Origin of the sequence: Chitinophaga jiangningensis (assembly GCF_900142605.1) — a bacterium.
GTDB lineage: Bacteria > Bacteroidota > Bacteroidia > Chitinophagales > Chitinophagaceae > Chitinophaga > Chitinophaga jiangningensis.
Genome location: NZ_FRBL01000005.1, coordinates 519,042 through 634,384, shown reverse-complemented (window position 1 = coordinate 634,384; position 115,343 = coordinate 519,042). Strand labels below are relative to the sequence as shown.

Sequence of the window (115,343 nt, the reverse complement as noted above, 5' to 3'; positions counted from 1 at the left end):
ACTGCTGATGTAGCAATTTCTTTGGTCATACCTTCTTCCACGGCCATCAGGGAGATTTTGGTAGCTTTTTCGTTGGAGGTAGTCCCTTGAATAATGGTAAGGGATGGAACCGGGCCTGGCCCTGCTGCGGCGCGGGCTACAGAAACAGACATGCACAGTGCTACTGGCAGGAGTCTGCATACGGTTGATTTTCTCATTGTTTTAATGGTGGTTTGGTGATTTAGTATGTCAAAAATAATAAAGCAGCTGCAATGTAGGAGCACATTGTGTCAAACGGCTGATAATCATTACTATCATTCGGGGCCTACATACTGGTGGTAATAATGGGTGGTGTAGTGGAAGTTTTCTTCATCAAAGCATACCAGCGTAACGTCCGTGATACTACTTTCTTTTTCCAGGAAGGCGGCTATTGTTTCCAGCGCTATCCTGGCGGCAAGGTCCTTAGGGAAATGATAAATACCTGTGCTGATGTTAGGGAATGCCACCGTGCTCAGGTTGTTGGCGGCAGACAGTTCCAGGGAATGCCGGTAGCAGTTGGCCAGTAATGCAGGTTCGTTGTGCAACCCATCCTGCCATACGGGACCTACGGTGTGGATCACGTGGGCGGCTGGCAGCCGGCCACCGGTGGTAATTACGGCCTCACCTGTTTTACATCCGCCCTGCCGGGCTACAATTTTACGGCAGTCCTCCAAAATCGCAGGACCACCAGCGCGGTGTATCGCGCCATCTACGCCGCCACCACCCATCAGCGATGAATTTGCTGCATTTACGATGGCATCCGCCCTGATAGCTGTGATATCTCCCTTTATAACACTTACCCGGTTCATATTGTCCCGTTATTTGCTACGAACATACACTAATTTCCCTGTCTTTTTGCCGCTGTCGCGCAGGTCTATTTCAAAGATGGGGAAGCTCTGGATAAGATGGATCAATTTATTAAAGCCATAGTTGCGGGAGTCGAAATCGGGCTGTTTCTTCAGCAACAGGTTCCCCAGCTCACCGAGGTAGGCCCAGCCATCTTCATCTGCAATGTCGTTGATGCTGGTGGTCAGGAGGGTGATCACCTCTTTGTCGGCTTTACTGATCCCTTTTGGTTTTTCTTTGGAAGACTTTGATTTCCCTTCTTCCGATTTTTTCTCTCTTACCTGCAATATCTCCAGGTAAATAAACTTGTCGCATGCGGAGCGGAAAGCGCTGGGTGTTTTTCTCTCCCCCATGCCAATCACGTACATGCCGGCTTCCCGGAGCCTGGTGGCCAGGCGGGTAAAGTCGCTATCGCTTGATACGAGGCAAAACCCGTCGACCCTGCCTGTATAAAGGATGTCCATAGCGTCGATGATCATGGCGCTGTCGGTCGCATTTTTCCCGGAAGTATAACTGTACTGTTGGATGGGTGTGATGGCATAGTCGAGCAGAACGCCCTTCCACCCTACTACGGTGGGTTTGGTCCAGTCGCCATAAATCCTTTTAAAAGTTGGGTTACCGTATTTGGCCACTTCTTCCAGCATTCCCTTTACGTTGTGATACGGAATGTTGTCGGCATCAATTAACACGGCAAGTCGGAGGTCTTTGTTATCCATACGTGTTGTATTAAAACAAAACGTGTTAGTTACGGACGATCTGGCTGTAACTAACACGTTGTTAAAAGTTTCGGATTACTTATTTGAGGAAGGAGCGCAGCATCCAGGCTTGTTTCTCATGTTTTTCCATGAGGCCAGTTACAAAGTCGCTGGTACCTTTATCATTGTATTTCTGATCAAACTCATCGATGAGTCTGCGAAGGTTGCGGATAATGGTTTCATGATCATCCAGCAGTTCTTTCACCTGTGTTTTGGCGTCGTTGCTGTATTCAGACTCCAGCAGGTGGGTCAGCTTGAGCACATCTGCATATCTGCCGAGGGCATAGTGGCCGAGGGCGCGGATTCTTTCAGCTACTTCATCACCAAATTCTTCCAGGGCTTCATATTGATCTTCAAAAAACAGGTGCAGGTCCCTGAAGCTGGGTCCTTCGATATTCCAGTGACTGTTGCGGGTTTTAGCATACAACACTAATTCGTCAGCTAATGCTTTATTCAATTCCAAAGCAACCTCTTTGGCGTGTTCTGGTAATATGCCAGTATTAACTTTCATATCCTTGAATTTTTAGTTACTATAAATTTACGTTTTCCGGAGGCAGATAAACATGAGTATTATCATGATTTAACAGCCGGTTAATATTAACAGTGGTCCCGGGGTTTTGTTCGCCTGTGACGGGAGGTATTTACTTTGCTAAAATTGTACCATAGTTACTAATTTTGCGACATGGACCAGTCGTCAGGTAGGATCTACAATCTGCAATTCATCTTATTATGTTTAAGTAATGCCTTATTCTCTGCCAGTTTCAACATGATGATCCCGGAGTTGCCGGCGTATCTGACAAAGTTGGGCGGGGAGGATTACAAGGGCTATATCATCGGGGTGTTTACCTTGATGGCGGGGCTTTCCAGGCCCTTCAGCGGTAAGCTGACGGATACTATCGGGCGTGTGCCGGTGATGGTATTTGGTTCGCTGATATGTGTGGTGTGCAGTTTGATGTATCCGCTGGTCAGTTCCGTAGGTGCGTTCCTGTTGCTTCGCTTTTTCCATGGCTTTTCTACCGGTTTTAAGCCTACCGGCACTTCTGCCTATGTGTCGGACCTGGTGCCGGCTAACCGCCGTGGAGAGGCAATGGGTATGATAGGACTGGCTTCTATCATTGGTATGGCGATAGGCCCTGCTATTGGAGGATGGGTGGCGGTGAAATGGAATATCAACGTGATGTTTCAGCTGTCGGCCGCTTTTGCGTTGCTGTCTGTAGTAATCCTAACGGGTGCCATGAAAGAAACCCTTCCTAACAAGCAGCCTTTCCGACTTTCGTTGCTGCGCATACACCGGGATGAGCTCTTTGAGCCGCTGGTATGGGGACCGGTTATAGTTACCTTCCTTACGTTCTTCAGCTATGGCGCTGTGCTTACCATCATTCCTGATTACAGCACTTATTTAGGTATCACTAATAAAGGGTTGTTCTTTACTTTCTATACTGCCAGTTCCATGGGTATACGACTGGTAGCGGGCAAGGTATCGGACAAATACGGCCGTATTCCCATACTGAAGATCTCCGCACTGGTAATGGCCGCCTCTATGGCGATGCTGGCGCTGGCGGTGAGTCCAGCCATTTTACTGGCCGCAGCCCTGCTGTATGGTATGGCCACAGGGCTCAACTCCCCTGCTGTTACCGCCTGGACGGTGGACCTGAGTAACCCGATGTACAAGGGCCGTGCGCTGGCAAGCATGTACATAGCCATGGAAGCCGGCATCGGCTTAGGGGCCTGGGGCTCTGCGCTGATCTATCATAACCATGCGAGCAGGTTCCCGCTTACATTCTATATCCTGGCGGGTATCACGGCAATGGCTACACTCTATCTCTCCTTCTTTCATGTACCTAAAAACTACGAAGAGCAGCTGGCGCGTAAGCAGTCGGCTAATTGAGTGGTTTCAGCTGCTCGCGGAAAACTTATTCTTTAACTTAAGCAGTACCTGCCTTGGTAGATACTGCTTAAGGCAAATTAGCGATGCCGCAACAATAACCCCAGTTGGGCGTGTGACTAACACCGGCATTAATAACCATAAAGAGGTTACAAATTCTAAGACCCTGTTCCGACGCTAATTATCGGTCCCGGATTCGAGCGTTTCATTTTCCTGAGGCGCCTCCTGAATGTATATTTCAGGCAGCTTTTTCTTGTTATCCACACCGAGTTTGCGCATTTTTTCAGCGCGGCCTACCAGGTTTCCGCTGCCTGTGGTGAGCTTCTTCATGGCCTCATCATAAGCATCACGCGTTTTGCCAAGGTAGTTATTCACCTGATCCAGGTCATTTACAAAGCCTACAAATTTATCGTACAATGCGCCACCCTGCCGTACGATCTCCTGTGCATTTCTGTTTTGCTTTTCCAGCCGCCACATGTTCTCAATTACTTTGAGGGTTGCCAGCAGCGATGGTACGCTCACTAAAATAATGCGCTTACGGAAAGCAAAGTCGTACAGATCTTCATCCGGCTGCATGATCGCCAGCGCATAGGCTGGTTCCACAGGAATAAACAGCAACACGAAATCTGTGGTGTTGTTGTACAGCGATTGATAAGCTTTTGCACTCAGCTCATTCACATGGTTTTTAACAGAAGCCAGGTGTTGCTTCAGAAACTGCTGCCGGGTGGTATCATCCTCTGAGCTGCAGTATTGCTCGTAGGCTTTCAGCGATACCTTTGAATCGATGATCACACGGCGGTCCTCCGGTAAATGCAATACCATATCCGGCCGGCGCAGCTGCCCTTCCGCATCATAGCGGGAGTCCTGCGTAAAATAATGTATCCCCTTTTCCAACCCGGATGCTTCCAGGACTTTCTCCAGTATTACCTCTCCCCAGTTACCTTGTTTTTTGGTATCCGCTTTCAATGCATTGGTGAGGTTGTTCGCTTCTTTGGTGAGTGTTTGGTTAAGCAACAACAACCGCTGCAACTCCGCACGCAACTCCGTTCGCTGCGTAGTTTCCGCTACCAGCGACTGCTGCACGCTGCTGCGGAAGTTGTCTATTTTATCGGACAGGGGCTTGAGCAGGTCGTCCAGTTTGGTCTGGTTCTGCTCCATGAAATTGCCAGAAATACGGTGCAGTAGCTGATGGGCAATATTCTCGAACTGATGCCGCGCATCTTCCTGCTGCTGGATAAGCCGCTGCCGCTCCTCGGAGAGCTGTAGCTGCAGGTATTTATTTTGTTCCAGCAGGCGACCCTGATCGCCCTTTTGCAGGGCATATTCTTCGTTTAAACGCTCCAGTTGATCCTGGGCATCCTGCAATTGCTGCTGCCGGTCTTTAAGCGCCGACTCCAGGTAAAGCTGCTGCGATTCCAGCTGTACCGCACGGTCCTGCATCTGGCGATGCTGGGATTCCAGCTGCTGCTGCCGCGACTTAGCCGCAAACAGCAGGTATATAAAACCGAGCAACACGATACCGGTTGCAATCAAAGCTGCTATCATGACAATCTTCCTCCTATATCAAATTTAAATGCGCACTACGCATTGGATATGCGTATTAACGGTGTTTTTTAATGAAGCCGATTTCTTCGCGGGAATCATTTTCCCAGCTGATCATTTCTTCCAGGAACTTCTCCGCATACCTGAAAATATATGCCTGATCCACTTCTTCAGGCTCAGCGGTATCCAGTACCGTGCTCTTGGGCCCGTCTTCTGTTATACCATCTACAAAAGGATAAGCCACCCAGGTAACTATTTGTCCGTTACGCGATTGAGAAAATGACAGCAGTCCGCCCTTTTTCATTTTCTGAATCACCGCGTTGGGCGTCTTTTCCACAATGCCGCTGGGACAGTAATTAAACATCACATATACGGATTCCATATTCTGCCAAACCACATTGATGTCCATTGTCCAGTCGAACATGGGAAAACGTGCCACCAGCTCTTTTAAGGTATTGGAAATAAATTCTTTGGTAACAGTATGCCAGAGGTTCCTGCGCTCTTCTATCCTTAAAAATACCTGGGCCAGCTCCTGCCCAAGTTTCTCGATCTTATCCATGACTTTTTTATCTGAAGTTAAATCATAAAGAGGAAGGGCCGGATAAAAAGGAATTAAAACCTTTTTATCCGGCCCTTTATATTATTGTTGGAGCGTCCGGGTCGCAAAACCTTGGGGGTTCTGCCCGTGCTCTATTCCGCGCTAAGCGTGGAACAGCTGGTGCTGACATCTCCCTAAAAAAACTAAAGTCTTTCGTAGAGCTTACGCAGGCGCTCAGGTGTCATGATTGTTTTCCAATCCTTACCCAGCGCATTTTCCCAGAGCGGAGCCATGCCCAGCGATACATTGATCATAATATCAAACTGCTCGTCGGTCAGGTTTTTACAAATGCCTTGTGGAATAGTGATGTTGTGCTTCTTCACCATCTGCTTGAACTTTTCCACACCTTCAGGGTAGAACTCTTCCAATTTATCAAACACAATACAGTTGCCGATACCGTGTTTAGTACCCAGCAGGTAAGCCAGGCCATAACTCACCGCGTGCGCCACACCCACCTGGGAGTAGGCAATGCTCATACCTCCGGCATAGGAAGCCATCATCAGCTTTTCATCCGCATCATCGTCCCACTGGTCTTTTTGCAGGAAAATTTCTTCGCACAGCTCCTGCGCTTTTTCACCGTATGATTTACTGAAAGCGTTCAGGTAAGTACCTTCCAGGGATTCCACGCAGTGAATAAAGCAATCCATGGCAGTGTAGAAGCGCTGATTAGGCTCTACGGTGCTGGTCAGGGAAGGGTCCAGTACAATCTGGTCAAACGGTGTGAAATCGGAGTTCATACCCAGTTTACGGGTAGGCCCCGTCAACACGCAGGTACGGCTCACTTCAGCACCGGTACCGGAAATGGTGGGAATACCTACTTTATATACGCCGGCAACTTTCACGAGATCCCAGCCCTGGTAGTCGGCAGACGAGCCTGGGTTGGTCATCATCAGCGAAACCGCTTTTGCCATATCCATTACAGAACCACCGCCAATACCAATAATACCGGAAACCTGGCCGAATTCAGCCTGCAACTCATCGCGGATCTTATCTACGGTTTTGGTTTTAGGCTCGTCGGTTACATCGATGATTACAATCTTGTCTTTACCACGCAAAGGAACACGGGATAAAAATTCTTTCTTATCCTGGAAATACTCATCCACAAAGAAAATCATGGGAGCATCACCGTTACGTTTTGGGGCCAGGATTTCATCTAACTGATCAAAAGATCCGTTACCGTAAACCACGTAGTCCACCATTTTAAAATTCCTGAATTTCATATATGCGTCTTAGTTAGTATGTTATTATAAGAGTTTTGCTGCTTTCTCGAGGTCTTCAGGGGTGTCGATTTCAACACCCATGTACTCCGTCACCACCATCTTCATTGGGATACCGTTTTCCAGGTAGCGCAGGCATTCAATTTTTTCTGCCAGTTCCAATGGAGTAGGTTCCAGTTTGGTGAAGTTCATGAGGGTATCTTTTCGGAAAGCATAGATACCGATATGTTCGTAGTAAATAGTTTTAACGTCTTTAGCGCGTGGGTAAGGAATTACAGAGCGGGAGAAGAAGAGGGCATTAAAGTTTTTGTCCACCGCTACCTTCACGTAGTTCGGGTCTTCAATGGATTGCTGCTCAGTGAGTACCTGCATCAGGGAGGCCACCTGCACCTTTTTTCCTTCTTCTCCTTCAAATACCCGGAGTAATTTTTCCAGTGGCTCTTTCTGGGTAAAGGGCTCATCGCCCTGCACATTCACAACGATGTCGTAGTCCAGCAGTTCCATCGCTTCTGCGATGCGGTCGGTACCACATTCATGCTCCTTTTTGCTCATCACGGCCTTTCCGCCGTTATCCACTATTTCCCGGAAGATGATATCACTGTCGGTTACTACCATCACTTCGTCAAACACACCGGTATTAACGGTAGACTCGTAAGTGCGAAGTATCACGGTTTTATCGCCCAGTTTGGCCATCATTTTTCCCGGGAACCTGGAAGCGCCATAACGGGCAGGTATCAATGCTATTTTCTTCATACCTATGTATTTAAAGTATAAAGGCGTATCCGGGCAGCTGTAGCTTACCCGGTTACGCCTTTACGATGCATTATAATGCGCTTTTAACAGCGTTCACCATTTTCTCTACTCTTTCTTTGATTTCTGCTTCAGACCAGGAGAGGTTGATAGGCGTAGAAATATTTCTGCTGATGATAGCATCGGAAGCAGGGAATTCTTTGGTTTTATAGATTTCCATCGCCTGTTTCAGCCCTGGTGCAAAAGGAGTGAGCACCTGACCTTGTTTGAAGTGATCCCACTGGCGGATGTAGTGCCAGTTGTTATCATAGTAGTAGAAAGCGGCCAGTCCGGCTGCTTTCATAGCTGCTGCGGCTTTGCGTGCCTGCTCAGCTTCCGGCAGGAAGAAAGACAGGAAGGTAGCGCTGTCGCCAGCCGGATCAGGTAAGCGGCGGAAGGTTACACCCGGAATGGCAGCCAATGCCTCTTTAAAGATTTTCTTGGTGCTGCGTTGAATTTCCAGGAATTTATCCAGCTTACGGATCTGTGCCAGCCCTACTGCGGCATGCAGTTCAGAAATACGATAGTTGTAACCAATGAATGGGTGTTGCTCCAGGCCACGGTCATTACCAATATGGTCATGGCCATGGTCAGTATAACCATCGCATTTGATATACACGTCTTTATTGTTGGTAACGATACCACCGCCTTCAGCGCAGGTAATCGTTTTTACAAAGTCGAATGAAAAGGTACCTGCATCTCCGATGGTGCCCAGTGCTTTGCCTTTGTAGCTGGCGCCGAAAGACTGGCAGGCATCTTCCAGGAGGATGAGGTTATGTTTTTTGCAGATGGCCACCAGTGCGTCCATATCCGCCATTGCACCGCACATGTGCACCGGCATAACGGCTTTGGTGCGTGGGGTGATGGCTGCTTCCACGGCCTTAGGATCGAGGGTGAGGGTATCATCCACATCTACGAGAACAGGGGTAGCACCTACGGAGAATACAGATTCAAAGCTGGCAACAAAGGTGAAGGTAGGCATGATAATTTCATCGCCGGCACCCAGGCCTAATGCAGCCATGGCAGTGGTAAGGGCGGCAGTACCGCTGGAGGCCAGCTGTGCATACTGCACATCCAGTTTCTTACACATTTCCGCTTCCAGCTCTTTGGCTTTCCAGATGCCTTTACGGGCACCGTCAAAACCATAACGCATCATGATACCTGTTTCCAGTACATCATTTACTTCTTTCCTTTCCTCGGCTCCAAAAAATTCAAATCCGGGCATAACCTGTTGATTTTAAAAATATAATTGAAATATGGTTGTTAATTGGTGCTGCAAAGTTACTATAATCAGGGTTCCCCTACACGGTATTTTCTGTTTAACTTTTGCTAAAAATTTAACATGCGTTGTTGGCTGGGGCTGATTTCATTAATTCTAACTGGTTGCCCACTGAACCTATATAGCAGTTTGCGTTAACATTAGATTTGCAAAACCTGAGATAAAAGTATCATAACAACGCACTATCTTTGGGGCCTCGAAAGAGAAAACGACCAAAAAAAGTTGTGATTTACTGTTACAGTACTGACCACAACAGACCCCATAACCTCTGAGCAACCTCTTATAGTTTTACCCGTTTCCGCTGAAAGACGATTTTAATTTTGACACGTTCCTGTTTAAAACCCGGTATCTATTTCACCATAATTTCTATTAACTGAACTGGTTATGCCCGGGAAATTTATTTGTGCTGCTATTTTGACAATTGTGATTTTCAGCAGCTGCTCCAAAACTGAAAATGAGGTTGCACCTGTTGCCCCTACACCCCCTACTGTGATTGATACAGTAACGGTACCCGAAAATCGTGTGGACCGCAAAGCGTTGTTAACATTGGTAAATGGACTGCGTAGCCGCGGCTGTAACTGTGGTGGCGTTGCGATGCCTGCCGTAGGTCCGCTTACGTGGAATGGTTTGATGGAAAAAGCAGCCTATCTGCATAGTAAAGACATGTATCTGAATAACTATTTTGATCATACGGCACCTAATGGCAGCACGCCCGGCACCCGCCTGGATGCAGCCGGTTACCGCTGGAATACTTACGGTGAAAATATTGCCACCGGCAATATGGACGAGCAGGCAGTCGTATTAGGCTGGCTCAATAGTCCGAGCCACTGTAAAAATATGATGGGGGCCAATTACACGGAATTTGCCGTAGGCAGGTACGAAAAGGCCTGGACGATGGAACTGGGGCACCGCAACGGTGTGCAGTAACTAAGGCACCTTCTCTTTTTTGCGCCACATCTTCCAGATGTAATAAATATAGGCTGTCAGGGAGATGATAAGCCAGCTGTAGAAGAAAATTAAACGGCCGGGGGTCGACTCTTCCGGCACACCAAAGCCCAGGTAAAGGCCCAGGAAAATATTTACCAACATCCAGAACAACCCAACAAAAACCGTTCGGATGATCTTGATAAAATACATCAGTAAGTCAAGATCAAACGGCGGTTTCTCCTCCTGCTGTGCAGGTGGCTGTGGCGCCGGCGGAATTTGTTCTGATTGCTTTTCTTCTTCCATGATGTTGATAATTATGGGATGAGTATTTTGGCAAGGGCGGCACTGTCCCCTTTAAATACGTTGAAATCTACCGTAGTACGGATACCGTTTACCCTACCGATATCACTATGCTGCCAGAAGATCCAGCTACGCTTGGATGCGGGCCTTTCTTTCTGGTAATAATGCGCTATCCACAATGGATAGTCGTCAAATTCATCACCAAGATACGTTTCATAAAAATGTATGTTGGTATAGATGATAGGCTTCACTTTGTACGCTTTTTCCATTTCCTCCAGCCATATCCTGGCCGTGCTGCGGATCACCGCAGCCGGCTGGTTATTGGATGTTTCGATATCCAACACCGGTGGCAGGTCCCCTGATTGCAGGTTCACCACATTCTGAAAATTAATCGCCTGCTTGATAGGATCACGGGTGGAATAGAAGAAGTGATAGGCCCCGCGTATCATTCCGGCCTTACCGGCATTATCCCAGTTGCGCTGAAAAGCTTCATCCTGCCGGGTAATACCCTCGGTAGCCTTTATAAATGCAAAGGACATACGAATTTTATCCACCTTCATCTGCCTCACCGCCTTCCAGTTGATATTTTTCTGGAATTTGGAGACGTCGATCCCGTGAATCTTATAGTTTACGGGCATGTCGATGCCAAACTCATCATATCGAACGAACCTCACCTCATCTTCATCCCTGAACCAGAAATACCAAAAGGGAACAACCACAACAGCAAGGGTCAATAGTAAAATTGTAAATATCAGCGACGTTTTTTTCACTTCGTTCGATGTTAGTTGCAGGGAATTTGGGCGCGACACCGCAATAGCTCCAGACCTAATTTTATCGCAATTATAGGTTATAATTTGTTTAAAGGCCTTACTTTTACAAAGGTCAAGTGAATTTTTATGCCGGATTTTAACCTGAATGATACCCTGAATCTCTTTTCCAAGTTCACTTTTAAACGTGCGCTAAACGCCGGAAAGGTGCTGGGAAGTTACTTTGCAAGCAAGTGGACCGGAAAGCCTGTTCAATGGGGATATCCTATTTCCATATCTTTTGAACCAACTACCTCCTGTAACCTTCGCTGCCCGGAGTGCCCCAGCGGCCTGCGCGCTTTTACCCGCCCAACAGGCATGCTACAGCAGGACTTCTTCAGGGAAACCATCGACGAGATACATAAGGAACTATTATACCTGATCTTCTATTTCCAGGGGGAGCCCTACCTCAACCCGGGGTTCCTGGACATGGTCAAGTATGCGTCCGATAAAGGTATCTATACCGCCACTTCCACCAACGCGCACTACCTCACCGAGGCAAATGCCAAAAAAACGGTAGAAAGTGGCCTCGACAGGCTTATCATCTCCATAGATGGCACTACACAGGATGTGTATACGCAATACCGTGTAGGTGGCCACCTGGATAAGGTAATCCAGGGCGCTAGAAACATCGTAAAGTGGAAGAAGGAACTGAACTCGACCAAGCCATTTGTGTTCTTCCAGTTCCTGGTGGTAAAGCCCAATGAACATCAGATTGAGGATATCAAGCAACTGGCAAAGGAAATCGGGGTAGACCAGGTAAGGTTCAAAACCGCCCAGGTATATGATTATGAAGAAGGTAACCGACTGATTCCTACTATAGATAAGTATTCCCGCTACCACCGTAATGAAGATGGCACTTATGCCATAAAAAATAAGCTGGGCAACCACTGCTGGCGCCTCTGGCACTCCCCTGTAGTTACCTGGGATGGCCTGGTAGTGCCCTGCTGCTTCGATAAAGATGCACAACACCGCCTCGGCAATCTTAAAAAAGAGTCCTTTAAGAAACTATGGCATAATAAAGAGTATATCCGTTTCCGTAGTGAGATACTCGAGTCCAGAAAAAATATTGATATCTGCGCTAACTGTAGCGAGGGTACGAAGGTTTGGGGGTAACGACTTAAAACATAACCTTTTAACCGCTACCTTATCAAGCTATTAACTGAATTTATTAGACAAGAGACCTTTCGTATATTAGGCGAAAGGTTTTTTTATGCGGTATCTGCTTGTCCCTATGTTATTGGGTGTGATTTCTGTGGTAATAGATATCTCCCTTTTATCTGCTCAAACCAAATTGCTACCAAGAGATAATGCCGCTATCCATCTATATTTTAATAAACATACCAGTAGCTATCCGCGGGCCTTACAGGATGCTCGAATCCCAGGCACAGTACACGCCAGTTACACTATTCAGCCGGACGGTACGGTAAGTGATATCATTCTGAAAAGCGATGCCTTTCCGGAAGTGTTCGAACCTGAAATATTAAGGGTAATAAAATCAATGAAATTTGTAGCAGGAAAGATGGAAATTAAACAAAAGGATTTTTTGTTTAGGCTGGAGGAAAATTGGGATCCCAAGCCAGCTTTACAAAGTGATCCGGATGGCCCAATAGTGCTGATTAACTATAAACCAATTATCTGCACCCGCATCATTCGGGATACAGTAGTCAGCAGTGCAAAACCACTTAAAACTCCTGCTGTCCGTCCTCTTTCTTCTTCCGTGATTGTGCAAACTTATTAAACAGCTTTATTCCCATTTGCACACCGAAAAATTCCAGCGCAGTAATCAATGCGCCGGTGGCAAAGTTTTTAAACTTACCGCTTTCCCATGCAAACCTGGCTACCTTACCGGCAATCCCCAGGGCATTGGAGTGTTTGGCGCTACCCGGGATAATGCTGTTAAGGGCCATTTTCTTATAGTTATCACGGAAGAAGTCGACCCTGTCCAATAAAACATCTTCGAGGTCTATGGAACGCTTCTTGAGCCGGGCTACTTCCAGCTCAAGTGCATCAAAACCAGTTATTTTCTTCTTTTTGGCCATGCTGATAAATGCTTTTATTGATGCTCTACGGCTTCGTCATCAGGAACATAACCCGGCCTTGCAGGATCTGTGGGGTCCAGTGGGGAGGCAGGTACTTTAGCCTTATCTTTGATGTGTACATTATCGTCCCGATCATCGATCTCGTCGATCAGTACATTAATCAGCAGCCTGGATAAAGGACCTTCAATCAGTTGTTTCCTAAATACGATGATGGCGACAAACAACAGGATAAATATTCCAGAAGCGCAGGTGAAACCGATCGTAAAGCTACCGGTTTTTTCACCTATCCAGAATGCTACCAGCATTCCCAGGAATACGATCACAAAAAAGAACAGCAGAAAAGCCATCAAAACCGAGAAAAATAATCCCAATGCCTTTGATAGCTTTCCCGCTGCCTGGAGCTTTAACAGGTCCAGCCTCGTTTCGAGGTAATCTTTGGCGACTCTGCCTGTTTGTTTAAAATAATCGCTGAAATTTTCTTCCATGCAGTATTATTTAATCAATTGGAATTAAGCCAGCTCGTTTTCGAGGGCATCTTCAAATTGATCCTTTTTCTTTTTCCATTTATCTTTCAGCTTGTCCGCCTGGTATCTCAGTTTGCCTACAAGTTCATCTTTTTTATCAGAATTGAGGAAATATCCAACTGCAACACCCACTGCAGCGCCAACGATGAAAGAAACCACGGCTTTTGAACTATTATTCATAACAAAAGTTTTTAAAAGATGAGATAATTTAAAAATCTATGTTTTCGTAAGTGATGCTTCACAAACATTATTCCAAGAACAAGTAGGTATCAATTTTGTTTGATATTTAACAGAGAGTTGTCCCCGTGATTCCGTTGAATCTTTTGCAGGCTAACCCTTTTAACGAACGTACACTATGAGTTATATCGACAATGGACGCCTAAAACAAATAGGCTTTTTACTTCTTATTCTGTTCCTGGCTATTCTGCTATTTACAAAGCTTTTCACCTATTTCCCCGGATTCCTCGGCGCCGTCACCTTTTACGTGTTGTGCCGCAATTGGATGATCCGGCTCACAGAAAAACGTAAATGGAACAAGAGCCTGGCAGCCACCCTGCTGATGCTGCTAACCTTCCTAATTATTCTGCTGCCGGTCGGTGCACTTATCAATATGCTCAGTGCAAAAATTGCCTACGCCGTCAATAACTCCGCGGAGTTAATCACACAGGCTAAAACATTGAACAACAAGCTTTCGCAGGAGATAGGTTTTACACTTATTACGGACGCCAGACTACAGAAATTTTCAGAAACAGCCACGTCGTTTTTGCCAGGCTTCCTGGGCGCCACCTTTAACACGCTGACCACCATCGCCATTTTATATTTCATCCTCTATTTCATGCTGGTAAATCTCCGTAGCATGGAGCTGGCCATCTATGAATATATTCCATTAAAGGATGAAAATGTGGAGCTACTGGGTAGGGAATTCAACAAGTTGGTAATAGCGAATGCCGTGGGTATCCCATTAATCGCCGTTATACAAGGCATTGTATCCCTGGGGGGCTATCTGATATTTGGGGTGCCCCAACCATTTTTCTGGTTTGTAGTGACCTGCTTCACCGCCATGCTCCCGGTGATTGGTGCCGCTGCGGTATATGTGCCATTAGGGGTGTATTTGCTGGCCGCCGGCAATACCTTCCAGGGCCTGGCAGTGCTGATTTACGGCTTTGCCGTTGTTGGAACTTCTGATAACATTTCCAGGTTCCTGCTGGCAAAGCGCATTGCAGACGTACATCCGCTCATCACCATCTTCGGGGTGCTGATCGGTGTAAACCTCTTTGGATTTATCGGTCTGATCTTCGGGCCATTACTCATATCCATGTTTATCCTGCTGCTGCAGATCTATTCCAACGAATTCCTCATTAAGAAAAGGTCCGCACCTGCCGGCAGCAGTGGACACAAAAAAGTGACGGTGCGCAATAAAACGGATAAATAAACCTATTTGTAGTAATTATTTTCAGCGATGTAGGAAATCACATTGTCCGGCACCATAAAACGTACGGACTTACCTTCCTTAATCCATTTTCGTATATCCGTTGCAGATATATCAAGCATAGGGGCGTCCAGCACTTCCAGGCGGGCGCCATGTGTTTCCGTGATTTCATGGCCCGGGCGGCGGTAGACGTATATGGGATAGTTCCTTACGATGTGCTGATAATTTTTCCAGCGGGGAAGATTCTGGAAACTATCGCTACCCATAATGATGCAAAACTCCTGGGTAGGAAATTTCTCCCCGAGGTAAGCCAGGGTATCTACAGTAAACGAAGGCCGGGGCAGGGAAAATTCTATGTTGCTCGCCCTGAGCCTGGATTCGTCCTTAATGGCCAGTTCCACCAGGTGAAACCTGTCGTGCTCATTAAGCAACGTAGAGGATGGCTTCAGTGGATTTTGAGGGGATACCACCAGCCACACTTTATCCAGATCAGTATTGTACGCAACGTAATTGGCAATGATCAAATGCCCCGTGTGTATAGGATTAAAAGACCCAAAATACAAGCCTATCTTCATGTTTCATCTATAAATTTGCCAATGGCACATCAACTAATGCGTGTAAAAATAGGCATTTCCGTTAATCCTGCTTATTCCAGCGGCTTAAACTGCTCAAATATCTGTCCGCACGATTTACAAAAATGTATAGCCCGGCAAAGCGTAGAACCAAAAGGGGCCCGCAAGTAAGTATCGGTACTGCCGCAATGCGGACAGGGAACTTCCACAAATAACTCTTCACTCACCTCACCGGCTAACCGCTTAGGCGGCGCTATGCCAAATTGCGCCAGCTTCACTTTGGCTTCGGCCGTGATCCGGTTGCTGTTCCAGGTGATGTGTTTATCCACAATCACGGTAACGGATATATGCAGGTCACGCTCCAGGTGCTCCCGGATATTCCGCTGTATATAGGAAACAGCGGGGCAGGCTGCAAATGTTGGAATCATATGCACCTCCGCCCCGTTATCCTGTAGCACTACATCGGTGATCATGCCCAGTTCTACCACGCTTAATACGGGTATTTCCGGGTCCATCACCTGTTGCAGTGAATTATAAATATTTTCTATGGTAATTTCCATTGTCATAAATTACCAGTTAGCTGCGGTATCCAGGTTAAACACCTCTCCCATCTCTTTTAATAATGGCGCCAGGTAAGGTGTATGCTGTCCGTTACGGCCGCCATAGGCAGGCGTAATGGATTCCAGCGCCGGCAGGTTCAACGATGCTTTTACCAGCACGGGATAAATCCTGTCGAGCCAGCGGTTATATAATTCCTTTTCCCCTGGATATACCTTCGCGTCAATTAACACCTGCTCATGCGCTTTACCGGGTTCGAAGATGCCGGCAGCCAGCGCAATGATTTCATTCAACGCGGTTTGCATCCGGTCATAGCTTTCTTCACCGGCTTTGCTGAGCTGCATCACCCAGGCATTTGCATGGAGGGTATGGTATTTCAATTCTCCTTTTACTTTTCTGCTGAGTTGCTGCAGTGGCTCAAAGCTGCTTTCCAGCATGCTTTCATACCGCACTGCCTCCGCCTGGTCAAAAAGGAAATGCCGCATGAGGCTGAAGTCGTAGCCGGAGTTAGGATATTCTACCAGGTGGCAGCATTTATATTCGTTTTCAGGGCGACAAAAAGCAAACAAGTCTGCCTGCCTGCCGCCCAGGTTTTCTTCTATAATCCTGTATAACGCCCACGAATGGCCGATCTTATCCTGTGCCATGGACGAAAAGGCAATATCTTCTTCCATAACAGGCCCCAGTCCGGTCCATTCCGAATTCCGATGACCCTGAATCAGTTCATCATCGGCCATTTTTGTCATCAGGTCTGTTATTGCGTTATTTAACATCAGTAGTTCCTTTGGATGATTGTTTGAATTTGTTGATCTTTTCCATCACCTTGAAGCCGCTGGCATCACGGTATGTTTTTTCCAGGTTGTTGGCAAACATATCCTCATCTTCCACATCAAAAGCCAGGATATCGGCGCTTTTTACCACCCAGAGATTTACACATTTTTTTCTGCGGGCAAATTGTTCCTTGGCAAAGATGAGTGCCATCTGCGGATCCGGGGCGTGTACGCAGCCTACGTGTTCATGGTGCGCACCTCTTTTTTCCTGGTGAAATACTTCGTATACATTCCAGTTCTCCCCTTCTTCTACCTTTATTACGGCATTGGGATCGCCTAGTTTTAATCTGTTTACACGTGGATCTAAAGACATGATTGGTTTGCTGAATTTGGAGCTTAAAATAATCAGGCTACAGGCAGGGTATGTTTTTCCGTCGGCTTCATCAGCGCTTTGCGTACCCACCGGCCATGTTCTTCTGCCCACTTCCTTACCTGGAGGCGTTCCTCATTACAAGGGCCGCCGCCGTTGATCACCCTGAAAAATTCGTCCCAGTCGGGATCGGAATATTCCCAGCGGCCTGTTTCCGCATTTTTGCGCAGCAGCGGATCAGGCAGGGTAAGCCCAAGCTCCCAGATCTTTGGGACATACATATCCAGGAACTGGTTACGCATATCATCGTTGCTGGCCATTTTCACTTTCCATTGCATTAGCTTCTCACTGTGCTGGCTGGTTTTATCCGGAGGTCCGAAAAAGTGCATGATAGGCTTCCACCAACGGTTGAGCGCATCCTGCAGCATTTCCCGCTGTGCCGGTGTTCCGGTGGCCAGTTCAATAAAGGCATCGTGACCCTGCTTAAGGTGAAAACTTTCTTCGTAGCAAATCCTTTCCAGCGCGCGGCAGTAAGGACCATAAGAGCCTTTGGAATTAGCCACCTGGTTTACAATAGCAGCCGCATCAATCAGGAATCCTATCACAGTTACATCCGCCCAGGTTTTAGCCGGGTAGTTAAACACGTTCGAGTATTTGGATTTACCACTCAACAGATCGTTAATCATGGCCTCCCGCGTTTTGCCAAGGGTTTCAGCCGCATTATACAGCAACTGACCATGGCCGATCTCATCCTGCACCTTGGCGATTAACGCCAGCTTACGCTTAAATCCCGGGGCACGGGTAATCCAGGTGCCTTCCGGTAAGGCGCCAATGATCTCAGAATGAGCATGTTGTTCGATTAAACGAATAAGCTGCCGCCGGTACTCTGCCGGCATCCAGTCGCCGGGCTCTATCTTCTCTCCCCTGGCTATACGATCTTCAAATGCAGCCAGCTTCTCCGGCTCATCATGGATCTTTTCTTCCCTCACCTGACGGTTATTGGGCTCTTCAAAAATGTATCCTCCGCCGTACATGTGCGATTGTTTTGGTTGATTCGTAAATTACGGAAAAAAGCCCGTTTTCGGCGGAAAGGGATTGTTAAAAGCACTAATTTTAGCAGGTAGTTAATCCGATGATTGCTGTTCCTTCCATATTGTTTTTGTTGCTGCTTTTTCCCGCTGGCAGCGGGACTAACAACAAACAGCTGACTTCCGCCGGCCATACCGTTGTATCCCTGGATTTTCACTTCCAGGAACAACCTTCCACGGCTGATTCGGACACAATCTACTACGCTCCTTACCGGAAACTTTCCTGGAGCGATTTTACAGGCAAACCGCCTCTCTCCGGGCCCAGTGCCGCTGTATCCTACACCAGCTTCTCCTACGAAGGCAGCAGCCGTGTGTATAAGGATACCCTTCACATCTCCCTGTTATTACAAGTATTTTTTATAAAAAGTGCCAGCTGGGTAAAACCCGGGAATAACACCACTTACGGGCTGACACATGAACAGATTCATTTTGACATCACCCGGCTGGTAGTAGAGCGGTTTAAACAGCGATTAAAACAAACTGCGCTGAACCGGGATGATTATGATAGTGTTATACAATTTCAATACCTTGAGGCTTTCAGAGAAATGAACCGGCTCCAGTATGCCTTCGATCGCGACACCCACAGTGGCATGAATGCAGCAGCACAGGCCTCCTGGCATGATAAAGTGACGATAGCACTGAAAAATAACGGTAATCTCCCGGAAGAACTAGGGAACGACATCAATACATTTCCGCCTGGACCGCGTTAAACTTTGACACATAATTATCGTTTAATCTTTAGCGTTATCTATATACGGAATACACCTTTCACATGCTTTAAACTTTACATATGCAACCAAGTCTTTTGTGGCGCCTGCTGACCGGCGTCGCCGTGATTAGCCTCCTTATGACTGCCTGCAAAAAGGATATGGCCAGAAACCCCGGCACTCCTACTGATTCGCTGTCTAAGATATCTACCAACGATAGTATATTTAATATATTTAAAGACATCTATTTATGGACAGACGCCGTTCCGGATTCCGCTACCTTTAAGCCAGATAGCTACAGCAGTCCGTATACCATGTTCGACTCCCTGATCGGGTTCAAAAAGAAAAGCAACGGCGGCAACCTCGATAAATACAGCTTCCTCGACGATGGTAGTACCGCTGATGTGCTGCAGGGCCATGCCGGCGATCTCGGATTCCAGATTGGCTGGCAAACCAGATCAGAACTGCGTGTAGTGTATGTATACCCAGGCTCGCCTGCAGATAAAGCCGGTATTAAAAGAGGCTGGCAGATGTCTGCCGTAAACGGTACCACTTCCTTTACCTACGGCAACCAGGCCACCGAAGATGCGCTCAACAACGCTTTCAGTGCCAAATCTGCCAATTTCGTGTTTACTAAACCCGACGGTACTACGCTTACCACTACCATCGCGGCTACACAATACAACTTAAACCCTATCCTCTTCAGCAAGGTATACGACCTGGCCGGCAGCAAAATCGGTTATATTGTATTTAACACCTTCGTAGCGCCGGACGTGGTTAAAGCCCAGTTTGAAACCATTTTCAGCGATTTCAAAACAGCCGGAGTTACCAAGGTCATTATCGACCTGCGCTACAACGGTGGCGGCTACGTTTCCACTGCGGAATACCTGGCAGGCAAACTGGCCCCGGCTTCCGTGGCTAATCAGCTAATGTATTCCACTGTTTTCAATTCGAGGGTCACTAATAAAAACTTCAATTGGTTCTTTAAAGCCATGAAGGCCGTTCCTGACTATCCGGATGATTTATGGGCCGATATTTTTTATTCGGAAGCCACCACCTACGCTAAAACCAATTTCGGTGCTACCGGTGGGCTGGCCCTTACGAATCTCAGCTTCATCATGACCGGAAATACCGCCTCGTCCAGTGAACTGCTGTTCAACGTACTGAAACCTTCCATGAATCCACACATGATTGGAAGCACCTCCTATGGTAAACCTGTTGGATTTATCGCTGTTACCATCGGTAAAATCGATATGTATTGCATCAACATGCAATCATTAAATTCTAAAAATGAAGGGGACTATTTTGATGGCTTTACACCGAATGTGCAGGCTGGCGATGATTACGCCTATGACTGGGGTAGCTTCCAGGATCCCATGCTGAGAGCAGCCCTGACGGATATGGGAGTGCCTTCCAGCGCATTGGGCAGATTGGCGAATACAGAGTCGAACAGGCTTGGAACCATCTCTAAATTCTACAATAAGGCGAATCAGTTCAAAGGCATGATTTTCCCGAAGGTGAAATAAAATCAGCTCTCTCCTGAAGCGTTTATATGTTCAGGGAGATATCAGGCGCATGCGGCGCCTGATATCTCCCTGAATTTTTTTAGTCTAACTCCCTGATTACATCCAGAATTGTATTTACAGCCCTGAAATAGAAGGAGTTATTAATCGTTTTAAACTCGTCTGAAGGTTTGTGATAATCTACATGATCCTCTACCCCAAAATAGATAAAGGGAATTTTTACCTGGTTAAAAGCCCCCTGGTCACTTTGATTAATCCAGTTGTCTGCGCCGGTATCCGGCGTATCATGCCCGATTAATAATTTAATATTGCTACGCGCTGCTACTTTTTCCACTGCCGGCTTGAGTTGCGGGTTTACTGTTGGTCCACAGGCATATAGTTCGTCTTTGTCGTTATGTGCAATCATATCCATATTGATATTCAGCACGATATCCTGCAAAGGCACAGGAGGGCGGGCCACAAAGGCTTTGGCGCCCTGCAGTCCCATTTCTTCTGCGTCCGCAGCCAGGAATATCAGCGTATGTTTTGGCGGGTGTTGTTTGAAGTAACTGGCGATAGCTAATAAACCACCGATCCCGGAGGCATTATCATCTGCCCCGTTATAAATGCTGTCCTGCTGCTGATTGGGCTTGCCAATACCCACGTGATCATAGTGGGCGGAAATCACGATCACCTTACTATCGCTGCCGCGAATATAGCCGTACAGGTTAGTACCCATGATATTGGTTTCGCCACGCTTGAAATAGAATGGATACTCGTACGTGTTGTGATAGGGTTGCAGCCCCGCTTCCTGGAATCTTTTAAGCAGGTAGAACTGCGCCTGGCGGTTGCCTGCGGTGCCGGTTTTACGGCCTTCGTATTTATCGTCAGCGAGGGTACTGATGTCTTTCATCAGTTGTACAGAATCTGTCTGTGCCACTGCCGGCACTGCAAACAGGATGCTGGCGCAGAAAAAGAGCCATTTCATAGTACATAACATTTCCTGCAATGTACCTAATTATCGGGCAGCCTTATTTAAAAATCTGATAAACGATAAAACTGCAAACATAGGCCAGTGTGGTCATGTACACGAGCTGGAACAGTGGTATTTTCCATGATTTGGTTTCCCTTTTCACGATAGCAAGGGTACTCATACATTGCATGGCAAAAGCATAGAATATCATAAGGGCTAAACCGGTGGCCAGGGTGTATACCGGCGTACCATCAGGTCTTTTGGCAGATGCCATTTTCTCGCGGAGCGTGGCATTGTTATCTTCCTCATTTTCTCCTACGCTGTACAACGTAGCCATAGTACCCACAAATACTTCTCTGGCGGCGAAAGAGGTAATCAGGGAAATACCCATTTTCCAGTCGAAGCCCAGTGGCGCAATGGCTGGCTCAATAGCGTGACCAAGGATACCGGCATAAGAGTTGGCCAGTTTTTCGGAGGAGTACATATGATTCAGGCTGTCGGCCGCCGGGGAGTCGGCAGGTACCGCAGCCAGTTGCGGTTCGTATTTCTGATGGATGGGGTCCATACGTTTGGAAGGACCGTAAGAAGCCAGGAACCAAAGGATCACCGATATTACCACAATGATTTTACCGGCATCTGTTACGAAGATCTTTGATTTCTCCAGCATGGTAATACCTACGTTCTTCCATCTTGGCGCCCTGTACACAGGAAGCTCCATGATGAAGTAGCTCTTTTCCTTAATGCGCACAAACAATTTCATCAGTGCCGCAATGAAGATGGCCATGAAGAAACCGAGCAGGTATAAGCCCATCATTGCCAATCCCTGCAAACTGAGGATACCGAGGAAACGTTTATCTGGTATAACCAGGGCGATCATCATGGTATAAATAGGCAGCCTGGCGGAGCAGCTCATGAGCGGCGTTACCAGGATGGTGATGAGGCGTTCTTTTTTATTTTCGATGGTTCTTGTGGCCATGATGGCGGGTACGGCACAGGCGACACCGCTGATCAGCGGCATTACCGACTTACCGTTGAGGCCTACCTGGCGCATGAGGCGGTCCGTCAGGAAGCTGATACGCGCCATATACCCGGTATCTTCCAGAATGGTAATGAGGCCAAAGAGGATGGCGATTTGCGGTACAAATACGGCAAAGCCCCCGATACCGGCCAGGATACCGTTGATGAGTACATCGCTCAGTTTATTTTCCGGTAAGGTAGATGATAACCATCCGCCCAGGTTACCGAACAGTGATTCTATCCAGTCCTGTGGATAACTTGCCAGCCAGAAGATGCTCTGGAACAACAGGAACATCACCACCAGCAGTATTACATATCCCCAAAAGCGGTGCAGCAGCAGGTCGTCAATTTTTTCAGAACGCAATTGTTTCTGTAACGGATCGGCTTCCACCACGGTGGATTTCATGATATGCTTGATACGGGCGTATCGCTGCATGATCTCTTCTGCCTGTACTTTGGTTTTATTGAACTGGTGCTGTTGTACCGCCTTTTTGATGGCTTCTTTTTGTCCTGCGTTGAGGAAGTTAAGCTCATCGCTGTTTACAGCTACGTGGAGCGCGGCATAATCACTTCTGCAAAGGGTGTATTTCTTTACCTCCTCGATCGTTTCTTTTGCGAGTGCGCTATTGTTGATAAAATCACGGGCAGGTGCAGCGTAGTTTCCTTTAGCTGTCTGGTCTATGATTTTTTTAAGCTCAGAGAGACCTTTATTTTTTCTTGGGTTGATGGCCACTACCGGCACCCCCAGCTCTCTTTCCAGTCCATCCAGATCGATTTCCACGCCTTTCTTACGGGCAATGTCCATCATGGTGAGCGCAATGATCACCGGCATTTTCAGGTCAATGATCTGGGAACAGAAGAGGAGGTTGCGTTTAAGGTTAGAGGCATCCGCCACGATGATGACCATATCCGGCGCTTCGGAAGCATTGACGTTGATCAGCACATCGTAGGTAACATATTCATCGGCGCTTTTAGGATAGAGGGAGTAGGTACCAGGCAGGTCAATCACATTGGCCGTAAGTCCCGAAGCAATATTAGCCACACCTGTCTTTTTATCGACAGTAACGCCCGGAAAGTTGCTGACCTTCTGGTTCAGCCCTGTAAGAGCGTTAAAAAGGGAGCTTTTTCCACTATTCGGGTTTCCTACCAGCGCGATGTTTAATGAATCCTGCATTCCTTACCTATCCTGTTGTTTAATAATATGATTGATGCCGAATGCGCAAAGTTAAACATTAAAAAGCAGGGGGAATGATCCAATCGGGAAAAAAGCGATAAGCGGCAAACAAAAAGCCATGCTGTGACACGAAGTACAGCATGGCCGATAGTTTAATTTATAACACTCTTACAATCAATTTAGTAAGACTACTGTATTGATTTCCGGAGACCATTTACGCAGGTTCCTGGGCGGTATTTGGGGCTGGCAAAGCAATGTTAAAACTGCTGTGATATTTATAGTTGGTTTCTAATGAATCTTTATTGGCGGGTTGGGTTTTGTTCTTTTCCCTTATTTCGCCGCCTGGGGTAACTTCCAATGAACTGCGACCATCTTCATCGCGCCATACGCGGTCATAGAAGTAATCATCATCGTACTTGCTGTGCGATCTGAAGGAGAAGTGGCGATACACTTCGTTATCCACATCGATGTTTTTGCCTTTTGGCACCTTGATGACTACCACTACCCGTTGTACCCGGTAGCGGGAACCTTCGCGGAGGCCAAATCCGCGTGGAATGTAGAGTACAGAATCCTGTTGTGATAACTGGAACACTATATTTTCTGCATTGGCGGCGGCCTCTCCGTTGGTGCGGCCTTTCGCATAGCGCAGCACTTCTACCTGGAAGCTGTCTGTATTGCTTTTCTCGAGGCGTACACGGATATCATTGATTACCGTAGTATCTCCGGTGATACGAACATCATCATCGAAGATGCCGAATTCGATATCATCATCGTGGTAGATATAATCTTTATCTGCCAGCTTCACGAGAAGTTTGCCTGCCGGCGGCTGTGCCACATTGAATACATCCGTAGTAGTGGAGCTTCTGCGCACATCTCTTACGAAAGAAGAGGCGAGGCCGGCGGCTGTTACCAGGCCGATGATCCAGAGAAAGGCCAGTGTTGGTGCTACGAAACGGGATGTTTGCTTTGCGCCGGTGGCTTTACGTACCAGGAAGATGACCAGGGCCAGTACCGGTATACCGATGATCAGGCCTAAGCTACCCCAGAACATCACTACCTGTGTACCGTTGGCAAAAACGAGGTGTTGCAATGGAACAAGGGCCGCGGAAGAAACGATGAGGGCAATACCTGTTACAATAAGGCAGAACAGGATTACCACTGCGAAGAAAATAAAGAAGCTTTTAGTGATCGCTACTATTACTTTTCCAAGTCCTCTGAAGAAACCCAGGAAGAATCGTTCAATGTCATTACCTATTTGCCTTCCGCGGCCCTGAGAAAAATTTTTGATATCATTTCCTGCTTTGGCAAACTGGTTTTTCACATTGTGCATTTCTTCCTGCACCGTGTTTTTAATGTTATTAAGATCCACCTTCTCCCCTCTCATTTCCAGCTTTTCGGCGGAGGTTTCCGCGTAAGGAGCGGAAACCCACAGCACGATGTATACAATGGCAGCAGCACCAAAGGAACCGAGTACCAGTAAGGTGAATATGATACGGAATACAACAGGATCCACATTGAAGTAAGCACCCAAACCACCGCATACACCACTTACTACCTTATCCTCCGGATCGCGGTAGAAACGTTTGCGCGGGCGGTCGCCGGCTGGGGCGGCACCGGCAAAGCTCTGTTGCTGGTGCTGATCTTTTGGAGCGTCTTCATCAAACTGCTCTGGTGTACCCATCGACAGTTTAACAGCTTCCACATCGGCATCCGTAATGCAATGGGCTCCGTTTTTCAATTTATCGTTGAACAGTTCCGCAATACGTGCTTCAATGTCCGTCACGATCTCGTCGCCACCTTCCTCTTTCGCAAAATAGCGCTTAAGGCTGTCCAGGTACTGGCGAAGTACCTCGTAGGCACTATCCTCGATGGGAATCAGTCTGCCGGACAGGTTTATGTTAATAATCTTTTTCATTTCTTTTGGGTTTCGGTCTTAGGTAAAAGGTTGATTAAATGGTACTACTATTTTGTGTCAGCTGGTGAACGGCGTTAGCCAGTTCGTTCCAGGTGCTTTCCAATTCCTTATAGAAGAGTTCTCCTTTTTCGGTCATGGAAAAATATTTCCGAGGGGGTCCGGAACTACTTTCTACCCAGCGGTATGTAAGCAATTCCGCGTTTTTGAGTCTTGTCAGCAAAGGATAAAGTGTTCCCTCCAGAATATCCAGTTTAGCTTCTTTCATCTTTTCTATTATATCTGATGGGTAAGCTTCTCCCTGCTTGATAATGGACAAGATGCAAAACTCCAGCACGCCCTTTCTCATCTGTGATTGTGTGTTGTCGATGTTCATGGCAAGTGAGCTTTAATAATTATTAATGGTGGTTGTGATAGCTATTTTCAACTTTACGATACAAACATACGACTTTTACACTACTATGCAATACACAATACCATGGAAAACAAAATAACTTGTTATAAATATTACCCATACTTTAGCATTAAACCTAAGCGGGTATTACATCTCCCTAGAAATATATAAAATATTACTAATTTAATTAATTGGGATGAGCGGTAAAATAATAGGGATGAAAATCTGTTAAAACGCTTTAACATTTTTTTAATGGATTAGTGATATTATTTCTCAACTCCCTAATTTACATTTGTATCGGACGTAAACACATGTATTGAACATTAGCGGATGCAGTTATTTGCTATCAAATTTCTTCATTGCTAAAGCATTAAGATGAAAAGGGTTATTGGTATATTTCTATTGACACTGATGGTGTCTCAGTTCCTCCCGATAAAGGAGGTAGGAAAAATACTGTTCAATAACCAGATTGTGGAAGAACATCCGGTTGAAGGTGGCGACCATTTAAAACTCGCCAAGGAACTCAAATTCTGCCATCATGCGGATGACCTCTTACGAGGGAATCTGCTCCTGGAAATCAAACTTAACCGCTTTCATTCCAACGAAGATATTCCCAGCAGTCCTGCCCAGGAAATACACTGTCCCCCTCCAAATGGCTCCCTTGCCTGATTATAACACATAGTATCAGCTGTACACGCACGCTAACGTACAGTCTTTAATCAAACATTTTTTATTTAACGCTCATTTGTCGCTACGCGGACTCGTGTGTCCATACCTGTACACTTAAAGGTACTCGTGTGTATAACCGACTGTCTTGTCCGTTCCATGTAGCTCATTATTCCTGTAGGTAATCTTCCACGGTTGCAGTACGCTTCGTATTGCTATCCGGAAGCCTGATCCCTAAAGTGAAAATTCTAATGCCATGAACAAACAGACTTCCATCTTCTCGAATATAAAAGGCGACCTCTCTGCAGGTCTTGTGGTTTTTCTCATCGCTGTTCCCCTGTGTCTGGGTATAGCCCTGGCATCGGGTGCTCCCCTGTTCTCCGGTATGATCGCCGGTATCATTGGTGGTATCGTAATCGGCTTCTTTAGTGGCTCCAATCTCAGCGTGAGTGGACCCGCAGCCGGTTTAACCGCTGTGGTACTTGCCGCTATTACCAAACTGGGTGCCTTCGATATCTTCCTGTTGAGTATAGTGATTGCCGGTGCAATCCAATTGGCCTTTGGCCTGCTGAAAGCCGGCACCGTGGCTAACTACTTCCCGTCTAACGTAATTACGGGTATGCTGACTGCCATCGGTATTATCATTATTATGAAACAGCTGCCATACGCTTTTGGCTACGACAAAAGCAGTGAAAGCACCTATGAATTCATAGATGCCGAAAACACACTGCTGGCCGCTATTAACCATATCAGCCTGGGGGCTACCATTATAACCATAGTTTCTATTTTTATTATTCTGTATTGGAGCAAATTACCCAAAGTCAGCGTCGTGCCGGCGCCACTGGTGGCCGTAATCGCAGGTATCCTGCTGAACATGGCCTTTTCAGGTAGCGCCGTGCTGGCATTGGGCGACAATCACCTGGTAAGATTACCTGTACCTGCTAGTTTTGATGACTTCCTGGGGCAGTTTACCTTACCAAGATTTTCTGCCATCACTAACAAGGAAGTATGGATCACCGCCGTCACTGTAGCAATTGTGGCGTCCATTGAAACATTACTGAACGTAGAAGCTACTGATAAACTCGATCCGCTGAAACGCTATACCTCTCCTAACCGTGAGCTAAAAGCCCAGGGTATTGGTAATATCGTTAGTGGTTTGATCGGTGGTTTGCCTATCACTTCGGTAATCGTTCGCTCCAGTGCCAACATCAACGCAGGCGGCCGCACCAAGCTGTCGACCATGATCCATGGTACCTTGCTGCTGGTTTGTACTGCACTGATCGCCCCATTCCTGAACATGATCCCGCTGGCTACACTGGCCGCCGTACTGCTGGTAACAGGTTATAAGCTTTGTAAAATTTCCATCTTCAGGGAGATGTTCAAAAACGGCAAATACCAATGGGTGCCTTTCCTGGTAACTGTGGTAGCTATCGTATTTACTGACCTGCTGATCGGTATTGCCCTGGGTATGGCCGTAAGTGTACTCGCCATCCTCCGTGGCAACATGAAAAGCTCTTACTACTTCAGAAAAGAGAAATACCAGTCCGGCGATAGTATCAGACTTGAACTGGCACAGGAAGTTTCCTTCCTGAATAAAGCCAGCATCCTGCTGACACTGGATCATCTCCCTGCCAATACGACTGTAATCATCGACGCTAATAAAACTGCTTATATAGATTTCGATGTGTTGCAAACGATCCGGGAGTTTAAAGAAATCAAAGCACCTCAGAAAAATATTCAGGTGGTGCTGACAGGATTCAAAGACGTATACAAGATTCAGAACTCTCCTTCACTGACCAACGAGCAACAAACCCGTATTACTAACGGTCATGTGCATACGATCGCGTCAGGAAATCATAACGATTTACTGAAGGAATTACAACTGAACTAAACTTATGCATAATGATGATAGGAGAAAACACGGAAGCCATGCCCTTCATCATCGATTATTTAACTAACTGACAAAATGTGAAAAAAATGAAAACACTCAATAAAGAAGCACAGGCAAATATTACACCTAAGCAGGCATTGGAATTACTGAGAGCCGGTAACCTCCGTTTTGTGGAGAACCTGCGTGTAAACCGTAACCTCCTGCAAATGATGAACGATACTTCCAACGGGCAGTGGCCTATGGCAGCAATCGTTAGCTGCATGGACTCCCGCACCTCCGCTGAACTGATCTTTGATCAGGGCCTGGGCGATATCTTCAGCATCCGCCTGGCAGGTAACGTAATTTCTGAAAACGTGCTGGGTAGCCTGGAATATGCCTGCAAGGTAGCCGGTTCCAAATTTATTGTGGTACTGGGGCATACTAAATGCGGTGCCATTAAAGGTGCCTGCGACCATGTGGAACTGGGCAACCTCACCGCCTTACTGGGTAAAATCACACCGGCAGTATTTGCTGTTAAAAATGTTCCCGGAGAAAGAAATTCACATAACCACGAATTTGTGGAAGCGGTATCCAGACTGCATGTGGAACGCTCCGTGCAGGCGATCATGGAACAAAGCCTTATCCTGCGCGATATGATTCTGAAAGGAGAAATAGGCATTATTGGTGCTTCCTACGATGTAGAAACCGGCGTGGTTTCATTCATGGATCATACCCTGATCCTGGAAGGGAAATATGAGCCAGAGGCCGCAGCAGTAGCTGTGTAACCATACGCTCTTTTATATTCAAAGAAGGAATGTCTGTGTTCAAATAAGAAAGGAGGCGTTATTAACCGTTTCGGATAATCTATTTAGGGGTGATTGTCCGACAGGTTATTAACAGCCTCCTCTTCGCTTATGATAAATAAGATCAAATCTTTGCCAGGCGCGCAGCTGCGGCCTCAAGAGTCTCTTGCTTCTTTGCAAAACAGAATCTCACTACATGGTCATCTTTCCCGTTTTCGTAAAATGCGGATACGGGAATAGCAGCCACGCCAAACTCGCGGGTAATTCTCGTAGCGAATTCCTTATCTCCCTCATCTGAAATTCTGTCGTACTTCATCAGTTGAAAATAGCTACCCTTACTTGCCAGTGGTGTAAAACGCGTATCCCGCATCAGTTCCAGGAAGTAATCTCTTTTCTGTTGATAGAAAGATGGTAACTCCAGGTAATGCGAGGGTGTTTCGAGAAACTTCGCCAGTCCGTACTGCATAGGGGTATTGACAGAAAAACACAGGTATTGGTGCACTTTCCTGTACTCCTGCATCAGGTGCTTAGGTGCTATGCAATAGCCCATTTTCCATCCGGTATTATGAAATACTTTGCCGAAGGAGAACGTCACAAAACTATTGCGGAAAATGTTGGGATAACGCAGAATACTATGGTGCAGCGCGCCATCATAAACCAGGTGCTCATATACTTCGTCCGATAATACCAGCAGATCAAACTCCGCTACCAGCTTCTCCAATTCTGCTATATCATTTTCCTGTAAGATGCTACCGGTAGGATTATGGGGAGTATTCACCATAATCATGCGGGTGTTAGGAGTGATTTTACTTCTCACCTCTTCCCAGTTGATGCGGTAATCAGGGAAAGAAAGCGGGATCAGTACCGGCTTTCCTCCGTTTACCAGCACATTGGGAATATAGCTGTCGTATGCAGGCTCAAAAATAATTACTTCGTCACCCGGACGGATATACGTTGCAATAGCAGTAAAGATAGCGTAAGTACCACCGGGCGTAATTGTAATTTCAGTTTCCGGATCTACCTGTTGCTGGTACAGCTGTTCCACTTTTTCTGCAATGGCGCTGCGCAATTGAAGGAGGCCCGGCATTGGCGCATATTGATTATGCCCCTGCAGCATGGCTTCGTTTACAAATGCTTTCAGCTCATCGCTGCAATCAAAATCAGGAAATCCCTGTGAGAGGTTGATGGCTTTGTGTTCTGCGGCCAGGGCCGACATCACAGAAAAGATCGTAGTGCCTACGTTTGGCAGCTTAGACATAGTGTGCGCTTATAAAAACTTTTCGCCTTTGTTTCTTTTGATTTCTGCCACGTAATCCTTGATCTGCTGCTCGTGATCCTTTTTGGCGATCAGCAGCACATCAGGCGTATCAATCACGATCATTTCATCCAGCCCTTGCAGCAATACTAATTTTTCGTTAGGAACTTTAACCATACATTTAGTAGCGTCAATTACCACCACATTCTTTCCCTGTACGGCATTTCCCAGGTAATCCTTTTCAATGTTTTCATAAGCGGAAGCCCAGGTTCCCAGGTCACTCCAACCAAAATTGGAAGGTATTACATATACGTTATCCGCTTTTTCCATGATACCATAATCTATGGAGATGTTAGTGCATTGCGGATAAACCTTTTCTATAGCTTCTTTTTCTTCTCCTGTATTGAGATACGGCGTACTGGCTTCAAACAGTTCGTCGATTTCAGGCAGGTATTTTTTGAAAGCCGCGAGGATGGTTTTTACATTCCATACAAAGATGCCGGCGTTCCAGAGGAAATCGCCGCTTTGGATGAATGTTTTAGCCAGTTCCAGGTTGGGCTTTTCTGTAAACGTTTTAACCTGGTATACATCGTCTGCTACCTGTTGTGGTTCAAACTGGATATAGCCATAACCGGTGTCAGGGCGGGTAGGCTTAATACCAAGGGTGAGCAGTGCACTGTGTTTTTGTACAAACAGCAGAGCGTTCAGGCAGGCGTTGGTAAAAGCCGTAGGGTCGAGGATCAGGTGATCTGCCGGGGCACAAATAATATTGGCTTTAGGATCCTGCTTATTTATTTTATGGGAGATGTAAGCCACGCAAGGGGCAGTATTCTTCCGGGAAGGCTCACTTACGATGTTATCAAAAGGCAGCTCAGGCAACTGTTCTGCTACTTTGGAAGTATATTGATGATGGGTAACAACATAAATATTTCCCTTTGGAATAAATTGGGCAAACCTTTCATAAGTCCACTGCAGCAGTGTTTTTCCTGTATTCAGGATGTCGAGGAACTGCTTGGGATTATCAGTGCGACTATGGGGCCAAAATCGACTTCCAATGCCACCCGCCATTATTGCCACATAAAAGTGGCTGTTAAGTTGTGTCATTTTATATAATTCCTTCTCTGATTAAATCATGTAAATGTATGATACCACTGTACCTGTCGCCGTCCATGGCCAGCAGCTGCGTGATATCATTTTTGCGCATCATCTCCAGGGCATTTATAGCCAGCTCATCCTGTTGAATGGTTTTAGGATTGCTGGACATAATATCCTGTGCGGTAACTGTTTCCGTGTGTACATTTTTCTCCAGCATTCTCCTTAAATCCCCATCGGTGATGATACCGCAGAGCTTTCCCTGGTTGTCCAGCACGGCAGTGACGCCCAGCATTTTGGAAGAAATTTCTACTATAACATCTCGTAATGAGCTGGTCAGCAGCACCTTAGGTGCTTCATGCAGCTTGCAGAGGTCCTGCACTTTGAGATATAGTTTTTTTCCTAATGCACCGCCCGGGTGGAACTTAGCAAAATCAGCAGCGGTAAAACCGTGCCATTCAATCAGGCAAACTGCCAGGGCATCTCCCATAACCAGCTGTGCGGTGGTGCTGGTGGTAGGTGCCAGGTTATTGGGGCAGGCTTCCTGTGTAACAGTGGTATTTAACACGTAATCAGCCTCTGTGGCAAGAAAAGAAGCTGTGTTGCCCACCATGGCCACCAGGGTATTACCGAAGTTTTTGACCAGTGGCACCAATACTTTTATTTCGGCAGAAGTCCCACTTTTGGAGATACAGAGCACAATATCATCCTGGCGGATCATGCCAAGGTCTCCATGTATGGCATCGGCGGCGTGCATAAACAGCGCCGGGGTACCGGTTGAATTGAGGGTTGCAACTATTTTCTGGCCAATAATTGCACTTTTTCCGATGCCTGTAACTACGAGGCGACCGGCGCAGGTAGCGATCAATTCCACCACCTTTTCAAAATCTGCATCTATAAACTGCTGCAAATCATTGATAGCTGATGCTTCCACTGCTATTGTGCGTTTGGCAACCTGACCTATATCTATAGTTAAATTCCTTTTCATGACGATTTACAAATTTATCATTTTTTACCCAGCAAGGGAACTCTAGTTATTTAATATTGCCCGTCCGCACTTTTTTAAGTAACTTCGTGTCCCCTAAAAAACATATAAACTAAATTTGTCATTTGTTAGTTCTTTAGAGTTTACCGTATAAAATGAAATGCAATGGCTGTTGTTAAGGAAAGTTTGATGGATGCATTACGCGAACATTTCGGGTTCGATTCCTTTAAAGGAAATCAGGAAATCATAATAAAAAGCATCCTGTCTGGCAAAGATACATTTGTGATCATGCCAACCGGTGGAGGTAAGTCGTTATGTTACCAGTTGCCGGCTCTGATGAGTCCCGGCTGCGCACTCATTGTTTCTCCCCTTATAGCTTTAATGAAAAACCAGGTAGACCTGGTTCGTGGTTACAGCAGTAAGGATAACGTGGCGCATTTTCTCAACTCAACCCTTTCCAAGGCGCAAATCAAGAAAGTACGGACGGACCTGCTCTCCGGCAAAACAAAAATGCTGTATGTGGCACCGGAAACACTTACCAAACAGGAAAATCTGGACTTTTTCAGGGATCTGGAAATCTCATTCATTGCGGTGGATGAGGCGCACTGTATTTCTGAATGGGGGCACGACTTCAGACCGGAATACCGCCGCCTGAAGGAAATGATTGAACAAATATCCGATAACCTGCCAATCATTGCGCTGACCGCCACGGCTACACCGAAGGTGCAGAGCGATATTGTCAAAAACCTCGGCCTTAATACACCGAACATCTTTATATCTTCCTTTAACCGCCCTAACCTTTACTATGAGATCCGGCAGAAACGGAAGAAAGATGTTACCATCAAGGAAATTGTAAAATACATCCACCAGCATAAAGGCAAAAGCGGCATCATCTACACCCTGAACCGCAAAACCACGGAGGAACTGGCAGACATGCTGGTAGCCAACAATATCAAGGCAGTAGCTTATCATGCCGGCCTGGACCCGGCTACCAGGGCACAGCGTCAGGATATGTTCCTGCATGAGGATGTGGAAGTTATCGTAGCCACCATCGCTTTCGGGATGGGCATTGATAAACCCGATGTTCGTTTTGTTATTCACTACAATATCCCTAAGAGCCTGGAAAACTATTACCAGGAAACAGGGCGCGCCGGCCGTGATGGCCTCGAGGGCAACTGTATCTGTTTCTATTCCCACCAGGATGTGCAGAAACTGGAGCATCTCATGCGTGATAAACCGCTGAGCGAGCGCGAAATGGGTGCACAGCTGATCAACGAAACCGTTGCCTACGCTGAAAGCGCCGTTTGCCGCCGTAAGGTGATTCTCCACTACTTCGGGGAAAAATATGAAACCGAAAATTGCGGTCAGTGCGATAACTGCCGTAATCCTAAGGAGAAGATTGAAGTTAAAAACCGCGTAGTTATCGCTTTAAAGGCGATTCAGGCGCTGGAAGAACGCTTTGGCTCCGAATATGTGGTAAACATTATCACGGGCAAAACAAGCCCTCAGATTGCCACCTATCGCCACGATCAACTGGAAATCTTCGGAGAAGGAAAAGAGTTTGATGCTCACTTCTGGAATTCCCTCCTGCGTCAGATGATGCTGGAAGGCCTGATCGAGAAAGATATTGAAGAGTATGGTCTGTTGAAAGTAACAGAAAAAGGTACGAAGTTCCTGAAGAAGCCATATTCCATCATGGTGGCGCTTAACCATCAGTTCGACGAAGAGCACAGCGAAGATGAGGACGAAGCTACTGCACAACAGGCTTCTGCTGATCCTGTACTGTTTGAACTGCTGAAAGAGCTTCGCAAAAAAGTATCTAAAGAAAGAAATCTCCCGCCATTCGTAATTTTCCTGGAAACCTCCCTGGAAGACATGGCTACCCAATACCCTACCACCGTTCAGGAACTTGAAAAAATCCAGGGCGTGAGCAAAGGGAAAGCAATGCGCTACGGTAAGAAATTCGTGGACGTTATAGCCAAATACGTAGAAGAAAACGATATCACCAAACCGGATGATTTCGTGATGAAAAGCGTGGTTAACAAAAGCGGTCTGAAAGTATTTATCATTCAGAACATCGATAAAAAAATCCCGCTGGAAACCATCGCTAAAAACAAAGAGCTGACTATTCCCAAACTGCTGGACGAAATGGAAACCATCGTAGCCAGCGGTACCAAACTGAATGTGGATTATTGCCTGGACGAAGAGCTGGACGACTATGCACAGGACGAAATCATGGAATATTTTAAAGGTTGTGAAACATCCAGCCTGGCTCTCGCCCGCGAGGAACTGATTGAAAACGATTACACCCTGGAACAGCTGAAACTGATGCGTATTAAATTCCTGGTAGAGTACGGAAACTAAGCAAACCGAAACCTTCTTATGAGCATACACAAGATTCAGGAAACTATTGCTCCTGCACGCGCGCAGGTTGTTGCACACCCCCTTTATGCACAATTGCAGACGTTGGATGACGTTCGCACCTTCATGCAATACCACGTATTTGCAGTATGGGATTTTATGTCGCTCCTGAAAGGACTGCAACAGCAACTCACCTGCGTGGATGTACCTTGGGTACCGAAAGGCAGCGCTGCCACCCGTTACCTGATCAATGAAATCGTTACCGGAGAAGAAAGCGATGTGGATATGGACGGTAATCGTTGCAGCCACTTCGAACTGTACGAAAAAGCCATGCAGCAGGCTGGTGCCGATACCACTGCGGTACAGGCCCTGATTCAGGCGGCCATGTCCGGTACAGGCATTAAAGACAGCATTGCTGCCGCAGATTTACCGGAAGGTGTAAAAGGATTCCTGAATTTTACATTTGACGTAATTGCGTCCGGCAAAGCGCATGTGATGGCTGCCGTATTCACTTTTGGCCGGGAGGATCTCATTCCCGACATGTTCTATGCGCTTGTAAAAGATCTGGATAAAAAGTTCCCAGGCAAGCTGTCCACTTTCATTTATTATCTGGAAAGACATATTGAAGTGGATGGTGATCATCACAGTCAATTAGCGATGCAGATGGTGCAGGAACTCTGCGGCACCGACGAAGGGAAATGGAACGAAGCAGCTCAATATGCCCAACAGTCGCTGGTTTGGAGGCATCAGTTATGGTCTGCCATCCTCGACGAAAAAGTTTTTTTATAAAAGTTTGAAAAAAAATTTTGCAGAATCAATTTTTAATGTACTTTTGCAATCCCATCACACGAGATGGACACACAAAAAAGATGGTGCGGTAGCTCAGTCGGTAGAGCAAAGGACTGAAAATCCTTGTGTCGGCGGTTCGATCCCGCCTCACACCACTCGAAAAAGCCTCACAGCAATGTGAGGCTTTTGTGTTTTATACCAGTACCTACTAACTACTACTTTCACTCCTTCAATTATACAGCTCCTCAAAGTGATGCTTTCTGTAAAGCCAAACTGAATAAGCTAACGATTATCATCCCACTTCTTCATATATCTCAGCCTACATCAGGCGTTGCGCAGTGTTTTGCCCTGTAAAAAAGCCATCAGCCCAACCCAGGCAGCCACCCCAACAATTAAAACTGAGCCGATAACGCTGATGGAAGAAAAAACAATCGCTACAAGTACCACACTAGCAATTACCCAAGTGATATCCAAACCGGTAATCAACCTGGCCCAGCTTTTTTGTACAGGATTTCTGAAGGCTGCAATGAGTACAAACAGCGCAAACAATACCAGGAAAATCCCTACTTCACTAAAAGGTGTAGTGTTGCTGACAGCAAACAGATTGGCAAAAAAGGCCGGCATTGCCACTAATAAGCAACCTGTGATACCTGAACTGATCCCATTGATTAATAATACATTTTTAAGTGTCATAGCTTTAGGTTTTTGTTTCCACAAAGCTAAAGCAGACTATAGGCGGCATTGTTACCATATGGCGACATTGTATTACCATTTTACGCCATTGTGTAAAGGAAGAAACCCCCAACATTTGCACTTTAAAAACCCTTTCGCATTTCAGCGTACAAGTTTGAAAAACAGATCAATCTTTCAGCATGGATTTATTGAATACTATCAGAAAAAACTATTTCCTTTCGCATACAATATCCTGGGCTCCGCCAATGATGCATTGGACGTTATCCAGGATGTAATGGTCCAAAATTTAGCTGCCCCAAAATAAAAGATCCGGTTAATACACTGATTCCGGGGCATTCATTTCTCTATAAAACCTAAAAACTCTCTTGCTAATAACCAAGTACCGCCCATCCGGAGCATGCGCTGATTCGTGGCATTCACATCTCTATAAAAACCAAAAAACTCACCTTACTAATGACCCAATACTGCCCATCCGGAGCATTCGCTGATTCCGCGGCAGTCATATCTCTATAAAAAACAAAGACTCCCTTGCATATGACCCAATACTGCCCATCCGGAGCACTCGCTGATTCCGAGACATTCAAATCTCTATAAAAACCTAAAAACACCCTGGCTAATAACCCAATACCATCCCATCCGGAGCATGCGCTAATTCCGGGGCAGTCATATCTCTCTAAAACCTAAAAACTCCCTGGCTAATACCCAATACCATCCCATCCGGATCATGCGCTGATTCCGAGGCAGTCATATCTCTCTAAAATCCAAAAACTCCCTGGCAAATAACCCAATACCACCCCATCCGGAGCCATACCAATGCCGCCGGTTATCACACACTCACAGAACTCCTGTAAACCGTTCTGCAAGCCTTAAAATACGCCAATACCTTCCCACCTCTCGGGTTATACCCAGAAAGTAAAACACTCCATTTAAGCCGCTCTTATTGCGTTTTTGCAAAGCGACTCACTATACCGTATCTACGAAGCCACTACCTGCCGTATCACGGCACACAGTTCTTCCGCACGTTGATCCAGCCGAATCTGCGACCCCATTACCAGCGTATCATTCACATGCACCGTCCCCTGCTTTATCCAGCCTTTTAATACAGCCAGCAGCTCAGAGGACATCACCTGCCTGTTTATATAATTACTCTGCAGTACCAGGTAATGTATATCCAGACTCGTCCGGTTTAACTCCCTGATCACCTCTCCCATGGCATGCGTTCCTTCCGTATACAATACCAGGTTTAATACCAGGTGGACCTCCTTGCCCCCATGACGGCGTAAGAAACGCCTTAACTCCCTAAGGTATTCTCTTGTGGATAACCGGTAATTATGCACATTTAACACCGCAAACAATGCCTCCCCAAACCCGGCGCACCGGATTGGTCCCTTAAAAGGGAAAAAACTTGAACGCTGAAATATCCTGTGTGCGGTGTCGTATATACCGCTATGTGGTAAACTTACCAACACAAATAGCTTCTGCCGGGCAACAAACATGGCTTTCTAAGTTATTTTAAGGGTTATCATTTTTGCAATTAACAGCTTCTACAAAAGCGATTTGTTTATTGGTTGTTAACAAACTCTACTTTATTTCTCCAGACAGTAATTTTTTTCCCGATAGATAATGTCCGCCTTCCCTATTTTTTTATTTGTATTTTGTACGCTTATAATTCTCCCGTTTGAAAAAAATACGCATGAAGAAACTACTCTTTCTGGTGCTGATACTCACATCCGGCAGCAGCTATGCACAACGACAGCTCATACGAATTGCCACCCGCAACGTTAGCCTGCTCTATTCCACCAACAGCCAGGGAAGGCTCATCCAGCAATACCTCGGCGCTAAATTACAACCCGAAAATGCTGATACGGCTACCCGGTCGGCACAGGAGGCGTACATCACAGCAGGACTTGAAAGCTTGCTCGAACCCGCCATCCGCCTGGTTCATAACGATGGTAATCCCTCCCTGGAACTTCGGTACGTGTCCCATAAAGTGACCAAACAGGACGATAACGTCACGGAAACAACCATCACTTTAAAAGATCCCGTATACCCGGTAGACGTTATCCTGCATTTCGAAAGCTTCTATAATGAAGACATCGTAAAGGCATGGTCAGAAATTAAACACCAGGAAAAGAAAGCACTGCGCCTGACGGATTATTCCAGCGCTATGCTGCATTTCAACGCGGACAAATATTATCTCACCCAATTTCATGGCGACTGGGCCAGCGAAGTGAAAATGGAAGAACAACCACTTACCGCCGGTATGAAAATACTGGACAGTAAGCTCGGTAGTCGCGCTAACATGTATATGTCGCCCATGTTCCTCCTCTCCCTCGACAATGCCGCCGCAGAAAACAGCGGCGAAGTGCTCGCCGGCACCCTCGCCTGGACGGGTAACTTCCGCTTCGCTTTTGAAATAGATCAGGTCAACGCACTGCACATTAACGCGGGCATTAACCCATATGCCTCCGACTACCTGCTGCAGCCTAAAGAAGTATTTACCACACCTGCATTCATATTTACCTGGTCTAATACAGGTAAAGGTACTGCCAGCCGCAACCTTCATCACTGGGCGGTGAAATATGGTATCCTGGATGGTCATACCCCGCGCCTTACTTTACTCAATAACTGGGAAGCCACCGGTATGGACTTTAACCAGCAACAACTCAGCGAATTATTCGGCGGCGCGGCCAAACTGGGTGTGGATATGTTCCTCCTCGACGATGGCTGGTTTGCCAATAAATACCCACGCAATGCGGATAATGCAGGCCTGGGCGACTGGGAACCAAACAAAACCAAACTCCCTGATGGTTTGGGTTACCTCGTGAAAGCCGCAGAAAAGCAAGGCGTTAAATTCGGCATATGGCTGGAACCTGAAATGGTAAACCCGAAAAGTGAACTGTACACACAGCATCCCGATTGGGTCCTGCGCCTTCCTAACCGCAGCGAACATTACTACCGTAACCAGATGGTGCTGGACCTTACCAATCCGGCTGTGCAGGACTTTGTATATGGCATTGTGGATAAAACATTGTCCGGCAATCCAGGTATTGCCTACATTAAATGGGATTGTAACCGTATGATGACGAATACTTACAGCCCTTACCTGAAAGAAAACCAATCTCAGTTATTCATTGACTATGTACGTGGCTTTTATAAAGTAATGGACAAGGTAAGGGCTAAATATCCACACCTGCCTATTATGCTCTGCTCTGGTGGCGGTGGACGTACCGATTATGGCGCCATGAAATACTTCACGGAGTTCTGGCCAAGTGATAACACCGATGGTCTCGAACGCATTTATATCCAATATGGCTACAGCCACTTCTTCCCTTCCATTACCATGGCTGCGCATGTTACCAACTGGGGTAAGCAATCCCTGAAATTCAGGACAGACGTGGCTATGATGGGCAAGCTCGGTTATGATATCAAAGTAGATGCCTTTACAGAGAAAGAAATGCAATTCAGCCAGCAGGCAGTAAAAACGTATAACCGTATACGTGATATCATCTGGTATGGGGACCTCTATCGTATTATCTCGCCGTATGAAGAAGAGAGAGCCGTATTCCAATATGTGGACAACGATAAGAAAAAAGCAATTGTCTTTAACTACCTGATGAACGTGCGCAGAAAAGAAGTTTTCTCAAATGTAAAACTACAGGGCCTGGATCCGAAACAGCAGTATACCGTGAAGGAAATTAACCTCTTCCCCGGTACTAACAGTAATTTAAAATTCAATCAGTCGTATAGTGGCGATTTCCTGATGACTGTTGGATTAAATTTGGTTCCACGTGCAACATCGCTCACCAGTAACATACTGGAAGTTACCGCGCTCTAACGGTGATGAATATACCTTTAGCAGGCTCCCGGCCCGCTGGGCCGGGAGCCTGCTTGTTGTGCGCCCTGATGCAACATAAGTAAACCTAAACTGTTATAAATAACGGGTTTTGTATCTTCATACCCTATAAAAGTATATATGCAGCAACTTTATTCGTTCATATACGGATTTAACTGGCATCCATATCTGAAACTGGGAAGTACGATTTTATTAACGCTCTCCCTCGTGGGTGTGGTGTTTACAATTTTGTTGGAAAACAGGAACCCCGTGAAAGCGATTGCATATATACTGCTGCTCGTTTTTGTACCGGTATTAGGGCTTATTATTTATTACTATCTCGGCCGCGATTTCAGAAAGAAAAGAAGGTTTACATTAAAGGGCAGTAAGGATGAAGTATTGTTTGAAAGTTATATGCATTCGCAACGTGCCGAGCTACAGCGTATGCAGATGGAACTGCGGCAGGAACAGGGAAAGAAACAGGAATTATCTGCGATGCTGCTGAATACGAAGCAATCGCTTCTTACTAAAAATAACGAAGTAAAAGTGCTGGTAAATGGGGAGGAAAAATTCCCGGAAGTATTTAGTGCATTACGTGCCGCCAAACATCATATTCACATTGAATATTACATCATCACCGAAGATGAAGTGGGTAAGGAAATGCTGGCCATCCTGCTGGATAAATTGCAGCAAGGCGTTATCGTGCGTTTTATCTACGACGATATGGGTTCTAACCACATCGGAACAATCCCGAAAGTATTAAAGGAGCATGGCGCTGAAGTCTATGTTTTTTCGCCGGTACTCATCAATTTTTATGTAAACGCCAACTATCGCAATCACCGCAAAATTATAGTGGTGGACGGGAATACCGGATTTGTAGGTGGTATTAACATGGATGATCGTTACCTCAACAATGGCAAGCATTCCCTATTCTGGCGGGATACACACCTAAAAATTGTTGGTGATGCCGTAAACATGCTACAGCTGCAGTTTTTAATGAGTTACCGCTATGTGAGTAAAAAAGTATTTTCCTTTGAGCATCCGTATTTCCAGCGTAGCGTAATGCGGGATACCTGCTTTACGGATATAGTGGCCAGTGCACCGGATTCCGATTGGCCAATGTCTATGAATACGATCGTGATGGCCATTAACCTGGCACAACGTCGTATCAGGATTACAAATCCGTATTTTATTCCTACGGATCAGATTTTGTCGGCTTTGCAGCTGGCAGCCCTGGCGGGTAAACAGGTAGAGTTAATACTGCCTTACCGGGGTGATTCTTTTATTGTGCAGCATGCTGCCTTATCCTATATGAAGCCCTTGCTGGAAGCGGGTGTAAAGGTATATTTCTATACACGTGGTTTCATACATGCCAAAACCATGGTGATTGATGATAACCTGTCGTGGGTAAGCTCCGTAAACCTGGATAACAGAAGCTTTTATCTTAATTGTGAAATCGGGGCGCTGATTTATGATGAAACAGTAGCAACCAAACTTAATCGTGTATTTGACGAGGATCTGTTGTATGCCTCGCCTGTCCAGGAAACGCGCTGGAACAGAAGAAATACCATGAAACGCTTCCTGGACAGTACGTGCAGACTCCTTGCACCATTGTTATAGTGCTAGTATTTTTCATCTTCAAAATCATCTTCATCCTCTATCAGGTCGTCATTGGTTTCTTCAAGGTCCTCGTGCCTGTCGCCACCAATGCTGTAGATATTATTTTCTTCGTCCTCGCTACCTATTGCTTCATCGTCATCATCCAAGTCTGAGCCGGGAACATCCAGATCGTCGCCAATTTTATCATTCCGCCATGTTTCTTCCTGCTCATCACCTTTGGGTCTTTTCTGTCCCTTTTTAGGCGGTATTTCGCTGTTATGCCGGAAAGAGCGGGTTACTTCATCCATGTCCAGATCCACCTCATTATCGCGATTATCCCGGTTCATAATATCTTCACTGGCGGGATATTCAGGATACCCTGGAAATTCTTCCTGCTCTTTATCTTTCTTGTTTTTATCCGTGTTTTTGGGAGGATTATTTTTCTTGTTAGCCATATCAGTTATTTTTTAAGAAAACAGTAATATTTTCATGCCTGTTGGCATTCATCTCCTGTTAAAAAATAACAATGTAGAGCGGGCTTTGTTCATGCCCCGCAATGGTGGCGGATTTTAGCCGGATATTACTTTTTACGGCCGGTGAGCGTGAGTTGTAGTGTGATGCCGGAGGAATACAATTTTACTTGTCCTGCTCCCACCCCGGAAAGTGGAATTTTTGCGTAAGGTTGCACCCCAAGTATGAGCCTGTTACCAACAGGTTGCTGATATAATGCTCCTACGTTGAGTACTGCCAGGTAGTGTTTATTTTCGTTGGTCACAACAGCTTCTTTATCGTAGCTGGGATTATTGTACCTGTAATTGTATTGCTCTTTGAGCATGAAATAGCTGCTGGTACCGGCGGTAGCACTCAGGCTGAAGTTTTTCTTTTTAAGGAAGACGTAGTTGATATTGAGGGGGATTTCCAGCACATTACAATCCGCATCAATTTTTTTGAGGTAACTATTATAAGTTCCTTTGTAATCCTGTGGTGTGGCGCCGTATATTTTTTTGCTGTAGGTAATGCCGGTGGATATAAACCATCTGGGTTTAAAATAATAGTGTAGTACTGCACCCAGATTAAATCCTAACCTGGCATATTTAAATGAAGCAGCAACATTATAGTCAGGTCCGGCTGACAGGCCTGCATACAGTCTGTTAAATGATTTTTTTGTTTTTGGTTTTAGGGAGATGGTATCGGCTGTGATGCCTGATATTACAGGTATTTCAACAGTGTTATCTATTTTCGTATATACGTTAAAGTTATATACTTTATGCCATGTATCAAATGCTCCTGGTGTAATATTTTCAGCAGTAATTTCAGCATCATTTTTCGTTGTGAATGTTCCCTGATAAAATGATTTTTTATGGTTTGTTTGGGGAGATGTAAATGTTGCTTTTTCGGTGGTTTTACGTATCTCCCTCTTTTCCTCTTTTGTGGCGCCGGGCGTATGTAGTACGATGGCTGAGTCGGTGGTGGGTGAGGCTACTGTTAGTTGATCAGGTTTGCGTTCAGGTTGTTGGAATAAGTGGAATACGACTGCGATAATAATAGCACAGAGAGGCAGGATGAGCCACCACCAGATGGGTGGTTTATCATCATCTTTATCTTTATTCAGCAAGTTTTCCATTTGATTCCAGGCTTCCTGGTCAAATGGAAAATCAGCTTCCTGCAGCTTTTTACGGATACTATTTTCGAAGTTGTCATTCATTGTTAAACAGGGATATATCGGCGCCAATACCGTCTTCGTTTGGTGTACTGGCTACGTTCAGTATTTTTTCCTTCAATATTTTCTTTGCTTTAAACAGATTAGATTTCGATGTTCCTTCTGAGATGCTGAGCATGCGTGCTATTTCCTGGTGCTGGAATCCATCCATTACGTACAGGTTGAATACAGTTCTGTAAGATGGAGGTAATGCCTGCACGAGTTGTAGTAATTCGTTGTAACTAAGTTTATCCACTATACTATCTGCTATACTGAGTTCTACTCCGGCGGATATTTCTTCAGTAAAGGCTATTTTCTTTTGTTTCCTCAGGTAGTCGATCGCGGTATTCACGATAATTTTTGCGAGCCAGGATTTAAAGGAACGGTTGGTATCGAAAGTCTGGATATGTTGAAATACTTTCAGAAAAGCATCATTGAGTATTTCGATCGCTTCATCCCGTTGGTGTGCATAACGCATAGCGATGCTCATAGCATAGCCGAAGAAATTTCGGTACAGTGCTTCCTGGCTGCTGCGATTTTTTTTGCAACACCCGGCAATGAGCTCATTAATCGTTGAATCGTGCACGAATATTTTTTGAACCGGCAGTTAGCTGATCAATATCCCGGAACTTTCGATCATTAGATACGAGTAAAAAGCGAAAGAGGTTGCTTTCGGGGAAAAAATAATCCAATCCTCAAATTTAGCGTTTTTAGCCGATTTTAGCCCATCACACCTCTTTTGAACACAAGTACTCAATCAGGAACCGTTTATCGAAATTTTCCCCGTTTCTGAAGGTCAATTTTTGGCCATTTTGGTTATTTTTTTATCAATTGGGCATAAAAAAGAGGTAGCCGAAAATCGGCTACCTCTTGTGGGATAATTTTTTTGAAGTAATTATCTACCCATGTATACCATGAGGATTTGTACATCGCTTGGATTTACGCCACTGATTCGGCTCGCTTGTCCGAGGGTGCGTGGGCGAATTTTATTGAACTTCTGTTTTGCCTCGGCGGAGAGGGAAACCAGTTTTCCGTAGTCGAATGAATCGGGGATAATCAGGTCTTCGAGCTGGCTCATTTTCTGAACCAGTTCATTTTCCTTTTCGATATACACTTCGTACTTCACCTGGATTTCTGCTTCCTCTAATATTTCGTTATCGAATCCTTCGAGGGCTTTTGCGATTTTAGGCACTTCATTTTTCATGGAGAAAATGTCGAGTCCCGGGCGCAGTAATATCTGGTGAGCTCTTTGTTTTTGTGTCAGTGGAGCAGAAGATTTGGACTGTAATAATCCATCTATTTCTGCTGGTTCAACAGAGAGTTCTTTCAGGATGGTTTTGATTTTTTCAACGCCATCTTTTTTCTGTTGTACCCTGGTCATTCTTTCTTCGGAGGCCAGTCCCATTTTATAGCTTCTTTCTGTGAGTCGCAGGTCCGCATTATCCTGACGGAGCAGGGTACGGAATTCGGCTCTGGAAGTAAACATACGGTAAGGCTCTTCGGTACCTTTGTTAATCAGGTCGTCGATGAGTACACCTATATAAGCTTCACTTCTTTTGAGCACAAAAGGATCCTGTTCGGTTGCTTTGAGGTGCGCGTTGATGCCCGCCATTAAACCCTGGCAGGCTGCTTCTTCATACCCGGTGGTACCGTTAATTTGTCCGGCAAAAAACAGGTTCTGCACCTGTTTGGTTTCCAGGGAAAACTGCAGCTGGGTAGGTGGGAAATAATCGTATTCGATGGCATATCCCGGGCGGAACATCCGCACGTTTTCGAAGCCGGGAACCATACGAAGTGCTTTCATTTGCACATCTTCCGGCAGGGAAGTAGAGAAGCCATTTACATAGATTTCTACGGTATCCCATCCTTCTGGTTCTACGAACAGCTGGTGTCTTTCTCTTTCTGCAAAGCGGTTGATTTTATCTTCGATACTTGGGCAATAACGTGGGCCTGTTCCCTGGATGCGACCCTGGAACATCGGGGACCTGTCGAACCCGGTACGGAGCATTTCATGTACCGCTTCACTGGTATAAGTGATCCAGCAGCTACGTTGCTGTGCTGGTTTAATTTTAGGAATATCGAGGTAAGAGAATCCGGTGATTTCATCATCTCCTTTTTGCTCTTCCATTTTGGAGTAATCAAGGCTGCGGCCATCAATTCTTGGAGGAGTTCCGGTTTTGAGGCGGTCGCTTTCAAAGCCCAGTGATACCAATTGCTCGGTAATACCGGTTGCAGCTTTCTCTGCTACGCGGCCACCGCCAAACTGTTTTTCACCTATATGAATCACCCCATTGAGGAAGGTGCCATTGGTAAGTACTACTGCTTTGGCCTGAATTTCATGGCCGAGGCCAGTCACGACCCCGTAGCATCTGCCATCTTTCACCAGTAAGCCTTTAACCATGTCCTGGTAGAAGTCCACATTCGGCGTTTTCTCCAGGGCTTCTCTCCATTTGGCAGCAAACAGCATGCGGTCGTTCTGCGTTCTTGGGCTCCACATAGCAGGCCCCTTAGAACGATTCAGCATGCGAAACTGTATCATGGATTGATCAGTGATGATACCTGAATAACCGCCTAAGGCGTCTATTTCACGCACAATTTGTCCTTTCGCTATACCACCCATGGCAGGGTTACAGCTCATCTGGGCAATTGTCTGCATATTCATGGTAACAAGCAGCACCTTTGAGCCCATATTGGCAGCAGCAGCAGCCGCTTCACAACCCGCGTGCCCTGCACCTACAACTATTATATCGTATGAAGGAAACATATTAAAATTGAAAGTGCAAAATTACATAGAAGTAGGGAGAATGTTTCCATAAAATGCAATGTTCCACGTGGAACATAAAAAAGGAAGGTCTAGTGACAAAAGGAGATTAATACCTTATTATGCTGCAGGCAATAATCAATACTATCTTTCAGACTTTGGATACCATCCAGTACACGGGCTTCTTCTTCATCTTCTTCGGTTGTGACAATAATATGTTCATGAGATAATTTCACATGGGATAGGTCCAGCTGCAGCTGGAATAAATCACCCAGGTGCAATATTCCGGACAGCGGCCAATCATTAGGTAACGGTAACCCTATATCAAGTTTACCATTAAGCAATACCTCCTCTACTTCCAGGTCTACTTTGAAGTCCTCCCGAAGGATTTGATTGATCAGGTCTGTTTCATAGTTCAACACGATTCTTTCACCTGAGCCCACAGGTTTCCCAAGATAATCAATCAGGCATATCAGTGCATGCCAGTAGCTGGGGGCACAGCTGGTATCAGGCGCCTGTCCATTAATAATCTGTCGCAGTGCCTCAGCGGTACCTATATCAGCAGGTAAATCTTGGTTTACATACTCCTGAAATTTATCCGATTGCTGAATCTTCTCCAACAATGCTATGTCCTTTGAGCCTATTGAACGATTTAATTTGTCATAGTCGATGGCGTAGGAGAAAATAAAGTATCCCATAAAAATTTAAGCGTTTGAGGGTTAAGGGTCTCGGTTTTTCAGGTCATATCAATCACAATTATCCGGTTTACTAATATAATAATTAAGGTGGGTTAGTTGATCATTTTGGCGGAGGATTTAATAATTAACGGAAAAGCAAGCATGTGTACCTGGTTAAATAAACGTCTAATAACGGAATATGGTCCAATCTACTCTTCCATTTATGGGTTGACGTGTATCTGGTTTAATCCGTGTCTACGCCCGGAAAATGACCCGCCCTACTCTTCTATTAATGGGCTAACGTGTACCTGGTTTAATCAATGTCCGATCACGCAATATGGTCCGGCCTACTCTTCCATTCATGGGTGGCCTGCACATCCCTGCCTATAAGCGAGGGTACCGCGGCTACAATAAGTACACATTGAATGGCTCTGCTGGCCGCGCATGGATAGTACTTTCCTGATTGGCTGCCTGCTGGACAATTAGTGAATATAAATGAACGAATTGCCTCGCCAACCTGCCAGATGACCAGGTTCTCCTGATACTAAGTGTGCAATTGATCAGCCTTACAATGTAATTAGATAGCTATTGAATAGTTGAATTGTATAGTCCATTCCCTACTATCGATTTCTTATTCACCATGCACAGCCATATGCACACGCTTCTATTAATAACCTAAGCATATTCCAGACCGTAGACATTTTTGAGGTTATATCATGGATCATCTAGTGCTCATATGACCATTACCCCTGAGCATTACTAAATAGTACAGCATTATTAGAGTCAATCTTCAGGTAAATTGATTGCTGTTGTGGCACCTCCATTTTTACAGAGGCTATTCATTAGGACTCTGAAATACTAAACTAGCATTCATCCTTAAATAGTTAAATAAAAACAATAGCGAGTTAACTATTAGCAGCAATTTTAGGTATCAAGCTCTCCTAAATAGTGTCGAATTATCAGAAACAATTGAAGTTAACATTCATTCTTTCTCGGTTAAATACATTCATAACTGCACGCCAATTATAGGTGATCACTAGTAAACTCTGCCTTAAAATAAATGTTCCACGTGAAACATTCCAGCTTTAAAAAATCCAGAACGTTCCACGTGGAACATCGCATATAAGTGGCTGATTACTTCGACCCAAAATATAACTTCAGATTCTCCTCTTCTTTATCACGCATCAACTGCTCTTCCTTTTTAGTTTTATCCTTGTATCCACATAAGTGCAATGCACCATGAAATATCACCCGATGCAGCTCATGTTCTTCTGTAACGCCAAATTTTGCTGCATTATCAATCACTCTGTCTATACTAACATAGATTTCGCCTTCTGTTATCTCCGGATCTTCTGACATTTCGAAAGTTACAATGTCTGTATAGGTATCATGATTCAGAAATTGCTTATTTATTTCCAGTAAATAATCATCGCTGCAGAAGATATAGTGTAAGCCGCTAAGCCCTTGCCCCTCTCTCTTGAATAGATCTTTAAGGAATGCCTTGAGTTTAGTTCTGTTTTTTAAGCCAAGCTTAACTTCATGTGCTGTAAATTGTATTGCCATAACCCACTGTTAAAATTGATGTAAAAGTAAAATGAAAATCCCAACTGGGAATGTTTCTTTTTGCATATTGCAGGTTCAGGGGTACCTTTGTTACGTAGTCCTTGTGAATAATTCCCCATGCAGAATCTTAATATAAACGGACCAATTGTCAGATAATGAAAAATGCCATTATTAAATTGTCCTCACTTGCTACAGGTAAAAGTGCAGTGATAATAGAATTTGAAAAAGACGATCTTCATATCAAGCTGATGGAAATGGGCTGCGTACCCGGAGAAACAGTGAAAATTGAGAAGGTTGCGCCACTCGGAGATCCAATTTCAATCATGGTAGCTGGTTACAATTTATCGCTCCGAAAAACAGAAGCTGATCATATTTGGGTAGAGGAAATTTAGTCCTCTACCTTTTTTTTGCCCTTACACGCCTATATCTTCTTCTTCCAGACTTCCCTACATTCAACTCCACTAATAAATCTATTTTCTCAACAAAAAATCAAAAAAATTTTTTGAAAAAACGGTTCTGCCAGAAAAATAACTAGTGAAAGCAAAAAAGCACTGGCGAAAAAGAAAAAATTTGCGTTAAACCCTTAAAATTCCCTCCCACTGAAGCTTTAGTTATGGGAAAATGTGGAAAAAATTGAAGAAACCAGAAAAAATAGAAATTTTAACTGTCAGATTTACTTCCAGAAGTCCCTTTATTCCCCAAAAAATAAAGTTTTACCCTAGTTTATTGACACTTTTAGCCTGCTGCCAGATATAAAAATTACTAAAGTCTCCCTGGACATAAATAAATGTGGACAATCACACGAAGGAAGTTCAAATAAGTGTAGAAATTAGTAAACCGACCAAAAATTCCTTCATTTATACACATATTTCGGAAACAAAAACAAATTTTCAGGAAAATGGGTGGTAAAAGTTGTCAGATATTCACAAAATTTTCCCCTCGGGGAAAAAAGGAAAAATTTTGAAAATGGACTTTTGTTTATTAACAATAAAAAGAAAAAAAAATTTTTGAGCTCAAAACCTGCCATTTTTCCACATTCAGCGGCTAAAAACAAAGAAAAAAGAATTTTTGGCTGATAGATAAGGCTTTATCCCCATAATATATTGGAAATCCATTTTATTATTTTTAGAAAAAAATATATAGCCCTGACAATTGATCCAATCATTTTCTCCTTCCATATCCCAAGATTTCTTCAGACGTTAAAAGCTCAAGCCCTTACTAAGCGCTTTACAATTGCGTCCATTACATCTCCCCTGGGTAACCAAAGGAAAATTACTACTATCAGCATCTCACCCGCTAATGAAGCCCTTCAGAAAAAGGTAATTACCCTACACTCCAACTACTTAAAAAATATTAAATTCTCAAGGCACTACCAGCGCTCTGAGGTTTCGATAAAAATCTGATCCTCTACCAAGATTAAATAGTGAAAAAAAATACGCGATTCTCAGCGGCTAGGCAATGCGCTGAGAATCACACGAAATAAACCTGCCTTGGGACTACTCTACATTCCCCAAATTCTCAGCGCAGTGTTATAGCGCTGAGAATTGAAAATTTGAGAAAACAATTGGGATACCTCGGGAAATTTGCACCCGACTAATTCTCAGCGCCTTTATTTTTATTTTATAAACGAAAACAAAAAAAATTTGGAAAAAAGAGCGCGTTATGCACAAAAATGTGGATAACGGGTCACTGAAAATGTGAATTAGTAACCTGAATTTGAAAAAATGTCGCCTGAGATTTTAATGAAATCAAAATGCCTGAGGTAACCACGGACAAATAGAAAATATCTCACTCACAACTCATACTATGGGAATGGCTTTATACTGCCACAAATATTCCTCCCACAAACCAGCCAAAATAATTTACAAATATCTCATTCTCAATGCACTACCCTCCTTCTGAGAATTGCATAAAAAATTTTTTCCTGAGGTTATGCCAGTGCCAAAAAAAATTTTTAATTCTCAGCGCCTTCATTTTCAACTTTTTAGCTAAAAATGAAGGAAACGAAAATATATTGTTGATAACTGTGGATAAGGTGGTTAAAATCTAAAAAAAGAAATTAAGGCCGCTAGATTTGCACGAGATCTTCCTTCGTTCGGGTATGCCGAAGTATTTTAATCCATTCAATTCTCAACGGGTTTGTTTAAAAGGCTCTTCAGCGCGCGACAATCAATTCTCTTTGTCCTCTATCCAAAATCAATGTGAAAATCAAATTCTCACGATACAAATCACCCTGTGAGAATTGCATAAAAATTTATTTCCTGCGGTTATCCTTGATCGATTTTAAATTTTAAAACCTCAGGGCTCTCATTTTTTAGTTTACGGCCTTTTTTTAACATAAGCTGTGCAAAAGTATGTGCAGATAGAGGTTAACCTGTGAAATCAGTGGGGAAAGAAAAAAGGGAAATTTTATTATTTGCTAGTATAACTTATTGATAATTAATAATTTTTACGTACAGAAAAGAAAAGCCGTGTAATGTGATTACACGGCTTCTCAAAATGTGAATAATGTTGATAACTCAATTATAAACCAGCAGCTGCACTTATCTCCAGCATTCTTTCGATCGGTTTCAAAGCTGCCTTACGGAGATTTTCATCCATGGTTATTTCTGGTTCTTCATATTCCATACACAGATAGAGTTTTTCTAATGTGTTCAATTTCATATGCGGACAATCGTTACAGGCACATGCATTATTTGGCGGAGCCGGAATAAATGTTTTGTTAGGATTGTCTTTTTGCATCTGGTGAAGAATACCGGTTTCAGTAACCACGATATATTCCTGTGCATCGTCCTTTTGGGTGAATTTCAGAATGCCAGTGGTGGATCCAATGTAGTCAGCCACCTCCAGCACAGCCGGTTCACACTCCGGATGAGCCACTATCTTCGCTTTCGGGTGACGAACCTTCAATTTCATGATTTTTTCCAGGGAGAAGATCTCATGCACCATGCATGCACCGTTCCACAAAACCATGTCTCTACCCGTTTTTTTGACCAAATAAGCCCCTAAATTCCTGTCGGGGGCAAAAATGATCGGCTGGTCCTTGGGGACGCTTTCGATGATTTTTTCGGCATTTGACGAGGTACAGATGATATCGCTGAGCGCTTTCATACCTGCAGAACAGTTCACATAGGAAATCACAATGTGATCAGGGTATTTATCGCGAAACTTCTTGAACAGTTCTGGTGGTGCACTATCGGCCAACGAGCAGCCTGCTTTCAGGTCCGGCAACAGTACTTTTTTCTGTGGGCTCAGAATTTTTGCAGTTTCGGCCATGAAATGTACTCCGGCAAATACGATGATATCCGCATCCGTCTTTGCAGCAGCCTGGGCCAGTCCCAAACTGTCACCGATGTAATCTGCAATATCCTGGATATCCGGCTCCTGATAGTAGTGCGCGAGGATGATGGCATTTTTACGTTTTTTCAAATCTTCGATCGCTGCAAACAAATCCAGAGATGGGTCCACCGGTATATCCAAAAATCCATTGTGTTGCAAATTTTTTTTTGCGGTGGCAAAATCTATAATCATGACTATATATCTATTTAAATATTTAAAAAGAAAAACCCACTACTATTAGGGCTGTGAATATGTGGAAATTAAATTTCTGACCTTGATACAAATGTAGTTGTTATTCCTTTTGTCTTCATTATCCACATCAAAATTAACACCCTCTTTCCGCGCTACTGCTGAATTTCGTCACTTTCATCCACATAGGTGGATAACCTTCTCCGTGTAAATCTTTTCACTATACACCCTATTAGGAAATTGTTAAAAGATGACATTAACAATCCACAATTCACATTTTGAAATCCTAAGGGAAACTTTTGGCATAAAAACAAAATTAGTTTTACCTGTGGACAAAGGCACCTTTTCCCACCTTATTTTACGTTTTACAGGGGTTTTTACACATCAATTGTGGAAAAAAAACACGTCGGAATGAAAAACCGCCAAAATTGATATACACGCTGTTACGGCCTATTTTATTCACAAAATCCTGTGGATTGTAATTTTCCACTTTTTCACAATTGTGAATAAGGTTGTCTCCCGTTTCTCACCTCCTTCCTGCAAAAATACAGCGCCCAAAGCGGTTATGAAAGTAATTCACAGTGCGTGAAATCACTTCCCCCAAAATGTGGTTTATTGTGGAAAACCTGTTAATGAATAGCAGTACATAAAAGTGTTATAAGTAGCTCAAACCCTTTGCTGTATTGAGTTTCACCATAAAAAATACTCTTTTGCAGTTACAACTATTTTATTCTATTTTTGCTTTCCTTAAAAATGTAGACTATATAATATATGTCAGTAATTCAGAAAATCAGGGACAAGTATGCCGTAGTTATCATCGTGGTGATCTGCGTGGCGATTGTTAGTTTCCTGTTGCAGGATGCCTTCTTTGGCAGAAATTCCGTTGGTGGCCGTTCCACTTCCGTTGGTAAAGTAAACGGCGAAGAACTTCAGTATGCAGATTATCAGCGCCGGATATCCGACTATGAAAATAACGTGCGCCAGCAAATGGGCAACGTTAGCCTGACTGAAGAAGATCGTCAGCGTATCCGTGAACAAGTTTGGAACCAATTCCTGACTGAAGAAATTTTAAAAGGACAATACAGCAAACTGGGCCTCCAGGTTACTGACGCTGAAGTGGTAGACCAGTTCACCGGCGCTAATCCTAACCCAATTGTAATGCAGCAGTTTGGCCGCGATGGTCAGCTGGACCGTGTACAAATGCAACAGGCGATCTCCCAGGGTGGTGCTAACCCCCAGATCCGCGAAGCGCTGCACCAAATGCAGGCACAGATTGCACAGTACCAACTGCAGCGTAAATATCTGACCCTGGTAAGACAAGGTATATATTATCCTACCTGGTTAGCGAAACAACAACAGGAAGATAACAGCCAGGTGGCTAACATATCTTATGTAAACGTTCCTTACGCTACCATCTCTGATTCTGCCGTATCTGCATCCGATGCTGAACTGAACAGCTATATTCAGCAGCACAAGAAAATGTTCCAGGTAGAAGAATCCCGCAAACTGGAATACGTTTCCTTTGATGCGATCCCTTCCGCAACTGATACAGCTAATGCACTGCAACAGCTGATGATGCTGAAAACTGAGCTGGATACTGTTACCAATAAAGATATCGCTGGTTTCATCAACCGCAACTCTGACTCTAAATTCTTCGATGGTTACATCGCTAAGAGCGAAGCTAAATTCCCAATGAAGGATTCTATCGTGGATCTGCCAGTGGGTGGTGTTTTCGGCCCTTATTATGATAACCACCTGATCTCTTTCGCTAAAATGGTAGATCGCAAGATGATGCCAGACAGCGTAAAAGTGCGTCACATCCTCATCGCTGAGAATCCAAACGCTGGTGTTACTGACTCTATCGCTAAAGGTCGCGCAGACAGCATCCTGGCCGCAGTAAAAGGCGGTGCAGCCTTCGCTGAACTGGTTACCAAATACTCTGACGATAACGGTAGCAAAGCAAACAACGGTGAATATGAACTGACTCCTTCTACCGCCAGCCAGTTCCCTGCTGAGTTTAAAGACTTCGCACTGGAAGGCCCTGCCGGCGAATATAAAGTGGTAAAAACTCAAATCGGTTACCACGTTATGCAGGTAGTAGAAAAGAAAAACATTGGCCCTGCTATTAAAGTGGCTTACCTGGCTAAACCAGTTGAAGCAAGTAAAGAAACCAACAACATTGCTTATTCTGCTGCCAGCGATTTCTCCGCTAAAGCACGTACCAATGTAGCATTTAATAAAACCATTCAGGAAGGTAAACTGGTAAAACGTATTGCCGACAACGTTCGTCCTATGGACTTCGTTATTCCTGGTCTGGGTCAATCCCGCGAACTGGTTCGTTGGGCATACGACGCTAAGAAAGGAGATGTAAGCCCTGTGTTTACATTGGATGATAAATATGTAGTAGCTGTACTGTCAACCGTACGTGCTGAAGGTACCGCTCCATTGGAAGATGTACGCCAGCTGGTTGAAGCAGAAGTGAAAAAACAGAAAAAAGCTGACCAGATCATCGCTAAACTGGGTACACCAAACTCCCTGGATGCTGCTGCTAAAGCTACTTCTCAGCCTGTGCTGAAAGGCGAAGGCGTTTCTTTCTCTACTCCATTCATCGCTTCTCTCGGTTTCGAACCACGCGTAGCTGGTGCTGCCTTCAACAAAAACTGGGGAACCAAAGCGGTTTCTGCGCCAATTGAAGGTAACAGCGGTGTATACGTAATCAAAGTTGACGGTTACCAGCCTTCCGGCCAGCCAGCTCAGGATATTCCTTCCCTGCAGGCTGCTTACGAACAGAGCGTTACTTCCATGCTGGATAACCAACTGTTCATGGTGCTGAAAAAACTGAGCAACGTGAAAGACACCCGCTCTAAACTCTTCTAAGAGATACATTTTTAACTGACATAAGGGAAAACGCCTCCGCCACCAGCGGGGGCGTTTTTGTGTTGGTATGGTGACAATTAACGTGAGCGCTATTTCGTAAATTTGTACTCTAAATGCGGAAAAATGGAAGAAATCGTAAATAAAGTAGCACAGAGCGGACTCGAAACAATAGACCTGGAACAGTTTTATCCACAGGGAGAAATTGTGATTTTTGACCTAAAACCCTTCCTTTTCATGGAAATGATCCTGAAAGAGAAGGATTTCAGAGCCGCTTTGCAGTCGCACGACTGGGAACAGTACCGTGGAAAAAACGTGGGAATAGTTTGTAGCGTGGATACCGTGATCCCCATGTGGGCATATATGTTAGTAATGACCAGCCTGGAACCGGTGGCAGCCTATGCCGGCTTCGGGAATGCCGAATTTATATACAGCACACTTTACCTGCGCAGCCTGAATACCATCAACGTGGCCGACTATACCGATAAACGTATCGTCATTAAAGGATGTGGGGATAAACGTGTAAGCGAGGTGGCGTTTGCCGAAATTACCCGTTTGCTGCGCCCGGTAGTAAAAAGTATCATGTATGGGGAACCATGTTCTACTGTACCGATCTATAAAAAGAAAGCCTAGAACCACCCCCGCTTTCTGAACAGCCAGATCATAAACAGCAGCATAAATCCCATAGCACCTAAGGTGATAAAATAGCCGTTTTTCGTGTGGATTTCGGGCATGTTATCAAAGTTCATCCCATAGATGCCGGCCAGCAATGTCAGTGGTGCCATCAAAGTGGTTACCACTGCCAGCACCTTCATGATCTCATTCAGCTTCAGATTTAACTGGGTATGGTACATTTCCTGCAGGTTCAGCACCATCTCCCGGTATGTTTCGGCAAGCTCCGTACATTGTACAATATGGTCGAATACATCTTTAAAGTATTTGGTATCTCTGTCTTCCAGCACATCGCTCTCACTTTTCATAAATCCGTTTACCAGCTCGCGCACGGGCACAATAGATCGTTTGAACAGCAGCACTTCCCTTCTTAAGAAATTAATCCGCGCCATGGTTTTGGTATTCGGATAGTGCTGCACCAAGTCCTCCATCAGCTCAATCCTTTCTCCCAGCTTATCCAGCACTACGAAGTAGTTATCCACAATAATGTCAATAAGGGAATAACAGAGATAATCCGAAGAACCATTTCGTATACGGGAAGAGGCTATACGTAGTTTTTCCCGGATTGGGTCAAACAAGTCCCTGGTGGGATCGTCCTGGAAAGAGATGACATAGTTTTTCCCCAGCACAATGCTCACCTGCTCCTGTTCTATGGCGGATGATTCGGCGTTGTAATACATCATTGGCAGTAAACAGAACAGCTGCTCTCCAATTTCATCCATTTTGGCGCGCTGGCCAACGCTGATAATATCTTCTTCCAGCAAAGGGTGAATCATAAAGCAGGATGCGATGGCGTGCACCTCCTCTTTTTTGATCCCGTCCACATTGATCCAGGTGATATTTTCAGATACCATATAGGGATAGGTTTCAGCAACGGAGGTCAGCGTTTTTTCTTCCAGTGATTTTGGGCTGTAATTAAACACGGTAATGCGGGATTCAGCAACCGGCGTCCTCATGGCGGTAGGCACAGCCGGATTGTAGTTCATCATCCGCTGCTTTTTTACTTTGAATGGGTTCAGTACATCCAGTACCTGAGGAATAGGCAGTATTTTTTTGTTAGCCATCTTCAATTGCCGTGTTTATTGGTGGAAGATCCAAAATCTACGCCTAAATTAAGATTTTGTTTTGTTGATAATTTATTCCGAAAAATCAAACCAAGAAAGGGTCTTCCAAAAAATAACCTGCTCCTTGTAAGCCTATAGACTAACTAGAATAATTCTGTTAAAAAATCCCCGTCTGTATTACCGGACGGGGAGCCTGAAGATGGCCGCGGGCATTGCTTTAATGCCTGCGGCCAGGTTATACGTTTATAAACATTAGAATTTAGGAAGATGAATATCCGGCTGCTGGCCAGTAGCGGGTCTGGTGAACATATCTCCATACTGTGCATTGGCAGGCTTAAAACCACTGTTCCAGAGATAGAACCAGCCATTTTCCGAACCACCGCCGAAGTCTATACGATCTTTGGCTTTAGCAGTAGCGTCGTTGGTAAATTTAGCCTGGGTGAGTTCGATCCATTCGCCGGTATCTGTTTTGATCCAGTGATTGCCAAAGTAGCCCTTACGGCCGAGGTGCCCGTTTTCAAAAGAGAAGTTTTCCAGGAAGGAATACAGGTGCCCCATATATTTACCGTCTTTAGGTGCTCTGAAGCTGGCGATGAGCTTCCACTCCCTGTGCTCCGGCACGTAGAAGTAAGCGGTATAGGTAGTATGTGTGCCTTCCGGTACGCTGTGCATGAGGAAGCGGTAAGTATCGCCGGCTTTCCAGTTGTACACCCAGTGGCTATGGCCGCCGGTACCTTCGCCGCCGAAGCCGCTGGCATCAACGCTGTCACCTTTGGCGAGGAGCACCACCTGGTCTTCATACTTTACTTTATCCCTGGATTCCGGTTCACCACCGGCATCCCATACGGAGAAAATAATTCTTCTTTCGGTGGGCGAGTTCACCTGCATACCGAAATAGCCTCTGTGGAAACCGCAGGACATGAAGTAGGTGCCGAGTTTATCTTCTCCTTCGGGCACTTTAATCTCTCCATAAAACCACTCTACGTTTTTACCAGCAGGCACAGGATAGCCAAGATGTACGGAAGCCGCTCTGCGCCATGGTTTCGGATTAAATTGAATGTCTTTTACTGCGGTGCCTTCCAGATTCACGGACTTCACATCTGCATAAACACTCCCTTTTTTCTCAATACCCCGCAGCGATACACAGTAGAAGCCAGGGGTTTTGATCTTTGTTTCCAGTGCGGGAATCTTCGTATAGTCGCTACTGTTATTTACCGTAACAGTTTTTTCTACTCCGTTTACTTTCACACCAATTTTACTTTCCCCGTCAGCCTTGGCTGTCAGCGCTACTTTGAGGGTACCGGGAGTGGCCACATGAAAATAAAAATTAACGGTATTTTCTTTATCGGTCCAGCCTACCACGCCATTGCGCTGACTGATTTTCACATGTTCTTCTTCCGGATCGGCGTAGGCTGTAAAGCCAGGTAAGTCGGCCTGTGGAGTTTGTGCATAAGCACCAGGGGCTGCAGCCGCAATGAGCAGTGCCAGCAGTAACCAATTCTTTTTCATTGTTCTTTCGATTGATATACAGCAAATAAAAGCGCTCAAAGTACTAAATGCAATTTCACTCATCAAAAATTACAATGGAATGAGAAAATGCAGGCATGCAACGGATTGGGTAGTTAGCTATACAGCACAGCCGTAGTGAAAGTCCGCTCTCCTGTTGCATTTGGGGAGATGGGATTGTTTTTGCGGGAAAAATTCAAAAACTTAAAAGTTATGGCTACTGAATTAAGAAATAAGAAAGTTGCCATCCTGGTGGCAAATGGCTTTGAGGAAGTGGAACTTACAAAGCCGTTGGAAGCACTGAAAAATGCAGGTGCTACGGTAGAAATTGTTTCTCCGGAAAAAGAAAAAGTAAGAGCCTGGGCTGAAAAAGACTGGGGCAAGGATTATAAGGTGGATAAAACGCTGAGTAGCAGCAATTCACAGGATTACGATGCGCTGGTATTACCCGGAGGTGTGCTGAATCCCGATCAGCTGCGGATTAACAAGGAAGCCGTCAAGTTTGTGAAGGATTTCATGACCAGTGGTAAGCCGGTGGCGGCTATCTGCCATGGCCCGTGGACGTTAATCGAAACCGGGGAAATCCAGGGGCGCCGAATGACCTCCTACCCTTCACTGAAAACTGATCTGGAAAATGCGGGTGCTAACTGGGAAGATTCCGAGGTGGTGACGGATAACGGCCTCGTTACCAGTCGTACGCCTAAAGATTTGCCTGCCTTCTGTGATAAAATGCTGGAAGAGATAGCAGAAGGCGCACATGCCCTGTAGGAATTAGTTCTTTTTCTTTTTGTATTTGATTTCAACGGTGGCAACACCGGTGCTGATCATACCCAGCTTCTTCGCGGCTTTTTTGGAAAGATCGATGATGCGGCCTTTTGCAAATGGTCCTCGGTCGTTTACGCGAACCTTCACGGTTTTTCCATTCGCCAGGTTGGTCACCTTTAAGCGGGTGCCGAAGGGGAGGCTGGGGTGAGCAGCCGTCATGGCGTTCTGATGAAAGGTTTCACCACTCGCGGTTTTACGCCCATCAAATTTATCGGCATAGTAAGATGCCTTTCCCGATTGCGTAACCTTTTTGCTACAGGCCGTGCAGCAAAGCATTATACCGATAGCAATAAACGGAACTTGTTTTATCGTAGTGAACATGCAATATGATTAAGGTTTTCGCCGGATAAAAATAATAAAAAAAAGTAATGTTCTGATAATAAACCCGGGTCGAACAATGCGGCCGGCCTGGCGTTTTCCATAATGAAAGGAATCCAATCCGTAAAACCTTCAATTATATGGGAAAATTAGTTGCCGACCAGATAGTAGACATGCTGGCAAATGCCGGCGTACAACGAATTTATGCAGTAACGGGCGATAGCCTGAATCATATCAACGATGCCGTGCGCCGCGATGGACGCATTAAATGGATCCATGTGCGGCATGAGGAAGCAGGCGCCTATGCCGCCGGTGCTGACGCGCAATTGCTGGGAATCGGCTGTTGTGCCGGGAGCAGTGGCCCCGGACATGTGCACCTGATCAATGGCCTGTATGACGCCCACCGCTCCGGTGCACCGGTGATTGCTTTAGCATCGACCTGTGCCACCACCGAATTTGGAAGTGCCTACTTCCAGGAAACCAATACCATTAAACTTTTTGACGATTGCAGCTGCTACAACCAGGTAGCCGCCACCCCGGAACAGGCGCCGCGCATGTTACAGGCAGCCCTGCAACATGCGGTACACAGAAAAGGGGTAGCCGTACTCGGTATCCCCGGCGACGTAGCTGCCGCTGATGCAGCCGATATCACTACCTCCAAGAGGTTATACCATCCTAAACCTGTTATTCGCCCGGCTGATGAGGAGTTAAAATCTTTAAAAGAGATATTGGATAACGCAGGGAAAATTGCCATTTACTGCGGTATTGGCGCCAGCGCAGCACACGATGAAGTAGTACAGCTGTCCAATGTGCTGAAAGCCCCTGTTGCCTACTCTTTCCGCGCTAAAATGGGTATTCAGTATAACAACCCGAATGAAGTGGGTATGACGGGGTTGCTGGGAATTGCTTCCGCCTACAAAAGCATGCATGAAGCGGATGTGGTGCTGCTGCTCGGCACCGACTTCCCCTACACACCTTTCATCCCGGATAATAAAAAATTAGTGCAGATCGATTTACAGCCCGAGCGACTGGGACGCCGCGCTGACCTGGAACTGGGCCTGTGTGGAGATATTAAGGACACATTGACTGCACTGCTACCGATGCTGAAAGAAAAAGCAGACAGGGAGTTCCTGGATGCCATGCGCGAATTCCACCAGGAAGTAGAAAAGAAGCTGCAGACTTATGTGACGGACCTGGGCAAGGAAGAAGCCATCAGTCCTGAATATATCGCCACATTAATTGACCAGAAGGCCGCTGCCAACGCTATTTTCACGGTTGATACCGGGATGACGAACGTTTGGGCTGCCCGTTATCTTCACGCTACAGGCGAACGTGTGCTGTTAGGGTCGTTTAACCACGGCTCCATGGCAAATGCACTGCCCCAGGCACTCGGCGCCGCGCTGGCTGCTCCCGGCCGCGAAGTATATGCGCTCTGCGGGGATGGTGGTATCACCATGACGCTGGGCGACCTGATGACCATTAAACAATACAACCTTCCCGTAAAAGTAATCGTGTTTAATAATCGCTCATTGGGAATGGTAAAACTGGAAATGGAAGTAGCCGGCCTCCCAGACTGGCAAACAGATATGATCAACCCTGACTTTGCAGCTGTGGCCACTGCTATGGGCTTCCATGCATTTTCCATACATAAGCCGGAAGAAGCGGAACAGGTTTTCACCAGTGTGATTAATACTAAAGGGCCGGTACTGGTGAATGTATTCACTAACCCCAGCTCACTGGCGATGCCGCCAAAAGTGGAGTTCGGACAAATGAAAGGATTCGCACTCTGGATGGGAAAACTAATTCTGAGTGGCAGATACGAAGATGTTTTCGATGCTGTAAAATCTAACTATAAACACCTGAAAGACGTGTTATAAATTCATGCGACGTGTATTCGTTAGCGTTATATAACGCTAACGAATACACGCTAAATATTAGAAAGGATATCCGATTGCGATATTCAGGATTAAATTTTTCTTTCTCCACTCAGGATCTCCGAAGTTAATTTTATCAAATACCCACCGCTCTCCTTCGGGGTTATATGGTATGCGCAGCGGAAATGCGAGATCAAAGCGTACCACCACAATAGAGGCATCGATCCTGATACCGGCACCGGCACCAACGGCTATATCCTTGTAGAAAGTTTTCAGTTTAAACTGAGCGCCAGGCTTCAGCGGTTCTTCTCTCTGTAACCAGATATTACCCGCATCTACAAACGCAGCAAAATTGAAAACACTGGCGATGTGTAAACGTACTTCCGAGTTAAATTCCAGTTTAATATCTCCTGCTTCATTGGCTAGCAAGGAGGAGGAATCTACCTGCGGATTATGATAAGAGCCCGGTCCGAGCGTGCGTGCACGGAATGCACGGATACTGCTGCTACCACCGGTGAAATACTGTTTTACAAACGGCAGTGAGTTACTGATACCGGTAATGCTGTTACCATATGGAATACCATAACCCATGTATAAGCGATTAATCCACTGCTTGCCCTTTCCAAGCTGCCAATAGTAGCGGCCTTCCAGGGTTATACGCTCGTATTGCGCGAATGGGTTTTTGAAGATATTTTTAGTGGTGTCGCCCGACTTGGGAATGATCAGGCCTGCAATGTTGCCTGATACATCCAGGTTCGCACTGGCATAAAAACTATGCACCCTGTTAGGCGCCTGGTTGTTGAAAGTGATCGTATAATTTCCACCTAAAATAAATTGCTTGGAAATAGCGGCACGTTGACTGGGATCATTGGCCAGAATACTGTCGTACGCTGGTGTTGTTTTAGTTGGCAAAACATAGGTAATCGCTACCGGCGCAAAAGAGTGCGACAGATAAGGCGTACGTTGCCAGAGATATTGTAACTGCACCGTATAGGCGTTCAGGTTATACATGTCCGAGCGGCTATATAAATCGTAACTGGCACTTATGCGTGTACGCGGCACATATGGCGTACGCAGGTTAAGCCCGAAAGGCGTCCAGAAACGCGGGATAGTTACCGCAACTTCTGCCCCCAGCGAATATGAGTTTGACCCACCAGAACTTTTGTTACCGGTTTGCCATTCCATACCGCCGCTGATGCCTATTTCCAGCAGGTTGGCAGCATGCAGCCAGTTCCTGTTTTTAGCGGTTACTGATATCTGTGAACCAACAAAACCATTAGATTTGGATGTACCACGCAACTCCGTTTGCAGGGAGCGGCGCTGATACGGCGTCAGGTAAAATCTTGCGTCCAGATAACCGGTGTCTGCAGAGGTAGCATAGTAGCCACCATAAGTATTGTAGAAGCCACGGCCACTGGTGTCCCTTCTGTTGGCGGAAGTACTGTCCCCTCTTCTTCTTCCGGTGGTATCACCGTAAGTCAGCTGGTTACCGTAATTGCGGCTGCTGCTGTCGCGTATGGTGCCATCAGGATTGGCCGGTGCATTCGGGTTGCCCATTTCAAAGTTATGCCTGGAAGTATCACGCACTACCCTGAACTGTCCTTTTACAAACTTGAATACACCCAGGTTAATCAGCCTTTGCAGTGTGATGTCGTGCGAACTAAGCCTGTAAATACTGTCCGGGCGGAGGAACACTGACTTGTCGAACACAAATGGCTTAAAGCGTTTGGCACTATCAATCACATAAATGCCTTTATAGTTAACGGGAGTGCCGGTGGTGGCGGTAGAATCGTTTTCCAGGCTATAATCGGGATACAGGATAACATCATGTATCTTATATGGCCGTAGTGCTGTTATTGGAGTTGTGTTTTTTACTTTTACATAGAGGTCTACTTTTCCGTTTTCCGTACTATCCGCCTGTACAATCAGGTAATCAGGCGTGAAATAATAGTAGCCCTGCTCTTTTAAAATAGCGTGTATGCGATTCCGTTCAGCCTTGATGGAATCGAGTGAATAAGGCTTTCCGGGGATCAGGGAACTTTCTCCGGCAGTAGCCGCAATGCTTTTACCGATATGCGAACTATCTGTAATGAAGGTTACCTTTTTGATGGTATACCGGTGATGCGGTTCTGCGGTATATATTATAGAGGCTTTTTTTGAACCTTTGTTCTTTACTTCTGAAGTAACTACGGCCTGGAAGTATCCATTGTCAACCAGGTATTGTTCCAGTACATCGGAGGTGTACTCTGGCTTGGCCTGGCTTAGCAATACAGGAGGTTCCCCCCATTTTTTTCTAAGGAGATAATTAAGGCCTTTTCCTTTGGGTTCTTTTCCGAGATTGTATAACCACAGCTTAATCGGCATCCCGAGGAAACGCCTGTTCGGCTTAGGCCTTATCCTGCTGTTCAATCCATCCGAAAGGTAAGAATAGTCTTTAGGTTTGTCCTTTCCTTTCCAGCTTGCGCTGCCGCCTGTATACAGCCTGTCGCCCTCCGGAACGGTGCGCGTGGTGCTACAGCCACTTATTACCAGGATGGCAATAAGGCAAATACAGGTGATGATATGGCTATTTCTTTTCTGCATTATTTTTTTTCTTGTCGGCACGCAATTTTTTCTTTTCTGTTTTGGATTTGGAACGTTGCAGTATTTCTCTGAATTCATCGTAATCCATTACCAACATAAATGCCACACCTGTTTCTACCAGCTGGCCTTCGATCACGGACTGGCTGTCGTTACGCTGATAAACCCTGATACGGTAGCGACCATCTTTAGAGAGTTTGTATTCTACCGAGATGTCACCAATCAGAGAGCTCGCATTTTGCTGGTTACCGGTAAGCATGATATTGGAGCCTACGGAAACGGTGAGGCGGTCATTAAACAGGTTTTTAGAGGCGCCAATGTTCAGGTTTGTTTGTTCCTGTGCGGAGCCGGTAGAGTAATCTTCTTTGCTTTGCAGGTCAAAATTCAGGTCCACTCCTTTGATGAGGTTGCCCGCAAAATTATTCAGTTGTTGAGAGAGAATTTTACTCACACTGTTGCGCGCAGCCTGTCCTACCCCGCCGCCGCTATTGTCGAGGGTATTCATTGGATCATCCGGGATAAAGGTGCCGAGTACCAGCAATCCCATTACCTGCTTATTCAATTCAGATGGTACCTGGTTGATTTGCTTGATACGGTTGTATACAGAGCCGTCGAAATCGTTACGCTCTTTTTCAGGCATATCCAGGCGGAAGCTGATGTCCGGCTTTTTCAGGTTGCCTTTGATCATGAGGTATACTTCAAACGGAATACGCTGCTTATAGGTATTGCGTTTTTGCGCATCCATATTGCCCAGCTGATCCTGTACCAGGTCAATGGCCGGTGCATTTACGGTGTATTTGGCGGTGATGTCGAGGTCGGCGTTCATTGCATCACCGTTGAAGGTGATTACGCTACCTTTCTGAATATCGAAGGAGCGTTTGATGAGCTGGTTGAGCGACATCTCATACTTTCCTTCCTCAATTTCATAACGTCCGGTGAGGCTCATTTTGCTACTTGGGTCCAGCGTGGCATTGATGCTGGCAGTACCCTTAGCCTGCACGAAGTCCCCGTTCTGTTCATCTATCACAATTTTTATAGTAGATGCTGGTGTGATCTCTGCTACGCCGGAGAAGTTAATACCTTTGAGACGCGGGTTCTGGTATTTGATGCTATCCTGTCGTCTGAGCAGAGCCGAATCAACCGGGTTGCTCATATCCACGAATTCTACAACCCCTTCCCTGTCGGCTACGCCGGGCTCTTCCTGCGGAAGAATAACGGTGATATTTGATTTATCCCGCAGTTTCACGGTAGCGTCTATACGTGGTAAATCGAGGTTCCCACGGATTTGTATTTTACTATCGATAAAGGCAGGGCCCCATATCCACTGTTCCTTGTTTTGTTGCGGACCCAGTGCCATGAAGTTATCCGCATTCACATTGAGATTGAAATTGAAACGGGAATAGTCACGGGTATTGATACGGCCATTCATCACCATTTCATTGTTCAGGCTATCGGCAATCACCACGTTATTAAAGGCAATTCCTCTTTCATCGATCACGATATCTTCATCCGGCAGGTGCAGGTTTGCGCCGAGGAAACTCACTACCCCGCCTGCATTATTGAAATGCATATTGCCCAATATTTTGGGAGATGCCGTGGTTCCGGTGATATCGAACTTCCCGGAAATAGCACCGTACATGTTGCTCATGCTACCCATCGTGAAAGGTTCGAGCGCTTTCATATTCAGGTTGCCGATATCGATATGTGCATTGATAGTGCTATCGTAGGTACCGGATACGTTCATGTTATTGTCGGTACCGGCAAGGGTTGCATCCAGTTTATATTGGTTGGGCGCCGGGTTATTCACTGTTGCCTCCAGGGTGCCGAGTGGCGTGCTTTTAACCACCAGGCTGTCGATTTTTAATTTAGCGTCGATTACCGGGCTCTTATCCCAGTTACGCACGTTGGCGTCCGCATTTAGCAGGCCATTTGCCAGCAGTGTGTCCGTAGCCACCAGTGCCGTGATGGTGGACAACTGGAAGTCCTGTATTTTCAGTTGTAAAGCCGGTGTGGTGGCTGTGTCCTGCTGGGTGAGCAGGTGTATGGACTGGTTACCGTTCGACAAGCGGATGTTAGCCGAATCCGGCATACTGTTTTTCAGGCGTACGATATTGTTTTCGTCCACTACCCACTCCTGCCTGTTCAGGATCAATCCCGGTTTCAGGGAAAGCTCCAGCACATTGTCCGGCAGGAAATTCAGCAATCCACCGAGTTTATACTTGGTTTTGTACGCTCTGTCGCGCAGCACCATGTCAAAATTCACCAGGCCGGTATCCGCATGGGCGGCTATTTCCGTATGGTGCAGTGGGAAAGTAGGGTGATACAGGTGCGCCAACGCGGCATTGGCCTGTAAGGCGGTATCAAGTATGGTGGCAGTGATCAGCAGGCTGTCGATCCGGAGGGAGTCGTACACTATTTTAGGCGCGTCCGCATGGATTTTGAGCAGACTGCTATCGCTGTTGAAATGTCCGTGGAGGATCAGTGGATCATCTACCCGGAGGCCAGGGGCCAGGGATTCCAGGCTACGTGGCCAGGTAAGCGAACCATACCAGCTGAGCAGTTGACCCGGCGGCGGTGTGATGATTTTCCCTGAATCGGCGGGCTCCAGCGGTTTCGCAATTACGTTCGCAAACGCAGTTCCTATCTTCCTGTAATCAAACTGCCCCCATGCGTTAATCATGCCCAGCGGGGTACGCAGGTCAATGTATTGCAGACTGTCGTAGCGCGCCACGACGGATACAGTATCCAGCGGGATCACCTTATCGGCAGTCTGGATCTGCCATTGGGTGAGGAAGGCATTACCTACAATCTGCCGGGGCGTGATGGTAGGGAAATCCGCCTGTAGTTTGCCGATCAGTGTAAGCGGATCGGAGAACCAGTTGGTGGTGTACAAATCGGCCTTTGCCAGGTCGATGTCAGCTTTCAGGTTGTTGATGGTAGAATCTCCCAGGGCGCCACTGACCGCGAAAGTGGCGGTAATGCTGGTGTCCTGGCTTTCCCCTGTGGCGGAAAACTCTCCTTTATCGATGGTGGCCTGCACGTTTACGTCGTGGTACGTGTAGCCGTTGTAGGTAGCATCGTATAACACGGCATCTGCATTGGCTACCATGCCGGTTGTCGTGTAGCCCTGACCGGTAGCCGTCAGCTTACCGTTGATCCAGCCGTAGGTGGTATCCAGCAGCAGTTTGCCCGGGTTCACATGCAGATATGGAACATTAATACTGTAGCTGCTGCGCACACTATCCATGATGTTTACCAGCCTTGCTTTTATCTCTGCATTGGCATAGTCACTTTTCAGTTTGAGACTGGTATTCATGTTTTGCATGCCGCCCAGGAAGGAGCCCGTGGTGAGCATGTTTTCTGGCAGCCGCGGCGTGTCCGGCAAGGTGCCCGGTGGCAGCCAGGAGCGCAGCGGTTTGTTACCCGATTGGATGTACAGGTTCGGCAGGTTAGCGTTGAGTTTATCCACATCTGTGGCGTGGCTTACCTGGCCGTTTTCTACTTTAATGATATTGCCGCCATGGTCGTTGGCGTAAAAGTTTTTTATGTTCAGTTGACCCAGCGTGCCTTTCAGTATAGCCGACAACGTTAGGTCCTTATTCCACAGTGGTGCAAAGTTTTTGTTTTTCCTTGCGTCCGGCACAAAGCCCAGCCATTCGCCCAGCGCAACGCGTACAGAATCCAGTTCCGCGTCGATACCGATTTTATCCATGTCTTTCGACACATCTGACCAGGAAGGAACGGTAACGGTTATACGTTTACGTAAGATGCTTTTATTGGTTTGCACCAGGAAGTTTTTCAGCACCAGGCTTTGCGGTGTGAATAAAACATCCAAGTTGGCTTTCTTTATTGTAAAGCCGGACCTGTCGCGGGCGGTGAGCGATTTCAATACGGCGCTGATGGAGTCGGGCTGGTATCTCACGTTAGTAACCTTAGTGGAAACATTGGTGAGCAGCATGTGGTTATAATCCGGGTCCGGCCCTGCGGCTTTAGGCGGAGGGGCGCCATTATCGTACCTGACGGCGAGTTTATCCAGGTTTATGGTGGTGGCTACCAGTTTCCACGGACTGCTGGTGGTGTCCACCGGTGCCGGTGTGGTATCTTTACCGGGCATGAGCATTACCATACCGGAGCTGCCGGCAATCCGGAGTTCTCCAACCTGGATGTGGGCGCTGTCCTGGTCCATACTGGAATTGGAGAGTACCAGGTTGCCTACTTTCCAGGCGGTGTTGATGCCTATACCGTCGCTGCTGAAGAGGAATGAGCTGTTGGTGATATTCAGTTTTTTCAGCAGCAGGTGCAGGCTGGCTGCTGTGGTATCCGCTGGCTGTGGCGGAGGCGCCGCGGCCGTTACTTTGGCCGGGATATAATACTGGCGGAAGTAGCCTTTGAGGCCATCTACCTTTATATTTCTGAAGGAATACAAGGCATCGTCCACGAGGAGGTCATCCGGGTCAAGGTGAATTTCTTTCCAAACGATCACTGCGTCCATGCCGCCGGGGGTATCGTCGAAGCGGACGGTGAAGTTGGTCAGTGAAATATCTTTCAGGAGGTATTGCAGCGTAGTACCGCTGGAGTTATCCAGGGTATCGGGTGTTTTTTTGGGAGATACGAATGCATCGATGGCAAACTGGAAATTAAACGTAGAGTCGTTCAGGTGGTAGGCGTTCACCAGTACCGAATCCCATTGGAGTTTATCGATCTTTACCTCGTTATTGAGCAGGGATAGCAGGTTATAATGCACTTTCAGGGAGCGGGAATAGAAGAGTGCTTTATTGGTGGTATCAGCCACAAACACATCTCTTAGTTCCAGGTACTGCCATCCCCTGGCTCTCAGGTAGCCAATTTTTACGCGGGTATTCAATTTTTTTTGGAGGTAGGATTCACCTTGCTGGCGGAGATAGTTCTGCACACCATCGATCTGCAGCAATAGCAACACCATAACGGGCAATAGGAGCACCGCTACAATAATCCATAATATCCACTTCCACCAGGGGCGGCTGTGATGTTCTCCGGTTTCTGCAGGTTCTGTCACGTGATATTTTCGGGTATGTTAATTACAGAATTAAAACGCACAAAGGCGTTTATAGTTTACTCCAAAACAGGATTGTGTCATGCAAAGTCAGGGCCACATAACGGCCCATACAAAATTCATACCTGGGGCACAGGGTTATGACGCTTGGTGCAAGAATACGTTAAATACGGTAACGGGCATACTTTTTTTCTGTAAAAACGGTGCAAATCCTATATAACAGGGTGATTCCGCTGGTTGAACTTACGAATGTACCAGAGCAGTTTATCTTTCTTTTCCTTGTCGGTTCGGAACTCCTGCAACAGTTCGGGGTCCTGCGGAAGGATATATTTTTTGAGGTTATAGGCGGATAGTTCGAGGATTTCGCCGGTGATAATGTTGATTACTTTGTAGCATTCAACGGACACGTTCATGGGGCCGGTGGTCATGTCGGCCGGATTATATGTACGGCCGGCGGGCTGCATGCGTCGCTGAAAATAGATGCAATAGTAGCCGGTTTCGATGATTTTGTTGAGGCCATTATCGCGAACGTAGATGTGCTGGCCATCGCAGTAGCCCCAGTAGTCTTTCACTTTGCGCTCTCCTGTGGCGTCGCGGATGACGAGCTGGTTTTTATCGGCCAGGAGGTACATTTGGGCGGCGCTGCTGCGGTCTTTGATCACGAGGTTTCCGTTTTCAGAAGGTGCGTTGGTCTGAAATTCCCGGAAAGTATGGTAAAGTCCCTGTTGATAAGTGTTGGCATAAATAATCAGGGAAGATGCCGGTGGCTGCTGGGCTATGGCGAAGCAGCAGGCTATGAGGAGGCACCAGGTACACAGCACTTTTTTCATTATACATCCATGTATTTAGCCGCAGGATTGTGGCTTTATAGCTGCGGGTATGGAGGTCCGCGTCTATTGCAGTTAATAAATCGATGTAAAGGTATTTTTTCTGTGTGCCGGCAAAACGGGAAATAGCTGAATAGCCTTATTCCTTCTGCTAAGGAAGCGATTGCATCTCCCGAAATAAAAATAAAAGGCCGGGTAAAAACCCGGCCCGACTGAAGGTTACAACAAAATCTAAACCTGCTTATGAGAAAAGTTAAACAGCCGAAGCTGTAATATGATTCAGACAGGTTGATTATCAACGATAATCGCCTGTTACAAAGCCATGGCTTGTAACGAATGGTCTTTACTTTCCAGCTGGGAAGATCCCATCAGGAACTCATCTACTTTTCTCGCACACTCGCGACCTTCGCTAATGGCCCATACCACCAGTGACTGACCACGGCGCATATCGCCGGCGGTGAACACTTTAGGAATGGATGTCAGGTATTGTTTTTCAGAGGCTTTGACATTGCCTCTTTCGTCTCTTTCAACTTCCAGCTGGTCCAGCATACCCACGTGTTGCGGGTGTACAAAGCCCATTGCCAGGAAAGCGAGCTCGCAGGGAACATCTCTTTCGGAGCCTGGAATTTCGGTGAATTTAGCGGGGCGACCATCCGGGCTGAGGGACCATTGCAGGTCAACCAGGCGGAGGGCTTTCAGGTTGCCGTTTTCGTCGCCGATAAATTCTTTGGTAGCGATGGCCCATTGTCTGTCGGCACCTTCTTCGTGGGAAGTCGATGTTTTCAGCGTCATTGGATAAGTAGGCCAAGGCATATAATCCGTGCGTTCACCTGGAGGTTTAGGTAATAATTCCAGTTGAGTGATGCTTATTGCGCCGTGACGGTTGCTGGTTCCCACGCAGTCGGAACCGGTATCACCACCACCTATTACTACAACATTTTTGCCAGTAGCCAGGATATCGGTGCCATCTACGCTAAGCTCAGCCACACGCTTGTTTTGTTGTTTTAAGAAGTCCATGGCAAAGTGTACTCCTTTCAGTTCGCGTCCGGGAATGTTGAGGTCGCGTGGAATTGTTGACCCACCGGCCAGAACCACAGCGTTGAATTCTCTCAACAGATCGTTGGCATTAACGGTAACGCCTATATTAGTGTTGCATTGGAAGGTGATCCCTTCTTCTTCCATCACTTTGATACGGCGGTCGATCACCCATTTTTCCAGTTTAAAGTCCGGAATACCGTAGCGGAGGAGGCCTCCTGGCTTATCGTCGCGTTCAAACACGGTTACCTGGTGGCCGGCGTAGTTCAGTTGTGCTGCGGCGGCGAGGCCTGCAGGGCCGGAGCCTACGACGGCTACTTTTTTACCGGTACGCACTCTTGGCGCTTTGGCCTGCACCAAACCTTTTTCGAATGCGATTTCGATAATATTCTTTTCTATTTCTTCAATAGCTACCGGTGGCTGATTGATACCCAGTACGCAGGCGCTTTCACAGGGTGCTGGGCAGATACGGCCGGTAAATTCCGGAAAGTTGTTGGTAGATGTCAGTACATCGTATGCTTCCTGCCAGTCCTGGCGGTAAACAGCATCGTTAAATTCTGGTATTACGTTACCCAGCGGGCATCCGCTGTGGCAGAAAGGCACGCCGCAGTTCATGCAGCGGGCAGCCTGCTGATTCAGTTTTTGTTCAGGAAAACGCTCTACAAACTCGTTGTAGTGTTTTACTCTTTCCCGCGGATCTGATTTCCCGGGCAGCTCGCGTGTAAATTCCAGGAATCCTGTAGGTTTACCCATAATAGCCTCCACAAAGTCCCTTTAAACACAAGGGATATTTTGATGATGAATGTTAATTGTTACTAGTGGCCTACTTTCTGACCTAATGCTTTGCCTGCTTTCAGTGCTGCCTTGTATTCTTTAGGGAACACTTTCACGAAGTGGCGCAGTTGGTTATCCCAGTCTTTCAGGATAAACTTAGCTACGGTGCTGTTCGTGTAGGCGTGATGTTTAGTAATCAGGTCCTGCAGGGCTGCTACGTCTTCCTGATCCAGTGGATCGAGGTCGATCATATCGCGGTTGCAGTGGTTAGCGAAGTTGCCTTTCACATCGTATACGAAGGCAATACCGCCTGACATACCTGCACCGAAGTTGCGTCCTGTTTCGCCGAGGATGACTGCGCGGCCGCCGGTCATGTACTCGCAGCCGTGATCACCCACGCCTTCGGTTACAACGGTAGCACCGGAGTTACGTACGCAGAAGCGTTCGCCCGCTTTACCGCGGATGTAAGCTTCCCCGGAAGTAGCGCCATAGAAGCATACGTTACCGGCGATGATGTTGTCTTCTGCCTTGAAGCCTGCTTCTCCGCTTGGATAGAGGATCAGTTTGGCGCCGGACAAGCCTTTACCGAAGTAGTCATTGGCTTCTCCTTCCAGTTCCAGCGTCAGACCTTTGGTCGTAAATGCGCCAAAGCTCTGACCGGCGGAACCTGTAAACTTGAAGTGAAGGGTATCTTCAGGAAGGCCTTCGCTCAGGTAGCGTTTAGTGATTTCGTTTGATAAAATGGTACCGATAGTACGGTCAGTATTTCTAACATTAAACTGGTGGTATACACGGGCTTTCTTTTCCAGTGCCGGCTGTGCTACTTTGAGCAGCTGCCAGTCGAGCACTTCGCGTAAACCGTGATCCTGTTCTTCCTGTTTGTACAGCCCTGTTTCGGCAGCAGCTGGTTCTTTGTACAGGATTGGGCTCAGGTCCAGTTTCTGTGTTTTCCAGTTGGTGATGTCTTCGCGCATCTGCAGGCTGTCTACCTGTCCCACCATTTCGTTAACGGTGCGGAATCCGAGATCGGCCATGATTTCGCGGAGTTCTTCTACGAGGTAGTTGAACAGGTTTACCACATGCTGCGGGTCGCCGGTGAAGCGCTTGCGGAGTTCAGGGTCCTGGGTGGCCACACCTACAGGGCAGGTGTTTACATGGCATTTACGCATCATGATGCAGCCTTCTACTACCAGTGCGGCAGTAGCCACGCCCCATTCTTCCGCACCCAGCAGGGTAGCGATGGCGATGTCGCGGCCGGTTTTCAGCTGACCATCGGTCTGCAGTACTACGCGGCTGCGGAGTTTATTTTTAACGAGGGTTTGGTGAGATTCAGCCAGACCGAGTTCCCAGGGCAGCCCTGCATGTTTGATGGAGCTGATCGGAGAAGCACCGGTACCGCCGTCGAAACCAGAAACCAGTACTACATCGGCGTGTGCTTTTGCCACACCGGCAGCGATGGTGCCTACACCTGCTTTAGATACCAGTTTTACACTGATACGTGCAGCGCGGTTAGCGTTTTTCAGGTCAAAGATCAGCTGAGCCAGATCCTCGATAGAGTAAATATCGTGGTGCGGAGGCGGAGAGATCAGACCTACCCCTGGTGTGGAGTGTCTTACTTTCGCGATCCATTCGTCTACCTTATGACCAGGCAGCTGACCACCTTCCCCTGGTTTAGCGCCCTGTGCCATCTTGATCTGCAGTTCATCTGCATTGGTCAGATAGTAGCTGGTTACGCCAAATCGGGCACTTGCCACCTGCTTGATAGCAGAGCGCATAGAGTCACCGTTAGGCAGTTGCTCGTAACGGATTTCATCTTCTCCCCCTTCACCGGTATTGCTTTTAGCACCGATGCGGTTCATCGCGATAGCGAGTGTGGAGTGCGCTTCGTGGGAAATGGAACCAAAGCTCATTGCACCGGTAGCGAAGCGTTTCATGATGCTGGACGCCGGCTCTACTTCATCGATAGAGATAGATGGGCGTGTACGCTTGAACGTGAACATGCTACGGAGGGTAGCTGCTTTTTCGCTCTGGTCGTTAACGGCTTTGGAATATTTTTTAAACGTGCTGTAATCGCCCATACGGGTAGCCAATTGCAGCAGGTGAATGGTATTCGGATTAAAGAGGTGGAACTCACCTTTGCGTTTCCACTGGTATACGCCACCTTCTGTGAGGCGCTGCACCGGTGTTTCTTTGCGACCATAGCCCATCCAGTGTTTTGCCAGTGTTTCACGGGCAATATCATCTGTAGTGAGGCCCTGGATGCGGGAAACCGCACCGGTGAAGTATTTATCCACTACGCTCTGGCTGATACCGAGGATTTCGAAGATCTGCGCACCCTGGTAGGATTGCAGGGTAGAGATACCCATTTTGGAGAATACTTTCAGCAAGCCATCGCAAACAGCTTTGATGTAGTTTTTCTTCAGTTTATCAGGGTCCTGGTCGGTGTCCAGCTTGCCATTGATTTTCAGGTCACGGATGGTGCTCAGTGCCAGGTATGGGTTGATGGCGGTAGCGCCAAAGCCCAGCAGGCAGGCAAAGTGATGTACTTCCCATACGTCGCCGGCTTCTACGATCAGTCCTACCTGGCCACGGTAACCCTTACGGATCAGGTGGTGGTGTACTGCGGAAGCAGCCATCAGAGAAGGGATGGCGGCGTGCTCGGAGTCGATGGCACGGTCAGAGAGGATGATTACCTCGAAACCGTCTTCCACGGCATCAACAGCGTAGCGGCAGAGGCGGGCCAGTCCTTTCTCCATGGAGCCAGGTTTACCATCCGCTTTGAAGTAAGTCTGCAGGGTTTTAGCCTGGAACAGACCGGTATCAATGCTGCGGATTTTTTCCAGCTCAAAGTTGTTGAGGATTGGATGGCGCAGTGCCAGACCGTGGCAGTGCAGCGGATCTTCATCGAGCAGGTTACCGTTGTTGCCCACGAAGGTAGCGAGCGACATCACCAGTCTTTCCCTGATCGGATCGATTGGCGGGTTGGTTACCTGGGCGAACAACTGCTTAAAGTAGCTGCTGAGGTGCTGCGGCTGATTGCTGAGTACTGCCAGTGGCGCATCTGTACCCATGGAGCCTACCGGCTCTTTACCATCGATGGCCATTGGCGCAATGATGGTGTTCAGGTCTTCGGTGGTATAACCGAAGGCGCGCTGGTATTTAAAGATCTGCTCATGTTCCAGGTGCGTAAAGGTTACGCGTGGTTCAGGCAGTTCTTCGAGGCGGATTTTGTATTTATTGAGCCACTCGCCGTAAGGTTGCTGAGAGCATATTTGCTGTTTCAGTTCCTCATCGCCGATGATGCGGCCCTGGTCCATGTCTACGATGAACATTTTACCAGGTTGCAGGCGGCCTTTTTCTTTTACGTTTTTAGGATCGATTGGCAGTACCCCGGCTTCCGAAGCCATGATCACGCGGTCGTCTTTAGTAACCACGAAGCGGCTTGGGCGCAGACCGTTACGGTCGAGGGTAGCACCGATGATTTTACCATCTGTGAAGGAGATGGAAGCTGGTCCATCCCATGGCTCCATCAGCGAGGCGTGGTATTCGTAGAATGCTTTCTTCACCGGGTCCATATCCTCGTTGCCGTCCCATGCTTCAGGAACGAGCATCATCATTACATGCGGGAGGGAGCGACCGGAAAGGGTCAGCAGTTCTATCACGTTATCGAGGCTGGCGGAGTCGGACTGGCCATCTTCCACGATCGGCAGGAGCATTTCCAGTTCTTCTTTGGAGAAGTATTTGGAAACGAAATCTCTTTCGCCGGCGCGGAGCCAGTTGAGGTTACCTTTCAGGGTATTGATTTCACCGTTGTGGGCGATATATCTGAAAGGATGCGCCAGGCTCCAGCTTGGGAATGTATTGGTTGCAAAACGGGAGTGGATCAACGCGAAGGCAGATACCATTTTCTCATCAGCCAGGTCTGGATAATAATGACGTACCTGATAGGTGGTCAGCTGTCCTTTATATACGATCGTCTGATAAGACATGGAGGCGATATAAAAGGATGCTTTTTCCTTTGGAATAGTGTTGCGAACAGTTTTGGTAACATAGTTACGCAGTACGAACAGTTTACGTTCAAAACTGGTGGCATCACTAATATGATAAGGGCAGGCGATAAATACCTGCTCAATTTCAGGTTCTACAGAAAGGGCGGTTTCACCGATACCATCGGGACGCACAGGTACCTTGCGGTAGCCAAGGATTTCCAGACCGAGCTTTTCAGCAGAGCGCTGGAGGATTTCACGGCACTCTTCGCGCCAACGAGGTTCTTTAGGGAAGAAGATCATCCCTACACCGTATTTGCCAAACTCTGGTAAACGGATACCCAATTTCAGGCACTCATCATAAAAAAACTCATGTGGCATCTGAAACAGAATACCTGCACCATCTCCAGTGTTTTGCTCACAGCCGCAGGCACCGCGGTGCTCCATGTTTTCAAGCATGGTCAGCGCATCACTGATGATCTGGTGGGATTTACGCCCCTTAATGTGAGCGGTAAAACCTGTTCCGCAGGCATCATGTTCGAATTCAGGACGGTATAAACCTTGCGTTTGCTTCACTTCATCCATTGATTTGATAAATTTAATTCTTAGGCACACTTCCCCCATTGACTTGCGCCGTGGGTGATGGTGTACGATATTTTTCGGGAACGGTTTAAAGATACTAAAGGAATGCGACTTTTTTTATACAAACTTTTGTTATAGGGCTAAAATTTAGAAAAATTGAAAATAAAACCAATGACGGTTTAAATTTTTTAAAAAAATGGAGTTGCGCTAAGCCTCCGGGAGCCAGCTGAAGCAGGGGTAAAGCTAAAATCTGAATATTTTTTTAGCAACCAAATGCGAATAATCGACCATAAATGAGCAAAATATCATACAGTGGCGGGTTTGAGGACACTAAAGTTATCAAGCTGTATGTGGAAATATAATAATAGGTAGATAATAATATATGTATGTGACATAGGTATCATACCCTAAAAGTAAATTCCCGGAGCACCCGCTGCTACTTTAATTTCTCTTTTTATCTTAGTATCAGCACGACTAACATCTCCCTGTATCTATAATATTATATTATATACCTATGCCAGTACTAAAAAAAATAACGCTCTTTCCTGCCCTGCTCCTATTTGCAGCAGCGGCTTTTGCCCAGGACCCGATGTATAATGATACCGCTGCGGTGCCAAAGCCATCCGTGAAAACAATCAGGCTCAGCACCAGCGAAAGGACCCTGTCGGCCGTAACTACCCGCCCAATCAGTGGCGTAGAGGTGGTGCAGTACCTCTGGGACAGCACCCACATTGGTTATGCTCAAAAAGGAATGATGAACAGCGTGGTGATAGCCGCACCCGATACTAACGCTACCGCCTATCTGCAATCGCATATCAACAGCGCCTATGGGCACCTGTATAAACAAGGCGGCGTACAAATCTTGATGATAGTGGAAGCCCTGCGCATCGCGGAAAGAACCGGGGGCATGAGCGAAAAGGCTTACCTGCGCTTTAAAGGTACCACCTACGGCACCACCAATGGCAATAGCTTCGTAGAACTGGCCACCGCCGATATCGTAAAAAATAACGGCGGCATGGATGTGACCCATAAACATAAAACTAATATTGCCAACGCCATACAAGACCTGATGGACAGCACCATCGCCCATCTTGACAATGCCCTGGCGCATAATACTGCAGCCCTTTCCAAGGAAGGCATCATGAATATATATGAGGCTAAAAGAAATATACCCGCGCTGAAAGATTCACTGGTGGATGGCGTTTATAGGTCGTTCGAAGAATTTAAAACGAACAAACCGAGCAGCAGAGAATTTGACATCTCCCAACAAAAAAGAAAAATATTGATAGTAGATAAGGCTGGTAAGCCGATTGACTGCTGGGGAGTAGTGAAAGACGGAGAAGTATTGCGCAACCTGGGATATACCGTACTGCCCATTTCTAAATATCAAAACGGATTTATTATCACCAAATACCTGGAAAACGCGAGGAAAAGAAATTCTGCTATTCTTTGGTCTTCGGTAGCCGGAGGTGCTATTGCCGGCGCTATCGTAGGAAAAACTGTTCAGTTAGTGAATGCGGATGCATTCCCCGACCTTACACCATTGCCCAATGGCACAGCTATAGACATGGAAACCGGTGCATTCATTTTCTAAATGCACCGGTAATATCGTTTCGGCTAAGGCTCGAACTCAAACATGGTTTTGACGCCGGGCCTTACCCGCAGCGGTTCGCTGGCTAAACTCTCATTCTGCAAACGGTCCAGTGCAGTAACTACATAAGTATACCCTCTTCCCTTTACGTACGACAAATCCCTGAACTCCGGGTCTGACGCCTGCTGCACAATCGCAATGATTTTCGTAGGGTCGGTCAGGTTAATGGCCTCATTTTCTGCAAAACGGTATAAAACATATTGCTTCGTATGCCCCAGCGTGTCATTGTCGGACCAGTGAATTTCCAGGCCCCAGCTGCGCTCAAAGGCATCAATGAAATAAGGCGCCTCCGGTGCAGTATTCGGCAGCCATGGCATAGTTGGAATCAGTGCGGGATATTTATACAGGTGATTCCGCAGCGTGTCCTCAATCCCCAGCGGGTTGCCGGCAAAGGATTTCGCGCTGTAAAAGAAACTTCCCTGCACGGTATTCAGGGTTCTGGCTTCTTCTATCTGTAAGGGCACTTCATTTGGGTTGCGCCAGATGCTGTTGCTGTTGATTTTATACACGCCATGGCCGATATACACATGTTTGTCATAGCCATGCTGACTCCACCAGTTGAGGAGTATTTCGTAAGCCACCAGCCGGTGACCTCTTTCCCAGTATAGCTGCGGCGTTACATAGTCAATCCAGCCTTTCTTCAGCCACTTTACCACGTCGGCATAAAGGTCGTCGTAATTGGACATACCCCCACGGGTATACGAACCTTCGGGATCACGGTCGCGGTTACGCCACACGCCAAACGGACTGATGCCAAATTTCACATATGGCTTTTCTTCCTTGATCGCCTTGCTGAGCTTTTCAATGATGAGGTCCACATTCTGGCGGCGCCAGTCGTCCTTGTTCATATTGCCCCCATACATACGGTAGGAACCGTTGTCCGGGAATTCCTTACCAGGCGCGCGATACGGATAAAAATAGTCATCGAAGTGAATAGCATCCACATCATAACGCTTTACCACATCACGGATAATATTGGTTACATACTCCCGTACTTCCGGCAGGGCGGGGTCAAAATATTTTTTACCATCGTAGTTGAGAAACCACTGCGGATTGCGACGGGTGATATGGTCGGGGCTCACGCTGCTGCGACTAACGTTGAAGACTGCACGATATGGATTGAACCAGGCATGAAATTCCATGCCACGCTTATGTGTTTCTTCGATCATGAAAGCCAGCGGATCATAGTATGGATACGGCGGGCGGCCTTGTGTGCCGGTGAGGTACTCGGACCAGGGCTCATAAAGCGATTGATAAAAGGCATCTGCCACTGGTCTTACCTGTACTACTACTGCATTCATGCCGTTACGGCGTGCCTGGTCGAGCAGGGTAATAAACTCCTGTTTTTGTTGATCAGAGCTGAGCCCACGCCGGGAAGGCCAGTCGATATTTTCTACCGTGGCTATCCACACCGCTCTCATTTCTCTTTTAGGCGGTAATTGTGCCCATACCTGCTGCATCAGGCCTATCCATAAGATTACGCCAGCTATTAAATGCTTCAACATCTTCGTCGATTAAATCCGTGAAATGCGAAAATAGGAAAACGTATGCGGAGAGTGTTTAATTATTTGATTAGCAGTTTTTTTGAATTAATCCTTTGCGGAGATGTTGACATGGAAAGGTGGTGCCTGGTAGTCCTTCGGCAGCTGTTCCGCGCTCACGGTGGAATGGTTGCCATCCCTGTGGGCGTAGTAGTGTGGCGACATAACTTCCACACCTGCATTGTTAAACGCAATGTGAATTTGCCGGTGCAGTTCCGAGTAAATCACGGCCATTTTATTAGGCTGGTCCGTATAAGCGTTGATTTCGTAGGCCACCGCAAAATCATTCAAAGCTGTTTGGAGTACAAACGGTGTCTTGTCTTTCAAGAGGCCATCCGTTTCCATGGCAGCTTTGATGAGCAGGTCGTGCACCACGTTCCAGGGTACCTCATAACCAATGGTAACAGTTGTATGGAGAATCAGGCCCAGCTCTTTGGACGAGGTGGAGTAATTGATCGTATGTCCGTTTAAAATACTGGCATTAGGTACGGTGATTTCTTCATTTTTGATGGTCCTCAAACGCGTTACCAGTAAGCTTTTTTCGATTACGTCGCCGGTGATTTCTCCCAGCCGTATGCGGTCGCCGATTCTGAATGGCCGCATGTAGGTGATCACAAAGCCGGCAATGATATTGGAAATAGCGGATGATGATCCCAGGGAAAACAGGATACCCAGGAATACGGAAACTCCTTGAAACACTTTGGAGTCCGAGCCTGGCAGGTACGGGAAGATGATGACGAACATAAAAGCGTACAGCAGGAACTTGATGCCGCTGGCCGTAGGCCTTGCCCAGTCCGCATAAAAGCCTTTAATTACCAGGTTGCCATTGGCCACTTCCTTTGAAAGAAATCCTACCAGCCGTACCAACCCCCGGGTGATCAGGTATATCACCAGTATGGTTAATAATTTGGGGAGATAGGCAAGTGTTTGTTTCAATATGGCTTTTAATGGATCGAGCGTCCAGTGCAGGAGTGTATCAGCCAGTCCTTCCGTCCATGGGAAAATGCTGAATATAATCGGCAGGGTGAGGTATAATACCAGGAGAATGACGGCTATTCTAATGATACGCAGTACCATGAAAGCAAATGCCAGCTGCCTGGAAGGGTTCATGAGGGCGTATCCGCTAACGTGCAGGCCTTTGAACAGACTATCTTTCCGTTTCACCAGCCGCATTTTTATCCTACGGAAAATGAAATTGATGAGTATAACCAGGCCTGTGAATGCGATGAGTACTACCGCCAGCCATAAAAAGCGATGTAATATGGCTTTCCAGCCGAATTCCTGCTGATAGTTGCTAACGGCGCTGCCTATACGACCGGCATTGTACCTGGCTATGGAGTCTTTGCTGAGATGCAGTACTGCAGAGTCTTTGGCTGTTACCGAGAACAGAATTTCATCTCCATAACTCACATCCAGGTTAGCCTCATTGGGGGAAATAAGCAGTGAGTCGGGGCTGAAGAGCGGATTTTCTGTCAGCCGCTTAATTTTCCGCTCAATCTGGGCCGCCCGTTCTGTGGGCACGAGGGGCCCTATCTGATTATAGATGAAAAACAGGGTGTCGCCAAAGGGTTTGACCGGCACACCCGATTTCAAATGAGTGGTAGTATCTGATTGCGCGAAGCCGCTGATCAGCAGGCAGCAACATATAATGGAGCATAACAATCGCATTCCCGAACCTTTCTATTAAAATACGGAAAAAATCGATGTCAGCCGCCATTGGCAGCTACTATACCTTTCTGCCCAGGTATTGGGTGTAATCAGGAAGGATTACTTCGTAGTCCTGGTGCATCAGCGGGGATGTGAGCAGGAAGTCGGCGGTGGAGCGGTTATTGGCAATCGGAATATTCCAGACTACGCCCAGGCGCAGCAGTGCTTTGATATCCGGATCATGTGGCAGTGCTTCCATGGGGTCCCAGAAGAAGATGATCACATCCAGTGCGCCTTCGGCCACCAGTGCGCCAATTTGCTGGTCGCCACCGAGCGGGCCGCTCAGCAGTTTACGAACAGAAACGTCCAGCGCCTCCTCTATCAGCTTGCCGGTGGTGCCGGTAGCGTAGAGCTCATGGCGACTGAGCACAGTTTTGTTGTAGGTAGCCCACTCAATCAGCTCTGCTTTTTTGTGGTCGTGTGCGATTAACGCGATGCGTTTGCGTGCTTTAAGCGTTTTAACTGTTTGCATATGTACCACAAAAGTAATATAGGATGTGGAATAAATAAATGTCGATTATGTGTAATATTAATGAAGAAATCGTTTTTCCCTATAATGATATTGTAAAATTCGATCCCTAAACGGGAATTCCGTCAGGGAAAACTCCCCTAAAAATGTTACCTTTGTTGCGTAAAATTGGATACAATGATTAAAACAGGAAATCCCATTATCAGCATATACACAGAAATGACGCCTAACCCGGAAACAATGAAGTTTGTGGCAAACAAACTGTTGTATCCAGGCAAAAGCATTGATTTTCCGGATGAAGCCAGTGCCAAACCATCCCCGCTTGCAGTGGAGCTGTTTAGCTTCCCTTTCATCAGAGGGGTGTTTATCATGGCTAACTTTATCACATTAACTAAAACTCCGGAAACGGATTGGAATGATATTATCCCTACAGTGAAAGCTTTCCTGAAAGAATACCTGGAGGATAACCGTCCTGTTGTGAATGAGGATGAAGTAGTGGTAACTAAAACTTCCGCTACCAATACGGTAAGTGCAGATGACAGTGATGTGGTAAAACGAATTAAGGAATTACTTGAAAACTACGTGAAACCAGCGGTAGAAATGGATGGCGGTGCTATCCAGTTTAAAGACTACAGCGAAGGTACGGTTACACTGATGTTACAAGGTTCCTGCTCAGGCTGCCCTTCTTCCATGATTACGCTCAAAGCCGGCATCGAAGGCATGATGAAGCGTATGATTCCGGAAGTGAAGGAAGTAGTGGCAGAAGCAGAATAAGCCATAGTTGAGTGAATGATAGTGTTAAATGAAAGCACAGTCTTAGTGGCTGTGCTTTTTTCTTTTATACCCGATCCAAAAAAGCAATGAAAAAAATGAAAGGACTACTCGCCTGGATTTGCCTCGCTGCCGCCCTGCCAACTGCGGCGCAAAAGAAAAAAACCGATAGTACTGTTGCCGTTATTACCTACGGATTTGTAAACAATGGAAAGCCTGCCGGCGGCGAAGGGCTGCGCATGGTGGTAGATCATAACCAGGTGCATATCCAGCCTGGCGATAAGGCGCAAAAAGAGCAGCAATACCTGGACTACAACAATCAAACCACGCTCCAGGTGCTGACACTAGGCAACGGCGACGTATACACGCTGCAAAAGCCGTTTTCCGAACACCCACAACCGGAACTCCTGCCAGACACAGCTACCATACTCGGCCTCCCCTGCAAAAAAGCAAAACTCTTTGTGCGCTCCAACACTATTGAGGTGTGGTATACCAACGCACTTAAAATAAAAGGTACGCCTACGCTCAGCTATGCTCCCGGCCTCGGCCTGGTGCTGCGCATCGTAAGAAACGGCAACAGCGAAACCATTGCCCGCAAAATCGAATATCGCAAAGTAACGCCGCAGGAGCTGGCATGGCCGGCCAACAAAGGCAACGTGGTGAACGATGCGGCATATATGCGCGCTGTGATTGATAGTCGCTATACCACCCTGCCGGTATTTGAGCAGGAGCAGATCAGCTGGGGCAATAATACCCCTAACCCTGAAGGAGAGCAGCTTAACAAAACTTACCACTACGCCGGCGGTACCATCATCCTGAAAAAGGTAAAGCTGCCGGAATGGAAGAAAGGCTACAACCTGTTTGCCGAGCTGGTACAGTACTCTAATGGCGATGCGTACGACCGCACCGGTTCCGTATTTATGGTGCCGGTAGGTACGGATACCACTTTCCTGGACGGCCTAAAGAAAGGCGCGGCAGTGCTGCCACTGTACCACGCGCGTAACGGCAAAACCTACCAGGGCATGGTAAAAACACCTTCTTTCACACCGCCACTGGAAGTAATCCGCTTCTTTACTCCGTTTGGGGTGCGCCAGTTCAATAACCAGGTGCAGATCCAGGGGTATCACTGGGCGGATTCCGTTATTTATAAACAGGATATCACCGAGCTGTCCAGCGCCTTACAGGGCGAAGTATGGCTGGGTGTTTACATCGGCAACTATGATAAAGGCGGGCACAAGGTAAGCCTGACATTCAAGTACTACCCCGGCTATGATGAGGAAGAGCAGGGCGCCGGCACCAATTTCGTTATGCCAGTGTTTAACACTACTAACGTGATGGAAATGGCCGGACAGGAATATGCTACCCTGTTCGACAAAGACTCCCTGACCGTAACAGTGGATATTCCTGAAGGCATTAAAAAGCTGCAGCTGCGCTACCTCACCACCGGCCATGGCGGCTGGGGCGGCGGCGATGAGTTCAATCCAAAGCAAAACGAAATTTTTGTGGATAACCAGCGGGTGTATCACTTCATCCCATGGCGTACGGACTGTGCTACCTACCGTTATTCCAATCCGGCATCGGGCAACTTCGGCAACGGACTTTCCTCCTCAGACCTGAGCAGGTCCAACTGGTGCCCAGGAACCCTTACTACGCCTGTGTTTATCAATCTCCCGGATGTAAAACCGGGTAAACATACCTTTAAAGTGGCCATTCCACAGGGATTGCCTGCCGGTACCAGCCAGAGCTTCTGGAATGTTTCCGGAACCCTGTTGGGAGAAAAATAATTGCAGTATGGAAGCCGTATCCGTGCGGCTTCCATATTTTCGTTTTAATTTTAGCCCCATGAACGAAATATACCAGGGCCTGCTGAGTGGGTTTCATGAGATGACCACCTTAGAAATCATAGCTGTATTTTTTGCGGTGTTGTCTGTCATCTTCCAGAAAAAAAATAATATTCTCGTATATCCCACCGGGTTAGTGAGCACTGGTATTTACGTTTATCTCCTCTCCCATTCCCATTTCAAATTATACGCTGAGGCTACCCTAAATGCCTATTACTTTGTAATGAGCGTGTACGGCTGGATTTACTGGGCCCGCCGCAAAGGGCAGTCGCAGGAACATGTGCGGATCAGCTTCAGTGCTGCGCGTACCATGGGCATCGCCATCAGTATTGCCGTGATAGGCTGGGCGGTATTTTACTTCCTGTTATCCAACTATTCCGACTCCACTACCCCGATTGTAGATGGCTTTGTATCCGCCACCGCTTGTGCCGGTATGTGGCTGCTGGCCAAACGCAAGGTGGAAAACTGGATACTGCTGAATATTTCCAACCTCGTAGCCATCCCGCTGTTATTCTATAAACATTTGTATCTCACTTCGTTCCTGACGATTTTCTTATTTATTATCGCCATATTCAGCTACTTCAGCTGGAGGAAGGAAGGGCTGGCAAATGAAAGCTTACAAGCATGAAAAAAGTAGTAGTTATAGGGCCTGAGTCGACCGGCAAAAGTACTTTAAGTGAGATGCTGGCCATGCGTTTCCATACCGTATGGACGCCTGAATATGCGCGCGGGTACATCGAGCACCTGGAACGCCCCTACGAAAAGGATGACCTGTTGAAAATCGCGGAAGGGCAGCTGGCCCTGGAACAGCAGCAGCTGGCGAAAGCTACGGATGTATTGATTTGTGATACAGACCTCTACGTCATCAAAGTTTGGAGTGAGCATAAGTATGGCGACTGCGACAACCGCATCCTGGCGATGATTGCGCAGCAGCAGTGTGATTTATATCTCCTTACCAATATTGACCTCCCCTGGGAACACGACCCGCAAAGGGAGCATCCGGAACCGGAGATGCGCAGTTATTTTTATAATGTTTACCGGGATATTGTAGTGCAATCCGGAATTCCGTTTGTAGATATCAGTGGTAGTTATACACAGCGGGAAGCTATTGCCGCCACCGCTGTGGACAAGCTCTTACGCGGATAGTTACTTTTCCTTTTTAGTATTTTCAATACCTGTTACCAGTTCGGCAATATCCGGATCAGGTGCGATATTACGCATCTGGATGAGGATTTTACGCTGACGGTAGGCTGTGGTTCTGGAAGGGGGCACTACGGTGTATTTTACCGGGTTAGGAAGCGCTGCTGTAATCATCGCTGCTTCTTCCCGGTTGAGGTTAGCCGCTGGCTTATGATAGTATTCCTGGGCGGCAGATTCAAAGCCAAAGATGCCTTCACCAGTTTCCGCCACGTTGAGGTATACTTCCAGGATGCGCTGTTTACCCCAGATTTTTTCGATCATAAAAGTAAAATAGACCTCCAGGCCTTTGCGAATCCAACTTCTCCCCTGCCATAAAAAAACATTTTTTGCCACCTGCTGACTGATGGTGCTGGCCCCACGGATTTTCTTACTCTTGGCGTTATGCTTCATGGCCTTTTCGATGGATTTGAAATCGAATCCATCATGGTCGGTGAACAGCTGATCCTCACTGGCAATCACGGCCAGTTTAGCATGCTGGGAAATTTCCTCATAGCTGGCCCAGCTTTTATGCAGCTTTTTGTCTGTTCCCCACAGACTGAACCAACTGGAGATTTGTGTGAGCGTAATAGGGGGATTCACCCACTTCGTTAAAATGATATAGGCAAATTGGGCAATTATCAATACTAATAGCACTCTCTTCAATCTCCTCCAGATTCTCGGAACAATTCCTTTAAGCTTCATCCAAGTAGGTTTAGAAAAATCGGCCGAAAGTTAGTAAGATAATTTGACATCCATTTTCGTTAAATTTGAATATGCTTTTACAAGTTCACCCTGATAACCCGAATCCCCGCAACATCAAAACGATTGTTGAATGCCTGAAAGACGGCGGTGTGATTATCTATCCAACGGATACTGTGTATGGGTTGGGCTGTGATATCACGCAGCAGAAGGCCATTGAGCGGGTTGCGCGTATCAAGCAGATTGATCCTAAAAAGGCTAATTTTTCCTTTATCTGTTACGACCTGAGTCATTTATCCGACTACGCAAAAAGTGTGGATACTCCCATTTTTCGTATGCTGAAAAAGGCATTGCCGGGGCCATATACGTTTATTTTACCCGCCAGTAAAATGGTGCCCAAGCTGCTGAAAACAAAGAAAGATACCGTTGGTATCAGGGTGCCGGATAATAATATTTGTCGCACCATTGTGAAGGAGCTGGACAACCCGATTATGAGCACTACCCTGCCGATCGATTACTACGTGGAAGAATATACGGACCCGGAAGTGATCTATGAAAAGTTTGGAAAGTTGGTGGATATTGTGGTGGATGGCGGCCCTGGTGGTATGGGGTTTTCCACGGTGGTGGATTGTACCGGCGGTGAGCCTGAGTTGGTTCGTGAGGGGATCGGGAGTTATGAGGCGATAGCGTAGCTTATTTTTCTCCGGTTGCAGATAGGGCCTTCGGCCCTATCTGCAACCGGGATTCGCCGGCCGCCGCGGCCGGCGAATCCCGGAAAATTAAAAACTTAGTGAGATGAAGAAACTGACATTAATTCTCGTGCTGGCGGCCTTTGGCCATGTTGCCTTTGGCCAGGAGTTTAAATTGAAACCAGTACATATCATTCCGCCGCCAAAGAAAACGGAAGAAAAGAAGGTGGCGCCGCTTGCACCGAACTTATATTACAATCAATGTTTCGGCTTTTTCTGCAAGCAGGAATGGAAGGTGCAGCAGCGTACCGGGCTACCGGTAAAAATCCGTTTGGGCGACTACTCTACCACGCAACGTATTGAAAATAAGCCTTATTGACGCTGTCAACAAATAATGTTTGACTTCGTCAACTACATAAATGGCCATAAAAAAATCCCGCCGGAGCGGGACTTTTTTATGGGAAATATCTTACTCAAACAAAGCCGGTATAAGGACCTTATTTAATTCCCAGCTTCTTTGCAATATCTGCAGGCAGTGCCTTTTTGTTAACCATGTAGCAGGTAGTTTTGTACTGGAAGTAAGGCAGGGAAGCATAGAAATAACCCTGACCGAAATTGTCAGTACCCCATGAGTTTTTCACACGGAAGTATTTTTTACCTGTCTGATCTTTTACCAGTCCTACGATATGCATACCGTGGTCGTCCTGCGTTTCGAAGTTATCGAAAGCTTCCTGACGTACTTCGGCGGTGATATTTTTTTCCTGGATGGGTTGCAGGAATGCGTTTTTCTTTTCGTCGGCAGACATATCAGCCCAGTCTTTTTCAGGGACGATAGCCAGGCCATCTCTGAAGTTGAAACCTTTTTCGCTCACATCGGCAGCCCATGCGATGGTATAACCGTTGGTGAGGGCGTTTTCAGCGATGGTGGTGAAATCAGCCAGGTTTACGTTGTAGACTTTTTCCCAGTTCCAGTTGTCCGGTACTTCCAGTACAAACTGGGAGTTGTAAGGGTGGTGGGTGAAGGAAGAGATGTAGATATAATCGTCTGCATTCAGGCCCAGTTCTTTTGCGAAGGACTGTGGCGTGTATTGTTTGCCGTTATATTCAAATTTGGATGGCGCCTCGCCCATGTAAGCGTTCAGGATACCATCGTAAGCTTTTTTCCAGTCAGGGTTGATGGTACCGTTGGAAGCGCCGATTTTGGTAACCAGGCCTTCCAGCAGGCTTTCCATTTCTGCGTGGTTATAAGTTTTCTGGCGGTTGCCATCATATGCGCTCTGAGGCACCAGACCGAATTCGCGGAGGCAGAGGATATCATCAGGGAATCCGCCACCTTCACCGAAGTTGGCTTTACCGTGCATGCGAACGTAGTTAGCTGCTTTTAACGGATACATGTTGCGTACTACGTACATTTCGCTCAGGTTTACTCCTTTGCCTTTGCCGGCACGCAGTGCTTCAGACTCCAGGAAGGACATGCCGGAAAACGACCAGCAGGTACCGGTACGACCCTGATTCTGTACATCAAAAGCATCCATGTTTTTAATGGTGGTAAACTCTAATTTGCTACCCTGTATGTTGGTGGTGGTTTGTGCAAATGCAGCCGTAGAGCAAAGCATTACGGCGCCTAACATCCAATTCTTCATGTGGTTAGATTCGTTGTAATTTTTGTAACAAAGGGCCAAATATAAGGGAAACAGCCTTCTTTGCCGACTAAAAGTTTGATGAGCGGACGGGGAAGCCGCTATGCATTTACTACCCCTTGTTGTGCTTTTTCGAACTGTTCGCGGGTGATTTTCCACTCCCACAGTTCTTCGTTATCCTTGTTCCTGATAGCTCCTACGAAAGACATGCCTACTTTTTGTAATATCTTAACCGAGGCGTTGTATTCTTCTTCCGTATGTGCGATCACGTTGGTAACGTAAGAGTGACCAAAGGCAAAATTGAGGAGTGCCTGGGCCATTTCGGTGCCGTAACCTTTTTCGCGATGGTCGGGGCTGATCTCATAGGCTATTTCCACCGTACCATCGGCGCTGGGCTTGCCTTTGAAGCCACCGGCTCCTATCAGCTCCCTGCTGTCTTTAAGTATAACCATATAAAAGAACCAACCCAGCAGCGTTGGGTCGTTCCGTAATTTGTCGTAAGTAACCAATATCACTTCCGGATATTCTATCCAGTTGTCTGCTATAGTAATATCCAGTTGGCTCGCAAGTACATCACTACCCTGAAGGAACAGTTCAAAATGGTGTAGTGTGCACGGCATCAATTGCAGGTGCTTAGTAAGAATCATGTTGGTAACGAGTAAATGCTTTGGGAATATACAAATTAGGTTTTTGGGATTTAAAAAGCAATAAGGGGACAGAATGTACAGCATAAAGCGATACACAGTAACATCCTATCCCCTTAAAAAATGAATTACAGTATTAATGCGCTTCCAGCCAGTTGTTGCCGATTCCCATTTCGGCTTCCACCGGTACGGCCAGTGGCAGGGCGTTACGCATACAATCCAAAATAATAGGTTTAATAATCTCCAGTTCCGACTTGTGCGCATCAAATACCAACTCGTCATGCACCTGCAGGATCATTTTTGATTGCAGGTTATGGGCTTTAAATGCCTTGTGAACGGCTATCATAGCCAGCTTGATCATATCGGCTGCGGTACCTTGTATGGGCATATTGATGGCATTTCGTTCGGCGAAGCCTCTCACTACTGCGTTGGAAGAGTTGATGTCCTTCAGCCAGCGTTTGCGGCCCAGCAGCGTTTCCACATAGCCTTTTTTCTGAGCTGTTTTCACCTGGTCTTCCATGTATTTTTTGATGGAAGGGTACTGGGCGAAATAGTTATCGATCAGCGTTTTTGCTTCACTGCGTGGAATGCCCAGGTTTTCAGATAAGCCGAAGGCGCTCACGCCGTAGATAATACCGAAGTTTACGCTTTTCGCATTGCGGCGCATATCGGAGGTCACCTCTTCCAAAGGTACATTGTAGACTTTAGCAGCGGTAGCAGCGTGAATATCGGTGCCGCTGCGGAAGGCTTCCATCATCTGCTCATCACCGCTGATGGCGGCAATAATGCGCAGTTCTATCTGTGAGTAGTCGGCAGATAACAACACAAAGTCCTCATTCCTTGGAATGAAAGCCTTGCGTATCTCGCGGCCACGGTCAGTACGTATCGGAATGTTCTGCAGGTTGGGGTTATTAGAGCTTAAACGACCAGTTACCGCCACTGCCTGGTTATAGGAAGTGTGGATGCGGTTGGTGCGTTTATTCAGCAATAACGGTAACGCATCTACGTAGGTGGATTTCAGTTTGCTCAGCTCGCGGAAAATGAGAATATCTTCCACGATCTGGTGCTTGGAAGACAGCTTCTGGAGCACGTCTTCGCCGGTAGCGTATTGTCCGGTGCGTGTTTTTTTCGCTTTTGGGTCGAGTTGTAATTTTTCAAACAGCACTTCACCCAGCTGTTTAGGTGAGGCGAGCTTGAAGCGCACACCCGCCTGTTCGTATACACTCTCTTCTGCCCTTCTGATTTCTGTTTCCAGTTCAGCGGAGTAGTCGGCCAGTGCTTTAGTATCGATGGCGATGCCTTCAAACTCCATATCAGTAAGCACTTTTGTAAGCGGGTTTTCCACTTCGTAAAATACTTTTTCTACTGCCTTTGCCGGCAGCATCGGGAGGAACACCTCTTTCAGCTGCAGGGTAACATCTGCATCTTCAGCCGCGTAGTTTGCTACTTTTTCCACTTCCACGTCGCGCATGCTCAGCTGGTTTTTCCCTTTGCCGATCAGCGTTTCAATGGAAACAGGTTCATAGCCGAGGTATTGTGCACTGAGGTAGTCCATGCTGCGGCGGCCTTCGGGTTCTACCAGGTAGTGGGCCAGCATGGTATCAAACACAGGGCCTTTCAGCGCAAAACCGTACCATTTGAGCATGATCATATCATACTTCAGGTTTTGGCCAATGAAGGTGATGGATTCGTTTTCAAATACAGGTCTGAATTCTTCCAGGATGCTGATCACGCCTGCTTTATCGGCTGGCAGTGGGATGTAGTATGCTTCGCCGGTTTTAAAGGCGAAGCTCATACCTACGAGGTCGGCCTCATTCGGATCTTTCCCGGTGGTTTCTGTATCAAAGGAAAGTTGCTGCTGCTGGAGCAATTGTGCGATCAGTGCAGCGCGTTTTTCGGCCGTATCCGTGAGGTGGTAAGTATGAGGAGTATTGTTGATGTTTTTTTCCGGGTTGATGAAACTGCCGCCGCCCTCTTCTGTGGCGGGTGCTGCGGTTTCTTCGGTGGCAGTAACGCTGCCGAACAGGTCGGCCTGTACTACCCCAGGTTTTGCCACTGGCTCGGCTGCGCCGGAAGCTGCAAAAGAATCTCCCAGTATACGTTTGCCGAGGGTTTTAAATTCCAGTTCAGTAAAAATTTCCACGAGCACGTCGCGGTTATATTCTTTAAGGCAAAAATCTTCTTCGTGGAAGGTCACCGGAACATCGGTGATGATAGTGGCCAGTTGTTTGGACAGCAGGGCGTTTTCGCGGCCGGCCTTGATCTTTTCGGCCATTTTACCGCCGATGGCGTCTGCATTTTCCAAAACGTTTTCCAGCGTTTCGAATTGTGCCAGCAGCTTCATGGCTGTTTTCTCTCCTACGCCGGCAATGCCCGGGATGTTATCAACTGCGTCGCCCATGAGACCGAGGATGTCGATTACCTGAGATACATCTTTTATCTGCCATTTATCACATACTTCCTTAGGGCCCATAATTTCTTCCTTACTGCCCATGTATGGTGGTTTGTAGATGTAGATGTTATCCCTTACCAGCTGACCGTAGTCTTTATCCGGCGTCACCATGTATACGGTGTAACCCGCATCAGCGGCCTGCCAGGCCAGAGTGCCAATCACGTCATCCGCCTCATAGCCATCTACTTCCAGCAGTGGAATATTGAATCCCTGCAGGATGCGGCGGATATCAGGAAGCGCGTCCAGTAAGTCTTCCGGCGCATCTTCGCGATTGGCTTTATAATCGGTGAAGGTAGTATGACGTTCAGTGGGGGCATGCGTATCGAATGCCACTGCCAGGTGCGTAGGCTTTTCTTTATTGATGAGATCCAGTAATGTTGTAGTGAATCCGAACTGGGCATTGGTGTTACGCCCGGTGCTGGTCATGCGTGGATTTCTGATCAGGGCGTAATACGCCCTGTAGATCAATGCCATGGCATCCAGTAAAAATAATTTCTTTTGCATCGCTAAACCTACAAGAATTAATTTGAATGTACAAAATTAAGGGATGCCTGTGAGTATTCCCTTTACAGAATATCTGAGCGGAAAATTTACATTTGTTACCTGAAAAAAACTGATATGAAAAAGATATACCATCTTTCCACCTGCGGTACTTGTAAAAAGATCCTGGAAGAAACTCAGGCTGCTGCCCGGGGCTTCGTATTACAAGATATAAAAAAGGAAAAAATTACGGATGCCCAGTTAAAAGAAATGAAGGAATTGGCAGGAAGCTATGAGGCGCTGTTTAGTCGCAGGTCGCAGAAGTACCGTCCAATGGGGCTTCACGAAAAAGAGCTGACAGAAAAAGATTATCACGATTTGATATTGGAGGAGTATTCTTTCCTGAAGCGTCCGGTTGCGATTGCAGATGGGAAGATTTACATAGGGGCGGATGTGAAGAATTTGTAGCCATTCGAAATTAAGGGATCGGCGATCCCTTAATTTCGAAAAAGCTCCGGCCTTTGGCCGGAGCTTTTTCGATAAACTATAATGATTTGATAAAGTCCTGTACTACGGCTTTATACCGCGTCATATCCTGCTGCTGGAAGGATTTAAACGGAAATTTAGCAGCATCTTCCAACGCGGTTTTCAATTGAAATTTTTCTTGCGGGAGAGAATAGAAGTAGCCTTTTTCCATAAGGTACTCGCCCAGGTATACCTGTTCTGACTGGCCGGGGGTGGGTACCAGTATCGCTTTTTTATCCAGTTTCACCAGGTCCATCAGGGTGGTATAGCCGGAGCGGCTCAATACCATATCAGCTGCCAGCATGGCCTTGTTTAACTCCGTGGCGTTCAGGTGGTTAACCTGTGTTACACCTGGCGCGATTTCCACCTGTTTCGGGGTGCCTGGTTTTCCACTTACGATGAGCGCAGTGAGGTGCAGGTCTTTGATCTGCGAAAGCACCATTTTTTCCAGGTTGGAGCGTTGCGGTTCCGGACCGGAAATGAGTACCAGCAGATCATATTTTTTCTGCACATTTTCCTGCGGTTCAAAACGGCTCAAACAGCCCAGGTACGTGGTTTTTGTAGCCGGGAGGGTGGCAGGATGCGCCAGTTCACCGGACAGGTTATTATCTCCCTGAATATCAGGAATCCAACAGGCGCTGTACCTGCGGATATAACTGTAGTTGATACGCTGTAACGTACGCTCAATCCAGCCACCAAAAGGTGTCTTGATAAGCAGCTGGTGGGTAATGAATACCGTGGGAATTGAGTCATGGTATAACCCGAAACGATTGTCGGAAATCACGGCATCTATCTGGTGTTCCTGTACGATCTTTTTGAGCCAGCGCTGCTCATGCTTTATAGCACCGATAATTTTCGGAATCTGCTGTATGATCTTTACGCCAAAGAATTTACCTTTTTGCGCATACTGGATGCGATATCCAGGCAAAGGAAAGATGGTGATATCCGGAAATTCCTGTTGTAAAAGTGCCGCATGTTTGCCTTCTGCAGCAATAAAAACTTGGCATCCTGCGTTAAGCATTTCATGGATCAGGGGAATATCCCTGGTGGCATGTCCAAGGCCCCAATCCAGGGGAACTACAAGAATTTTTTTAGGAGTGAGGTTTGTGGACAAATATTTGGATTTTTTTTGCGAATTTAGCTTAAATTACAAAAGGGCATTGTTAAGAAAAGGTAAAGTCTGAGCTAGGAATAAACAATTTAGATTAAGCATATAATCAACAGTATGAATAAGATAAAATGGGTGGTAATTATTCTTCTTTGTGGAAGTTTGGCGATGGAGAGTTGCAAGGTGTTTAAGAAAAATGATTGCGGTTGTCCCACCATGAACAAAAAAAGAATGCATTAATACCCACGTTCTGATCAAAACGGCAACGATTAGCCTTATCTTTTGGGTTATCCCATGAATACCTGACCAAACAATATTTTCGGGGAATTTCAAATTTTTTTCATGAAACCTGTAGATAGAGATTTACTGATCCTGCTACACGAAGATAGGTACACTGAGCAGCAAATTCAATCTGCCGTTAGACAGATCAGTGAAATGCTGACGCTCATCGAAACGATGGATTATCTCTGTGCCGTAATGGAAGTAGCCAACTGTAACAGGAGCAAAGTAACCAATAAGAGAACTGTGCTGGAAAAAGCCATCTCCCGTAAGGCTCACAAACCTTTCGAATTCATTATACACAAGAACTGATTGTTGCCAACACTGTACATTGTGTCTGTGCATTTTATGCCCATACTTTTAGTGTTTTGCTTTGAGTTTTAATTAAAATTCTTGTTGTACGTTTGCCATCATTAATTCCTATAAACTGATGGCTGATTTTTCGCACCTTCAGGATTTTTTGAATCCTATTTCCAAAGACTATCTTAATGACGACCAGGAATACGATGCATTCCAGGTGGGTGGCATCATTGACGCCTATCAGGCGAACCATATTCCTGATATTGACAGCGCAGATATCATTCTGCTGGGTGTGGGAGAAGAGAGAGGCAGTGATTCGGGGAAAACCGGTACCAACGGGCCGGACATGATCCGTCGTGAGTTATACCGGCTGTACAACTGGCATCGTGATATTAAACTCGCTGATGTGGGCAACCTGCGCTCCGGCGCTTTCCTGGCAGATGCCTATGCGGCTATGAAAGCCGTAGTGGGCGACCTGATACAGGCCAATAAAACGGTCATTATCCTGGGAGGCTCCCACGATCTTACCTATGCGCAATACAAGGCATACGCTTCCCAACAACTGATTATAGAAGCTACCGTGGCAGATGCGCTCATCGATCTGAAAGAAGATTCGACCATTCGCAGCGAACGCTTTCTCATGGATATCCTCACCGAACAGCCGAACTATCTCCGCCATTATAACCACCTCGGCTTTCAGAGCTATTTCGTACATCCGAGGATGTTAGAAACGCTGGATAAACTTCGGTTCGACTGCTACCGACTGGGCCGTATCCGTGAAAACATGGAAGAAGCTGAGCCTGTACTACGGCATTCTGATCTTTTTAGTCTTGACATCAACATCATCCGCCATACCGACGCGCCGGCCAATCACCTCTCTCCTAACGGTTTCAGCGGAGAAGAAGGCTGTTTGCTCGCACGCTACGCCGGCATGAGCAGCCGCCTTACCAGCTTCGGCATTTATGGCTATCGCGCGGAAAAAGATAAGGAAAACCTTACCGCCCGGCAGATATCTCAAATGATCTGGTATTTTATGGATGGCAGAGCCGTAAAAAATAAAGAAGCATTGCTGGAACACCGGGATGCCTTCTGGGAATTTCATATAGCCTTCTCCGATATTGACACCGTTTTCCTGAAGAGCAAGAAAACAGGACGCTGGTGGATGCAGCTGCCGGATAGAGAGTTTGTGCCGTGTGCGTATAACGACTATCTGCTGGCGAGTAATAATGAGATTCCAGAGCGCTGGTTAAGGCACCAGGAGCGGTTTTAGTCCGTTTTATTGATGGGCCGAAGGCCCATCAATAAAACGGTTTTCCGACCGACGAAGTCGGTCGGAAAACCGCTTAGCCAAGTGGATATTCTCTATATAATTCCAGCAATCTGTCCTTCAAAAATGCGGCTTTATTATCCGTAGAAATCATGTCATCGTCCAACCCCTGCATGGTGCTTTTATGCAGCTTTTCCACACGTTCATCTATCTTCTTGAAATAGGCCTCCTTTTTTTCTTCCCAGGCTATCTGATCCGATTGTAACTTATTCACGGAACCTGCGCTGAGATGGCTGTATAAATGCTGAATAGTGGCCGATAAAGCGCTGTCTATCGCCTGGTAGTAAATGGTGGCACAGTTATACATGTTGGAGCTTTGGGCAAGGCAGCGCTGGTAGCGCTCTTCGATAATGTCAACGGGGTCCTTATGCTGTTGCGCATAAGCCGTTATACTGCCAAAGATGGCAAGGATAGCAAGTAGGTGTCGCATAGGGATAGTGGATAATATGCGGCGAAACTACGAAATATATATGAAATTAAGATAATTCGTGAGGACTACTGCTTCACTCCTATCGACCCCGTGCAGGTTTCCCCGGCAGGAAGTCCGTTTAGCCATACCCGTAATGACTCTATTCGCTGGGTAGTAAGCAGGGTGAGATAGTTGGATTTGCACACCGGAAACATGCTGCCATAATTTTTGGCCGCTTCCGGGAACATGGCCTTCAGCTGGGCATCTCTGAATTGTACCCACAGCCGCTGGGCATCACGGAGATTTTCGAGGAACTTCTTATTAGCGGCATATTCCTTCTGAATAGCCTGGTAAATATCATTCAGCTCTTTGTCGGCCTGGCGGTAAGCCTCCGTTGCTTTTTTATTCATCTCTGCCTGTGACTGTGCAAAGCCTTTGCTGGTGGCAGCGAACAGCAACAGGCAGATGATGAAATATTTCATGAAGGGTAGCAATTAGATAACCACCAGCTCAAAGAAGTCAGCAGGCGTGAAATATTGTTTGGCAACATGCTGCAGCTCATCTGCTGTAATGGTTTTGATCGTTTGAATGTTATTGTAGAAATAATTTTCGTCCAGATCATTGAGAATGAGGTTTTTCCAGCGCTGAATAATCTGGAACGCCCCATCCAGATCGCCCAGGATAGAGCCGATCATGTAGTTGCGTACCAGGTCCAGTTCTTCCTGTGGAACTGCCACATTCTGCAAGGTTTGCAGCTCTTTATAAATCTCCTCAATGGTGGACTCGCATACATCCCTGCCGGCTTCGGTCTGGATGTTGATTGCGCTCACCTGGCGGAAGTTATAGAGTTGCGAGTAAATACCGTAGGTGTAGCCCTTTTCTTCCCTGATATTACTCATCAAACGTGAGCCGAAATAACCACCCAATATGGTATTCAGCACCAGCATTTTAGGGAAATCAGGATGGTAGCGGTTCGGGAAAGGACGCGCTACGCGCACTGCACCCTGTACCCCATTTTCATCATTGAAGATTCTGAACTTCTTCTCTTCAGCAGGCTGAATGGGCAGGTCTAGTCGCTGTAAATGCGACTCCCCGTTCCATTTGCTGCTGCCAAGAAACTGGTTCAGCAATGGGATCATGTTTTCCGGGAGGTTGCCGGCTACAAATATTTTACAGTTGTTGTAAGTGTAGTGCTTTTTGTAGAAGCCTTCCAGTGCTTCTGTTTGCAGCGCATCGTAGCCCATCATGGTGCTCACGCGGCCATAAGGGTGGAATTCACCAAACAGGTACTGATCAATGTAGCGGTTAGCCACAAAATCGCATTTCTGGAGGTTTACAGCCAGTTTCTGCTTCTGGTTCTGTGCATATACGCTGAGCTCTTCTTCGCGGAAAACCGGGTCTAAAATCACCTCTGACAGTACCGGCAGCAGCTCGCCAAAGTGTTTGGTAAGGCAATGCAGGGTGTAGGTGGCATTTTCGTGGAAGGTATTACGGTTCAGATAAGCGCCGTAATACTCGATGCTTTCATTGATTTCGAGGGCTGTATGCTTGCTGGTACCGGTTTTCATGAGGAAGTTGGTTGCCAGGGCCAGCATACTCTGGTTTTCGTACCAGGTGCCCGCAGGGAATACCAGCTCCAGCTGTAAAGTCTCCTGTTCATCGGACTTTACAACATACACGGGTATACCGTTATCGAGAGTAAATTTTTCGTATGGTTTGAGCTTCAGATCAAACTCCACAGCATCTTTTATGGCAGGAGGAATACTTCTGTTCATCGTTTGAATTTTTGGGCCGTTGCCTGAGATACTTATCAGTGCTAGTTTTCGGCGTAATAGTATATGGTGTTGGAGTTCTTTTCGTCAAACAGCAGTTTGGCTTCCTGATGAAGCTCTTCAGCAGTCACTCTTTCATAATTGCTGAATTCTTTGTTCATCAGGCCGGCATCCCCCAGCAGTTCGTAGAAAGCCAGGTTGGTGGCCCTGTTGAGCAGACTCATGTCCTCAAACGCGAGCAGGCTTTCCACCCTGTTTTTAACTTTCTGCAGTTCTCTTTCCGGGATGATTTCATTTTGCAGTTTCTCCAGTTCCAGCTGGATTGCTTTTTCGGCGTCCTTCATTTTCACGCCCTTTACGAGCTTGCCTTCTATGGTGAGTAGTCCTGCGTCGAGACTACCAAAATGGTAGCACTCTATATTGGAAAACAATTTCTTCTCCTTAACCAAAACCTGGTGTAAGCGGGAAGAGCCGCCACTACTGAGGATATCAGAGAGCAGATCCGCCGCGTAATAGCGCTTGTCAGACCTGGGCTGCATATGATAACACTTGTAGATCGCATCCAGCGGCACATTGGCTTTTACTTCCAGTTTATGCGCTTCCGTTTGCTCAGGTTCCACCGGCAGGTTACGGGTATATTTTTCGCCGGAAGGAATGTCACCAAACCATTTCTCAGCAAGGGCTTTCACCTGTTCCAGCGTAACGTTCCCTCCTACTGAAAGGATCGCATTTACCGGGCGGTAGAATTTAAAAAAGAAAGCCTTTACATCTTCCAGCTTCGCATTTTCGATATGCGATAATTCTTTACCGATGGTCATCCAGCGGTAAGGATGCGTGGAATATGCCAGCGCTCTCATTTTATGCCATACATCGCCGTAAGGTTTGTTGATGTAATGTTCCTTGAATTCTTCCGATACTACTTTCCGCTGCACGTCCAGGCTTTTTTCACCGAATGCAAGACTCAGCATGCGGTCGCTCTCCAGCCAGAAGGCTGTTTCGATATTTTCTGCCGGCAGGGTGATATAGTAGTTGGTGAGATCGCTCGTAGTATAAGCATTGTTTTCACCGCCGGCCATTTGCAGCGGTTCGTCGTACTCAGGAATGTTGACAGATCCGCCAAACATCAGGTGCTCGAAAAGGTGCGCAAAGCCTGTTTGTTCGGGGTTCTCATCTCTTGCTCCTACGTCATACAACACGTTCAGGACAGCCATGGGAGTTGTATGGTCCTCGTGCACAATTACCCGGAGCCCGTTCGCTAAAGTAAATTTATTATAATGAGTCATAAGCCAATTGATGTTGTGGATATTAGTAAAGATAATCTCTTCTCGTCAACGATGCGTCAACGCTACTCAATAAACAATTCTTTCTTGTTGTAATTGATGGTGATAGTAAACTGCTTCCATACGGAAAAGCCGATGGCGCCTGCGATTTCCACGAATGCGCCTACATCATCCACATCCTTGCAGTAGCTGACGGGCACATTATTCAGCTTTTTACCGGCCATTTGCAGCTCACTAACGCTGCTGTTGATATAGTACAGCACTTTCACCATATCCTGCACCTTGTCGGTGTTAATGGTGGGCAGCAGGGTGTTCAGTTTATACTTTTCCACATAAGGCCAGTTAAAGAGTACGCCGTAGTCGCCCCCGGTGGTAACATGGTATTTTCCCATCAGCGTAGCGCCGTTCGGGAGCCGGATTACAGCGTCTATTACAGGTGTGGTGAAGTTAAGGGTAAAGTGCAGCAGCTGCCCTGCGGTATTTACTTTCGTTTTACCGTTGGGGTAGAGTGCGAGTTGTTTGTTGCGGTAATCAATTTTAACGATATACGCCTTCATGAGCGCCACGCCAATCACGCCGTCGATCTGTGTGGTTTCGTTGCCCATATCACGGAGGTCTTCCAGGTACGCCGTCACAAATGGCATCCTTAATTCCTTGATATATAGTGCATTGATGGTAACCACCGGCACCTGTATCATGCCGTTGTTTACCCCACTCATGAAAGCCTGACGGCCGCTGTTCAATTTCATTTTTTCTGCGGTACGTGTATTCATCACCGTAATTTCCGCGCCACTGTCGAAGATAAACTGCAGGGTGTCGGTGCTACCGGATACGGTAACAGGGAATACGATATGGTTATTCACCAGCCTGAAGGGGATGACCGCTGCAGGTTTGGTATTGTCAGGTTCCGCCGTTGTGTTGTTTTTGCGTTGCGCGCTTACTTGGGTACAGGCAGCGGCTATCGCAAATAATGTCCAAAAGAGTCGCCACATGCCACAAATAACGTTAAAGAATACTTTTTATTGGTAATTTTTTCACTGCCAGCTCATTATCTCTCCTGATTAATATAAATGCCCGGGTGCCAATGGCTTTCAGCAGTTCGCGAAAGAGCTGGAGATTATTACCCATATTATTGTTGATACCGAGGATCACATCGCCTTTCTGGAACCCGGCTTTTTCAGCGGGAGAACCTTTGATGATGTCGGTCACCTCCACCTGTCCGTTGATCAGGTAGATGATTAGCCCGGTATAGGAGTAGTCAAATATATCCCTGTAGTGGGTATTGGGTAAGAGATATATTTCTTTTTTGGCGTAGTTGAGCGTAAGGTTGAAGCGCCGCAGCAGGTCGTTGCCTATCATGCCGCCCAGGTAAGGGTACGAGGTTACATTGTACGTATCGTCGAACAGATAGGTGGGCACATTGCGGAAGCTGTAGTTGCCTATACGAAATTCCTGGATGGTGGTGAGAGACATGGTCATCCTGCCCCCGAGGCCCTGGGCTTCGGTTTCGATCACTTTAGCCCTGCGCTTTTTATCGGCCAGCAGGTTACTGTCTTTCACAAACTGGTTGGAGAGCAGCAGGCACATACCGGCGCCGGTGTCAAAGAAAAAGCGGTTGCTGGTACTGGTGCGCCCGTTTTTCACCGGGGCATATACCAGGGGGATCTGCGTCAGGCTGGGTTTTAGCAGCATGCCGCCACGTGGATAATTGTATTTTCCTTTGGAATAGATGCCGATTTCCTCTTTATCGTAATCCACCGTCACTATATATCTGCTTAAAAGGCTATACCCGATAATCCCATCCACCTGCAAGCCGTACACCTGGCTGATCAGCTCATAATCGTTGACGTGGAAATCGAGACTATCCACTACCAGCCCGGGTAATATCAATGATTTATTTTCTGCGAAGGACACCTGTTTGGCGCCCGCCAGGCCTTTCACGACCTTATCGGAGGGTACCAGCTGCAATCCTAGTCGCACACAGGTGGCAGTATCCAGGGAGATGCCGGCGCTGCCGGTGTCGAGAATAAACTGAAGCGTATCAGGGTAGCCTTTTAGCACGGCCTGTATGATCACGACGCCGCCATAATACTGCTTGAATTTGAAGCGGGTGATCAGTACAGCATTACTGGAGGTATCGGCTTCGGTAAATAAAGTATGCTCGTTGTCAGCATATAACGTGGTGGCGGTGGCTTGCTGGCAAAATAATGTTCCGAGGAACAGGTTAATGCTGAACAGAATTAGCTTAAACATGATGGGGGCGATGTAGGTATCGTATTTATATAAATTTAACGTTTAAATGCTTTCGTATAAAATATTTTTATTACGGACGGTATTATAATTACTTGTGCAATCAATCGCATTAGATATATGCAATTACACTACCTTTGTTTCGGTTTAGCCGTCAACTTTTAAGGAAAGCACAATGGAACTACAGGATTTATACAAGAAGGCGCAACAATTTGAATTCCTGACAGCCGAGGAAGGGGTCTTCATGTTTGAAAATGCGCCGTTGGCAGAGCTGATGCAGATCGCCAACGAGCTGCGCAAGATACAGGTGCCGCATGGTAAAGTAACCTGGCAGATAGACAGAAACGTAAATACTACCAACGTATGTACTGCCAACTGCAAGTTTTGTAATTTTTACCGTATTCCAGGTCACCCGGAAGCCTATATTACCGGTATAGAAGAGTATAAGCGCAAGATTGATGAAACCCTGAAATATGGTGGCGATCAGCTGCTGTTACAGGGTGGCCATCACCCCGAACTGGGACTCAGTTTTTACGTGGACCTGTTTAAGCAACTGAAACAGCTCTATCCTACTTTACGTTTGCACACCCTCGGACCACCCGAGGTAGCACATATCACCAAGCTGGAAAAAAGTACCCACATCGAAGTGCTGAAAGCACTGCAGGAAGCGGGTATGGACAGCCTTCCGGGCGCGGGTGCTGAAATCCTGAACGACCGTGTACGCCGCCTGATCTCCAAAGGTAAGTGTGGTGCACAGGAATGGCTGGATGTAATGCGTGCAGCGCATAAACTGAACATTGCTTCTTCTGCCACCATGATGTTTGGCCACGTAGAAACAGTGCTGGAGCGCTTCGAGCACCTGGTAGACATCCGTCAGGTACAAAGTGAAAAACCTGAAGGGCACTATGGCTTCACGGCCTTCATCCCATGGACCTTCCAGGACGTAGATACGCTGCTGGCACGTATCCGCGGTGTACATAACATGACTACTTCCGAAGAATATATCCGAATGATAGCCATGAGCCGCATCATGCTGCCGAATGTGAAAAACATCCAGGCATCCTGGCTCACCGTGGGTAAGCAGGTGGCGCAGCTTTGCCTGCACGCCGGTGCCAACGATTTTGGCTCTATCATGATCGAGGAAAACGTGGTAAGTGCTGCCGGTGCGCCACACCGCTTCACCTACAAATCCATGCAGGATGCGATCCGCGAAGCTGGTTTTGAACCGCAGCTGCGTACACAACTGTACCAGTTCAGGGATATTCCTGCAAGCATTGAAGAACAGGTAATTAATTACTAGTAGATATCGTTTTATCACTCTCGCCTTCGGCGAGAGTGATAAAACGAACGAGGGGCAGACCAACGGTCTGCCCCTCGTTCGTTTTGCCGGCAGGCAACAAAAAACAATCAAATAAATTGTTCATTAGCAATACATTAACAACCCTAAAAATATTGTTAAATCCTATCCTCAGATGTTACAAAACAGCCCCTTCTCCGTCTAACAGGTACACACATACTAAATCAAAGGAGGGTATATGAAAAAGCTGGGTTTAATGATCGCTGCCATTGCCATTTTTGCAACGGCTTGTACAAGCACAAAAGTTACTTCTTCCTGGAGAGCGAATGATGCACAAAAAATTCAGAAAGACCAGAAGGTGATGGTGATTGCCCTGGTACCTGAAAAAGACCGCACACTCCGCAGCCAGATGGAAAGCTATACGGTATCAGAGTTGAGAAAGAAAGGATATAACGCGGTTTCTGCATTCCAGGAATACGGCCCGCAGGGATTTGGTAAACTGGGTGAAAAACAGGTGGTGAACAAGCTGAAGAGCAGCGGCGCCAACCAGGTACTCACCATTGTAATGCTGGAAAAAGGTAAAGAGAGACAATTTGTTCCGGGCACCATGTATTCCCCTTACGGTTACTATGGTTTCTGGCCTTACTACTCCTGGTACAACAGGATGTATGCCCCTGGCTATGTCGCTGTAAATACCAAATACCAGTGGGAAGGTAATCTTTACGATTTGCAGAGCGGACAAATGTTGTATTCTGTTCAATCCAGGTCATTCGATCCGCCTACCACTGAAAGGATGGCTGTGCTTTATGCACAACAGGTAGTGAGAGATATGGCTAAACAACAGCTGCTGGCCAACAACTAAGAAATTTGTGCACGTGCAAAAAAGCGGGAACAGAACCAGTCTGTTCCCGCTTTTTTTTGTAAGTTAGCCCCCTTTATTCCTTTCCCGCTATGATAGAGATACCAGTTAACGATGAAATATACCTGAGACAATTACAGTCACAGGATGCACCTGCACTCTATCAGCAGCTGGACATCTCCCGCAAACACCTCAGAAAATACTTACCCTGGGTAGATTACAACACCAAAGAAGAGCACAGCCTGCGATTCATAGAAATGATGCAGCGCAAAGCGGAAGAGCAGGAAGCGGTAGCTTTTGGCATCTGGTACAGAGGGGAGTTTTGTGGTGTAATCGACATCCACAGCTGGGATCAGCAGCTCCATATTGCTGAAATAGGTTACTGGCTGGGTACCGCCTTCCAGGGTAAAGGCATAGCCACCAATGCTACAAGGGCCGTGGTAAGCTTCGCATTTAAGCAATTACATCTCAATAAAATAGAAATACGGTTCGTCATGCAAAACGAACGCAGTGGCCAGATTCCGATTAAACTCGGCTTCTGCAGGGAAGGCGTGCTGCGCTCCAGCGCCAAACTCCATGGTCAGTTTGTGGACATGGTGGTGATGGGCATCCTTCGGGAAGACTGGCCTTATTGATTCAACGTAGCGCGTACACGACTTCTTTTTTTCCCGTAAGCATAGTAAATAGCCATGCCTATTGCCATCCAGATAACGAGGCGCAGCCAGGTATCCAGTGGTAACGACACCATCATAGCCATGCAGGAAATAATACCCAGAATTGGCACCAGCGGCACCAGCGGGGTGCGGAAGGCACGCGGTGCGTCCGGCATGGTATAACGCATAATCCATACGCCGGCACATACCATTACGAATGCTAGTAGCGTACCTATGCTTGTCATCTCCCCTACTACTTTTAAGGGCACAAAGGCTGCAAATACACTGATAAAAACACAGAAGAGAATATTGGATTTCCACGGTGTGCGATAACGCGGGTGGATGTCGGAGAAAATCTTCGGCAGCAGGCCGTCTTTGGACATGGCATAAAACACGCGGCTCTGGCCTAGCAGATCCACCAGTATCACGGAGGTGTAACCTACAATGATGGCGAGCAGGATTGCCTGCCCAAGCCAGGTGTACGGCGTGTGTGCGATGGCGATAGCCACCGGTGCACCGCTGTCCTTAAACTCCTTATAAGGTGCCAACCCGGTCATTACATGGGCAAACAAAATAAAGAGTACAGTACATATGGCGAGAGATCCAAGAATCCCTATGGGCATGTTTCTGCGTGGGTTTTTAGTTTCCTGCGCCGCAGTACTGATGATGTCGAAGCCCAGGAAAACGAAAAATACGATGCCAGCCCCTCTGAATATTCCCGACACCCCGAAATCGCCAAAGTGACCCGTATTTGCCGGGATATAAGGCACGTGGTTGGCGGGGTTGATGTAATTCCATCCCAGGGCGATGAAAACCAGTACTACACCTACTTTCAGGGATACAACAATCGCATTCCAGATGGCGGAGCCTTTGGTGCCCCGGATCAGGATGAGCGACATAAGCACCACAACCAGTGCGGCGGGAAGGTTCATGATACCGGATAATTTTTCGCCATTATGTGCCACAAATGTTTCGAAGGGGGAGTGCAGCCACCGTTCGGGGAGGTAGATGCCGTAGTTGTCCAGGAATTTCACCAGGTAGTTGGACCAGCTGATGGACACCGTGGCCGCACCTACGGAAAATTCCAGTACGAGGTCCCAACCGATGATCCAGGCAAAAAGCTCTCCCATGGTCGTATAGGCGTAGGTGTAAGCCGATCCGGCCACCGGAATCATGGAGGCAAATTCAGCGTAACACAGTCCTGCAAAGGCACAGCCGATGGCTGCCACTACAAACGACAATGTTACCGCGGGCCCTGCGTGGTTGGCAGCAGCAATACCGGTGAGGGAAAACAGGCCGGCGCCAATGATCACACCCAGCCCCAGCATGGTGAGCTGAAAGGCGTTGAGCGTGCGTTTCAGCGTTTTGGCGCTGTCATCTTCCGATTCTGCCAGCAGCCATGCCAGCGGCTTTTTATAGTACTGTTTCATTATTACCCTACTTGATTTGTGGACTAATTGGCGGCAAAGGTAAGGGGCCGTACATAACAAACAAAATAAACATCCGTTTGAGCAGCGTGGTTCAAACGGATGTTATTGGTATTTAAAGAGATGTAATTGTTACGTGGGTTAGCCGATATCACAGATATGTACGGCATTTTTGAGTGATGCCAGCTTATCGGTGTGTTTAGGAATGAATTCCTGGGCTACGTAGCCGGTAAAGCCGGTTTCGTAGATGGCTTTCATGATGGCCGGATAGTATAGTTCCTGAGTTTCGTCGATTTCATTGCGACCAGGAACACCGCCGGTATGATAATGGGCGATGTATTGGTGATGATCCTGGATATTGCGGATTACATCCCCTTCCATGATCTGCATATGGTAGATGTCGTACAGCAGCTTGAAGTTTTCGGAACCGAGGGATTTGCAGAGTGCAACGCCCCATGCGGTGTGGTCGCACTGATAATCAGGGTGGTTCACCTTACTGTTAAGCAGCTCCATCACCAGGGTTACGTTTTTCTTTTCCGCGTAACCGATGATGCGTTTGAGGCCTTTGGTGCAGTTTTCGATGCCTTTTTGGTCGGAAAGGCCGTTGCGGTTACCGGAAAAGCAGATCAGGTTTTTAAAGCCTGCTTTGGCGGTAGCGTCGATGTATTCTTTGAAATAGGCTTCCAGTTTTTCGTGGTACTCGGGGTTGTTGAAACCGCGGGTAATGCCCCATTCCGGTCCGTTGCTGGCTACCATGGCGCAGGTGAGGCCATGTTTTTTCAGCACATCAAAGTCTTTGGGATTTACCAGGTCGATGGAGGTAATTCCTATTTGTTTGGCAGCCTGGCAGAGTTCATCCAGTGAGATGTCGTTATAGCACCATTGGCAAACGGAGTGGTTGATTTTTCCTTTCAGTTTTTCTTCCATAACGTTTTCATGTGCCGATACTCTGTTGGCCAATGATGGGATAATAGTGGAAGCAACCGCCATGGTGGCTACTTTCTTTATCATATCGCGGCGTGAGTTATTTTGTGGCATAATAAGTGTTTAAAATACGATTAAAAATAATGGAAATAAATCGTAAATGCAACTACGTATATACGAACTGTAATGCTGAAACTGACTAAAACTGTACCTTTGTGGAAGGTTACCATTTCTGGTAAGTTATTTGTTTATGTATTGAAAAGCGGAGGTTGAATATGGATAAAAAGTATACCCCCAAATTATGGATTTGCGTGGCGCTGGATCTCCTGGGATGCGCCAGTTATGCAGTCCCCGTTTTAGGCGAAGTCGCCGATATTGTTTGGGCCCCGGTAGCTGCCATTATTTTCTACCGCCTCTTCGGCGGCACCTTAGGTTCCTTTGGCAGTATGTTTACCTTTATAGAAGAGCTTTTTCCGGGAACAGACTTCATCCCTACATTCACATTATCGTGGGTGATCAGGCGCATATTTGTTGCGCAGCACCGAAGTAGTGTGGTTTCCAGGTAAAACTGCATTAAAAAGCAAGGCCGTTTCATGCGAAACGGCCTTGCTTTTTAATATTGGAAATACCTGATCAGAATCGGCCACCAGGGCGGCCACCGCCCATTCCTCCGGGGCCCTGGAACATGCGCATGTTACGTTCCATGCCTCTTTCCATTTGGCGCTGTTTGTCGTTACCATTACGATTATTGGACCCGCCAAACCTGTTCAGGAAGTAGGTTACGCTCAGCATAAAGTATTGCTGTAATACATTGGACCGGGTGTCCCTGATAAAGTTATCCGTTACGGAGCGGGATACTGACGCATACTGGCGCAGCAGGTCAAAGCCCTGTAGCTTAACCAGCAACTGTTTCTTAGGGAGGAAGTATTTGGCTACGTTCGCATTCCACAGTGTTGATCCGATATTGTTACCGTCAGATAACCCTGTGCTCATGATATAATTGATATCTGAACCTACCATGAAACCCAGTGGCAGTGTAACATTCACGTCACCGTTAAGCGTATAGTTGAGGTAGTTTGCATTAGAGGATTTAGTGAGAGAATAACGGATAATGTTATACGAAATGCTACCACCTGCGGACAGGTCCAGCCACTCTTTATACATGTAGTTAACGCTGGCGTTTTGTGACAGGTTAATGTTGTTGCTGAAGTTTTTCTGCATATCGTTAAACGACACATCCTTGTTATAGGAGATGTTGGTGCCGGTATTCAGGTTCTGGCCAGGCGTTTTGGACAACGGTATGGAGTTGTGCATACTTGCCCCGATGGTATAGTATCCATTTACGTTTACAGGTGTACTGATGGTTTTACCGGTTACGGAATCATACCTGTTAGCATTGATGATTTTGTTACTTCCGAAATTGGAGTTCATCTGCACAAACATGCCGGTGAAGTTCTGGAAGTTAAAGGTGTTATAGTTAACGCTGATGTTGTTGTTGTACGCTGGTTTCAGGTTGGGGTTACCCTGCTGAATGTACAACGCATCACTGTTATCCGGCACCGGTTGCAGCTGTTGAACGGTAGGCTGAGTGGTTTGACCGCTATAGTTTATTTTCAGTCGTTTGTTTTTGGAGAAGGTATAGTTGAAATACGCATTCGGTGCAAAGTTGACTGTACGTTGTGTAATGGTACTATCTCTTTTTGTCCTGAAGGAGTAGGTATTGTTATCGAGATGATTAAATACTACATCCAGACCAATGCTGTAGTCATATTTGAGTTTTACTGTTCGTATAGCCAGTCCCGTACTTTGGTTGATGGTGCTGTTATCAAAGATGTTACTCAGCGAGTCATTGCGATGGTTGTATTCATCTTTGTTTGCATCGTAATCATATGTAAAGCGTTCTGCATTGCTTTTGTAATGGGTGATACCATAGTTTACTTCCAGGAAGTTATCCTTGAACAAAGGCTCCGAATAGGTGGCCTTTAATGACATGTTACGGCTGTTGCTATTGTTGGTATTACGCTGGTTATATGCGGAATCCCTGCGGGTGCCGTTGTTATAGAATACGGTATTGGAAATAACCGTAGATATCTGGTCGTTAGTGTTATCGTTATAGCCCAGGTTGATGCTGAATGCGCGACCTTTCTTTTTAAACCGCTGGCGGTACAGGAGTTGCCCACCAAAGGTGGAGGTGTTGCCCTGGCCATCATTTCTGGTGATACCACTGTTGATAGTGTCTTTATTGTTGCTTGCCAGAGTAGTGTAGTCGTTGAAAGAGGTGCTGTTGGCATTCGTCAGCGAGTACGTAGGCGTAAACACGATGGAATGGAATGAGTCGATATTGTATTCCAGCCGTACGTTGAAGCGGTTGTTTGCGTTTTCTGTATTAGAGGCGCTGTTAGTGTACTGGTAGTTGGAATAACTGGGCTGAATATTTTGCTGGGTGGTGCTTTGCAGCACGTTTACTTTATTATCATTGAAGAAGTAGCTGCCATTCAGTGTAAGTTTGTCTGTATAGGTTTGGTTAAAGTTTACGCCGGCATTCCAGTTGCTGGTGATGCCTGCCGGCACGCTGGTGCTACCGCCACCACCGAAGCCACCGCCACCACCGCGGCCGCCACCGCTGATTCGCATTCCGCCACCGCCGCCGCGACCAAAGCTCATCTGGCCCATGGGGCTGAATCCGAGGTTATTTACGTTGTTGCCGCCACCGAGTATGGACATTTGCTGGTTTTCGCGGAAGCGGTTTACGTTGGCAGTAAGGCCGTACCGGCTGTCAGTACCATAGCCTGCGGTTCCGCGGCCAAATACGCCTTTACGTTTATCTTTTTTGATAACGATGTTAATCGCTTTTTCTGTTTGTCCGTCATCGATTTGGGTGAACTCAGCCTGGTCGGACTTTTTATCGATCACCTGAACTTTATCGATGATGTTGGCGGGCAGGTTTTTGGTAGCGAGTTTAGGATCGCTGCCAAAGAAAGGTTTACCATCTACCAGCACTTTGGTAACGGTTTGACCCTGTGCGGTAATACCGCCGTCTTTATCTACTGTGACGCCGGGTAATTTCTTCAGGAGGTCTTCCACTACTGCGTTTTCGCGCGTTTTGAAAGCGTCTGCATTGAATTCCAGGGTATCTTTTTTAATAACGATGGGGGGCTTTTCTTCGAGGATTTCTACGCCTTTCAGATCCACGCCGGTATGTTCCATGGCAAGGTTGCCAAGGGCAATGACTTTATTTTCAGGGGTAATGTTGATGGGTTTATAAACGGATTTATAGCCCATAAAGCTAAGGAAGAGGCGATAGGAACCATCAGGGATGCCGCTGAACTCAAAGTTACCTTTATCATCTGAAACAGCGGTATTGGCTACGGAGGAGTCTTTAGAATGCAATAGAACGACAGTGGCAGCGGGCAACGCTTCTTTGGTTGTCTGGTCGGTTAGTTGGCCTTTAATCTTTCCTTGTGACGACTGAGCCTGGGCGCTTAAAACGCCCAAACTCAATACCAGCAAGATTCTTAGAATTTTCTTCATATAGTGAATAACAGGAAAGTTGGAAAGTTATTAATGTTTTTTAGTTCTGTTGTTGCCGCTTACGTAATTTTTCCATCTCTGCCCTGCGTATCTCTCTCAGTTGTTCCGGGGTTACTTTCTGTGCATCTGCAGGCACTGAAAGGTCGGTATCCGTAACGGGTTTAAAGGAAATCTTCTTTGCGGTAAACGAACGTGAACTGCTTTCTGCTGATAATACCACTCCATTGCTTTCAGGCAGCAGGCCGTTGATAGGCGAGTAGCTAAAAGGTAAATCAGTGGTATACCAAACGGTATAAGTATCATCTTTCAGCTTTACAGTGGCCTTTTTGCAGTTGTAACCGGCGATCTTTTTAGTTTTATCACTGCGTTCTGCATTTGGGGCAATCACATAATCTTCCTCAGATAGATACGTTTTCTTTTCGTCTCCGGATGTTGAAAACAGCGTTTCGTACTTTTTATTTTGAAGATCGACCAATTGGCCGCCACCAAAGCCCCTTTGAGGGCCAAATCCGCCAAATCCCCCAGGTCCGCCTCCTGGTCTGCCTTCTCCACCGGGGCCATCAGGGCGCTGCCTGCGTTGCCGGGTGCTATCACCTTCCTGATTTCTTCGGCCGCCGAAGCCCTGGCCGCCAAAATCCGGACGATCGGTAGTTAGTTTGCCTATACCATTGTTGAAAGTGAAATGTTGCTGCAGGGTAATCACATCGGGCACCTCCCCTCCTTCCCCGTTACCACCGCCCTGAAAGCGGGCCATCCGCGATGCATCTATGCGTTGGGTTACTTCATAGTCGATAACGCCTGATTGCTGCGCAAACAGGGCGGAGGAAACCGGCAACAGGGCAGCTGCCATTATCAGTCGGGACATCAGATTCATAATCGCTAATTTTTATATGCAAAATTCTTCATTCGTCCAGTCAATAAGCGTTAAAAAGCATTATTTACTGTTAATTATTGTTAAGGTTTTGGCCGCTTTCCCGGCGGATTAGATAGCTTTGTTGTAACACAACGAATTTTAATGCGCCAACGTATACGAATTATTCTGACCCTCATGATCGTCTGCATCCTTGGAATTTTTCTTTTCCAGGGGTACTGGCTCTATAATTCATATAAGCTCAATCAGGACCAATTCGATAAAGAGATTAACGATGCATTAAGAAATGCCGTCTTTAATCAGAACTTTCAGGACGTCCGCCGGTACATCAGGTATTATGGCAAGGACAAAGATTCGCTTAAAAAGCCCATTAAAGGGTATGTTATGCAGCTGGAAGAGATAGGTATGCCGAGGGAAAACAGACCTCCTTCCAAAGTCAGAATACAACGTATGGAAGAACCCATGCGACCAGGTCATCACGACAGCCAACCGCCCCGCATCTACGCCGATACGCTGGCCCGGCAGGTGTCGGAATACCTGGTTACCAACCATTTCAACGATAGCGCTGCCCTGGTGAAACTGGATTCTATATTCAGGGCCGAATTAAGCAGCCGCCAGATAATACCTAAATATACGCTGGATACCTTTCACATGAGCTTCAGTGGATTTGAAAGAGGCAGTTTCAGAGATAGCATCAGGCGCCGCGAGCCTGGCCAAACCCGCAAAATCCCGTTTAATCCGGGTACCAATCTTTTCGTACAGGCTACCTTTGAATCACCACTGGAATTTATTATCCAGAAAATGCTCGGTACCCTCGTGGCTTCCGTGATATTGCTCGTGCTCACTACCCTCTCTTTCGTATACATGCTGCGTACTATACTGAAGCAAAAGCGATTGTCAGAAGTGAAAAACGATTTCATCAACAATATGACACACGAGCTCAAAACACCTGTGGCTACTGTGTCAGCCGCTGTTGAAGCCTTGCAAAATTTTAATGCACTGAACGATCCGCAGAAAACACAACGGTATCTCGACATATCAAAACACGAACTGCAAAGGCTCTCAGACCTGGTTGAAAAAGTATTGCATATTGCCGCCGAAGAAAAAGAAGAAATAGAGCTCTTCCGCGAAGAAACGGATCTGAATGATATCATCGATAATATCCTTTCCAATCATCAGATTAAGTCCGCTCCTCTTCAGCTACGATATGACAACAATCTAAAACGCGAAACTGTTTACGTCGATAAAACGCATATCTCCAATGCCATCAATAACCTGATCGATAACGCCATAAAATACTCAGGTGAAACACCTGTTGTACACATCCGCGTATGGGAAGAAAAAGGGATGCTTAAAATCCGTGTGAAAGACAATGGTATTGGTATTCCACGGGTTTATCAGGATAGTATCTGGGACAAATTTTTCCGTGTGCCAACCGGAGATTTACACAACGTAAAAGGCTTTGGCCTTGGCCTTAGTTATGTGAAAAAAATTGTGGAACTGCATGGTGGTACCATCAGTGTTCACAGCGAGCCGGACAAAGGCAGTGAATTTACCATCACCATTCCGGCATCTAAATCTGCAATAAAATAAATATGGCAAAAGTATTACTGATAGAAGATGAATGGCAGCTCGGACAAATTGTGAAAGACAGTCTTGAAATGCGTGGCTTTCACATGCTGTACGCCTCCGATGGCAAAGAAGGACTGCAGCTGTTTAACCAGGAGCATCCGGACGTGGTTGTGCTGGACATCATGATGCCCCATATGGATGGCTTTACGGTGACCACAGAAATCAGAAAAGTGGATAAATATACCCCTATCATCTTCCTGACTGCAAAATCACAAACTGCTGATGTGGTAAAAGGCTTTGAATTGGGTGGGAATGATTACCTGAAAAAGCCTTTCAGCATGGACGAACTCATTGTTCGTATCAAGGCTTTGCTGAAGCGCTTCGACGATCAGCCGGTGCGAAACCTGGAGGAAGGTGCGGTGGCCATCGGTCAGTATATGTTTAACTACGCCAAGCAAACACTTACCCGCAATAATAACACGGAATTTATCTCACATCGGGAAGCTGAAATCCTCCGCCGTTTGTACGATCACCGCAATGAGGTAATGGAGCGAAAAGCTGTGCTGCTGGACCTTTGGGGCGATGATAATTTCTTTAATGCCCGCAGTATGGATGTGTTTATTACAAAGCTGCGCCGTTATCTGAAAGATGATACCAAGGTGCAGATAGTGAATATCCGCGGAGTGGGTTATAAGCTGATATTTTAGGCCGTCAGCGCCTCCTGCATGGCAGCGCTGACTTCAAACGTAATGCTTACCCTGGTGCCTTCCGGGGTATTGCTGGCGTCGGCGAGGTCTTCTATTTCAATATTACATTTCGAGTGGAAGGTATTCCTGTAGAGTTCTATTCGTTCCAGGCAAATTTCCATTCCTTTGGACTGATGGGGAGTGCCTGCTTTCAGGTCCACATTACAGCGCAGGGCTGCCAGGTTCCTGCCGATGCCGTTATCTTCTACTACACAGTGTAACAGATTGTCGCCCAATTGTTTCCATCGTACCGCCACATGCCTGTTCCCTTCTTCTTTTGCCATGAGGCCGTGCCAGATGGCATTTTCAAGGAAGGGTTGAATCAGCATACCCGGCACCAGTGTATCTGCCGGGCTGATAGCGGGGTCTGTAAATAGCGTATAGTCGAAAGCCTCGTTGGTACGGAGCCTTTCGAGCTTAAGGTAATGTTCCAGTATTTCCATTTCTTCTCTCAGGGAGATGAGATTGCGCCCGGAGAGCATCAGCACCATCCGCAGGAGTCGTGCAAAGCCGGAGATATACTCCTTTGCTCTGGCGGTTTCGCCGGTGATCACTGCGCTATGGATACCATTGAGGCAGTTGAATACAAAATGAGGATTTATCTGGGATTTGAGAGAGGTCAGTTTCATGTCTGCCAGCTGCCTGCGTAACAGGGAAAGTTCCGTTGTGAGGAAATTACTGCGGCTCAAGGCAGCTTCCAGGTCCACCCTGGTTAGTTTCAGCTGTTGACGATTACGGAAATACAGCACGGCAAATACAGCCATGGCGGCTGTAGTGGATAAAAGTAGAAGGATATTTCGCTCGGCAGACATATGGTGATTTGCGAATGAAAATATACGACTTTTCGGGGTGTTTTTAGCTTTTCAGCCCTGATGCGGGGGCGGCTCCTTCCCGGGGAGGCAGCTCCCGCATTGGCCACCACCGCAGGTAGTGGCCAATGCGGGGAAAAAAAACAAAAAATGTCCTAAACACTTATCTTTGTTGTTTATGGAACAGTTAGTACAGCAAATAGCCACTCACAAGGAAGAAATATTGGGCTTCACCCCTGCCTCTGCAGCGGACCTGGAGCAATACCGCATAAAGTTTCTGGGTACAAAAGGCATTGTGAAAGCCCTCTTCGGGGAAATGAAGCAGGTGCCTAATGACCGCAAAAAGGAATTCGGACAGATTTTAAATGAATTTAAGCAGCTGGCAGAGTCCAGGTACGAGCAGTTTGCCGACCTGAAAGAAACTGCCGGTGCTGTAGCTGACGACATGGACTTCACCCTCCCTGCGGAACCGCATCGCCTGGGTACCCGTCATCCTATCAGCCTGGTGCGCAACAAAATCATTCACATCTTCGAAAGACTGGGCTTTACCATTGCTGAAGGTCCTGAAATCGAGGACGACTGGCATAACTTTACGGCGCTGAACCTGCCAGAAAACCACCCTGCACGTGATATGCAGGATACTTTCTTTATCAGTAAAAATCCGGACTGGCTGCTCCGCACCCAAACTTCTTCTGCGCAGGTACGCGTAATGGAAGAGGGCAAGCTGCCAATCCGCATCATCAGCCCGGGCCGTGTGTACAGAAACGAAACTATTTCTGCACGTGCACACTGCTTCTTCCACCAGGTAGAAGGGCTGTATATCGATGAAAACGTATCTTTCGCTGACCTGAAACAAACACTGTATCACTTTGTGAAAGAGATGTTCGGTGAAAACACCGGCATACGTTTCCGTCCTTCCTACTTCCCGTTCACTGAGCCTAGCGCTGAAATGGATATTTCCTGCTTCATCTGCGGCGGTACCGGTTGTAATGTGTGTAAGCAAACCGGCTGGGTAGAAATCCTCGGCTGTGGTATGGTGCACCCTAAAGTACTGGCCAACTGCGGCATTGATCCGGAAAAATATACCGGCTTCGCTTTTGGTATGGGTATCGAACGCATTACCATGCTCAAATACCAGATCAAAGACCTCCGTCTCTTCTCCGAAAACGATACCCGTTTTCTGGAGCAGTTTCAGGGGACAGTATAAAGTACGAATATGATTCAAACCATCGCAGTATGCGGCGCCGGTACTATGGGCGCCGGCATTGCTCAGGTAGCCGCTTCCAGCGGTTTTTCCACTATCTTATTTGATATCGCACCCGCGATGCTGGACAGGGCCAAAGCTCAGATTGAAAAGAGCCTGGCCCTGGCTGTTGATAAGGGCAGAATTACCCCCGAAAACAAGGCAGAAACCCTGCAAAAACTCCGTTTTACCAGTAATATAGAGGAATGTATCGCCGATGTTATTATCGAGGCTATTATCGAGAAGACGGAAGCAAAAGTATCCCTCTTTAATCAACTG

Annotated in this window: 99 protein-coding genes and 1 tRNA gene (2 of these 100 cut by a window edge); 38 read left to right on the top strand and 62 right to left on the bottom strand. The window is 46.6% G+C overall.

Annotated elements, in window-relative coordinates; genetic code table 11:
• The 4 genes from BUB18_RS15525 to BUB18_RS15510 form a co-directional block, all read right to left on the bottom strand.
• Positions 1–197, bottom strand: the 5' end (the start) of a protein-coding gene (locus BUB18_RS15525) for a TlpA disulfide reductase family protein (RefSeq protein WP_073082716.1). The gene continues 1,201 nt to the left of window position 1, outside the view; the window shows 197 of its 1,398 coding nt (coding positions 1–197); its start codon is at positions 195–197; the stop codon falls past the left edge of the window.
• 96 nt (positions 198–293) lie between these two features.
• Positions 294–827, bottom strand: coding sequence for an O-acetyl-ADP-ribose deacetylase (locus BUB18_RS15520; RefSeq protein WP_073082713.1), 534 nt, complete (start codon positions 825–827; stop codon positions 294–296).
• A gap of 9 nt (positions 828–836) precedes the next feature.
• A complete protein-coding gene (locus tag BUB18_RS15515) occupies positions 837–1,580 on the bottom strand; it encodes an NYN domain-containing protein (RefSeq protein WP_073082711.1) in 744 nt (247 codons plus the stop codon).
• Positions 1,581–1,659: 79 nt separating this feature from the next.
• Positions 1,660–2,130, bottom strand: a complete 471-nt coding sequence (locus BUB18_RS15510; protein ID WP_073082708.1) for a Dps family protein — start codon at positions 2,128–2,130, stop codon at positions 1,660–1,662.
• A 171-nt stretch (positions 2,131–2,301) separates the two neighbouring features.
• Between BUB18_RS15510 and BUB18_RS15505 the strand changes: the two genes are divergently transcribed.
• Positions 2,302–3,507, top strand: coding sequence for an MFS transporter (locus BUB18_RS15505; RefSeq protein WP_073082706.1), 1,206 nt, complete (start codon positions 2,302–2,304; stop codon positions 3,505–3,507).
• Positions 3,508–3,681: 174 nt separating this feature from the next.
• On the opposite strand, the gene BUB18_RS15500 is transcribed toward BUB18_RS15505, so the two are convergent.
• The 5 genes from BUB18_RS15500 to BUB18_RS15480 form a co-directional block, all read right to left on the bottom strand.
• Positions 3,682–5,049, bottom strand: a complete 1,368-nt coding sequence (locus tag BUB18_RS15500) for a DNA recombination protein RmuC (protein WP_073082703.1) — start codon at positions 5,047–5,049, stop codon at positions 3,682–3,684.
• A 55-nt stretch (positions 5,050–5,104) separates the two neighbouring features.
• Positions 5,105–5,605 carry a hypothetical protein gene (locus BUB18_RS15495; RefSeq protein ID WP_073082700.1) on the bottom strand — a complete coding sequence of 167 codons (501 nt, stop codon included), beginning with the start codon at positions 5,603–5,605 and terminating at the stop codon, positions 5,105–5,107.
• A 182-nt stretch (positions 5,606–5,787) separates the two neighbouring features.
• On the bottom strand, positions 5,788–6,864 hold the full coding sequence (locus BUB18_RS15490) for an iron-containing alcohol dehydrogenase family protein (protein WP_073082698.1): 1,077 nt from the start codon (positions 6,862–6,864) through the stop codon (positions 5,788–5,790).
• A gap of 24 nt (positions 6,865–6,888) precedes the next feature.
• Entirely contained in the window at positions 6,889–7,614 is a 726-nt protein-coding gene (gene kdsB, locus BUB18_RS15485; RefSeq protein ID WP_073082695.1) for a 3-deoxy-manno-octulosonate cytidylyltransferase, read from the bottom strand.
• A gap of 70 nt (positions 7,615–7,684) precedes the next feature.
• On the bottom strand, positions 7,685–8,875 hold the full coding sequence (locus BUB18_RS15480; RefSeq protein WP_073082692.1) for a DegT/DnrJ/EryC1/StrS family aminotransferase: 1,191 nt from the start codon (positions 8,873–8,875) through the stop codon (positions 7,685–7,687).
• A gap of 438 nt (positions 8,876–9,313) precedes the next feature.
• On the opposite strand from BUB18_RS15480, the gene BUB18_RS15475 reads away from it, so the two are divergent.
• Positions 9,314–9,856 carry a CAP domain-containing protein gene (locus BUB18_RS15475; RefSeq protein ID WP_073082690.1) on the top strand — a complete coding sequence of 181 codons (543 nt, stop codon included), beginning with the start codon at positions 9,314–9,316 and terminating at the stop codon, positions 9,854–9,856.
• Here BUB18_RS15475 and BUB18_RS15470 read toward each other — a convergent pair whose 3' ends face one another.
• Entirely contained in the window at positions 9,857–10,159 is a 303-nt protein-coding gene (locus BUB18_RS15470) for a hypothetical protein (protein WP_073082688.1), read from the bottom strand. It abuts the gene before it with no gap.
• Positions 10,160–10,170: 11 nt separating this feature from the next.
• Positions 10,171–10,875: a glycoside hydrolase family 25 protein gene (locus BUB18_RS15465; RefSeq protein WP_245805680.1), complete on the bottom strand. Its 705-nt coding sequence runs from the start codon at positions 10,873–10,875 to the stop codon at positions 10,171–10,173.
• Positions 10,876–11,052: 177 nt separating this feature from the next.
• Here BUB18_RS15465 and BUB18_RS15460 point away from each other — a divergent pair, with 177 nt between their 5' ends.
• On the top strand, positions 11,053–12,078 hold the full coding sequence (locus tag BUB18_RS15460; protein ID WP_073082685.1) for an SPASM domain-containing protein: 1,026 nt from the start codon (positions 11,053–11,055) through the stop codon (positions 12,076–12,078).
• 97 nt (positions 12,079–12,175) lie between these two features.
• Complete coding sequence (locus BUB18_RS15455; protein WP_083550077.1) at positions 12,176–12,703, top strand: energy transducer TonB; 528 nt, start codon at positions 12,176–12,178, stop codon at positions 12,701–12,703.
• Here the strand turns inward: BUB18_RS15455 and BUB18_RS15450 are convergent.
• Genes BUB18_RS15450 through BUB18_RS15440 form a run of 3 tightly spaced genes read right to left on the bottom strand, consistent with a single transcriptional unit; the run spans position 12,648 to position 13,708 of the window.
• The gene (locus BUB18_RS15450) at positions 12,648–13,004 is read right to left on the bottom strand and encodes a hypothetical protein (RefSeq protein ID WP_073082681.1); all 357 of its coding nucleotides are present in this window, start codon (positions 13,002–13,004) and stop codon (positions 12,648–12,650) included. The genes BUB18_RS15455 and BUB18_RS15450 overlap by 56 nt on opposite strands.
• A 14-nt stretch (positions 13,005–13,018) precedes the next feature.
• Complete coding sequence (locus BUB18_RS15445) at positions 13,019–13,489, bottom strand: hypothetical protein (protein ID WP_073082678.1); 471 nt, start codon at positions 13,487–13,489, stop codon at positions 13,019–13,021.
• A 24-nt stretch (positions 13,490–13,513) separates the two neighbouring features.
• Entirely contained in the window at positions 13,514–13,708 is a 195-nt protein-coding gene (locus tag BUB18_RS15440; protein ID WP_073082676.1) for a YtxH domain-containing protein, read from the bottom strand.
• A 175-nt stretch (positions 13,709–13,883) separates the two neighbouring features.
• Between BUB18_RS15440 and BUB18_RS15435 the strand changes: the two genes are divergently transcribed.
• Entirely contained in the window at positions 13,884–14,960 is a 1,077-nt protein-coding gene (locus BUB18_RS15435) for an AI-2E family transporter (RefSeq protein WP_073082673.1), read from the top strand.
• A gap of 2 nt (positions 14,961–14,962) precedes the next feature.
• Here BUB18_RS15435 and nadD read toward each other — a convergent pair whose 3' ends face one another.
• The 5 genes from nadD to paaA form a co-directional block, all read right to left on the bottom strand.
• Positions 14,963–15,532, bottom strand: coding sequence for a nicotinate (nicotinamide) nucleotide adenylyltransferase (nadD, locus tag BUB18_RS15430; protein ID WP_073082672.1), 570 nt, complete (start codon positions 15,530–15,532; stop codon positions 14,963–14,965).
• Positions 15,533–15,603: 71 nt separating this feature from the next.
• Positions 15,604–16,095 (bottom strand): 1,2-phenylacetyl-CoA epoxidase subunit PaaD, encoded by a 492-nt coding sequence (gene paaD, locus BUB18_RS15425; protein WP_083550074.1) that lies wholly within the window; start codon positions 16,093–16,095, stop codon positions 15,604–15,606.
• A gap of 3 nt (positions 16,096–16,098) precedes the next feature.
• Positions 16,099–16,860: a 1,2-phenylacetyl-CoA epoxidase subunit PaaC gene (gene paaC, locus BUB18_RS15420; protein ID WP_073082666.1), complete on the bottom strand. Its 762-nt coding sequence runs from the start codon at positions 16,858–16,860 to the stop codon at positions 16,099–16,101.
• Positions 16,850–17,230, bottom strand: a complete 381-nt coding sequence (gene paaB, locus BUB18_RS15415) for a 1,2-phenylacetyl-CoA epoxidase subunit PaaB (protein ID WP_083550073.1) — start codon at positions 17,228–17,230, stop codon at positions 16,850–16,852. Before paaB ends, paaC begins: the two co-directional genes overlap by 11 nt.
• A gap of 32 nt (positions 17,231–17,262) precedes the next feature.
• Entirely contained in the window at positions 17,263–18,261 is a 999-nt protein-coding gene (gene paaA, locus BUB18_RS15410) for a 1,2-phenylacetyl-CoA epoxidase subunit PaaA (RefSeq protein WP_083550070.1), read from the bottom strand.
• Between the two features lie 98 nt (positions 18,262–18,359).
• Here paaA and BUB18_RS15405 point away from each other — a divergent pair, with 98 nt between their 5' ends.
• Both BUB18_RS15405 and BUB18_RS15400 read left to right on the top strand, forming a co-directional pair.
• Complete coding sequence (locus tag BUB18_RS15405) at positions 18,360–19,025, top strand: hypothetical protein (RefSeq protein ID WP_073082664.1); 666 nt, start codon at positions 18,360–18,362, stop codon at positions 19,023–19,025.
• 80 nt (positions 19,026–19,105) lie between these two features.
• Positions 19,106–20,548 carry a S41 family peptidase gene (locus tag BUB18_RS15400; RefSeq protein ID WP_083550065.1) on the top strand — a complete coding sequence of 481 codons (1,443 nt, stop codon included), beginning with the start codon at positions 19,106–19,108 and terminating at the stop codon, positions 20,546–20,548.
• Between the two features lie 79 nt (positions 20,549–20,627).
• Here the strand turns inward: BUB18_RS15400 and BUB18_RS15395 are convergent, their stop codons facing one another.
• From BUB18_RS15395 to BUB18_RS15380, 4 genes are all read right to left on the bottom strand, one after another.
• The gene (locus tag BUB18_RS15395; RefSeq protein ID WP_083550062.1) at positions 20,628–21,512 is read right to left on the bottom strand and encodes a M28 family peptidase; all 885 of its coding nucleotides are present in this window, start codon (positions 21,510–21,512) and stop codon (positions 20,628–20,630) included.
• Between the two features lie 43 nt (positions 21,513–21,555).
• Positions 21,556–23,688 (bottom strand): ferrous iron transport protein B, encoded by a 2,133-nt coding sequence (gene feoB / locus BUB18_RS15390; RefSeq protein WP_073082655.1) that lies wholly within the window; start codon positions 23,686–23,688, stop codon positions 21,556–21,558.
• Between the two features lie 214 nt (positions 23,689–23,902).
• Positions 23,903–25,603 carry a PspC domain-containing protein gene (locus BUB18_RS15385; protein ID WP_073082652.1) on the bottom strand — a complete coding sequence of 567 codons (1,701 nt, stop codon included), beginning with the start codon at positions 25,601–25,603 and terminating at the stop codon, positions 23,903–23,905.
• A 34-nt stretch (positions 25,604–25,637) separates the two neighbouring features.
• Positions 25,638–25,976, bottom strand: a complete 339-nt coding sequence (locus BUB18_RS15380; protein ID WP_073082650.1) for a PadR family transcriptional regulator — start codon at positions 25,974–25,976, stop codon at positions 25,638–25,640.
• 393 nt (positions 25,977–26,369) lie between these two features.
• On the opposite strand from BUB18_RS15380, the gene BUB18_RS15375 reads away from it, so the two are divergent.
• From BUB18_RS15375 to BUB18_RS15365, 3 genes are all read left to right on the top strand, one after another.
• Complete coding sequence (locus BUB18_RS15375; RefSeq protein WP_143159960.1) at positions 26,370–26,663, top strand: hypothetical protein; 294 nt, start codon at positions 26,370–26,372, stop codon at positions 26,661–26,663.
• Between the two features lie 253 nt (positions 26,664–26,916).
• Positions 26,917–28,551, top strand: coding sequence for a SulP family inorganic anion transporter (locus BUB18_RS15370; protein ID WP_073082647.1), 1,635 nt, complete (start codon positions 26,917–26,919; stop codon positions 28,549–28,551).
• 86 nt (positions 28,552–28,637) lie between these two features.
• Positions 28,638–29,315: a carbonic anhydrase family protein gene (locus BUB18_RS15365; RefSeq protein ID WP_073082645.1), complete on the top strand. Its 678-nt coding sequence runs from the start codon at positions 28,638–28,640 to the stop codon at positions 29,313–29,315.
• Positions 29,316–29,457: 142 nt separating this feature from the next.
• Here the strand turns inward: BUB18_RS15365 and BUB18_RS15360 are convergent, their stop codons facing one another.
• The 3 genes from BUB18_RS15360 to BUB18_RS15350 are packed head-to-tail and all read right to left on the bottom strand — an operon-like array spanning position 29,458 to position 32,668.
• Entirely contained in the window at positions 29,458–30,591 is a 1,134-nt protein-coding gene (locus BUB18_RS15360) for a methionine aminotransferase (RefSeq protein WP_073082643.1), read from the bottom strand.
• A 9-nt stretch (positions 30,592–30,600) separates the two neighbouring features.
• Positions 30,601–31,692, bottom strand: a complete 1,092-nt coding sequence (locus BUB18_RS15355) for a mannose-1-phosphate guanylyltransferase (RefSeq protein WP_073082641.1) — start codon at positions 31,690–31,692, stop codon at positions 30,601–30,603.
• 1 nt (position 31,693) lies between these two features.
• Positions 31,694–32,668 (bottom strand): KpsF/GutQ family sugar-phosphate isomerase, encoded by a 975-nt coding sequence (locus BUB18_RS15350; protein WP_073082639.1) that lies wholly within the window; start codon positions 32,666–32,668, stop codon positions 31,694–31,696.
• Between the two features lie 162 nt (positions 32,669–32,830).
• Here BUB18_RS15350 and recQ point away from each other — a divergent pair, with 162 nt between their 5' ends.
• From recQ to BUB18_RS15335, 3 genes are all read left to right on the top strand, one after another.
• On the top strand, positions 32,831–35,029 hold the full coding sequence (gene recQ, locus BUB18_RS15345; protein ID WP_073082637.1) for a DNA helicase RecQ: 2,199 nt from the start codon (positions 32,831–32,833) through the stop codon (positions 35,027–35,029).
• Positions 35,030–35,047: 18 nt separating this feature from the next.
• Entirely contained in the window at positions 35,048–35,815 is a 768-nt protein-coding gene (locus tag BUB18_RS15340) for a DUF3050 domain-containing protein (protein ID WP_073082635.1), read from the top strand.
• An 82-nt stretch (positions 35,816–35,897) separates the two neighbouring features.
• Positions 35,898–35,970 (top strand) — tRNA-Phe (locus BUB18_RS15335).
• Positions 35,971–36,139: 169 nt separating this feature from the next.
• On the opposite strand, the gene BUB18_RS15330 is transcribed toward BUB18_RS15335, so the two are convergent.
• Positions 36,140–36,532, bottom strand: a complete 393-nt coding sequence (locus tag BUB18_RS15330) for a hypothetical protein (RefSeq protein ID WP_143159959.1) — start codon at positions 36,530–36,532, stop codon at positions 36,140–36,142.
• Between the two features lie 950 nt (positions 36,533–37,482).
• Positions 37,483–37,743: a hypothetical protein gene (locus BUB18_RS29390; protein WP_143159958.1), complete on the bottom strand. Its 261-nt coding sequence runs from the start codon at positions 37,741–37,743 to the stop codon at positions 37,483–37,485.
• A gap of 458 nt (positions 37,744–38,201) precedes the next feature.
• Here BUB18_RS29390 and BUB18_RS15315 point away from each other — a divergent pair, with 458 nt between their 5' ends.
• Positions 38,202–40,346, top strand: a complete 2,145-nt coding sequence (locus BUB18_RS15315; protein ID WP_073082627.1) for an alpha-galactosidase — start codon at positions 38,202–38,204, stop codon at positions 40,344–40,346.
• 138 nt (positions 40,347–40,484) lie between these two features.
• Positions 40,485–41,963, top strand: coding sequence for a cardiolipin synthase (gene cls, locus BUB18_RS15310; protein ID WP_073082624.1), 1,479 nt, complete (start codon positions 40,485–40,487; stop codon positions 41,961–41,963).
• A 2-nt stretch (positions 41,964–41,965) separates the two neighbouring features.
• Here the strand turns inward: cls and BUB18_RS15305 are convergent, their stop codons facing one another.
• From BUB18_RS15305 to ybeY, 6 genes are all read right to left on the bottom strand, one after another.
• Positions 41,966–42,397, bottom strand: coding sequence for a hypothetical protein (locus BUB18_RS15305; RefSeq protein ID WP_073082622.1), 432 nt, complete (start codon positions 42,395–42,397; stop codon positions 41,966–41,968).
• A 125-nt stretch (positions 42,398–42,522) separates the two neighbouring features.
• Positions 42,523–43,647 carry an outer membrane beta-barrel protein gene (locus BUB18_RS15300; RefSeq protein ID WP_073082619.1) on the bottom strand — a complete coding sequence of 375 codons (1,125 nt, stop codon included), beginning with the start codon at positions 43,645–43,647 and terminating at the stop codon, positions 42,523–42,525.
• Positions 43,640–44,227, bottom strand: coding sequence for an RNA polymerase sigma factor (locus tag BUB18_RS15295; protein WP_083550059.1), 588 nt, complete (start codon positions 44,225–44,227; stop codon positions 43,640–43,642). Before BUB18_RS15295 ends, BUB18_RS15300 begins: the two co-directional genes overlap by 8 nt.
• A gap of 309 nt (positions 44,228–44,536) precedes the next feature.
• Positions 44,537–46,405, bottom strand: a complete 1,869-nt coding sequence (gene mnmG, locus BUB18_RS15290) for a tRNA uridine-5-carboxymethylaminomethyl(34) synthesis enzyme MnmG (RefSeq protein ID WP_073082614.1) — start codon at positions 46,403–46,405, stop codon at positions 44,537–44,539.
• Between the two features lie 89 nt (positions 46,406–46,494).
• A complete protein-coding gene (locus tag BUB18_RS15285; RefSeq protein WP_073082611.1) occupies positions 46,495–47,100 on the bottom strand; it encodes a DUF7691 family protein in 606 nt (201 codons plus the stop codon).
• A 1,113-nt stretch (positions 47,101–48,213) separates the two neighbouring features.
• Entirely contained in the window at positions 48,214–48,642 is a 429-nt protein-coding gene (gene ybeY, locus BUB18_RS15280) for an rRNA maturation RNase YbeY (protein WP_073082608.1), read from the bottom strand.
• A 155-nt stretch (positions 48,643–48,797) separates the two neighbouring features.
• On the opposite strand from ybeY, the gene BUB18_RS15275 reads away from it, so the two are divergent.
• Positions 48,798–49,034: a FeoA family protein gene (locus tag BUB18_RS15275; protein ID WP_073082606.1), complete on the top strand. Its 237-nt coding sequence runs from the start codon at positions 48,798–48,800 to the stop codon at positions 49,032–49,034.
• Positions 49,035–51,165: 2,131 nt separating this feature from the next.
• On the opposite strand, the gene nadA is transcribed toward BUB18_RS15275, so the two are convergent.
• On the bottom strand, positions 51,166–52,173 hold the full coding sequence (nadA, locus tag BUB18_RS15265; protein ID WP_073082600.1) for a quinolinate synthase NadA: 1,008 nt from the start codon (positions 52,171–52,173) through the stop codon (positions 51,166–51,168).
• A 768-nt stretch (positions 52,174–52,941) separates the two neighbouring features.
• Between nadA and BUB18_RS15260 the strand changes: the two genes are divergently transcribed.
• Positions 52,942–55,047 (top strand): peptidylprolyl isomerase, encoded by a 2,106-nt coding sequence (locus BUB18_RS15260; RefSeq protein WP_073082598.1) that lies wholly within the window; start codon positions 52,942–52,944, stop codon positions 55,045–55,047.
• A 123-nt stretch (positions 55,048–55,170) separates the two neighbouring features.
• Positions 55,171–55,677 carry a DUF2480 family protein gene (locus BUB18_RS15255; protein ID WP_073082595.1) on the top strand — a complete coding sequence of 169 codons (507 nt, stop codon included), beginning with the start codon at positions 55,171–55,173 and terminating at the stop codon, positions 55,675–55,677.
• On the opposite strand, the gene corA is transcribed toward BUB18_RS15255, so the two are convergent.
• Both corA and BUB18_RS15245 read right to left on the bottom strand, forming a co-directional pair.
• The gene (corA, locus tag BUB18_RS15250; protein WP_083550055.1) at positions 55,674–56,780 is read right to left on the bottom strand and encodes a magnesium/cobalt transporter CorA; all 1,107 of its coding nucleotides are present in this window, start codon (positions 56,778–56,780) and stop codon (positions 55,674–55,676) included. The two genes, BUB18_RS15255 and corA, sit on opposite strands and share 4 nt — an antisense overlap.
• Before the next feature lie 252 nt (positions 56,781–57,032).
• Positions 57,033–58,289 (bottom strand): DUF3472 domain-containing protein, encoded by a 1,257-nt coding sequence (locus BUB18_RS15245; RefSeq protein WP_073082589.1) that lies wholly within the window; start codon positions 58,287–58,289, stop codon positions 57,033–57,035.
• 210 nt (positions 58,290–58,499) lie between these two features.
• On the opposite strand from BUB18_RS15245, the gene BUB18_RS15240 reads away from it, so the two are divergent.
• Positions 58,500–59,054, top strand: a complete 555-nt coding sequence (locus tag BUB18_RS15240; protein ID WP_073082586.1) for a type 1 glutamine amidotransferase domain-containing protein — start codon at positions 58,500–58,502, stop codon at positions 59,052–59,054.
• A 3-nt stretch (positions 59,055–59,057) separates the two neighbouring features.
• Here BUB18_RS15240 and BUB18_RS15235 read toward each other — a convergent pair whose 3' ends face one another.
• Positions 59,058–59,432: a septal ring lytic transglycosylase RlpA family protein gene (locus tag BUB18_RS15235; RefSeq protein WP_073082584.1), complete on the bottom strand. Its 375-nt coding sequence runs from the start codon at positions 59,430–59,432 to the stop codon at positions 59,058–59,060.
• 137 nt (positions 59,433–59,569) lie between these two features.
• Here BUB18_RS15235 and BUB18_RS15230 point away from each other — a divergent pair, with 137 nt between their 5' ends.
• A complete protein-coding gene (locus BUB18_RS15230; protein ID WP_073082581.1) occupies positions 59,570–61,306 on the top strand; it encodes a thiamine pyrophosphate-dependent enzyme in 1,737 nt (578 codons plus the stop codon).
• A gap of 57 nt (positions 61,307–61,363) precedes the next feature.
• Here the strand turns inward: BUB18_RS15230 and tamL are convergent, their stop codons facing one another.
• The 5 genes from tamL to gltB form a co-directional block, all read right to left on the bottom strand.
• Positions 61,364–63,886, bottom strand: coding sequence for a translocation and assembly module lipoprotein TamL (tamL, locus tag BUB18_RS15225; RefSeq protein ID WP_073082578.1), 2,523 nt, complete (start codon positions 63,884–63,886; stop codon positions 61,364–61,366).
• The gene (locus BUB18_RS15220) at positions 63,870–68,918 is read right to left on the bottom strand and encodes a translocation/assembly module TamB domain-containing protein (RefSeq protein WP_073082575.1); all 5,049 of its coding nucleotides are present in this window, start codon (positions 68,916–68,918) and stop codon (positions 63,870–63,872) included. Before BUB18_RS15220 ends, tamL begins: the two co-directional genes overlap by 17 nt.
• Positions 68,919–69,127: 209 nt before the next feature.
• Positions 69,128–69,745, bottom strand: a complete 618-nt coding sequence (locus BUB18_RS15215; protein ID WP_073082572.1) for a hypothetical protein — start codon at positions 69,743–69,745, stop codon at positions 69,128–69,130.
• 309 nt (positions 69,746–70,054) lie between these two features.
• A complete protein-coding gene (locus BUB18_RS15210; RefSeq protein ID WP_245805679.1) occupies positions 70,055–71,542 on the bottom strand; it encodes a glutamate synthase subunit beta in 1,488 nt (495 codons plus the stop codon).
• 50 nt (positions 71,543–71,592) lie between these two features.
• Positions 71,593–76,122 (bottom strand): glutamate synthase large subunit, encoded by a 4,530-nt coding sequence (gene gltB / locus BUB18_RS15205; RefSeq protein WP_073082571.1) that lies wholly within the window; start codon positions 76,120–76,122, stop codon positions 71,593–71,595.
• A 511-nt stretch (positions 76,123–76,633) separates the two neighbouring features.
• Between gltB and BUB18_RS15200 the strand changes: the two genes are divergently transcribed.
• The gene (locus BUB18_RS15200; protein WP_073082568.1) at positions 76,634–77,713 is read left to right on the top strand and encodes a hypothetical protein; all 1,080 of its coding nucleotides are present in this window, start codon (positions 76,634–76,636) and stop codon (positions 77,711–77,713) included.
• A 23-nt stretch (positions 77,714–77,736) separates the two neighbouring features.
• On the opposite strand, the gene BUB18_RS15195 is transcribed toward BUB18_RS15200, so the two are convergent.
• The 3 genes from BUB18_RS15195 to BUB18_RS15185 form a co-directional block, all read right to left on the bottom strand.
• Entirely contained in the window at positions 77,737–79,275 is a 1,539-nt protein-coding gene (locus BUB18_RS15195; protein ID WP_073082565.1) for a glycoside hydrolase family 10-like protein, read from the bottom strand.
• An 84-nt stretch (positions 79,276–79,359) separates the two neighbouring features.
• Positions 79,360–80,979 carry a mechanosensitive ion channel family protein gene (locus BUB18_RS15190; RefSeq protein WP_073082563.1) on the bottom strand — a complete coding sequence of 540 codons (1,620 nt, stop codon included), beginning with the start codon at positions 80,977–80,979 and terminating at the stop codon, positions 79,360–79,362.
• A 58-nt stretch (positions 80,980–81,037) separates the two neighbouring features.
• Positions 81,038–81,490, bottom strand: a complete 453-nt coding sequence (locus tag BUB18_RS15185) for a methylglyoxal synthase (RefSeq protein ID WP_073082560.1) — start codon at positions 81,488–81,490, stop codon at positions 81,038–81,040.
• Positions 81,491–81,664: 174 nt separating this feature from the next.
• Here BUB18_RS15185 and BUB18_RS15180 point away from each other — a divergent pair, with 174 nt between their 5' ends.
• The 4 genes from BUB18_RS15180 (at position 81,665) to BUB18_RS15165 (ending at position 85,245) form a co-directional block, all read left to right on the top strand.
• Complete coding sequence (locus BUB18_RS15180) at positions 81,665–82,261, top strand: NifU family protein (protein ID WP_073082557.1); 597 nt, start codon at positions 81,665–81,667, stop codon at positions 82,259–82,261.
• Positions 82,262–82,347: 86 nt separating this feature from the next.
• Positions 82,348–84,042 carry a PNGase F N-terminal domain-containing protein gene (locus BUB18_RS15175; protein WP_245805678.1) on the top strand — a complete coding sequence of 565 codons (1,695 nt, stop codon included), beginning with the start codon at positions 82,348–82,350 and terminating at the stop codon, positions 84,040–84,042.
• Between the two features lie 58 nt (positions 84,043–84,100).
• Positions 84,101–84,727, top strand: coding sequence for a nicotinamide riboside transporter PnuC (pnuC, locus tag BUB18_RS15170; protein ID WP_073082781.1), 627 nt, complete (start codon positions 84,101–84,103; stop codon positions 84,725–84,727).
• A complete protein-coding gene (locus BUB18_RS15165) occupies positions 84,724–85,245 on the top strand; it encodes an AAA family ATPase (protein WP_073082555.1) in 522 nt (173 codons plus the stop codon). Before pnuC ends, BUB18_RS15165 begins: the two co-directional genes overlap by 4 nt.
• Here BUB18_RS15165 and mtgA read toward each other — a convergent pair whose 3' ends face one another.
• On the bottom strand, positions 85,246–85,980 hold the full coding sequence (gene mtgA / locus BUB18_RS15160) for a monofunctional biosynthetic peptidoglycan transglycosylase (RefSeq protein ID WP_073082552.1): 735 nt from the start codon (positions 85,978–85,980) through the stop codon (positions 85,246–85,248). It abuts the gene before it with no gap.
• A gap of 71 nt (positions 85,981–86,051) precedes the next feature.
• On the opposite strand from mtgA, the gene BUB18_RS15155 reads away from it, so the two are divergent.
• Positions 86,052–86,669 carry an L-threonylcarbamoyladenylate synthase gene (locus BUB18_RS15155; protein WP_073082549.1) on the top strand — a complete coding sequence of 206 codons (618 nt, stop codon included), beginning with the start codon at positions 86,052–86,054 and terminating at the stop codon, positions 86,667–86,669.
• A 103-nt stretch (positions 86,670–86,772) separates the two neighbouring features.
• The gene (locus BUB18_RS15150; RefSeq protein ID WP_073082546.1) at positions 86,773–87,045 is read left to right on the top strand and encodes a hypothetical protein; all 273 of its coding nucleotides are present in this window, start codon (positions 86,773–86,775) and stop codon (positions 87,043–87,045) included.
• A gap of 118 nt (positions 87,046–87,163) precedes the next feature.
• On the opposite strand, the gene BUB18_RS15145 is transcribed toward BUB18_RS15150, so the two are convergent.
• The 3 genes from BUB18_RS15145 to polA all read right to left on the bottom strand — a co-directional run bounded on the left by BUB18_RS15145 (position 87,164) and on the right by polA (position 91,906).
• On the bottom strand, positions 87,164–88,309 hold the full coding sequence (locus BUB18_RS15145) for a C1 family peptidase (RefSeq protein ID WP_073082544.1): 1,146 nt from the start codon (positions 88,307–88,309) through the stop codon (positions 87,164–87,166).
• A 98-nt stretch (positions 88,310–88,407) separates the two neighbouring features.
• Positions 88,408–88,953 (bottom strand): GNAT family N-acetyltransferase, encoded by a 546-nt coding sequence (locus BUB18_RS15140; RefSeq protein WP_178372145.1) that lies wholly within the window; start codon positions 88,951–88,953, stop codon positions 88,408–88,410.
• Between the two features lie 133 nt (positions 88,954–89,086).
• The gene (polA, locus tag BUB18_RS15135) at positions 89,087–91,906 is read right to left on the bottom strand and encodes a DNA polymerase I (protein WP_073082541.1); all 2,820 of its coding nucleotides are present in this window, start codon (positions 91,904–91,906) and stop codon (positions 89,087–89,089) included.
• Between the two features lie 114 nt (positions 91,907–92,020).
• Between polA and BUB18_RS15130 the strand changes: the two genes are divergently transcribed.
• Positions 92,021–92,350 carry an arsenate reductase family protein gene (locus BUB18_RS15130; protein ID WP_073082539.1) on the top strand — a complete coding sequence of 110 codons (330 nt, stop codon included), beginning with the start codon at positions 92,021–92,023 and terminating at the stop codon, positions 92,348–92,350.
• 76 nt (positions 92,351–92,426) lie between these two features.
• On the opposite strand, the gene BUB18_RS15125 is transcribed toward BUB18_RS15130, so the two are convergent.
• A complete protein-coding gene (locus BUB18_RS15125; RefSeq protein ID WP_073082537.1) occupies positions 92,427–93,521 on the bottom strand; it encodes a glycosyltransferase in 1,095 nt (364 codons plus the stop codon).
• A gap of 336 nt (positions 93,522–93,857) precedes the next feature.
• Here BUB18_RS15125 and BUB18_RS15120 point away from each other — a divergent pair, with 336 nt between their 5' ends.
• Positions 93,858–94,106, top strand: a complete 249-nt coding sequence (locus tag BUB18_RS15120) for a hypothetical protein (RefSeq protein WP_073082534.1) — start codon at positions 93,858–93,860, stop codon at positions 94,104–94,106.
• A 118-nt stretch (positions 94,107–94,224) separates the two neighbouring features.
• Positions 94,225–95,364 (top strand): formimidoylglutamase, encoded by a 1,140-nt coding sequence (locus tag BUB18_RS15115; protein WP_073082532.1) that lies wholly within the window; start codon positions 94,225–94,227, stop codon positions 95,362–95,364.
• Positions 95,365–95,437: 73 nt separating this feature from the next.
• Here the strand turns inward: BUB18_RS15115 and BUB18_RS15110 are convergent, their stop codons facing one another.
• The 6 genes from BUB18_RS15110 to BUB18_RS15085 form a co-directional block, all read right to left on the bottom strand.
• Positions 95,438–95,851: a lysozyme inhibitor LprI family protein gene (locus BUB18_RS15110; protein WP_073082530.1), complete on the bottom strand. Its 414-nt coding sequence runs from the start codon at positions 95,849–95,851 to the stop codon at positions 95,438–95,440.
• A gap of 65 nt (positions 95,852–95,916) precedes the next feature.
• Entirely contained in the window at positions 95,917–96,312 is a 396-nt protein-coding gene (locus BUB18_RS15105; RefSeq protein ID WP_073082528.1) for a lysozyme inhibitor LprI family protein, read from the bottom strand.
• Positions 96,313–96,324: 12 nt separating this feature from the next.
• Positions 96,325–97,605, bottom strand: coding sequence for a M16 family metallopeptidase (locus BUB18_RS15100; RefSeq protein ID WP_073082525.1), 1,281 nt, complete (start codon positions 97,603–97,605; stop codon positions 96,325–96,327).
• A 41-nt stretch (positions 97,606–97,646) separates the two neighbouring features.
• The gene (locus tag BUB18_RS15095; RefSeq protein WP_394333097.1) at positions 97,647–98,813 is read right to left on the bottom strand and encodes a M16 family metallopeptidase; all 1,167 of its coding nucleotides are present in this window, start codon (positions 98,811–98,813) and stop codon (positions 97,647–97,649) included.
• 134 nt (positions 98,814–98,947) lie between these two features.
• Positions 98,948–99,874, bottom strand: a complete 927-nt coding sequence (locus BUB18_RS15090; protein ID WP_073082522.1) for a retropepsin-like aspartic protease — start codon at positions 99,872–99,874, stop codon at positions 98,948–98,950.
• Positions 99,875–99,887: 13 nt separating this feature from the next.
• Complete coding sequence (locus BUB18_RS15085; RefSeq protein ID WP_073082520.1) at positions 99,888–101,135, bottom strand: aspartyl protease family protein; 1,248 nt, start codon at positions 101,133–101,135, stop codon at positions 99,888–99,890.
• A gap of 172 nt (positions 101,136–101,307) precedes the next feature.
• Here BUB18_RS15085 and mqnC point away from each other — a divergent pair, with 172 nt between their 5' ends.
• The 3 genes from mqnC (at position 101,308) to BUB18_RS15070 (ending at position 103,923) form a co-directional block, all read left to right on the top strand.
• Positions 101,308–102,432: a cyclic dehypoxanthinyl futalosine synthase gene (gene mqnC, locus BUB18_RS15080; RefSeq protein ID WP_073082518.1), complete on the top strand. Its 1,125-nt coding sequence runs from the start codon at positions 101,308–101,310 to the stop codon at positions 102,430–102,432.
• A gap of 235 nt (positions 102,433–102,667) precedes the next feature.
• A complete protein-coding gene (locus BUB18_RS15075; protein WP_073082516.1) occupies positions 102,668–103,291 on the top strand; it encodes a hypothetical protein in 624 nt (207 codons plus the stop codon).
• Between the two features lie 89 nt (positions 103,292–103,380).
• Positions 103,381–103,923: a GNAT family N-acetyltransferase gene (locus tag BUB18_RS15070; RefSeq protein ID WP_073082514.1), complete on the top strand. Its 543-nt coding sequence runs from the start codon at positions 103,381–103,383 to the stop codon at positions 103,921–103,923.
• On the opposite strand, the gene BUB18_RS15065 is transcribed toward BUB18_RS15070, so the two are convergent.
• Both BUB18_RS15065 and BUB18_RS15060 read right to left on the bottom strand, forming a co-directional pair.
• Positions 103,917–105,371 (bottom strand): amino acid permease, encoded by a 1,455-nt coding sequence (locus BUB18_RS15065; protein WP_073082512.1) that lies wholly within the window; start codon positions 105,369–105,371, stop codon positions 103,917–103,919. The genes BUB18_RS15070 and BUB18_RS15065 overlap by 7 nt on opposite strands.
• 138 nt (positions 105,372–105,509) lie before the next feature.
• Positions 105,510–106,406: a hydroxypyruvate isomerase family protein gene (locus tag BUB18_RS15060; RefSeq protein ID WP_073082510.1), complete on the bottom strand. Its 897-nt coding sequence runs from the start codon at positions 106,404–106,406 to the stop codon at positions 105,510–105,512.
• Positions 106,407–106,567: 161 nt separating this feature from the next.
• Here BUB18_RS15060 and BUB18_RS15055 point away from each other — a divergent pair, with 161 nt between their 5' ends.
• Positions 106,568–106,858, top strand: a complete 291-nt coding sequence (locus BUB18_RS15055; protein WP_073082508.1) for a hypothetical protein — start codon at positions 106,568–106,570, stop codon at positions 106,856–106,858.
• 67 nt (positions 106,859–106,925) lie between these two features.
• Here BUB18_RS15055 and BUB18_RS15050 read toward each other — a convergent pair whose 3' ends face one another.
• Both BUB18_RS15050 and BUB18_RS15045 read right to left on the bottom strand, forming a co-directional pair.
• Positions 106,926–109,823, bottom strand: a complete 2,898-nt coding sequence (locus tag BUB18_RS15050; RefSeq protein ID WP_083550042.1) for a TonB-dependent receptor — start codon at positions 109,821–109,823, stop codon at positions 106,926–106,928.
• A 40-nt stretch (positions 109,824–109,863) separates the two neighbouring features.
• Positions 109,864–110,697, bottom strand: coding sequence for a GLPGLI family protein (locus tag BUB18_RS15045; protein WP_073082504.1), 834 nt, complete (start codon positions 110,695–110,697; stop codon positions 109,864–109,866).
• 141 nt (positions 110,698–110,838) lie between these two features.
• On the opposite strand from BUB18_RS15045, the gene BUB18_RS15040 reads away from it, so the two are divergent.
• Together BUB18_RS15040 and BUB18_RS15035 are read left to right on the top strand one after the other, a co-directional pair.
• On the top strand, positions 110,839–112,287 hold the full coding sequence (locus BUB18_RS15040; protein WP_073082501.1) for a sensor histidine kinase: 1,449 nt from the start codon (positions 110,839–110,841) through the stop codon (positions 112,285–112,287).
• 2 nt (positions 112,288–112,289) lie between these two features.
• Positions 112,290–112,973 (top strand): response regulator transcription factor, encoded by a 684-nt coding sequence (locus BUB18_RS15035; protein ID WP_073082499.1) that lies wholly within the window; start codon positions 112,290–112,292, stop codon positions 112,971–112,973.
• Here BUB18_RS15035 and BUB18_RS15030 read toward each other — a convergent pair.
• On the bottom strand, positions 112,970–113,824 hold the full coding sequence (locus BUB18_RS15030; RefSeq protein WP_083550039.1) for a sensor histidine kinase: 855 nt from the start codon (positions 113,822–113,824) through the stop codon (positions 112,970–112,972). The two genes, BUB18_RS15035 and BUB18_RS15030, sit on opposite strands and share 4 nt — an antisense overlap.
• A 175-nt stretch (positions 113,825–113,999) precedes the next feature.
• Between BUB18_RS15030 and pheS the strand changes: the two genes are divergently transcribed.
• Both pheS and BUB18_RS15020 read left to right on the top strand, forming a co-directional pair.
• Positions 114,000–115,028: a phenylalanine--tRNA ligase subunit alpha gene (pheS, locus tag BUB18_RS15025; protein WP_073082493.1), complete on the top strand. Its 1,029-nt coding sequence runs from the start codon at positions 114,000–114,002 to the stop codon at positions 115,026–115,028.
• 9 nt (positions 115,029–115,037) lie between these two features.
• On the top strand, positions 115,038–115,343 hold the 5' end (the start) of the coding sequence (locus BUB18_RS15020; protein ID WP_073082491.1) for a 3-hydroxyacyl-CoA dehydrogenase NAD-binding domain-containing protein. It continues 543 nt past the right edge of the window; 306 of the gene's 849 nt are visible here — the first part of the coding sequence; it begins with the start codon at positions 115,038–115,040; the stop codon falls past the right edge of the window.

Coding starts and splice junctions, on each gene's coding strand:
- BUB18_RS15070 (WP_073082514.1), top strand. CDS start 103,381: ATGATAGAGATACCAGTTAACGATGAAATATACCTGAGACAATTACAG.
- BUB18_RS15230 (WP_073082581.1), top strand. CDS start 59,570: ATGGGAAAATTAGTTGCCGACCAGATAGTAGACATGCTGGCAAATGCC.
- BUB18_RS15045 (WP_073082504.1), bottom strand. CDS start 110,697: ATGAATCTGATGTCCCGACTGATAATGGCAGCTGCCCTGTTGCCGGTT.
- BUB18_RS15030 (WP_083550039.1), bottom strand. CDS start 113,824: ATGTCTGCCGAGCGAAATATCCTTCTACTTTTATCCACTACAGCCGCC.
- BUB18_RS15165 (WP_073082555.1), top strand. CDS start 84,724: ATGAAAAAAGTAGTAGTTATAGGGCCTGAGTCGACCGGCAAAAGTACT.
- BUB18_RS15515 (WP_073082711.1), bottom strand. CDS start 1,580: ATGGATAACAAAGACCTCCGACTTGCCGTGTTAATTGATGCCGACAAC.
- BUB18_RS15495 (WP_073082700.1), bottom strand. CDS start 5,605: ATGGATAAGATCGAGAAACTTGGGCAGGAGCTGGCCCAGGTATTTTTA.
- BUB18_RS15200 (WP_073082568.1), top strand. CDS start 76,634: ATGCCAGTACTAAAAAAAATAACGCTCTTTCCTGCCCTGCTCCTATTT.
- BUB18_RS15275 (WP_073082606.1), top strand. CDS start 48,798: ATGAAAAATGCCATTATTAAATTGTCCTCACTTGCTACAGGTAAAAGT.
- BUB18_RS15385 (WP_073082652.1), bottom strand. CDS start 25,603: ATGAAAAAGATTATTAACATAAACCTGTCCGGCAGACTGATTCCCATC.
- BUB18_RS15520 (WP_073082713.1), bottom strand. CDS start 827: ATGAACCGGGTAAGTGTTATAAAGGGAGATATCACAGCTATCAGGGCG.
- BUB18_RS15350 (WP_073082639.1), bottom strand. CDS start 32,668: ATGAAAAGGAATTTAACTATAGATATAGGTCAGGTTGCCAAACGCACA.
- BUB18_RS15395 (WP_083550062.1), bottom strand. CDS start 21,512: ATGAAATGGCTCTTTTTCTGCGCCAGCATCCTGTTTGCAGTGCCGGCA.
- BUB18_RS15505 (WP_073082706.1), top strand. CDS start 2,302: ATGGACCAGTCGTCAGGTAGGATCTACAATCTGCAATTCATCTTATTA.
- paaA (WP_083550070.1), bottom strand. CDS start 18,261: ATGTACGGCGGAGGATACATTTTTGAAGAGCCCAATAACCGTCAGGTG.
- mqnC (WP_073082518.1), top strand. CDS start 101,308: ATGGAACTACAGGATTTATACAAGAAGGCGCAACAATTTGAATTCCTG.
- BUB18_RS15040 (WP_073082501.1), top strand. CDS start 110,839: ATGCGCCAACGTATACGAATTATTCTGACCCTCATGATCGTCTGCATC.
- paaD (WP_083550074.1), bottom strand. CDS start 16,095: ATGACAATGGAAATTACCATAGAAAATATTTATAATTCACTGCAACAG.
- BUB18_RS15065 (WP_073082512.1), bottom strand. CDS start 105,371: ATGAAACAGTACTATAAAAAGCCGCTGGCATGGCTGCTGGCAGAATCG.
- pnuC (WP_073082781.1), top strand. CDS start 84,101: ATGAACGAAATATACCAGGGCCTGCTGAGTGGGTTTCATGAGATGACC.
- BUB18_RS15510 (WP_073082708.1), bottom strand. CDS start 2,130: ATGAAAGTTAATACTGGCATATTACCAGAACACGCCAAAGAGGTTGCT.
- BUB18_RS15375 (WP_143159960.1), top strand. CDS start 26,370: ATGAAAAGGGTTATTGGTATATTTCTATTGACACTGATGGTGTCTCAG.
- BUB18_RS15110 (WP_073082530.1), bottom strand. CDS start 95,851: ATGCGACACCTACTTGCTATCCTTGCCATCTTTGGCAGTATAACGGCT.
- BUB18_RS15470 (WP_073082688.1), bottom strand. CDS start 10,159: ATGGAAGAAGAAAAGCAATCAGAACAAATTCCGCCGGCGCCACAGCCA.
- BUB18_RS15435 (WP_073082673.1), top strand. CDS start 13,884: ATGAGTTATATCGACAATGGACGCCTAAAACAAATAGGCTTTTTACTT.
- corA (WP_083550055.1), bottom strand. CDS start 56,780: ATGGCTAACAAAAAAATACTGCCTATTCCTCAGGTACTGGATGTACTG.
- BUB18_RS15035 (WP_073082499.1), top strand. CDS start 112,290: ATGGCAAAAGTATTACTGATAGAAGATGAATGGCAGCTCGGACAAATT.
- nadD (WP_073082672.1), bottom strand. CDS start 15,532: ATGAAGATAGGCTTGTATTTTGGGTCTTTTAATCCTATACACACGGGG.
- polA (WP_073082541.1), bottom strand. CDS start 91,906: ATGCAAAAGAAATTATTTTTACTGGATGCCATGGCATTGATCTACAGG.
- BUB18_RS15145 (WP_073082544.1), bottom strand. CDS start 88,309: ATGAAGAATTGGATGTTAGGCGCCGTAATGCTTTGCTCTACGGCTGCA.
- BUB18_RS15480 (WP_073082692.1), bottom strand. CDS start 8,875: ATGCCCGGATTTGAATTTTTTGGAGCCGAGGAAAGGAAAGAAGTAAAT.
- BUB18_RS15115 (WP_073082532.1), top strand. CDS start 94,225: ATGGCTGATTTTTCGCACCTTCAGGATTTTTTGAATCCTATTTCCAAA.
- BUB18_RS15075 (WP_073082516.1), top strand. CDS start 102,668: ATGAAAAAGCTGGGTTTAATGATCGCTGCCATTGCCATTTTTGCAACG.
- paaC (WP_073082666.1), bottom strand. CDS start 16,860: ATGTTAAATAACGCAATAACAGACCTGATGACAAAAATGGCCGATGAT.
- BUB18_RS15370 (WP_073082647.1), top strand. CDS start 26,917: ATGAACAAACAGACTTCCATCTTCTCGAATATAAAAGGCGACCTCTCT.
- BUB18_RS15215 (WP_073082572.1), bottom strand. CDS start 69,745: ATGAAAAAAGTGCTGTGTACCTGGTGCCTCCTCATAGCCTGCTGCTTC.
- BUB18_RS15185 (WP_073082560.1), bottom strand. CDS start 81,490: ATGCAAACAGTTAAAACGCTTAAAGCACGCAAACGCATCGCGTTAATC.
- BUB18_RS15460 (WP_073082685.1), top strand. CDS start 11,053: ATGCCGGATTTTAACCTGAATGATACCCTGAATCTCTTTTCCAAGTTC.
- BUB18_RS15300 (WP_073082619.1), bottom strand. CDS start 43,647: ATGAATGACAACTTCGAAAATAGTATCCGTAAAAAGCTGCAGGAAGCT.
- BUB18_RS15060 (WP_073082510.1), bottom strand. CDS start 106,406: ATGCCACAAAATAACTCACGCCGCGATATGATAAAGAAAGTAGCCACC.
- BUB18_RS15190 (WP_073082563.1), bottom strand. CDS start 80,979: ATGCGATTGTTATGCTCCATTATATGTTGCTGCCTGCTGATCAGCGGC.
- BUB18_RS15240 (WP_073082586.1), top strand. CDS start 58,500: ATGGCTACTGAATTAAGAAATAAGAAAGTTGCCATCCTGGTGGCAAAT.
- recQ (WP_073082637.1), top strand. CDS start 32,831: ATGGCTGTTGTTAAGGAAAGTTTGATGGATGCATTACGCGAACATTTC.
- paaB (WP_083550073.1), bottom strand. CDS start 17,230: ATGTCTTTAGATCCACGTGTAAACAGATTAAAACTAGGCGATCCCAAT.
- BUB18_RS15490 (WP_073082698.1), bottom strand. CDS start 6,864: ATGAAATTCAGGAATTTTAAAATGGTGGACTACGTGGTTTACGGTAAC.
- BUB18_RS15050 (WP_083550042.1), bottom strand. CDS start 109,823: ATGAAGAAAATTCTAAGAATCTTGCTGGTATTGAGTTTGGGCGTTTTA.
- BUB18_RS15365 (WP_073082645.1), top strand. CDS start 28,638: ATGAAAACACTCAATAAAGAAGCACAGGCAAATATTACACCTAAGCAG.
- BUB18_RS15355 (WP_073082641.1), bottom strand. CDS start 31,692: ATGACACAACTTAACAGCCACTTTTATGTGGCAATAATGGCGGGTGGC.
- BUB18_RS15360 (WP_073082643.1), bottom strand. CDS start 30,591: ATGTCTAAGCTGCCAAACGTAGGCACTACGATCTTTTCTGTGATGTCG.
- BUB18_RS15445 (WP_073082678.1), bottom strand. CDS start 13,489: ATGGAAGAAAATTTCAGCGATTATTTTAAACAAACAGGCAGAGTCGCC.
- nadA (WP_073082600.1), bottom strand. CDS start 52,173: ATGATTATAGATTTTGCCACCGCAAAAAAAAATTTGCAACACAATGGA.
- BUB18_RS15400 (WP_083550065.1), top strand. CDS start 19,106: ATGCAACCAAGTCTTTTGTGGCGCCTGCTGACCGGCGTCGCCGTGATT.
- BUB18_RS15085 (WP_073082520.1), bottom strand. CDS start 101,135: ATGTTTAAGCTAATTCTGTTCAGCATTAACCTGTTCCTCGGAACATTA.
- BUB18_RS15090 (WP_073082522.1), bottom strand. CDS start 99,874: ATGTGGCGACTCTTTTGGACATTATTTGCGATAGCCGCTGCCTGTACC.
- BUB18_RS15405 (WP_073082664.1), top strand. CDS start 18,360: ATGATTGCTGTTCCTTCCATATTGTTTTTGTTGCTGCTTTTTCCCGCT.
- BUB18_RS15455 (WP_083550077.1), top strand. CDS start 12,176: ATGCGGTATCTGCTTGTCCCTATGTTATTGGGTGTGATTTCTGTGGTA.
- BUB18_RS15235 (WP_073082584.1), bottom strand. CDS start 59,432: ATGTTCACTACGATAAAACAAGTTCCGTTTATTGCTATCGGTATAATG.
- BUB18_RS15100 (WP_073082525.1), bottom strand. CDS start 97,605: ATGAACAGAAGTATTCCTCCTGCCATAAAAGATGCTGTGGAGTTTGAT.
- BUB18_RS15195 (WP_073082565.1), bottom strand. CDS start 79,275: ATGTTGAAGCATTTAATAGCTGGCGTAATCTTATGGATAGGCCTGATG.
- BUB18_RS15380 (WP_073082650.1), bottom strand. CDS start 25,976: ATGAACATCGACAACACACAATCACAGATGAGAAAGGGCGTGCTGGAG.
- feoB (WP_073082655.1), bottom strand. CDS start 23,688: ATGCAGGATTCATTAAACATCGCGCTGGTAGGAAACCCGAATAGTGGA.
- BUB18_RS15245 (WP_073082589.1), bottom strand. CDS start 58,289: ATGAAAAAGAATTGGTTACTGCTGGCACTGCTCATTGCGGCTGCAGCC.
- gltB (WP_073082571.1), bottom strand. CDS start 76,122: ATGGATGAAGTGAAGCAAACGCAAGGTTTATACCGTCCTGAATTCGAA.
- BUB18_RS15440 (WP_073082676.1), bottom strand. CDS start 13,708: ATGAATAATAGTTCAAAAGCCGTGGTTTCTTTCATCGTTGGCGCTGCA.
- BUB18_RS15175 (WP_245805678.1), top strand. CDS start 82,348: ATGAAAAAAATGAAAGGACTACTCGCCTGGATTTGCCTCGCTGCCGCC.
- BUB18_RS15500 (WP_073082703.1), bottom strand. CDS start 5,049: ATGATAGCAGCTTTGATTGCAACCGGTATCGTGTTGCTCGGTTTTATA.
- BUB18_RS15475 (WP_073082690.1), top strand. CDS start 9,314: ATGCCCGGGAAATTTATTTGTGCTGCTATTTTGACAATTGTGATTTTC.
- BUB18_RS15285 (WP_073082611.1), bottom strand. CDS start 47,100: ATGGGATACTTTATTTTCTCCTACGCCATCGACTATGACAAATTAAAT.
- BUB18_RS15155 (WP_073082549.1), top strand. CDS start 86,052: ATGCTTTTACAAGTTCACCCTGATAACCCGAATCCCCGCAACATCAAA.
- kdsB (WP_073082695.1), bottom strand. CDS start 7,614: ATGAAGAAAATAGCATTGATACCTGCCCGTTATGGCGCTTCCAGGTTC.
- BUB18_RS15095 (WP_394333097.1), bottom strand. CDS start 98,813: ATGGCTGTCCTGAACGTGTTGTATGACGTAGGAGCAAGAGATGAGAAC.
- BUB18_RS15150 (WP_073082546.1), top strand. CDS start 86,773: ATGAAGAAACTGACATTAATTCTCGTGCTGGCGGCCTTTGGCCATGTT.
- BUB18_RS15140 (WP_178372145.1), bottom strand. CDS start 88,953: ATGATTCTTACTAAGCACCTGCAATTGATGCCGTGCACACTACACCAT.
- BUB18_RS15130 (WP_073082539.1), top strand. CDS start 92,021: ATGAAAAAGATATACCATCTTTCCACCTGCGGTACTTGTAAAAAGATC.
- BUB18_RS15120 (WP_073082534.1), top strand. CDS start 93,858: ATGAAACCTGTAGATAGAGATTTACTGATCCTGCTACACGAAGATAGG.
- BUB18_RS15450 (WP_073082681.1), bottom strand. CDS start 13,004: ATGGCCAAAAAGAAGAAAATAACTGGTTTTGATGCACTTGAGCTGGAA.
- BUB18_RS15180 (WP_073082557.1), top strand. CDS start 81,665: ATGATTAAAACAGGAAATCCCATTATCAGCATATACACAGAAATGACG.
- mnmG (WP_073082614.1), bottom strand. CDS start 46,405: ATGTTTCCTTCATACGATATAATAGTTGTAGGTGCAGGGCACGCGGGT.
- BUB18_RS15340 (WP_073082635.1), top strand. CDS start 35,048: ATGAGCATACACAAGATTCAGGAAACTATTGCTCCTGCACGCGCGCAG.
- ybeY (WP_073082608.1), bottom strand. CDS start 48,642: ATGGCAATACAATTTACAGCACATGAAGTTAAGCTTGGCTTAAAAAAC.
- BUB18_RS15260 (WP_073082598.1), top strand. CDS start 52,942: ATGTCAGTAATTCAGAAAATCAGGGACAAGTATGCCGTAGTTATCATC.
- cls (WP_073082624.1), top strand. CDS start 40,485: ATGCAGCAACTTTATTCGTTCATATACGGATTTAACTGGCATCCATAT.
- mtgA (WP_073082552.1), bottom strand. CDS start 85,980: ATGAAGCTTAAAGGAATTGTTCCGAGAATCTGGAGGAGATTGAAGAGA.
- tamL (WP_073082578.1), bottom strand. CDS start 63,886: ATGCAGAAAAGAAATAGCCATATCATCACCTGTATTTGCCTTATTGCC.
- BUB18_RS15315 (WP_073082627.1), top strand. CDS start 38,202: ATGAAGAAACTACTCTTTCTGGTGCTGATACTCACATCCGGCAGCAGC.
- BUB18_RS15255 (WP_073082595.1), top strand. CDS start 55,171: ATGGAAGAAATCGTAAATAAAGTAGCACAGAGCGGACTCGAAACAATA.
- pheS (WP_073082493.1), top strand. CDS start 114,000: ATGGAACAGTTAGTACAGCAAATAGCCACTCACAAGGAAGAAATATTG.
- BUB18_RS15105 (WP_073082528.1), bottom strand. CDS start 96,312: ATGAAATATTTCATCATCTGCCTGTTGCTGTTCGCTGCCACCAGCAAA.
- BUB18_RS15305 (WP_073082622.1), bottom strand. CDS start 42,397: ATGGCTAACAAGAAAAATAATCCTCCCAAAAACACGGATAAAAACAAG.
- BUB18_RS15055 (WP_073082508.1), top strand. CDS start 106,568: ATGGATAAAAAGTATACCCCCAAATTATGGATTTGCGTGGCGCTGGAT.